The organism is Streptomyces sp. NPDC029674, from assembly GCF_044903205.1.
GTDB lineage: Bacteria > Actinomycetota > Actinomycetes > Streptomycetales > Streptomycetaceae > Streptomyces.
Genome location: NZ_JBJDPY010000026.1, coordinates 1 through 85951, shown reverse-complemented (window position 1 = coordinate 85951; position 85951 = coordinate 1). Strand labels below are relative to the sequence as shown.

The 85951-nt window shown below is 72.0% G+C and carries 82 protein-coding genes and 1 riboswitch; of the genes, 35 read left to right on the top strand and 47 right to left on the bottom strand.

What is annotated here, in order from left to right:
* Window positions 1–387: 387 nt before the first annotated feature.
* The gene (locus ACI2L3_RS37255) at window positions 388–1029 is read right to left on the bottom strand and encodes a DNA-3-methyladenine glycosylase (protein ID WP_404756883.1); all 642 of its coding nucleotides are present in this window, start codon (window positions 1027–1029) and stop codon (window positions 388–390) included.
* Window positions 1030–1193: 164 nt separating this feature from the next.
* On the opposite strand from ACI2L3_RS37255, the gene ACI2L3_RS37250 reads away from it, so the two are divergent.
* From ACI2L3_RS37250 to ACI2L3_RS37240, 3 genes are all read left to right on the top strand, one after another.
* Complete coding sequence (locus tag ACI2L3_RS37250; RefSeq protein ID WP_404756882.1) at window positions 1194–1976, top strand: sporulation protein; 783 nt, start codon at window positions 1194–1196, stop codon at window positions 1974–1976.
* Between the two features lie 37 nt (window positions 1977–2013).
* Complete coding sequence (locus tag ACI2L3_RS37245) at window positions 2014–2553, top strand: YbhB/YbcL family Raf kinase inhibitor-like protein (protein WP_362997089.1); 540 nt, start codon at window positions 2014–2016, stop codon at window positions 2551–2553.
* 166 nt (window positions 2554–2719) lie between these two features.
* Window positions 2720–3226, top strand: coding sequence for an HNH endonuclease (locus tag ACI2L3_RS37240; RefSeq protein ID WP_404756881.1), 507 nt, complete (start codon window positions 2720–2722; stop codon window positions 3224–3226).
* A gap of 28 nt (window positions 3227–3254) precedes the next feature.
* On the opposite strand, the gene ACI2L3_RS37235 is transcribed toward ACI2L3_RS37240, so the two are convergent.
* The 3 genes from ACI2L3_RS37235 to ACI2L3_RS37225 form a co-directional block, all read right to left on the bottom strand.
* The gene (locus tag ACI2L3_RS37235) at window positions 3255–4190 is read right to left on the bottom strand and encodes an SPFH domain-containing protein (protein WP_404756880.1); all 936 of its coding nucleotides are present in this window, start codon (window positions 4188–4190) and stop codon (window positions 3255–3257) included.
* Window positions 4191–4270: 80 nt separating this feature from the next.
* Window positions 4271–4699: an NfeD family protein gene (locus ACI2L3_RS37230; protein WP_404756879.1), complete on the bottom strand. Its 429-nt coding sequence runs from the start codon at window positions 4697–4699 to the stop codon at window positions 4271–4273.
* Window positions 4700–4745: 46 nt separating this feature from the next.
* Window positions 4746–5543, bottom strand: coding sequence for an ABC transporter ATP-binding protein (locus ACI2L3_RS37225; protein WP_404756878.1), 798 nt, complete (start codon window positions 5541–5543; stop codon window positions 4746–4748).
* Between the two features lie 121 nt (window positions 5544–5664).
* On the opposite strand from ACI2L3_RS37225, the gene ACI2L3_RS37220 reads away from it, so the two are divergent.
* Window positions 5665–6453, top strand: coding sequence for a hypothetical protein (locus ACI2L3_RS37220; protein WP_404756877.1), 789 nt, complete (start codon window positions 5665–5667; stop codon window positions 6451–6453).
* A 99-nt stretch (window positions 6454–6552) separates the two neighbouring features.
* On the opposite strand, the gene ACI2L3_RS37215 is transcribed toward ACI2L3_RS37220, so the two are convergent.
* From ACI2L3_RS37215 to ACI2L3_RS37200, 4 genes are all read right to left on the bottom strand, one after another.
* On the bottom strand, window positions 6553–6801 hold the full coding sequence (locus tag ACI2L3_RS37215; protein WP_404756876.1) for a chaplin: 249 nt from the start codon (window positions 6799–6801) through the stop codon (window positions 6553–6555).
* A 73-nt stretch (window positions 6802–6874) separates the two neighbouring features.
* Window positions 6875–7120 carry a chaplin gene (locus ACI2L3_RS37210; RefSeq protein WP_398307774.1) on the bottom strand — a complete coding sequence of 82 codons (246 nt, stop codon included), beginning with the start codon at window positions 7118–7120 and terminating at the stop codon, window positions 6875–6877.
* A 155-nt stretch (window positions 7121–7275) separates the two neighbouring features.
* Window positions 7276–7938 carry a response regulator gene (locus tag ACI2L3_RS37205; RefSeq protein WP_404756875.1) on the bottom strand — a complete coding sequence of 221 codons (663 nt, stop codon included), beginning with the start codon at window positions 7936–7938 and terminating at the stop codon, window positions 7276–7278.
* On the bottom strand, window positions 7931–9076 hold the full coding sequence (locus tag ACI2L3_RS37200; protein WP_404756874.1) for a GAF domain-containing sensor histidine kinase: 1146 nt from the start codon (window positions 9074–9076) through the stop codon (window positions 7931–7933). The genes ACI2L3_RS37205 and ACI2L3_RS37200 overlap by 8 nt, the downstream gene beginning before the upstream one ends.
* Before the next feature lie 229 nt (window positions 9077–9305).
* Here ACI2L3_RS37200 and ACI2L3_RS37195 point away from each other — a divergent pair, with 229 nt between their 5' ends.
* The 3 genes from ACI2L3_RS37195 (at window position 9306) to ACI2L3_RS37185 (ending at window position 12085) form a co-directional block, all read left to right on the top strand.
* The gene (locus ACI2L3_RS37195; RefSeq protein ID WP_404756873.1) at window positions 9306–10004 is read left to right on the top strand and encodes an SDR family NAD(P)-dependent oxidoreductase; all 699 of its coding nucleotides are present in this window, start codon (window positions 9306–9308) and stop codon (window positions 10002–10004) included.
* Window positions 10001–11092, top strand: a complete 1092-nt coding sequence (locus ACI2L3_RS37190) for an S-adenosylmethionine:tRNA ribosyltransferase-isomerase (RefSeq protein ID WP_404756872.1) — start codon at window positions 10001–10003, stop codon at window positions 11090–11092. Before ACI2L3_RS37195 ends, ACI2L3_RS37190 begins: the two co-directional genes overlap by 4 nt.
* Before the next feature lie 294 nt (window positions 11093–11386).
* Window positions 11387–12085: a transglycosylase SLT domain-containing protein gene (locus tag ACI2L3_RS37185; RefSeq protein ID WP_404756871.1), complete on the top strand. Its 699-nt coding sequence runs from the start codon at window positions 11387–11389 to the stop codon at window positions 12083–12085.
* A gap of 110 nt (window positions 12086–12195) precedes the next feature.
* Here the strand turns inward: ACI2L3_RS37185 and ACI2L3_RS37180 are convergent, their stop codons facing one another.
* Window positions 12196–14880, bottom strand: coding sequence for an FHA domain-containing protein (locus ACI2L3_RS37180; protein WP_404756870.1), 2685 nt, complete (start codon window positions 14878–14880; stop codon window positions 12196–12198).
* A 236-nt stretch (window positions 14881–15116) separates the two neighbouring features.
* Between ACI2L3_RS37180 and ACI2L3_RS37175 the strand changes: the two genes are divergently transcribed.
* Together ACI2L3_RS37175 and serB are read left to right on the top strand one after the other, a co-directional pair.
* On the top strand, window positions 15117–16883 hold the full coding sequence (locus tag ACI2L3_RS37175; RefSeq protein ID WP_404756869.1) for a streptophobe family protein: 1767 nt from the start codon (window positions 15117–15119) through the stop codon (window positions 16881–16883).
* Between the two features lie 1111 nt (window positions 16884–17994).
* On the top strand, window positions 17995–19209 hold the full coding sequence (gene serB, locus ACI2L3_RS37170) for a phosphoserine phosphatase SerB (protein WP_404756868.1): 1215 nt from the start codon (window positions 17995–17997) through the stop codon (window positions 19207–19209).
* Between the two features lie 72 nt (window positions 19210–19281).
* Here serB and ACI2L3_RS37165 read toward each other — a convergent pair whose 3' ends face one another.
* The 4 genes from ACI2L3_RS37165 to ACI2L3_RS37150 all read right to left on the bottom strand — a co-directional run bounded on the left by ACI2L3_RS37165 (window position 19282) and on the right by ACI2L3_RS37150 (window position 21789).
* Window positions 19282–19800, bottom strand: a complete 519-nt coding sequence (locus tag ACI2L3_RS37165; protein ID WP_404756867.1) for a SixA phosphatase family protein — start codon at window positions 19798–19800, stop codon at window positions 19282–19284.
* 88 nt (window positions 19801–19888) lie between these two features.
* Window positions 19889–20104, bottom strand: coding sequence for a hypothetical protein (locus tag ACI2L3_RS37160; RefSeq protein ID WP_404756866.1), 216 nt, complete (start codon window positions 20102–20104; stop codon window positions 19889–19891).
* 172 nt (window positions 20105–20276) lie between these two features.
* Window positions 20277–20393: an SGM_5486 family transporter-associated protein gene (locus ACI2L3_RS37155; RefSeq protein ID WP_107059069.1), complete on the bottom strand. Its 117-nt coding sequence runs from the start codon at window positions 20391–20393 to the stop codon at window positions 20277–20279.
* Window positions 20394–20460: 67 nt separating this feature from the next.
* Complete coding sequence (locus ACI2L3_RS37150) at window positions 20461–21789, bottom strand: CynX/NimT family MFS transporter (RefSeq protein WP_404756865.1); 1329 nt, start codon at window positions 21787–21789, stop codon at window positions 20461–20463.
* An 87-nt stretch (window positions 21790–21876) separates the two neighbouring features.
* Between ACI2L3_RS37150 and ACI2L3_RS37145 the strand changes: the two genes are divergently transcribed.
* Window positions 21877–22563, top strand: a complete 687-nt coding sequence (locus tag ACI2L3_RS37145; RefSeq protein WP_404756864.1) for a FadR/GntR family transcriptional regulator — start codon at window positions 21877–21879, stop codon at window positions 22561–22563.
* Between the two features lie 9 nt (window positions 22564–22572).
* On the opposite strand, the gene ACI2L3_RS37140 is transcribed toward ACI2L3_RS37145, so the two are convergent.
* The 3 genes from ACI2L3_RS37140 to fabG all read right to left on the bottom strand — a co-directional run bounded on the left by ACI2L3_RS37140 (window position 22573) and on the right by fabG (window position 24548).
* Window positions 22573–22920, bottom strand: coding sequence for a hypothetical protein (locus tag ACI2L3_RS37140; RefSeq protein ID WP_404756886.1), 348 nt, complete (start codon window positions 22918–22920; stop codon window positions 22573–22575).
* A gap of 133 nt (window positions 22921–23053) precedes the next feature.
* Window positions 23054–23824, bottom strand: coding sequence for an enoyl-ACP reductase FabI (gene fabI, locus ACI2L3_RS37135; protein ID WP_362997048.1), 771 nt, complete (start codon window positions 23822–23824; stop codon window positions 23054–23056).
* A gap of 4 nt (window positions 23825–23828) precedes the next feature.
* Window positions 23829–24548 carry a 3-oxoacyl-[acyl-carrier-protein] reductase gene (fabG, locus tag ACI2L3_RS37130; protein ID WP_404756863.1) on the bottom strand — a complete coding sequence of 240 codons (720 nt, stop codon included), beginning with the start codon at window positions 24546–24548 and terminating at the stop codon, window positions 23829–23831.
* Between the two features lie 186 nt (window positions 24549–24734).
* Here fabG and ACI2L3_RS37125 point away from each other — a divergent pair, with 186 nt between their 5' ends.
* The 3 genes from ACI2L3_RS37125 to tyrS are packed head-to-tail and all read left to right on the top strand — an operon-like array spanning window position 24735 to window position 28976.
* A complete protein-coding gene (locus tag ACI2L3_RS37125) occupies window positions 24735–26258 on the top strand; it encodes a TldD/PmbA family protein (protein WP_404756862.1) in 1524 nt (507 codons plus the stop codon).
* Window positions 26255–27649 (top strand): metallopeptidase TldD-related protein, encoded by a 1395-nt coding sequence (locus ACI2L3_RS37120; RefSeq protein ID WP_404756861.1) that lies wholly within the window; start codon window positions 26255–26257, stop codon window positions 27647–27649. The genes ACI2L3_RS37125 and ACI2L3_RS37120 overlap by 4 nt, the downstream gene beginning before the upstream one ends.
* Before the next feature lie 58 nt (window positions 27650–27707).
* On the top strand, window positions 27708–28976 hold the full coding sequence (gene tyrS / locus ACI2L3_RS37115) for a tyrosine--tRNA ligase (RefSeq protein ID WP_404756860.1): 1269 nt from the start codon (window positions 27708–27710) through the stop codon (window positions 28974–28976).
* Between the two features lie 66 nt (window positions 28977–29042).
* On the opposite strand, the gene ACI2L3_RS37110 is transcribed toward tyrS, so the two are convergent.
* Window positions 29043–29318 carry a GlsB/YeaQ/YmgE family stress response membrane protein gene (locus tag ACI2L3_RS37110; RefSeq protein ID WP_404756859.1) on the bottom strand — a complete coding sequence of 92 codons (276 nt, stop codon included), beginning with the start codon at window positions 29316–29318 and terminating at the stop codon, window positions 29043–29045.
* Window positions 29319–29540: 222 nt separating this feature from the next.
* Here ACI2L3_RS37110 and ACI2L3_RS37105 point away from each other — a divergent pair, with 222 nt between their 5' ends.
* Together ACI2L3_RS37105 and ACI2L3_RS37100 are read left to right on the top strand one after the other, a co-directional pair.
* A complete protein-coding gene (locus tag ACI2L3_RS37105) occupies window positions 29541–29927 on the top strand; it encodes a DUF3099 domain-containing protein (protein ID WP_404756858.1) in 387 nt (128 codons plus the stop codon).
* Between the two features lie 186 nt (window positions 29928–30113).
* Complete coding sequence (locus ACI2L3_RS37100; RefSeq protein ID WP_404756857.1) at window positions 30114–30353, top strand: hypothetical protein; 240 nt, start codon at window positions 30114–30116, stop codon at window positions 30351–30353.
* Here ACI2L3_RS37100 and moaA read toward each other — a convergent pair.
* The 3 genes from moaA to ACI2L3_RS37085 all read right to left on the bottom strand — a co-directional run bounded on the left by moaA (window position 30350) and on the right by ACI2L3_RS37085 (window position 33553).
* Window positions 30350–31360, bottom strand: coding sequence for a GTP 3',8-cyclase MoaA (gene moaA, locus ACI2L3_RS37095; RefSeq protein ID WP_404756856.1), 1011 nt, complete (start codon window positions 31358–31360; stop codon window positions 30350–30352). The two genes, ACI2L3_RS37100 and moaA, sit on opposite strands and share 4 nt — an antisense overlap.
* A gap of 160 nt (window positions 31361–31520) precedes the next feature.
* Entirely contained in the window at window positions 31521–33158 is a 1638-nt protein-coding gene (locus ACI2L3_RS37090) for a cation acetate symporter (RefSeq protein WP_404756855.1), read from the bottom strand.
* The gene (locus ACI2L3_RS37085) at window positions 33155–33553 is read right to left on the bottom strand and encodes a DUF485 domain-containing protein (protein ID WP_404756854.1); all 399 of its coding nucleotides are present in this window, start codon (window positions 33551–33553) and stop codon (window positions 33155–33157) included. The genes ACI2L3_RS37090 and ACI2L3_RS37085 overlap by 4 nt, the downstream gene beginning before the upstream one ends.
* A gap of 328 nt (window positions 33554–33881) precedes the next feature.
* Between ACI2L3_RS37085 and ACI2L3_RS37080 the strand changes: the two genes are divergently transcribed.
* From ACI2L3_RS37080 to ACI2L3_RS37070, 3 genes are all read left to right on the top strand, one after another.
* Window positions 33882–35426 carry a S8 family peptidase gene (locus ACI2L3_RS37080; protein WP_404756853.1) on the top strand — a complete coding sequence of 515 codons (1545 nt, stop codon included), beginning with the start codon at window positions 33882–33884 and terminating at the stop codon, window positions 35424–35426.
* A gap of 89 nt (window positions 35427–35515) precedes the next feature.
* Entirely contained in the window at window positions 35516–37006 is a 1491-nt protein-coding gene (locus tag ACI2L3_RS37075; RefSeq protein WP_404756885.1) for a S8 family peptidase, read from the top strand.
* Window positions 37007–37116: 110 nt separating this feature from the next.
* Entirely contained in the window at window positions 37117–38091 is a 975-nt protein-coding gene (locus ACI2L3_RS37070; RefSeq protein WP_404756852.1) for a CopD family protein, read from the top strand.
* On the opposite strand, the gene ACI2L3_RS37065 is transcribed toward ACI2L3_RS37070, so the two are convergent.
* The 10 genes from ACI2L3_RS37065 to ACI2L3_RS37020 all read right to left on the bottom strand — a co-directional run bounded on the left by ACI2L3_RS37065 (window position 38060) and on the right by ACI2L3_RS37020 (window position 51107).
* Window positions 38060–38773: a lysoplasmalogenase gene (locus tag ACI2L3_RS37065; RefSeq protein ID WP_404756851.1), complete on the bottom strand. Its 714-nt coding sequence runs from the start codon at window positions 38771–38773 to the stop codon at window positions 38060–38062. The genes ACI2L3_RS37070 and ACI2L3_RS37065 overlap by 32 nt on opposite strands.
* Window positions 38770–39687, bottom strand: coding sequence for a sterol desaturase family protein (locus tag ACI2L3_RS37060; protein ID WP_404756850.1), 918 nt, complete (start codon window positions 39685–39687; stop codon window positions 38770–38772). Before ACI2L3_RS37060 ends, ACI2L3_RS37065 begins: the two co-directional genes overlap by 4 nt.
* 106 nt (window positions 39688–39793) lie before the next feature.
* Entirely contained in the window at window positions 39794–40507 is a 714-nt protein-coding gene (locus ACI2L3_RS37055; RefSeq protein WP_404756849.1) for a VIT family protein, read from the bottom strand.
* Between the two features lie 62 nt (window positions 40508–40569).
* On the bottom strand, window positions 40570–41217 hold the full coding sequence (locus ACI2L3_RS37050) for a hypothetical protein (protein ID WP_404756848.1): 648 nt from the start codon (window positions 41215–41217) through the stop codon (window positions 40570–40572).
* Window positions 41214–41555 carry a hypothetical protein gene (locus ACI2L3_RS37045; protein WP_404756847.1) on the bottom strand — a complete coding sequence of 114 codons (342 nt, stop codon included), beginning with the start codon at window positions 41553–41555 and terminating at the stop codon, window positions 41214–41216. Before ACI2L3_RS37045 ends, ACI2L3_RS37050 begins: the two co-directional genes overlap by 4 nt.
* A 32-nt stretch (window positions 41556–41587) precedes the next feature.
* Window positions 41588–46774 (bottom strand): caspase family protein, encoded by a 5187-nt coding sequence (locus ACI2L3_RS37040; protein WP_404756846.1) that lies wholly within the window; start codon window positions 46772–46774, stop codon window positions 41588–41590.
* 101 nt (window positions 46775–46875) lie between these two features.
* Complete coding sequence (locus ACI2L3_RS37035) at window positions 46876–48129, bottom strand: amidohydrolase family protein (RefSeq protein ID WP_404756845.1); 1254 nt, start codon at window positions 48127–48129, stop codon at window positions 46876–46878.
* Entirely contained in the window at window positions 48126–49409 is a 1284-nt protein-coding gene (locus tag ACI2L3_RS37030) for an amidohydrolase family protein (protein ID WP_404756844.1), read from the bottom strand. The genes ACI2L3_RS37035 and ACI2L3_RS37030 overlap by 4 nt, the downstream gene beginning before the upstream one ends.
* Window positions 49410–49423: 14 nt before the next feature.
* Window positions 49424–50308 carry an SDR family NAD(P)-dependent oxidoreductase gene (locus ACI2L3_RS37025; protein ID WP_404756843.1) on the bottom strand — a complete coding sequence of 295 codons (885 nt, stop codon included), beginning with the start codon at window positions 50306–50308 and terminating at the stop codon, window positions 49424–49426.
* Window position 50309: 1 nt separating this feature from the next.
* Window positions 50310–51107: an acetoacetate decarboxylase family protein gene (locus tag ACI2L3_RS37020; RefSeq protein ID WP_404756842.1), complete on the bottom strand. Its 798-nt coding sequence runs from the start codon at window positions 51105–51107 to the stop codon at window positions 50310–50312.
* An 82-nt stretch (window positions 51108–51189) separates the two neighbouring features.
* Here ACI2L3_RS37020 and ACI2L3_RS37015 point away from each other — a divergent pair, with 82 nt between their 5' ends.
* From ACI2L3_RS37015 to ACI2L3_RS36990, 6 genes are all read left to right on the top strand, one after another.
* Window positions 51190–51840, top strand: coding sequence for a TetR/AcrR family transcriptional regulator (locus ACI2L3_RS37015; RefSeq protein ID WP_404756841.1), 651 nt, complete (start codon window positions 51190–51192; stop codon window positions 51838–51840).
* A gap of 31 nt (window positions 51841–51871) precedes the next feature.
* Window positions 51872–52867 (top strand): DEDDh family exonuclease, encoded by a 996-nt coding sequence (locus ACI2L3_RS37010; RefSeq protein WP_404756840.1) that lies wholly within the window; start codon window positions 51872–51874, stop codon window positions 52865–52867.
* Between the two features lie 86 nt (window positions 52868–52953).
* Window positions 52954–53187: a hypothetical protein gene (locus ACI2L3_RS37005; RefSeq protein WP_079043687.1), complete on the top strand. Its 234-nt coding sequence runs from the start codon at window positions 52954–52956 to the stop codon at window positions 53185–53187.
* Between the two features lie 75 nt (window positions 53188–53262).
* Complete coding sequence (locus ACI2L3_RS37000) at window positions 53263–54054, top strand: SURF1 family protein (RefSeq protein ID WP_404756839.1); 792 nt, start codon at window positions 53263–53265, stop codon at window positions 54052–54054.
* A 72-nt stretch (window positions 54055–54126) separates the two neighbouring features.
* Entirely contained in the window at window positions 54127–55920 is a 1794-nt protein-coding gene (locus tag ACI2L3_RS36995; RefSeq protein ID WP_404756838.1) for a glycoside hydrolase family 15 protein, read from the top strand.
* A 5-nt stretch (window positions 55921–55925) separates the two neighbouring features.
* The gene (locus ACI2L3_RS36990; RefSeq protein ID WP_404756837.1) at window positions 55926–56681 is read left to right on the top strand and encodes an SDR family oxidoreductase; all 756 of its coding nucleotides are present in this window, start codon (window positions 55926–55928) and stop codon (window positions 56679–56681) included.
* A 27-nt stretch (window positions 56682–56708) separates the two neighbouring features.
* On the opposite strand, the gene amaP is transcribed toward ACI2L3_RS36990, so the two are convergent.
* The 5 genes from amaP to ACI2L3_RS36965 are packed head-to-tail and all read right to left on the bottom strand — an operon-like array spanning window position 56709 to window position 59017.
* Window positions 56709–57296 (bottom strand): alkaline shock response membrane anchor protein AmaP, encoded by a 588-nt coding sequence (gene amaP / locus ACI2L3_RS36985; RefSeq protein ID WP_404756836.1) that lies wholly within the window; start codon window positions 57294–57296, stop codon window positions 56709–56711.
* On the bottom strand, window positions 57293–57958 hold the full coding sequence (locus ACI2L3_RS36980) for a DUF6286 domain-containing protein (protein ID WP_404756835.1): 666 nt from the start codon (window positions 57956–57958) through the stop codon (window positions 57293–57295). Before ACI2L3_RS36980 ends, amaP begins: the two co-directional genes overlap by 4 nt.
* The gene (locus tag ACI2L3_RS36975) at window positions 57955–58299 is read right to left on the bottom strand and encodes an Asp23/Gls24 family envelope stress response protein (RefSeq protein WP_404756834.1); all 345 of its coding nucleotides are present in this window, start codon (window positions 58297–58299) and stop codon (window positions 57955–57957) included. Before ACI2L3_RS36975 ends, ACI2L3_RS36980 begins: the two co-directional genes overlap by 4 nt.
* A gap of 3 nt (window positions 58300–58302) precedes the next feature.
* Entirely contained in the window at window positions 58303–58488 is a 186-nt protein-coding gene (locus ACI2L3_RS36970; RefSeq protein WP_404756833.1) for a hypothetical protein, read from the bottom strand.
* Window positions 58489–58531: 43 nt separating this feature from the next.
* The gene (locus ACI2L3_RS36965; protein ID WP_404756832.1) at window positions 58532–59017 is read right to left on the bottom strand and encodes an Asp23/Gls24 family envelope stress response protein; all 486 of its coding nucleotides are present in this window, start codon (window positions 59015–59017) and stop codon (window positions 58532–58534) included.
* A 109-nt stretch (window positions 59018–59126) separates the two neighbouring features.
* Here ACI2L3_RS36965 and ACI2L3_RS36960 point away from each other — a divergent pair, with 109 nt between their 5' ends.
* Window positions 59127–59861 carry a nucleopolyhedrovirus P10 family protein gene (locus ACI2L3_RS36960; RefSeq protein WP_404756831.1) on the top strand — a complete coding sequence of 245 codons (735 nt, stop codon included), beginning with the start codon at window positions 59127–59129 and terminating at the stop codon, window positions 59859–59861.
* A 14-nt stretch (window positions 59862–59875) separates the two neighbouring features.
* Here ACI2L3_RS36960 and ACI2L3_RS36955 read toward each other — a convergent pair whose 3' ends face one another.
* The 4 genes from ACI2L3_RS36955 to ACI2L3_RS36940 form a co-directional block, all read right to left on the bottom strand.
* Entirely contained in the window at window positions 59876–60679 is an 804-nt protein-coding gene (locus ACI2L3_RS36955) for an enoyl-CoA hydratase/isomerase family protein (protein ID WP_404756830.1), read from the bottom strand.
* 134 nt (window positions 60680–60813) lie between these two features.
* The gene (locus tag ACI2L3_RS36950) at window positions 60814–61035 is read right to left on the bottom strand and encodes a helix-turn-helix domain-containing protein (RefSeq protein WP_055550175.1); all 222 of its coding nucleotides are present in this window, start codon (window positions 61033–61035) and stop codon (window positions 60814–60816) included.
* 335 nt (window positions 61036–61370) lie between these two features.
* Window positions 61371–62969 carry a ribosomal protection-like ABC-F family protein gene (gene abc-f / locus ACI2L3_RS36945; protein WP_404756829.1) on the bottom strand — a complete coding sequence of 533 codons (1599 nt, stop codon included), beginning with the start codon at window positions 62967–62969 and terminating at the stop codon, window positions 61371–61373.
* 137 nt (window positions 62970–63106) lie between these two features.
* Complete coding sequence (locus ACI2L3_RS36940) at window positions 63107–63859, bottom strand: hypothetical protein (RefSeq protein ID WP_404756828.1); 753 nt, start codon at window positions 63857–63859, stop codon at window positions 63107–63109.
* A 228-nt stretch (window positions 63860–64087) separates the two neighbouring features.
* Here ACI2L3_RS36940 and ACI2L3_RS36935 point away from each other — a divergent pair, with 228 nt between their 5' ends.
* Window positions 64088–64978 carry a neutral zinc metallopeptidase gene (locus ACI2L3_RS36935; protein WP_404756827.1) on the top strand — a complete coding sequence of 297 codons (891 nt, stop codon included), beginning with the start codon at window positions 64088–64090 and terminating at the stop codon, window positions 64976–64978.
* A gap of 16 nt (window positions 64979–64994) precedes the next feature.
* Here the strand turns inward: ACI2L3_RS36935 and ACI2L3_RS36930 are convergent, their stop codons facing one another.
* From ACI2L3_RS36930 to ACI2L3_RS36920, 3 genes are all read right to left on the bottom strand, one after another.
* A complete protein-coding gene (locus ACI2L3_RS36930; protein ID WP_404756826.1) occupies window positions 64995–66455 on the bottom strand; it encodes a hypothetical protein in 1461 nt (486 codons plus the stop codon).
* A 67-nt stretch (window positions 66456–66522) separates the two neighbouring features.
* The gene (locus ACI2L3_RS36925; protein WP_404756825.1) at window positions 66523–67659 is read right to left on the bottom strand and encodes an alpha/beta hydrolase family protein; all 1137 of its coding nucleotides are present in this window, start codon (window positions 67657–67659) and stop codon (window positions 66523–66525) included.
* Window positions 67660–67725: 66 nt separating this feature from the next.
* Window positions 67726–68412, bottom strand: coding sequence for a class II aldolase/adducin family protein (locus ACI2L3_RS36920; RefSeq protein ID WP_404756824.1), 687 nt, complete (start codon window positions 68410–68412; stop codon window positions 67726–67728).
* A gap of 318 nt (window positions 68413–68730) precedes the next feature.
* Here ACI2L3_RS36920 and ACI2L3_RS36915 point away from each other — a divergent pair, with 318 nt between their 5' ends.
* The 7 genes from ACI2L3_RS36915 (at window position 68731) to ACI2L3_RS36885 (ending at window position 77212) form a co-directional block, all read left to right on the top strand.
* Window positions 68731–70026, top strand: coding sequence for an anion permease (locus tag ACI2L3_RS36915; RefSeq protein WP_404756823.1), 1296 nt, complete (start codon window positions 68731–68733; stop codon window positions 70024–70026).
* Window positions 70027–70038: 12 nt separating this feature from the next.
* The gene (locus ACI2L3_RS36910; protein ID WP_404756822.1) at window positions 70039–70263 is read left to right on the top strand and encodes a hypothetical protein; all 225 of its coding nucleotides are present in this window, start codon (window positions 70039–70041) and stop codon (window positions 70261–70263) included.
* Between the two features lie 107 nt (window positions 70264–70370).
* A riboswitch (cobalamin riboswitch) is annotated at window positions 70371–70515 on the top strand.
* Window positions 70516–70623: 108 nt separating this feature from the next.
* A complete protein-coding gene (locus tag ACI2L3_RS36905) occupies window positions 70624–71592 on the top strand; it encodes a cobalamin biosynthesis protein (RefSeq protein WP_404756821.1) in 969 nt (322 codons plus the stop codon).
* Complete coding sequence (locus ACI2L3_RS36900) at window positions 71589–73097, top strand: cobyric acid synthase (protein WP_404756820.1); 1509 nt, start codon at window positions 71589–71591, stop codon at window positions 73095–73097. Before ACI2L3_RS36905 ends, ACI2L3_RS36900 begins: the two co-directional genes overlap by 4 nt.
* A 58-nt stretch (window positions 73098–73155) precedes the next feature.
* Window positions 73156–75228 carry a putative cobaltochelatase gene (locus ACI2L3_RS36895; RefSeq protein ID WP_404756819.1) on the top strand — a complete coding sequence of 691 codons (2073 nt, stop codon included), beginning with the start codon at window positions 73156–73158 and terminating at the stop codon, window positions 75226–75228.
* Entirely contained in the window at window positions 75228–75836 is a 609-nt protein-coding gene (gene cobO / locus ACI2L3_RS36890; RefSeq protein WP_404756818.1) for a cob(I)yrinic acid a,c-diamide adenosyltransferase, read from the top strand. The genes ACI2L3_RS36895 and cobO overlap by 1 nt, the downstream gene beginning before the upstream one ends.
* Window positions 75830–77212: a cobyrinate a,c-diamide synthase gene (locus ACI2L3_RS36885; protein ID WP_404756817.1), complete on the top strand. Its 1383-nt coding sequence runs from the start codon at window positions 75830–75832 to the stop codon at window positions 77210–77212. Before cobO ends, ACI2L3_RS36885 begins: the two co-directional genes overlap by 7 nt.
* A gap of 14 nt (window positions 77213–77226) precedes the next feature.
* Here ACI2L3_RS36885 and ACI2L3_RS36880 read toward each other — a convergent pair whose 3' ends face one another.
* Window positions 77227–77958: a ZIP family metal transporter gene (locus ACI2L3_RS36880; protein ID WP_404756816.1), complete on the bottom strand. Its 732-nt coding sequence runs from the start codon at window positions 77956–77958 to the stop codon at window positions 77227–77229.
* Between the two features lie 75 nt (window positions 77959–78033).
* Here ACI2L3_RS36880 and cobC point away from each other — a divergent pair, with 75 nt between their 5' ends.
* The gene (gene cobC, locus ACI2L3_RS36875; protein WP_404756815.1) at window positions 78034–79524 is read left to right on the top strand and encodes an Rv2231c family pyridoxal phosphate-dependent protein CobC; all 1491 of its coding nucleotides are present in this window, start codon (window positions 78034–78036) and stop codon (window positions 79522–79524) included.
* 1 nt (window position 79525) lies between these two features.
* Here the strand turns inward: cobC and ACI2L3_RS36870 are convergent, their stop codons facing one another.
* The 4 genes from ACI2L3_RS36870 to ACI2L3_RS36855 form a co-directional block, all read right to left on the bottom strand.
* Complete coding sequence (locus ACI2L3_RS36870) at window positions 79526–81052, bottom strand: AMP-binding protein (RefSeq protein WP_404756814.1); 1527 nt, start codon at window positions 81050–81052, stop codon at window positions 79526–79528.
* Window positions 81053–81069: 17 nt separating this feature from the next.
* Window positions 81070–81831 (bottom strand): HD domain-containing protein, encoded by a 762-nt coding sequence (locus tag ACI2L3_RS36865; protein WP_404756813.1) that lies wholly within the window; start codon window positions 81829–81831, stop codon window positions 81070–81072.
* 307 nt (window positions 81832–82138) lie between these two features.
* Window positions 82139–83074 (bottom strand): SCO1860 family LAETG-anchored protein, encoded by a 936-nt coding sequence (locus tag ACI2L3_RS36860; RefSeq protein ID WP_404756812.1) that lies wholly within the window; start codon window positions 83072–83074, stop codon window positions 82139–82141.
* Window positions 83075–83396: 322 nt separating this feature from the next.
* A complete protein-coding gene (locus tag ACI2L3_RS36855) occupies window positions 83397–84494 on the bottom strand; it encodes an amidohydrolase family protein (RefSeq protein ID WP_404756811.1) in 1098 nt (365 codons plus the stop codon).
* A gap of 112 nt (window positions 84495–84606) precedes the next feature.
* Between ACI2L3_RS36855 and ACI2L3_RS36850 the strand changes: the two genes are divergently transcribed.
* The gene (locus ACI2L3_RS36850) at window positions 84607–85707 is read left to right on the top strand and encodes a pyridoxal-phosphate-dependent aminotransferase family protein (protein WP_404756884.1); all 1101 of its coding nucleotides are present in this window, start codon (window positions 84607–84609) and stop codon (window positions 85705–85707) included.
* Window positions 85708–85951 lie beyond the last annotated feature (244 nt).

Here is an 85951-nt window from a genome sequence, read left to right as displayed (position 1 = left end):
GGCGTTGACTTTTGGCACGCTGTTGAGTTCTCAAGGAACGGACGCTTCCTTTGTACTCACCCTCTCGGGCTTTCCTCCGGGCGCTTCCCTTCGGTATTTCGTGTTTCCAACCTTACCAGATCCGTTTTCCGTTCCGTTCCCGGTTCGGATTTCATTTCCGGTGGCCGTTGGAGGGCCTTTGCCTTTCGGCGTGTTCACTACGTTAGCGGATTCCCTCCGCAACTCATAATCGAGTCTCGCGAGTTCGAATTCCGGCATGCGGACATGCGGAATAAGACCCCGCCGAGGGGAAGTCGTTAAGTAGTGGTTGGTCGCTTCCGGCTGCTGGCAGAACGCCGTACCCGGTTCAAGCGACTCGGACTACCTTACGGAGCCACCGCCCCTGCGTCAAGTTCGGCGGCGACGGGGCACATGGGCCCGATAGGGGCTCACCGTAGGGTCGTTGGTCGTCCAGAAGCGCCACGGGTGGACGCCGCCTTCGCCCGCCACTCCTGTGCGAGGACCGCTGCTGACCTGGTCGGAAGGGACCGGGGTGCCGGCCAGTACGGAGAAGGGGGACGACGGGTCGCCGCAGACATCGGTGCCGTCGAGCTGGCGGTCCACGTCGAGCGCGGTGGCCAGGCGGGCCGGGCCTTTGGCCAGTTCCTTGTCGTTACGGGCCGAGAGTCGTCGTTTGCGGGCCAGCTCCACGCCCTCGGTGATCTCTCCCGCGCGCAGCAGGACAGCGCTCGCCATGCCTTCGGGGCCGCACACCAGGTTCATGCAGTGCCACATGCCGTAGGTGAAGTAGACGTACATGTGCCCGGGCTGCCCGAACATCACGTCGTTCCTGGCGGTGCGGCCTCGGTAGGCGTGTGAGCCGGGGTCGACCTCTCCCGCGTAGGCCTCCACCTCTGTCAGGCGGACCTCGATCGGGCCGGCCGCCGAGTCGCGCACGAGGATGCGGCCGAGCAGGTCCGGGGCGACCTCCAGGACCGGGCGGTCGAAGAAGTCTCGGGTGAGGGGCGTACGGTCAGGGGTCGCGATCATGCCGTACGAGCGTACTGCACATGGTTCTGGTTCACGGGTGGTCCTCGGCCCGCCCGGTTGCCAGGGTGATGGGGTGCGGAACCGCGCGCGGTCCCCTCGCGTTTCTATCGATCAAGTATTCAAGTCCGGACGAGCCACAGGCGGCTGCCTGGGGATGGAGTGTCATGGGGTTCAAGAAGCTGCTCGCGAGTCTCGGGGCCGGTGGCGCCTCGGTGGAGACCGTGCTGACCGAGGTCAACGTGGTCCCGGGCGGCGTGGTCCAGGGTGAGGTGCGGATCCAGGGCGGATCCGTGGACCAGGAGATCGAGGGGCTCTCCGTGGGTCTGCAGGCCCGGGTCGAGGTCGAGGGCAACGACCAGGAGACCAAGCAGGACATCGAGTTCACCAAGCAGCGGCTCGGTGGCGCCTTCACGCTGCAGGCCAACCAGGTGCACGCCGTGCAGTTCAGCCTGGAGATCCCCTGGGAGACCCCGGTCACGAGCATCGACGGGCAGCAGCTGCGCGGCATGGACATCGGTGTGACCACCGAGCTGGAGATCGCGCGCGCCGTGGACTCGAGCGACCTGGACCCGATCATCGTGCACCCGCTGCCGGCGCAGCAGGCCATCCTGGACGCCTTCATCCAGCTGGGCTTCCGCTTCAAGAGCGCGGACATGGAGCGCGGTCACATCCGCGGCACGCGGCAGAAGCTGCCGTTCTACCAGGAGATCGAGTTCTACCCGCCGCAGCAGTACCGCGGGCTCAACCAGGTCGAACTGAGCTTCGTCGCCGACGACCGCGAGATGGACGTCGTACTGGAGATGGACAAGAAGCCGGGGCTGTTCAGCGAGAGCAGCGACTCGTTCCGTTCGTTCAAGATCGGGCTGAACGACTTCCACGGCACGGACTGGGCGGCTTACCTGAACGAGTGGCTGTCCCAGGTCGGCAGCAAGCGCAACTGGTCCTAGGCTCGGAAGGGGCAGCAATCGACCAGGAGGTGCCTACGTGAGCGAGCTCAAGAGGCCGCCGCTTCCCCATGACTTCCATCCGTCCGTGCCGTCGTTCACGGTCGTGAGCGAGGACTTCGAACCGGGGGCGGTCCTCAAGGACGCTCAGGTCCAGGCGGCCGGGAACACCTCGCCGCAGCTGCGGTGGGAAGGCTTCCCGCCGGAGACCAAGAGCTTCGCCGTGACGTGCTTCGACCCGGACGCCCCCACGGGGAGCGGGTTCTGGCACTGGACCGTCTTCGACATCCCGGTCTCGGTGACCGAGCTGCCGGGTGGTGCGGGCAGCGGGAAGTTCGAGGGACTGCCCGAGGGCGCCGTGCAGGTGCGCAACGACTACGGGGCGAAGGAGTTCGTGGGTGCCGCGCCGCCGCCCGGCGATCCGGCGCACCGCTATGTGTTCACCGTGTACGCGGTGGACCAGGAGAAGCTGGGCCCCGACTCGGACGCCACGCCCGCGGTCGTGGGCTTCAACCTCCGGTTCCACACGCTGGCGCGTGCTCAGGTGATCGCGGAGTACGCGGCTCCCGCGGAGAGCTGAGTGACCCTCAGATACTGAGCGTTCACCGATTGTTTGCCCGCCTCTGGTCATGGAAGTGATCAGAGGCGGGCATTTTTTATTGCGTTGTCCATCTCGGCGTGCCCGGCCAGAGTTGATCCAAGCCCGCCAGGGGGTGGGCCGGTGCATACGGGAGGTGGGCAGGTTGATGCGGGACACGCTGGTGCTGAACGCGAGCTTCGAGCCGCTCTCGACGGTGTCGCTCAACCGGGCCGTCGTTCTGGTGCTCCAGGACAAGGCCGTGGTCGAGCACGCCCACCCCGGACTGCGCGTGCGCGCGGCGGCGATCGACATTCCCGTGCCCCGGGTCATCAGGCTGTGCAGGTACGTGCGGGTGCCGTTCCGAAGACAGGCTCCCTGGTCGAGGCGGGGTGTGCTGGTCCGTGACCAGCACCGGTGCGCGTACTGCGGCCGGCGCGCCACGACAGTGGACCACGTGGTGCCGCGGTCGCAGGGCGGTGCGGACTCCTGGCTGAACACGGTGGCGTCGTGCGCGATGGACAATCACCGCAAGGCGAACCGGACGCCTGAGGAGGCGGGGATGCCGTTGCTGCGGCAGCCGTTCGAGCCGACGCCCGCCGACGCGATGCTCTTGTCACTGGGCAAGGACGAGCTGGCCTCGCTGCCCGAGTGGCTGGCACAGCCCGCCGCCTAGCACCGCGCCGGCGGCCCTCCGCGGCGAATCAGTCGATCGGCGGCTGTTCGCGGCGCTCCTTGGCCTGTGCGGGGACCGAACCGCCGCCCATCGGGCCGAAGTTGCCGAGTGCGCCGCCGAGGCCCTTGAGGGCGTCGCCGATCTCGCTGGGCACGATCCAGAGCTTGTTGGCGTCGCCCTCGGCGATCTTCGGGAGCATCTGGAGGTACTGGTACGAGAGGAGCTTCTGGTCCGGGTCGCCCGCGTGGATGGACTCGAAGACCGTGCGGATCGCCTGGGCCTCGCCCTCGGCGCGCAGGGCCGCCGCCTTGGCCTCACCCTCTGCGCGCAGGATCGCGGACTGCTTCTCGCCCTCGGCGCGGAGGATCTCCGACTGCCGTACACCTTCGGCCTGGAGGATCGCGGCGCGCTTGTCGCGGTCGGCGCGCATCTGCTTCTCCATCGAGTCCTGGATGGAGGTCGGCGGCTCGATCGCCTTGAGCTCGACGCGGTTGACGCGGATGCCCCACTTGCCGGTGGCCTCGTCGAGGACGCCGCGCAGGGCCGCGTTGATCTCCTCGCGGGAGGTGAGGGTCCGCTCCAGGTCCATGCCGCCGATGATGTTGCGCAGCGTGGTGACGGTGAGCTGTTCGATCGCCTGGATGTAGCTGGCGACTTCGTACGTCGCGGCCCGTGCGTCGGTCACCTGGTAGTAGATGACGGTGTCGATGTTGACCACCAGGTTGTCCTGGGTGATCACCGGCTGGGGCGGGAACGGGACGACCTGTTCACGGAGGTCGATGCGGTTGCGGATCGAGTCGATGAACGGGACGACGATGTTCAGGCCCGCGTTCAGCGTGCGGGTGTAGCGGCCGAATCGCTCGACGATGGCGGCGCTCGCCTGCGGGATGACCTGGATGGTCTTGATCAGGGCGATGAAGACCAGCACCACCAGAATGACCAGGACGATGATGATTGAATTCATCGTTTTCCCCGTACCCCTCTTGCCTCGGCGAAGATCTTGCTGGTCGAGTCTGTCAGACCGCCATCCGGCCCGTGGGGCATTCACATGACGACGGCCGTCGCTCCGTCGATCTCGACGACGTCCACCGCTTGGCCGGCTTCGAAGGCGCGGTCCGTGTCGAGCGCGCGGGCCGACCAGATCTCGCCCGCGAGCTTGATGCGGCCGCCGGAGCCGTCGACCCGTTCGAGGACGACGGCCGTTCTGCCCTTCAACGCCTCGACCCCGGTGGTCAGTTCGGGTCGCTGGGCGCGGTGCCGGGCCGCGACGGGGCGTACGACGGCGATGAGCGCGACCGAGACCGCGGCGAAGACCACGACCTGCAGCACCATGCCGCCGCCGACACCCGCGGTCACGGCGGCGGCGACGGCGCCCACGGCGAGCATGCCGAGCTCCGGCATCGCGGTCAGTACGAGCGGGATTCCGAGTGCGGCGGCGCCGATCAGCCACCACACCCATGCGTCGATGTCCACCCGGTCATGGTAGGACCGCGGGTCCCTTCCGGGACAGGGCGCCCGATCAGCCGAGCGGAAGCCCCGTGGCGGTCCAGCGGTCGTTGCGCTGCTCGACGACCAGCGGGAGGCCGAAGCTGAGGGAGAGGTTGCGGGAGGTGAGCTCCAGCTCCAGCGGGCCCGCGGCGAGGACCTTGCCCTGGCGGATCATCAGGACGTGCGTGAAGCCGGGGGCGATCTCCTCAACGTGATGCGTGACCATGATCATCGAGGGGGCGATCGGGTCGCGGGCGAGGCGGCCGAGGCGGCGGACGAGGTCTTCGCGGCCGCCGAGGTCGAGTCCTGCGGCGGGCTCGTCGAGGAGCAGCAGCTCGGGGTCGGTCATCAGGGCGCGGGCGATCAGGGTGCGCTTGCGCTCGCCCTCGGAGAGGGTGCCGAACTTGCGGTCCAGGTAGTCGCTCATGCCGAGACGGTCGAGGAAGGCGCGGGCGCGCTGCTCGTCGACGTCCTCGTAGTTCTCGTGCCAGCCGGCGGTCATGCCGTACGCCGCGGTGAGGACCGTCTGGAGGACGGTCTGGCGCTTGGGGAGCTTCTCGGCCATCGCGATGCCGGCGATGCCGATGCGCGGGCGCAGCTCGAAGACGTCCGTGCCGGGCTTGCCGAGGGTCTCGCCGAGGACGGTGGCGGTGCCGGTGCTCGGGAAGAGGTAGCTGGACGCGACATTGAGGAGGGTGGTCTTGCCGGCGCCGTTCGGGCCGAGGATGACCCAGCGCTCCCCTTCCTTGACCGACCAGGAGACCTGGTCCACCAGAGCCCGGCCCTCGCGGACCACAGATACGTCCTCAAGCTCCAGTACATCGCTCATGAGCGCGCTGTCTCCCATTGCAGTCTCGGTCGTCGCTCGCGCCGGTGGACGCGGCCCCCGGATAAAACCTACGCCACCGGCCGAGCGTTCCTGTCGCGAGGCCGGTCCTTAGGCTGTGTGCATGCTCTCGGAACCACGCTCAGGACGCCTGGCCGCATGGGGAAATGCCCTTTTGGCCGGACTTGTTTCCCCGGATGACGCGGTGCTCGCGATGGTCGGCGAGGACGCGGTGCACCGGGTCGAAGGACTTCCCGGCGAGTCGGGCCCGGTCGGGCTCACGCTCGCCATGGGGCGGCTGCGCTCGCTGGGGGTGACCGGACTGCGGGTGGCGCTGCCCGCGCCGGGGCATCCGCTCGGGCTGAGCGGGCCGCCCGGGTTCAACGCGCGCGCACTGGAGGCGGAGGAGGCCGTCGTCTGCTTCGGAGCGCCGTACGGTCTCGTCCCCGAGGTGTACGAGGCGGGGCCCGACGGCGATGTCCATGTGGAGGTCGTCTGGCACTGTCTGCCCGTGCGGGAGGCGCCGCCCGCCGATGTGCCCTCGCTGGGCGAGGCGGAGCGTGAGCTCGCGGAGGCGCTGCGGGAGGCGACGCAGGTGCTGTCCCGGCTCGATGTGGCGGGGTCGGGGCCGGTCGCGGAGGCGGCGCTCGACGCGTACCGGGCGCGGGCCGAGCGGGGGCGCGAGCTGCTCGCGCCCGGCTATCCGCCGCGTGCGGTCCGGGTGCTGGAGCTGGCGCAGCGGGTCGGTCTGCTGATCTCGCTGGCGTACGAGAACGGGCACGGCGGGGCCGTGAGCGCTTCGGAGATGGCCGCCCGGGTGCAGGCGCTGCGGCCCGTGGAGCGGACGGCGCGGCGGGCGCAGGTGGCCGCGTTCAACTCGTACGTCGAGGAGCGGGAGCGGGGCGGGCGCTGAGGCCGCGCCCTCGGGGGCGTGAGGCTGGCGTCGGGTGGCGCGACGCCGCGGGCCCCGCGGACCTGACCGGTCCGCGGGGCCCGTGCCGAGGGCAGTGCCTCAGTGGTTCACCGTCGCGTTGGCGAACGCCGGGTTGAGGGCGCCGATCACGTTCGCGCTGTTGCCGGTGGCGTTGACCGGGACGTGGACCGGCACCTGGACGAGGTTGCCGGAGCCGACGCCCGGGGAGTTCTTGGCGACGCCGTGGGCCTGGGCGTCCGGGGTGGCGGACGCGGCTCCGGCGGACGCGCCCGCGGCGAGACCGGCGGCGACGACGGCCAGGGCGGCCTTCTTGGCGATGCTGTTCATGGGACGTGCTCCTCCTGCTGTCATGAGCGACCCCGGTGGCGGGGTCGGGGGATGTGCGGCTCGCAGGATGCGATCAGAGGTTCTTGCAGACGTTGCCGAACACCGGGTTGAGGCCGCCGATGACGGTGACGGTGTTGCCGCAGACGTTCACAGGGACGTGGACCGGGGCCTGGACCAGGTTGCCCGAGAGGACGCCGGGGGAGTTCTTCGCGACACCGTCGGCCTGCGCGCCGCCGTGGGCGGAGGCCATGCCCGCGCCGGCCGCAACCAGGCCACCGGCCACCATCGTGACAGCAGCAGCCTTCTTCAGGTTCTTCACTTCTACATCCTCCTGAGCAGAAGCTGCGGCCGGCCGCCGCAGCACGCACTGGAGAACGTCCGACCGTCACACCGGATACGCCAATCGGGGGACATCTACACGACGGTATGAATCTCAGTCCGGAAGTCGACGGCCACTCCGGGCATATCGGCTGCTCAGCCGGTCACGCCGTGCCGTACGGCCCAGAGCGCGGCCTGGGTCCGGTCGGCCAGGTCCAGCTTCATCAGGATGTTCGAGACGTGCGTCTTGACGGTCTTCTCGGAGAGGACGAGGGCGCGGGCGATCTCGCGGTTCGAGCGGCCGTCGGCGATGAGGCCGAGGACCTCGCGCTCGCGCTCGGTGAGGGAGGGGCCCCTGCCCTGCCCGTTTCCCGTCTCCTCCTGGGAGAGCAGCGCGCCCGCCACCTCGGGCTGGAGCAGGACGTGCCCGGCGTGCACGGAGCGGATGGCGCCGGCGAGGGCGTCTGGGTCGATGTCCTTGTAGACATAGCCCGCGGCGCCGGCGCGCAGGGCCGGGACGACCGTGCGCTGCTCGGTGAAGCTGGTGACGATGAGCACGCGCGCGGGGTTGGCCAGTTCGCGGAGCTTGCGCAGCGCCTCGACGCCGTCCATGCCGGGCATCTTGACGTCCATCAGGACGACGTCCGGCTTCAACTCCTCGGCCCGCGCGACTCCTTCGGCGCCGTCCGACGCCTCGCCGACGACGTCGATGTCGTCCTGGATCTCCAGGAACGTACGCAGACCGCGGCGGACCACCTGGTGGTCGTCGACCAGCAGAACCCGGATCCCTGTCTTCGTGTGGTGCACGGCGTCAGCCACCGGGGACCTCCATCTCGATCGTTGTGCCCTTGCCGGGCTCCGATTCCACGGTCAGCCGTCCGCCGACCCCGCTCGCCCGGTCCCGCATGGAGACCAGGCCCAGGTGCCGTCCCGCGCGTCGTACCGACTTCGGTTCGAAGCCCGAGCCGTCGTCGGCGACGCGCAGGACGGCTCCGGCGCCGCGCTTGTCCAGCGCCACGGTGACGTGCTCCGCGCCGGAGTGGCGCAGCGCGTTGTGCAGGGCCTCCTGGGCGACCCGCAGCATGGCTTCCTCCTGCGAGGCGGGCAGCGCCCGCACGCCGTTGCTCTCGAAGGTGACGTGTGCGGAGTGCGCGCGGTGCAGCACGTGCGTGTGGGTGCGCAACGTGGCCACCAGGCCGTCCTCGTCGAGGGCGGCGGGGCGCAACTCCACGACGGCCGCGCGCAGTTCGTCCGCGGCCTCGGCCGCGAGCACCGCCACCTGCTGCAGTTCGCCCTTGGCCCGGGACGGGTCGCGGTCCACCAGGGCGGCGGCCGCCTGAGCCGTCAGGCGCAGCGAGAAGAGCTTCTGGCTGACGGCGTCGTGCAGTTCGTGGGCGAGGCGCGAGCGCTCCTCGGCGATGGTCAGCTCGCGACTGCGCTCGTACAGGCGGGCGTTGGTGAGGGCGATGGCGGCGTGCTGGGCGAGGATGGCGAGGAGATCCGCGTCGTCCTCGGTGAAGCCGCAACCCCCTTGGGGCTTGGGGCACTTCTTGTTAGCGAGGAAGAGCGCGCCGAGCGTCTCGTCCTCGGAGCGGATGGGCACGCCGAGGAAGTCGGACATGTCCGGGTGGGCGGAGGGCCAGCCTCCGAAGCGGGGGTCCTCGCGCACGTCACCGAGGCGGACGGTCTCGCCCTTCTGGAGCATGGAGGCGAGGATGCCGTGCTGCCGGGGCAGCGGGCCGATGGCCTTCCACTGGTCGTCGCTGACGCCGTCGACCACGAACTGGGCGAACCCGCCGTGGTCGTCCGGGACTCCGAGCGCGGCGTACTCGGCGTCGAGCAGGTCACGGGCCGAGGCGACGATCGTCTTGAGGACGTCGCGCACCTCCAGGTGCCTGCTCATGGCGAGGAGCGCGGAACTCACCGCGGTCAGGCCGGATCGGGGTCCTTGACTCATGGTCACAACCGTACCGGCGGGGTGTGACAGTGCGTATCCGACCTGTGGAGGCCCCCGCCTACGTCCCGGGGCCTAGGTCCGTCGGTCCATGGTCCGGGACTAGGGCGAAGGGCCCCGGGGAGTTGCGGCTCTCGCACGAGGTGCCCGGGGCGGGGCCGTTCCTACGGTGGTGGCCTGACGGACCGAGGGAACGGAACGGACCGAGGAACGGGACGAGGGGACGGATGTCATGCCGGTAGCGATCATCACGGGGGCTTCGAAGGGGCTGGGGCGCGCGCTGGGCGCGGCTCTCGCGGAGTCCGGCTGGGATCTCGTGCTCGACGCCAGGACCGCCGCGGTCCTCGATGAGTCGGCGCGCGAGCTGAGCGGGTACGGCACGCGCGTGGAGGCGCTCGCCGGGGACGTCACCGATGCGGGACACCGGGCGGACCTGGTGGCCGCGGCGCGGCGGCTCGGCGGGCTCGATCTGCTGGTGAACAACGCGAGCGCGCTGGGCGCCGAGCCTCTCGTACGGCTGGACGGGCTCGCGCTCGGCGGTTTGCGGGCGGCGCTGGAGACGAATGTGGTGGCGGCCCTGGGGCTGGTGCAGGAGGCCTTGCCGCTGCTGCGGGAGTCGGCGGGCGCGGTGTTCAACCTCAGCTCCGACGCGGCGGTGGAGGCGTACGAGACGTGGGGCGGGTACGGCGCTTCCAAGGCCGCCCTCGACCACCTCTCCGCGGTCCTCGCCGAGGAGGAGCCCGGGGTGCGGGTGTGGGCGGTGGATCCCGGGGACATGCGGACGGATCTGTATCAGGCGGCGGTGCCCGTCGACGATCAGTCCGGGCGGCCGCTGCCGGAGACGGTGGCGCCCGCGTTCCTTCGGATGCTCGCCGAGCGGCCCGCCAGTGGCCGCTACTCGGCGCCCGCGCTGCCGGCGGGTGCGCGATGAGCGTGCTCGGGGCGCCGCTGTGCGTGCCGGCCTCGCTCTCGGCCCGGGTGCCGGCCGAGCAGCGGGGTCCGGGACTCGGCAGGGACTCGGTGCGGCTGCTGGTGTCGCACGGCACGGAGGTCACGCACCACGCGTTCACGGAGTTGCCCGCGCTGCTGCGGGCCGGGGACCTGCTGGTGGTCAACACGTCCCGGACCCTGCCCGCGGCGGTGGACGGGAGATGCGGGCACGCGCGCGTGGTGGTGCATTTCTCCACCCGGGGCGCGGACGGGCGGTGGGCCGTGGAGCTGCGGGATCCGGACGGGAAGGGCACTACACGCGCGCGTGCCGGTGGTCCGGCGGGTTCGGTGGTGCGGCTCCCCGGGGACGTACGCCTCGTATATGAGGAGCAGGTGGCGGTGGAGAGCCGGCGGCTGTGGTGGGTGCGGGTGTCGGGGGACGTGCCCGGACTGCTGCGGCGGCACGGGCGCCCCATTCGTTACTCCTATACGGAGCGGGACCAGCCGCTCTCCGCGTACCAGACCGTGTTCGCGCTGCCGTCGGCGGACGGGGCGGGGAGTGCGGAGATGCCGAGTGCGGGGCGGCCGTTCACCGCGTCGATGGTGGCGGAGCTGGTGAGCAGGGGGGTGCAGTTCGCGCCGGTGGTGCTGCACACCGGTGTCGCCTCGCAGGAGGCGCACGAGCCGCCGTATCCGGAGCTCTTCGAGGTGTCGGATACGTCGGCGCGGCTGATCAACGCGGCGCGGGCGGCCGGCGGGCGGGTCGTGGCGGTCGGTACGACGGCCGTGCGCGCCGTGGAGTCCGCCGCGGGGCCCGACGGGGTGGTGCGGGCGGCGGCGGGCCGGACCGATCTTGTGGTGACTCCGGAGCGCGGGGTGCGGGTGGTGGACGGCCTGCTGACCGGGCTCCACGAGCCGGAGGCGTCGCATCTGCTGATGCTGGAGGCCGTCGCGGGACGGGCGGCGATCGAGCGGGGTTATACGGAGGCGGTACGCCGTCTCTACCTGTGGCACGAGTTCGGCGACGTGCACCTCCTCCTCCCGAATGAGGCCCCTCACCGAGAGCGTTGCGACGGCAACTCTTGGTGAGACCGTTACGTCGCTGATGTGAGCCCGCGCATAGGGCGCACGTCACGTACGAAGACCCCTAGTTGAGAGGAATCCCTTAAAGCGGACGGGGTAGGTGCCCGATTTGGGAGTCTGTGTGCACCCTGATCCACTACCCGGCATCGTACGTCACACCTTTGCCACACAATTTTGCGGCCGCTAAGAATTGCTCAGTCGCTCGGCGCCGCGGTCTTCCCGACCGCGGCGTTTTGCCGGACAGCACCATGTCCCCGCCGGCCGTGAGCGACCTCCGCTATTCGAAGAGGTCCAACTCGCATGTCCCAGCACAACACCCGCGGCCATAGTCGCGCCGCCGTGACCAAGGCCCAGAAGTTCTCGATCGCCGGTGTCGCCACGCTCGGCGCCGCTGCCCTCGCGTTCTCCCTCGTGCCGAGCAGCGCCGATGCGGGAACCAAGACCCAGAGCCTCGACGCCGCCCCGGTGGCCTTCAAGCAGAACGTCGAGGCCGAGCAGGCCGTGCGCGCCGGTGTCATCAAGCAGCACAGCAGCGCCGACAAGAAGGCCAAGGACGCCGCCGCGAAGGCCGCCGAGGAGAAGAAGGCCGCCGACGAGGCCGCCGCGAAGAAGAAGGCCGAGGACGAGCGCAAGGCCAAGGAGGCCGCCAGCCGCGCCGCCGCCCGCAAGCCCGTCTACGCCAACAACCTCGACGGCTGGATCCGCCAGTCCCTGGACATCATGAAGGCCAAGGGCATCCCCGGCTCCTACGAGGGCCTGCACCGCAACATCATCCGTGAGTCCTCGGGCAACCCGCAGGCCATCAACGGCTGGGACATCAACGCCATCAACGGCACCCCGTCGATCGGCCTGCTCCAGGTCATCAAGCCGACGTTCGACGCGTACCACGTCGAGGGCACCTCCACGAACATCTACGACCCGGTCGCCAACATCACGGCCGCGGCCAACTACGCCGCCGACCGGTACGGCTCGATGGACAACGTGAACGGCGCCTACTGACCTTGATCGCCTGATCACTGGACCTCTTCAGCCGAAGATGAGGTTCGCAGACGCCGAAGGGCGGCACCCCGCACGGGGTGCCGCCCTTCTCGTGTGCCCGAGGGCACCGGTCACTTGCGCATGACCTCCGGCTCGTGCCGGCGCAGCAGGCGCGCGACCGCGACGCCGCAGATGACGCCGAGCGCGAGCAGGATCGTGATGTTGATGCCCCACTGGCTCGCCGAGTGCTCCCACAGCGGGTCCAGGTCGTTCGGGTTCTTCGGGTCCCACGGCGGCATCAGGTGCGCCAGGTCGAGCGTGGCGCCCGCGCCCGCGATGGCCCAGCGGGACGGCATCAGCCAGGCGAACTGCTCCAGGCCCGGCGAGCCGTAGACCTGGAAGAGGACGCCGGTGAACACGACCTGGACGATGGCGAACATGACCAGGAGCGGCATGGTCTTCTCGGCGGTCTTCACCAGCGAGGAGATGACCAGGCCGAACATCATCGAGGTGAAGCCGAGCGCGATGATCGTCAGGCAGATCTCCGCCGCCGGCGGCATGATCAGGCCTTCCTCCGGCAGCTCGCGCGGGATGAAGCCGATGGCGCAGATGATCACGCCCTGGATGGCCGTGATGACGCCGAGGACGATGACCTTGGACATCAGGTACGCCGAGCGGGAGAGGCCGGTGGCCCGCTCCCGTTCGTAGATGACCCGTTCCTTGATCAGCTCACGTACGGAGTTGGCCGCGCCCGAGAAGCACATGCCGACCGCGAGGATGAGCATGATCGTGCCCGCGTCGCCGTTGAACTTGACCGGCGGTTTCGGCGGTGCGAGGCCGAAGTCGGCCGGGATCACGACGCTGACGATGCCGAGGACCGCGGGCAGGATCACCATCAGGCCCATGAAGCCCTTGTCGGAGGCGATCACCGAGGTGTAGCGGCGGATCAGGGTCCACAGCTGCGATCCCCAGCCCTGCGGCTTCGGCGGCTTCATCGCCTGTGGCGGCGGCATCGCTACGGACTGCGCGGCGACCGCGTCGATGTCCGCGGCGTACATCTGGTAGTGCTGCGAGCCCTTCCAGCGGCCCGCCCAGTCGTAGTCGCGGTAGTTCTCGAAGGCGGAGAAGACGTCGGCCCAGGTGCTGTAGCCGAAGAAGTTCAGGGCTTCCTCCGGCGGACCGAAGTACGCCACCGAACCGCCCGGCGCCATCACCAGGAGCTTGTCGCAGATCGCCAGCTCGGCGACCGAGTGCGTGACGACGAGGACCGTGCGGCCGTCGTCCGCGAGGCCGCGGAGCAGCTGCATGACGTCGCGGTCCATGCCCGGGTCGAGGCCGGAGGTCGGCTCGTCCAGGAAGATCAGCGAGGGCTTGGTCAGCAGCTCCAGGGCCACGGACACGCGCTTGCGCTGGCCACCGGAGAGGGAGGTGACCTTCTTCTCCTTGTGGATGTCCAGCTTGAGCTCGCGCAGGACCTCGTCGATGCGGGACTCGCGCTCGGCCTCCGTGGTGTCGGCCGGGAAGCGCAGCTTGGCCGCGTACTTGAGGGCCTTCTTGACGGTCAGCTCCTTGTGCAGGATGTCGTCCTGCGGGACCAGACCGATGCGCTGCCGGAGCTCGGCGAACTGCTTGTACAGGTTCCGGTTGTCGTAGAGGACGTCGCCCTGGTTGGCGGGCCGGTAGCCGGTGAGCGCCTTGAGCAGGGTCGACTTGCCGGAACCCGAGGGTCCGATGACCGCGATGAGCGACTTCTCCGGGACGCCGAAGGAGACGTCCTTGAGGATCTGCTTGCCGCCGTCGACCGTGACCGTGAGGTGGCGGGCCGAGAAGGAGACGTCACCGGTGTCGACGAACTCCTCGAGCTGTCCGCCGACGAGGCGGAAGGTCGAGTGGCCGACGCCGACGATGTCGTTCGGGCCGATGAGGACCGTCGAGGACTTCGCGATCGGCTGGCCGTTGACGTACGTGCCGTTGTGCGAGCCGAGGTCGTGTATCTCGAAGCGGCCGTCGGGCGTCGCCGTGAACTCGGCGTGGTGGCGCGAGACCTGCAGGTCGGAGACGACGAGCTCGTTCTCCAGGGCGCGGCCGATGCGCATCTTGCGGCCGAGTGCCAGCTGGTGGAACGTCGTCGGGCTGCGGTCTCCGTAGACCGGCGGGGCCCCCGCGACACCGCCGGACCCCGGGGTCTTCTGTGCGTACTGCTCGGACGGACCGCCGTGCTGCTGGGCCTGCTGCGGCACGTGCGGCTGCTGCCGCTGCGGCTGTTGTTGCTGTTGCGGCTGCTGTTGCCAGCCCTGCTGCTGCGCCTGGTACGGGGCCTGCTGCTGGGGTGCCTGTTGCTGCGGGGACTGCGCGGCCCAGCCGGGAGCCTCCTGCTGGGACGGCTGGTGCTGCTGGGGCGTGTGCTGCGGTGCGGCCTGCTGCTGGGCGTGCTGCTGCGGTGCCGAGACGGCGGCCGCCGCGGCCGCCGCGCCCGCACCCGAGGCACCGCCGGACACGTTCACCCGCGGGCCGTCGGTCGCGTTGCCGAGGTACACCGCCGAACCCGGGCCGATTTCCATCTGGTGGATCCGCTGGCCCTGCACGAAGGTGCCATTGGTACTGCCGTGATCCTCGATGACCCAGCTGCGCCCGCTCCAGCTGATCGTCGCGTGCCGCCAGGAGACCCTGGCGTCGTCGAGCGAGATATCCCCCTGCGGATCACGTCCGAGGGTGTACGGCCTGGACGCGTCCAGCGTCCAGGTCCTGCCATTCAATTCCAGTACGAGTTCCGGCACTCCATGCCCCACTGAGTTGTCCCCCGAGCTAGCCCCCATCGATGGGGAGTCTAGGGATGTCGAACATCGGGAGGAACTATTTCAGGAGGAGGGCTCTGACCGAAAGTCGGGCCTTGTGAAGACTGCGTACGGGCGTGACGGGTTGCCCCGTTGACGGGGAAGAAACCGCCCCGGAGAGTAGTAAGCGCCCATCAGTGCATACGGATCATGCTCATTCCGAGCATTGAGCGCATTACGTGCATTCAGGGCAACGCACCGCGGTCCGGGGGGTCCTGATGCAGGCCGACGATCACAAGGGTGACCACACGGGCGAGAGCCGGGGCGTGCGGTGGGGTGACGTGCTGCTCTCCGCGATCGCCGCGGTCAGTTGGGCGCTGATCGGCATGGCCGGGACGGCCGCGCTCGGTCTGCACCTGCTCGGCGCGGACGCGGTCGGCGCGCTCGGACCGATGACGGCGGCGACCGTCGCGCTGGGCGCGGGCGGTTCGGTCACGCCGTCCGGCGACGTATCGGCATTCGGCCTGGAGGGTGCCGAGGCGGCCACGACCGTCGATATTGCGCCACTCGGTGTCGGTTTGGTCGGTGCGCTGCTCCTCGCCCACTTCTTCCTGCGGTCCCTGCGCGGGGCGGGGGTTGTCATCGCCCCTTCCGAACTCGCCGCCCGGGTCGCCGCGGTGGTCGCCCTCTTCCTCGCGATGCTCGCGGGGCTCGCCTGGGCGGGGCACGACGTCATCACGATCGACGGCAAGCAGCTCGGCATCGACAAGGGGCTCGAGGAAGGCCTCGACCAGCTGCCGGACGGCATCGGCGACAAGCTGCCCGGCGGGATCGGGGACGACCTCGGCGGGCTCCTCCCCGACCGGCTCGGGGACCTCGTCGAGGCGGAGGCGTCGGTCGGCTTCACCGTGGACACCGGGCCGACGCTGCTCGGTGGGGCGGCCTGGGTGGTCGGCGTCCTGCTCATCGCGCTGCTCGCCTCACGGCGCACGCCGCTGCCGCGCGCCCTCGGCGGACTGCACCGGGTGGCGCGGCCCGCCGCCTCCGCGCTGGTCACGGTGGTGCTGGTGGCGGTCGCGGCGGGGCTTGCCGCGGCGGCGTACGCGATGGTCGGCGACGACCATCCCAAGCGGATCGCCGGCGCCGCGCTGCTCGGGGCGCCGAACGGCGTGTGGCTCGGTCTGCCCGTCGGGCTCTTCGTGCCGTGGGACGGCAGGGCGACGGGCGAACTCTCGCGGTTCCTGCCCGATCCGGTGGACGACCTCCTGACAGGGTCCTCCGACAAGGCGCTCACGCTCGGGCGGCTCGCCGAACTCGACGGCAGGGTCTGGCTGTTGGGCGTCGCGGCGGCGGTGGCGATGCTGTTCGCGGGCGTGCTGACGGCTGTCCGGACCCCTTATGTACGCGGTGAGACCTCCGCTCCGGGATTCGTGGGCCTGTGCGGGGTGCGGCTCGCAGCGGTGACCGCGCTCGGCCTCCCCCTCCTGGCACGACTGACCGACGTCTCCGCCGACGCCTCACTCTCCGTATTCGGCTTCGACGCGTTCGGCGCGGGACTCGAACTGCACGGCCGACTCGGGATGGCGGCGGTGCTGGGGGCGGCGTGGGGGTTCGGGGCGGGGGCGACGGGGTCACTGCTCGCGGTGGCCGCGGGGGCGGCGGGGGGTGGGGCGTCGCGGTTCGCGTTGGGTGGGGTGGCGGGGGTGGGGGCGTCGGTGGTGCGGGGGGCTTCTTCGGGCTCCGGGGCGTCTCGAGCCGGGGCCTCCGGGGCCGGAGCGTCCGGAGCTGGGGCCTCCGGAGGCGGGGCGTCCGAGGCCGGGCCGTACCGCCCGGGCACCCCGCACCGCCCGCCGAACCCTGACACGAATCCCTATTTACGACCCCCTCCCGCCCCCGGCGACGCCTCCGGCGCTCCGACGGTCATGGGCCCGGTGGTCCCACCCCCTCCACGGCCCCGCCGCCGCTCCCACTCCTCCGACTGGCCCCCACCACCACCGCCTCCCCCACCTCCCCCTCCCCCGAAAAACCCCCGCAGACCCACCTGACCGACCCCCGGCACCGGGGGTTGCGCCCACCCGTGCCGCCCACGGCCCGCCTGCCCACAACGGATGGCTCGCCCCCCCCCGGCCGAGCCCGCTCCCGAGCGGCATGCCGGCCCGCCGGGGGCGAGAGCGGAATGGCCCGCCCGCAAAGGGGCGCGGAGACGGCTGGTCCCTACGGGGACGGGGTACGGCCAGCGCCGAGCCGCGCATCGGGCCGCCGCAGGAGCGGCAGCGGAGAGGCCCCGCCCGCAACGGGGGCGCAGAGACACTTGGTCCTTACGGGAAGGGGCACGCCCGAGCCCCGAGCGGCGCCGGACCACCGCAGAAGCGGAAACAGAACGCCTGCCCGCCACGCGGCGCAGAGACGCCTCGTCCCTACAGGAAGGGGTACACCCGAGCCCCGAGCGCCACACGCCCGCTGCCAACGAGGAACGGAGACACCTGGCCCCTAGGAGGACGGGGTACGGCCAGCCCCGAGCCGCACACCGGGCCGCCGCAGGAGCGGCAGCGGAGGTGCCCGCCTGCACCGCGGCGCAGAGAGACCTGGTCCTCTTGGGAAACGGGGAGGGGTAGCACCGAGCCCCGAGCGGCACGCCGGACACCGCCGCAGGAGCGGGAGCGAAGGCATGTCGTCCCGTTCCCTACGGGACGGTGGTGTCGCGGGGTGCACGGGTGGGTGGGAGGGAGGGATCCGCCGCGAAGCGGCGGGACAGGGTCAGCCGCAACGGGGCCGGAGGCGAGGCCACGAGGACGGGCCCTGGCGAGCCGGCGACCGGATGGCAACGAAGCCGACGGCGATCAGGCGCATCCGGGGCAGCCCGGCACGGCAGCGGCCGGACAGGGCGGGGCACCGAACCGCAGAGTGAGCGAGGCGGACGCCGCAGGGCGAGGCACGGCACCGCACCGCAGAGTGAGGCACGACGCGGCAGGACAAGGCACCGCACCGGCCAGCGAGGCGCAACGCGGCAGCGTGAGGGACCGCCCCCCAGGTGAGCTCCGACCGGGGCAAGGTAGGGCGATGTACCGCACGATGGGCGGGCCCCCCGGAAGGGCTGTCCGGGTGGCGGACCGGGAGGGCGGGGGCGGGAAGAGGGCGGATACCGTAGGGATCACCATGAGTGCTTCGCAGCCCCCTCAGCCCGCCGACATCCCGACGCTCCTCGTCAAGATCTTCGGCAAGGACCGCCCCGGCATCACCGCCGGCCTCTTCGACACCCTCGCCGCCTACTCCGTCGACGTCGTCGACATCGAGCAGGTCGTCACCCGTGGCCGGATCGTGCTGTGCGCGCTCGTGACCGAGCCGCCCGCCGGTCTGGAGGGCGACCTGCGCGCCACCGTCCACAGCTGGGCGGAGTCCATGAGGATGCAGGCCGAGATCATCTCGGGTATCGGCGACAACCGGCCGCGCGGCCACGGACGTTCCCTCGTGACTGTGCTCGGCCACCCGCTGACGTCGGAGTCGACGGCCGCGATCGCCGCCCGGATAACGGCCACCGGCGGCAACATCGACCGTATCTTCCGGCTCGCCAAGTACCCGGTCACCGCCGTCGAGTTCGCGGTGTCCGGCACCGAGACGGAGACGCTGCGCACGGCCCTCGCCATAGAGGCCGCGAAGCTCGGCGTGGATGTCGCGGTCGTCTCGGCGGGTCTGCACCGCCGCGCCCAGCGGCTCGTCGTGATGGACGTCGACTCGACGCTCATCCAGGACGAGGTCATCGAGCTCTTCGCCGCCCACGCCGGCTGCGAGGACGAGGTCGCCGAGGTGACGGCGGCCGCGATGCGCGGCGAGCTGGACTTCGAGCAGTCGCTGCACGCCCGCGTGGCGCTGCTCGAAGGGCTCGACGCGTCGGTCGTCGACAAGGTCCGCTCCGAGGTACGGCTCACGCCGGGTGCCCGCACCCTCATCCGCACGCTCAAGCGTCTCGGCTACCAAGTGGGCGTCGTCTCGGGCGGGTTCACCCAGGTCACCGACGACCTGAAGGAACGTCTCGGCCTCGACTTCGCCCAGGCCAACACCCTGGAGATCGTCGACGGCAAGCTGACCGGCAAGGTGACCGGCGAGATCGTCGACCGCGCGGGCAAGGCCCGGCTGCTGCGCCGCTTCGCCACGGAGGCCGGGGTGCCGCTGGAGCAGACCGTCGCGATCGGCGACGGCGCGAACGACCTCGACATGCTGAACGCCGCGGGGCTCGGGGTGGCCTTCAACGCCAAGCCCGTGGTCCGCGAGGCCGCGCACACCGCGGTGAACGTCCCCTTCCTGGACACCGTCCTCTACCTCCTCGGGATCACCCGTGAAGAGGTCGAGGCGGCCGACATGCACCTGGACTGATCCGCTCCCGCGCAGAGCCACAGAGGGCCCGGCACCCATGGTGCCGGGCCCTCACGGTGGACGGGGGGAGGTCTACTCGGACGGCGCCCAGTAGTCGACGAGGGTGGCCACGCCCGGTTCGAGCGCCTTCCACGAACCGGAGTACGTCAGGACGGCGAAGGCCGCGGTCGGGAAGCCCCTGCGGTTCAGCCGCACTCTGGCGTCACCCTCGGCGTCCCCTGCGAGGACGTCGGCCAGGCCCTGCACGCCGGGGTTGTGGCCGATCAGGACGAGGTTCTGCACGTCGTCCGGGGTCTCGTTGAGCACGGCGATCAGCTCACCGGGAGAGGCTTCGTACAGCCGCTCCTCGTAGACGGTCTTCGGCCGCTGCGGCAGCTCCTGGACGGCGAGCTTCCAGGTCTCGCGGGTCCGGGTGGCGGTCGAGCAGAGGGCCTGATCGAAGGCGATGCCGCTGTCGGCCAGCTTGCGCCCGGCGACGGGGGCGTCCCGGCGGCCTCGCTCCGCGAGCGGCCGCTCGTGGTCGGAAACCTGCGGCCAGTCGGCCTTCGCATGCCGGAAGAGGACAATCCTGCGGGGTTCTGCGACGCTCATGCATCCCAGCTTCGCATGAAACGCGCCATGGGGCGCAGGGAGTTGGCGCGGTGCCCCGACGCGGGTGACGGGTCCGGTGGCAGGGGGGTCAGGAGGCCGTGCGCAGCACCAGTGTCCGTATGCGCTCCAGGAGGTGCGTGACGGCCGGCTCGCTGGTCGCCGCGTGCGCGTCCACGGGGTTCAGGATGAGCAGGAGGAGGGCCGCGAAGGCGATGGCGGGGAGGGCGATGGCCCACCAGGGGAGCTGGATCTCGACGCTGCCCGACTGGGCCGGGTCGCGCCGGGTGTGCGATCGGGCCGACATGCCGCCTCCGTGGTCTTCGAGTGGTGCGTGCGTGCCGCGTCGTCGCGGGCACAACTCGAAGTTAGGCGATCGGCGACCCTCAACCCATCCGGAGATCCACCCACTTGACCCTGACACTGGCCCCCTAGGGGATGGGGGTGCTAGCCCCACCAGCACCCCTCCGGGGGCCGGTTCACGGCGAGGCGATGGAGGCGATGATGCCGATGATCACGGTGATGGCCAGCATCGCGCCGAGCACGATGAGCAGCTTCTTCTGGCCGTTCTGGGGGTTCGGGTCGAGGACGGGCATACGGCCAGTCTCGCACCCTTTGCCCGCCCGCTCCCCGTCGGGGTCGGACCGTCCGCCCTCCTCAGGGTCAGGCCGCCCGGCCCCTGGCGGCGACCTCGTCCTCGACCGTGCGGTTGCGGCCCGCGAGCGTACCGATGACGATCTGCGGCACCATCAGCGCCGCCATGAGCGCGATCGGCAGTCCCCAGCCGCCGCTGTGCTGGTAGAGCACACCCACGAGGAGCGGTCCGGGGATCGAGATCAGGTAGCCCGTGCTCTGCGCGAAGGCGGACAGCTTGGCCACGCCGACGCTGCTCTTGGCCCGCATCCCGACCATCGTGAGGGCGAGCGGGAAGGCGCAGTTGGAGATGCCGAGCAGCAGGGCCCAGGCCCAGGCGCCGCCGGCGGGGGCGAGGTAGAGGCCCGCGTAGCCGGCGAGCCCGCAGGCGCCGAGGACGATCACGACCGGGCCCTGGTTGGTCAGGCGCGTGGCGACCCGGGGGATGACGAACGCCAGGGGCACGCCCATGGCCATCGTGACGGCGAGCAGCACGCCCGCCTCGCCCGCGGGGACGCCGGCGTCGCGGAAGATCTGCGGCATCCAGCCCATGGTGATGTACGCGGCCGTGGCCTGCAGGCCGAAGAAGACGGCGAGCGCCCACGCGGTGCGGCTGTGGGTGATGCGCAGGCCCGCGTCCTCCTGGCGTACGGCGGGCGAGACGTGCTCCGGGGCTGCGGTGGCGGGGGTGCCCCGGTCGCGGACGAGCGGGATCCACGGCAGGACGGCGACGACGGCGAGCACCGCCCACACGGCGAGACCGGTCTGCCAGCGGCCGCCGAGACCGTCGGTGAGCGGCACGGTGGCGGCCGCCGCGACGGAGGTGCCGAACGCGAGGGCCATCGAGTACAGGCCGGTCATGGAACCGACCCGGTCGGGGAACCAGCGCTTGACGATGACCGGCATGAGGACGTTGCTGACGGCGATGCCCGCGAGGGCGAGGGCGGTGCCCGCGAGGAAGCCCGCGGTGCCGCCGATGAAGGGCCTGATCACGAGACCCGACGCGATGGCGGCCATGCCGACGCACACCACCGCGCTGGGCCCGAAGCGCCGGGCCAGGCGGGGCGCCATCACGCCGAAGAAGGCGAAGCAGAGCGGCGGTACGGAGGTGAGGAGTCCCGCGAGGGTGCCGCTCATGCCGAGGCCGTCGCGCACCTCTTCGAGGAGGGCGCCGAGGCTGGTGATGGCAGGGCGGAGGTTCATGGCGGCGAGGACGATGCCGACGATGACGAGTCGCGTCGCCCACGCGCGCGTGGGGGCCTGTTTCTCCCCGGCCCTCTGCGCCGCGTGCTCCGGTGCTTCCGTACGTGTCGGGGGTGTCGCTGCCGACGTCATCGTCCCGGTTTCCTCACTAGCCATGGGGCCATCATAGAATCATGGGATGATTGGCTGTCCAATCCGTTTACGTCACACTGCTCGCACACAGGCCTCGCACGAAGGAACGTCATGCCGCTGACCACCCCTCGCCGTTCGGCACTCTCCGAGCAGGTCATCTCCGAGCTGCGCAACCAGATCTCGTCGGGCGAGTGGCCGGTCGGCTCCCGCATCCCCACCGAGCCCGAGCTGGTCGAGCAGCTGGGCGTGGCCAGGAACACGGTCAGGGAGGCGGTGCGCGCCCTTGCCCACAACGGCCTGCTCGACATCCGGCAGGGCTCGGGCACGTACGTGGTCGCGACGAGCGAGCTCGCGGGCGTGATGCAGCGCCGGTTCGCCGACGCGGACCCGCGGCACATCGCCGAGCTGCGCAGCACGCTGGAGTCCAGCGCCGCGAAGCTCGCCGCCGAGCGCCGCACCGAGCGCGACCTCAAGCAGCTCGACGCGCTGCTGGCACGCCGTGAGGAGGTCTGGGCCTCCGGGGACGCGGAGGCGTTCGTGACGGCCGACGCGACGTTCCACATGGCCGTCGTCGCCGCGTCGCACAACGACGTCATGATGGCGATGTACGCGGACCTCGGCGAGGTGCTGCGGGACTGGCTGCGCGAGGACATCGGCGAGGAGCTGACCCCGGAGGCCCACATGGACCACGCCCGTCTGGTCGACGCGATCCGTGCGGGCGACGCGGAGGCCGCCGCTACGGAGGCGGCGGGTTACCCCTTCATGTGCCGCCCGGAGCGGCTCGCCGCCGGCGGCTGACGCGGCGGCTCACTTCTCGTGGCTGACCCAGACCGAGCGGACCTCTTTCCAGCACCGTCCGGTGAGGCGCACCGTCATCGCGGGCCCCGCCTCGACGGGGCGCGAGTCGGTGTCGATGTCCCACCACCGGTAGCACTCCACGTGGAGGCGGACCCGGTCGATCTCGGGGTAGGGGTTGTGGCAGTGCGCGACGACGTGGGAGCCGAGGACGCCGGTGCGGCACTCCGAGCCGAAGGGGCGCGGCCGCGGCTTCTCCGCCCGCACGTCCGCCTGTCCGTCCGCCCCCGCGCGCGCGTGGGGCGGTTCTGGCGGCGCGGCGCTCGGCGCGACGACCGCCAGAGCGAGAGCCACGGGCACCGCACCGGAGAGACGCACACTCCAGGGTGCGCGGCACTCGCCCCGGGGCGCCCGGCCGGGGGGCCGAACGGGTGAGGCCCCGCCGCCCGCGCGCTGCGGGGGACGGGGCCTCGAAAACGTACGTACGCCCGGGTCAGGCGCCCATCATGTGCACGCCGCCGTCGACGTGGATGATCTCGCCGGTGGTCTTCGGGAAGAAGTCCGAGAGCAGGGCGACGATGCCGCGGCCCGCGGGCTCCGGGTCGGCCATGTCCCAGTTCAGCGGGGAGCGGGTGTCCCAGACCTTCGCGAGGTCCGAGAAGCCCGGGATGGACTTGGCGGCCATGGAGCCGAGCGGACCCGCGGAGATGAGGTTGCAGCGGATGTCCCGGGAGCCGAGGTCGCGCGCCAGGTAGCGGCTGGTGGCCTCCAGGGCGGCCTTGGCCGGGCCCATCCAGTCGTACTGCGGCCAGGCGAACTGCGCGTCGAAGGTCAGGCCGACGACCGAGCCGCCCTCCTCCGGCATCAGCGGCAGGCAGGCCATCGTCAGCGACTTCAGGGAGTACGCCGAGACGTGCATGGCGGTGGCCACCGACTCGAACGGCGTGTTCAGGAAGTTGCCGCCGAGGGCGTCCTGGGGGGCGAAGCCGATGGAGTGGACGACGCCGTCCAGGCCGCCGAGCTCCTCGCGCACCAGACCCTCGAGGCGGTCCAGGTGCTCCTGGTTGGTCACGTCGAGCTCGATGACCTTGGCGGGCTTGGGGAGCTTCTTGGCGATGCGCTCGGTGAGGGTGGGCCGCGGGAAGGCGGTCAGGATGACCTCCGCGCCCTGCTCCTGAGCGACCTTCGCCGCGTGGAAGGCGATGGAGGACTCCATCAGCACACCCGTGATCAGGATGCGCTTGCCGTCGAGAATTCCGCTCATGTGATCAGTGACCCATGCCCAATCCGCCGTCAACGGGGATGACGGCTCCAGTGATGTACGAGGCGTCGTCGGACGCGAGGAACTTCACCGCGGCGGCGATCTCCTCGGGCTGCGCGTAACGGCCGAGCGGCACCTGGGCGACGATGCCCTCGCGCTGCTCGTCCGTCAGCACCTTGGTCATGTCGGTGTCGACAAAACCGGGGGCGACGACGTTGAAGGTGAGGTTGCGCGAACCGAGCTCGCGGGCGAGCGAGCGGGCGAAGCCGACCAGACCCGCCTTGGAGGCGGCGTAGTTCGCCTGCCCCGCGCCGCCCAGCAGGCCGACGACGGAGGAGATGAGGACGACGCGGCCCTTCTTGGCGCGCAGCATGCCGCGGTTGGCGCGCTTGACGACGCGGAAGGTGCCGGTGAGGTTGGTGTCGAGGACGGACGTGAAGTCCTCCTCGGACATGCGCATCAGGAGCTGGTCCTTGGTGATGCCGGCGTTGGCGACCAGGACCTCGACGTTCCCGTGCTTCTCCTCGATCTCCTTGTAGGCCTGCTCCACCTGCTCGGCGTCGGTGATGTCGCACTTGACGGCGAGGACACCGGCGTCGGTGAGGACCTTCGGTGGCTCGCCCGAGCGGTAGGTGATCGCGACCTTGTCGCCGGCGTCGGCGAAAGCGCTGGCGATGGCGAGGCCGATGCCCCGGTTTCCTCCGGTGACGAGAACCGAGCGGCTCAACGGATCACCCTTTCGATAGCGGTCTGGTACCTCGAAAACCTATCGGTACCTCCCGCGATACGGAGAATCGACGACCGACAGTGGCTCGGAGGAGTCGCTGTCGGGTCCCTACAGAAAAGCCTGGCCCCCGGGCCGTCCGGCGCGACATGATCGGGGCTGACCGGTGCCGACAGCAGGGAGACATCCGTGCCTCATTCCATCGATGAAGCCTTCACGGCGCTGCCGCTGCGGGCTCTCGCCGACGCCGCGCTGGCCCGCGCGCGGGCGCTCGGCGCCGACCACGCGGACTTCCGCCTGGAGCGGGTGCGCAGCGCGTCCTGGCAGCTGCGCGACGCCCGGCCGTCCGGCAGCTCCGACTCGACGGACCTCGGGTACGCGGTCCGTGTGGTGCACGGCGGCACCTGGGGCTTCGCCTCGGGTGTGGACATGACGATGGACGCGGCGGCGCGGGTCGCGTCGCAGGCCGTGGCGATGGCGAAGCTGTCCGCGCAGGTCATCAAAGCCGCGGGGTCGAAGGAACGGGTGGAGCTGGCGAACGAGCCGGTGCACGCGGACAAGACGTGGGTCTCCTCGTACGAGATCGATCCGTTCTCCGTGCCCGACGAGGAGAAGGCGGGGCTGCTCGCCGACTGGAGCGCGCGGCTGCTCGCCGCCGAGGGGGTCGCGCACGTCGACGCCTCGCTGCTCACCGTGCACGAGAACAAGTTCTACGCGGACACGGCGGGGACGGTGACGACGCAGCAGCGCGTGCGGCTGCACCCGCAGCTGACCGCGGTGGCCGTGGACGCGTCGACCGGTGAGTTCGACTCGATGCGGACGATCGCGCCGCCGGCCGGCCGCGGCTGGGAGTACCTCACGGGGACCGGCTGGGACTGGGAGGGCGAACTCGCGCGGATTCCCGAGCAATTGGCGGAGAAGATGCGGGCGCCGAGCGTTCGGGCGGGTTCGTACGACCTCGTCGTCGATCCGTCCAACCTCTGGCTGACGATCCACGAGTCCATCGGCCACGCCACCGAGCTGGACCGCGCGCTCGGCTACGAGGCGGCGTACGCCGGGACGTCGTTCGCCACCTTCGACCAGCTCGGCAAGCTCGCGTACGGCTCGTCGCTGATGAACGTGACGGGTGACAGGACGGCCGAGCACGGGCTCGCCACCATCGGGTACGACGACGAGGGTGTGGCCGCGCAGTCCTGGGACCTGGTCAAGGACGGCACGCTGGTCGGCTACCAGCTGGACCGGCGCATCGCGAAGCTCACCGGCTTCGAGCGGTCCAACGGCTGCGCGTACGCCGACTCCCCCGGCCACGTGCCGGTGCAGCGCATGGCGAACGTGTCGCTGCAGCCGGACCCGGGCGGGCTCTCCACGGAGGACCTGATCGCGGGCGTCGACCGCGGCATCTACGTGGTCGGTGACCGGTCGTGGTCCATTGACATGCAAAGGTACAACTTTCAATTTACCGGGCAGCGCTTCTACAAGATCGAGAACGGGCGGCTCGCCGGGCAGCTGCGGGACGTCGCCTACCAGGCGACGACCACCGACTTCTGGGGCTCGATGGCCGCGGTCGGCGGCCCGCAGACGTACGTCCTCGGCGGCGCCTTCAACTGCGGCAAGGCCCAGCCGGGCCAGACCGCCGCGGTCTCGCACGGCTGCCCGTCCGCCCTCTTCCGGGGCGTGAACATTCTGAACACCACGCAGGAGGCCGGTCGATGAGCCGCAGCGCCACCAAGCCGCACGAGATCGTCGAGCGCGCCCTCGAACTGTCCACCGCCGACGGCTGCGTCGTGATCGCCGACGAGGAGTCGACGGCGAACCTGCGCTGGGCGGGCAACGCGCTCACCACCAACGGCGTCACCCGCGGCCGCACCCTCACCGTCATCGCGACCGTCGACGGCAAGGAGGGCACCGCCTCCGGCGTCGTGACCCGCTCGGCCGTCACCGCCGACGACCTGGAACCGCTGGTGCGGGCCGCCGAGGAGGCGGCGCGCGGGGCGGCCCCCGCCGAGGACGCGCAGCCGCTGGTGACCGGCACCGCCGCCTCCGCCGATTTCACGGAGGCACCCGTCGAGACCTCGTCCGCGGTCTTCGCGGACTTCGCTCCCGCGCTCGGCGAGGCCTTCGCCAGGGCCCGTGCGGGCGGTCGCGAGCTGTACGGCTTCGCGAACCACGAGCTCGTGTCGAGCTACCTCGGTACGTCGACGGGGCTGCGGCTGCGCCACGACCAGCCCACCGGCACGCTCGAACTCAACGCCAAGTCGCCGGACCGCACCAAGTCGGCGTGGGCGGGGCGGGCCACCCGGGACTTCAAGGACGTCGACCCGGCGGCGCTCGACGAGGAGCTCGCGCAGCGCCTCGGCTGGGCGCGGCGGCGTATCGACCTGCCCGCCGGGCGGTACGAGACGCTGCTGCCGCCGACCGCCGTCGCCGACCTGCTGATCTACCAGTACTGGTCGTCGTCGGCCCGCGACGCCGCCGAGGGCCGCACGGTGTTCGCCAAGCCGGGCGGCGCCACGCGCCTCGGGGAACGCGTCACCGAGCTGCCGCTGACGCTGCGCAGCGACCCGCACGAGCCGGGCCTGGAGTCCGCGCCGTTCGTGCTCGCGCACTCCTCGGGCGGGGACGCCTCCGTCTTCGACAACGGTCTGCCGCTGGCCGCCACCGAGTGGATCCGCGCCGGTGAGCTCGCTCACCTCGCGACCAGCCGGCACAGCGCGGGCCTGACCGGGCTGCCGGTGACGCCGGCCGTCGACAACCTCGTCCTGGACGGGGGCGGCGACCGCTCGCTGGACGAGATGGTCGCGGCCACCGGGCGCGGGCTGCTGCTGACCTGCCTCTGGTACATCCGCGAGGTCGACCCGGCGACGCTGCTGCTCACCGGCCTTACCAGGGACGGCGTCTACCTCGTCGAGAACGGTGAGGTGGTGGGCGAGGTGAACAACTTCCGGTTCAACGAGTCGCCCGTGGACCTCCTGGGCCGGGCGACCGAGGCGGGCCGCACGGAGAAGACGCTGCCGCGCGAGTGGGGCGACTACTTCACCCGGGCCGCGATGCCCGCGCTGCGCGTCCCCGATTTCAATATGAGCTCGGTCAGCCAGGGCGTATAACCTCGGACCCTGCACTCACCTGTGCACCCTTCCGTACATCCAAGGAGACGCGAGACCCGTGACGGACATCGTCGACGAGCTGAAGTGGCGGGGGCTTTTCGCCCTGTCCACCGATGAAGACGCACTGCGCAAGGCGCTCGCGGACGGTCCCGTCACGTTCTATTGCGGCTTCGACCCGACCGCGGCGAGCCTGCACGTGGGCCACCTCGTGCAGGTCCTCACCGTCCGGCGGCTCCAGCAGGCGGGACACCGCCCGCTGGCGCTGGTGGGCGGGGCGACCGGCCAGATCGGCGACCCGCGGCCGACCGCCGAGCGCACCCTGAACGACCCGGAGACGGTCGCGAACTGGGTGGCCCGGCTGCGCTCGCAGATCGAGCCGTTCCTGTCCTTCGAGGGCGAGAACGGCGCGACGATGGTCAACAACCTCGACTGGACCGCGGGCCTGTCCGCGATCGAGTTCCTGCGCGACATCGGCAAGCACTTCCGCGTCAACAAGATGCTGACCAAGGACTCCGTGGCCCGCCGCCTGGAGTCCCAGGAAGGCATCTCGTACACGGAGTTCAGCTACCAGCTCCTCCAGGGCATGGACTTCCTGGAGCTCTACCGGCGGTACGGCTGCACGCTGCAGACCGGCGGCAGCGACCAGTGGGGCAACCTCACGGCGGGCATCGACCTGATCCACCGCCTGGAGCCGGACGCCGCGGTGCACGCCATGGGCACGCCGCTGATGCTCAAGTCGGACGGCACCAAGTTCGGCAAGTCCGAGGGCGGCGCGGTCTGGCTCGACCCGGCGATGACCACGCCGTACGCGTTCTACCAGTTCTGGCTGAACACGGACGACCGGGACATCTCGACGTACATGCGGATCCTGTCCTTCAAGTCCCGCGAGGAGATCGAGGAGATCGAGAAGCAGACCGAGGAGCGTCCGCAGGCGCGCGCCGCGCAGCGTGCGCTCGCCGAGGAGCTGACCACGCTGGTGCACGGCGCGGACCAGTGCGCCGCGGTCATCGCCGCGTCCAAGGCGCTCTTCGGCCAGGGTGAGCTCGCCGATCTCGACGAGGCGACGCTGGCCGCGGCCCTCTCCGAGCTGCCGCGCGTCGAGGTCGCCGAGCTCGGTCCGGTCGTGGACCTGCTCGCCGAGGTCGGCCTGGTGGCGAGCAAGTCCGCCGCCCGGCGCACGGTCAAGGAGGGCGGTGCCTACGTGAACAACGTGAAGGTCGCCGCCGAGGACGCCGTACCGGCCCGCGAGGATCTGCTGCACGGGCGCTGGCTGGTGCTGCGTCGCGGCAAGAAGAACCTGGCCGCGGTCGAGGTCACCTCGGCCTGACGCACCGCGCCGCACCACGCGGACGGAGAGGGGCCGGTCCGAGCGGACCGGCCCCTCTTCGCGCGGTTACGCCGTGCGCTTCTTGCCCCGGACCGCCATGTACGCAGCGTCACCAAGGCCTACGACGACGAGAGCCGCGACCAGCTGGAGCGCGTGCCGGCCCCAGTCGATGCCCTTGGTCTCGTTGATGCCGAACTGAGTCGCGAGCCAGTTGCCCACAACGGCTCCGATGATGCCGAACACCGTGGTCAGCCAGAGAGGACTGTGCTGCTTCCCGGGGAGGATCGCCTTGGCAATCAGCCCCAGTACGAAACCCACGATGATGGCCCACAACCAGCCCATAGCTGCCTCCTAGTCGGCTCAGATGAGCATTACGGCCAGTCTCGACCCGTCCGCCATACGGCGCATGTCGGGCTCGTCCATACGTGGCGGGACGCAGGAGGGGCACCGAGAAGAGGCCTGCCCCGGTCTCGTAGGCTGCGCAGCCGCGGCGTAACGTTGAGGGGCCGGACCGGGGCAGGTACCGCGGAGAGTCCGGCACAGCGGACAGGGCGGTGGAATGTGATGCGGAAGCAGAGCAGCGGCCAGGTCTTCCGGATCACCGGGGCCCGACAGGGTCTGGCGGAGGACGTGCGCGGCAGGCAGCGACGGTATGTGATCTCGATGTCGGTCCGTACCGTGTCGGTGGTGGCCGCCGCGGTGCTGTGGAACGTCGAGCGGCACGTCGCGCTCGTCGCTCTGGTGCTCGGTATTCTCCTGCCGTACATCTCCGTCGTGATCGCCAACGCCGGCCGGGAGTCGCCTCCTTCGCTGCCGTCGACGTTCGTACCCGCCCCTTCTCGGCCAATGCTCGCGCCGCCCGCCGCGGCCGCCGCCGCGGAATCCGTCCCGGAAGATCCCCTGGGCCCCGCACACGACCAGCGGCGCGACGCCGCGCACGAGCCGAACTGACCGTCGACGTTGCGCCAAGCTCAAGAAAACCTCAGATCAATCATGTAGTTCCGGTGCCAGTCGACGGGTCCCCCATGACATACTTCGTACGCGCTCCGCATCCCCCGTCGGAGCGACAGACCGACGCCGGGCAGCTCCCCCCGTGGCTGCTCGGCGTCGCCTTGTTTGCGGCACTTGGATGCGACTGTGAGTGACGAAAACCCGATCTGTTCCGCCAAGGGCTGCCGTGTACCGGCGGTCTGGGTGCTCGCCTGGAACAACCCCAAGATCCATACCCCGGAGCGCCGCAAGACGTGGCTCGCGTGCGGAGATCACCGCGAGCATCTCTCCCAGTTCCTCGGCGTGCGCGGCATGCTGAAGGACGTCGTGCCGCTCGACGAGTGGCAGGCGCGCGAGGCCGCCGACGGCGGCCGGGGTGCTTCCTAGCCGCCGATCGCCGACATCGGGCGGTCCGGCTGCAGGAACGACGACGGGTCGTCCAGGCCGGAGCCCGCCTTCTTGCCCCACATGGCGAGCTTCCATAGGCGGGCGATCGCCTCGTCCGAGCCGTCCGTCGTGTCTTCCGGTGCCGCGCGCAGCGCGCCGCGCAGGTCGGTCTCCTCGGTGGCGAAGAGGCAGGTGCGGACCTGGCCGTCGGCCGTCAGGCGGGTGCGGTCGCAGGCCGAGCAGAACGGGCGGGTGACGGAGGCGATGACGCCGACGCGGTGCGGGCCGCCGTCGACGATCCAGCGCTCGGCGGGCGCGGAGCCGCGCTCGCCGGAGCCCTCTTCGGTGAGCTCGAAGCGGGTGCGCAGGGACTGCAGGATGTCGCCCGCGGTGATCATGCCGTCGCGCTTCCAGCCGTGCTGGGCGTCCAGGGGCATCTGCTCGATGAAGCGGAGCTCGTACTCGTTCTCCACGGCCCAGGCGAGCAGGTCGGGGGCCTCGTCGTCGTTCAGCCCCGGCATCAGGACGGTGTTGACCTTGACCGGGGTGAGGCCGGCGTCGCGGGCCGCTTCGAGGCCTTCGAGGACGTCCTTGTGGCGGTCGCGGCGGGTGAGCGTCTTGAAGACGTCGGGGCGCAGGGTGTCCAGGGAGACGTTGACCCGGTCGAGGCCCGCGGCCTTGAGGGCCTTGGCGGTGCGCCTGAGGCCGATGCCGTTCGTCGTCAGGGACATCTTGGGGCGGGGCTCCAGCTGGGCGCAGCGCTCGACGATGCCGACGAGGCCGGGGCGCAGCAGGGGCTCGCCGCCGGTGAAGCGGATCTCGGTGATGCCGAGCTGTGTGACGGCGATGCGGACCAGGCGGACGATCTCGTCGTCGGTGAGCAGGTCCGGCTTGGCCAGCCACTGCAGGCCTTCCTCCGGCATGCAGTAGGTGCACCGCAGATTGCAGCGGTCTGTCAGTGATACGCGCAGGTCAGTGGCTACGCGGCCAAACGTGTCGATGAGCACTGCGGCCCCCTCCCCGGCGGACGGATGCTGATGGGTCCCACTGCCTTCGACCTTACGCGACACCTCTGACAACGCCATGGGCCATTTGCCACGAGGAACGGTGCGGCCGCGTCGTAGGACTCTACGACGCGGCCGCTACAAACGTGTGAACAGAACCTGGTCAGTGGGCTCCGACGCCGGTGAGGGACTTGACCTCCAGCTCCGCGTACTTGCCCTTGTCCGGTTCCTCCTTGGAGAGGAGCGAGCCGAGCCAGCCGAGCAGGAAGCCCAGCGGGATGGAGATCAGGCCCGGGTTCTCCAGCGGGAAGAAGTCGAAATTCGCGTCGGGGAACATCGAGCTGGGCTTGCCGGAGACGACCGGCGAGAAGAGCACCAGGCCGACGGCAGCGATGAGGCCTCCGTAGATCGACCAGAGTGCGCCCTGCGTCGTGAACCTCTTCCAGAACAGGCTGTAGAGGATCGTCGGCAGGTTGGCGGAGGCGGCGACCGCGAAGGCGAGGGCGACGAGCCCTGCCACGTTCAGATCTCGGGCCAGGGCGCCGAGGGCGATGGAGACGATGCCGATGAAGACGGTCGACCAGCGGGCCGCCTTCATCTCCTCCTTCTCGGTGGCCTTGCCCTTGCGGATGACGTTCGCGTAGATGTCGTGGGCGAACGAGGACGACGAGGCCAGGGTGAGGCCCGCGACGACCGCGAGGATCGTGGCGAAGGCGACCGCGGAGATCACCGCGAGCAGGATCGCGCCGCCGGTCGAGTCGCCACCGCCGCCGATCTCCATGGCGGCGAGCGGGGCGGCCGTGTTGCCCGCCTTGTTGGAGGCGATGATCTCGCCGGGCTTGAGCAGGGCGGCGGCGCCGAAGCCGAGGACGATCGTCATCAGGTAGAAGGCGCCGATGATGCCGATGGCCCAGTTCACGGACTTACGGGCGGCCTTGGACGTCGGGACGGTGTAGAAGCGGATCAGGATGTGCGGCAGGCCGGCGGTGCCGAGGACCAGGGCGATGCCGAGCGAGATGAAGTCCAGCTTCGAGGTGCCGGAGACGCCGTACTTGAGGCCGGGCTCCAGGAAGGCCGAGCCCTTGCCGCTGTTGGAGGCGGCCGTGCCGAGCAGGTCGGAGACGTTGAAGTTGAACTTCAGCAGGATCAGGAAGGTGATGAGGATGGTGCCGGTGATGAGCAGGACGGCCTTGACCATCTGCACCCACGTGGTGCCCTTCATGCCGCCGATGGTGACGTAGACGATCATCAGGACGCCGACGAGGGCGACGATGAGGACCTTGCCCGCGTCGCTGGTGATGCCGAGCAGCAGCGAGACGAGGACGCCCGCGCCCGCCATCTGCGCGAGCAGGTAGAAGATCGAGACGACGATCGTGGAGGTGCCCGCGGCGGTACGGACCGGGCGCTGGCGCATGCGGTACGCGAGGACGTCGCCCATCGTGTAGCGCCCGGAGTTGCGCAGCGGCTCGGCGACCAGGAGGAGCGCCACCAGCCAGGCGACCAGGAAGCCGATGGAGTAGAGGAACCCGTCGTATCCGAAGAGGGCGATGGCGCCCGCGATGCCGAGGAAGGAGGCGGCGGACATGTAGTCGCCGGAGATCGCCAGGCCGTTCTGGAAGCCGGTGAACTGGCGGCCGCCCGCGTAGAAGTCGGCGGCGCTCTTGGTCTGCCGTCCTGCCCACACGGTGATGAAGAGGGTGGCGACGACGAAGGCGGCGAAGAGGCTGATGATCAGCGGCCGGTGCTCGGAGGCGTCGGACGCCGCCGCCAGGTCGATCACGGCGGTGTGCGCGGGGCTCATGCGTCGCCCTCCAGGCGGGTCGGCGGACGGTTCTCCATGCGGGATTTGATGGCCTCGGCCTTGGGGTCGAGCTGCGCCGCCGCGTGGCGCGAGTAGAACCAGGCGATGAGGAAGGTGGTCAGGAACTGCCCGAGGCCGAGGATCAGGGCCACGTTGATGTTGCCGAAGAGCTTGGTGCCCATGAACTCGCCCGCGTAGTTGGAGAGCAGGACGTAGACGAGGTACCAGGCGATGAAGGCGATGGTGAGCGGGAAGGCGAACGAGCGGTGCGAGCGGCGCAGTTCACCGAACTCCGCGCTCTCCTGCACCTCGATGAACTCCTCCGTGGAGGGCGCGTGGGGAGCGGGGTCTTTTCCTGCGCCACCCTTCGAAGGGGGCGGTGCGTCGGTGGCCACGGAGTCTCCTCGTGGTGCGGGTGGGGTGGGGACGGACAGTTGTTCCATGGGCTCTCTGGTCTCACATCCGGCGTGACGCGGATCACGTGAGCCACGGATGGCGATGCTAAGGCCATGGGACGTGATCCGACAGGGGTTGATGTTGCTTCCGTTGTCTGCTCAACGTCCTTGTGACGCGCACGACGCGCCCCGACCAACCGGTTTCTTCCGGAAGGCATTGCTGGCCTGGGAGTTCGGGGGATAGCTTCACCCTGCACAACCCGTCATGTACCTGCCCGAGCACCAGCTGTGTTCGGGCAGTTCCGTATCCGGATGATGTGGAGATCCCATGGCTCATCTGCCTTCCAGACGTCGTACGGCGCTCACCGTGCCGCTCGGCCTCGCGCTCGCCGCCTCGGTCGGCTTCGTGCCCGGTGCCGCGACCGCGGCCCCGAACGAGCCCCCCGCCCCGGTGTCGGCGCAGACCGCGAAGGACGCCCCCGTCTTCGCGTACGTCGTCAACACCCGCACGGACCGCAAGACGCTCGCGTACGTCAAGAAGGCGATAGCCAGGGCCGGCGGCTCCGTCGTCGCCACGCACGAGAAGATAGGCGTCGTCGTCGTCCACTCGACGAACCCGGACTTCGGCAAGCTGATGCGTGACGTGCGCGGCGTCCAGTCCGCTGGCGCGACCCACACCGCACCGCTGAAGCCGGCCGGCACCACGGACGACGGCAAGGCGAAGCTGCTCTCCAAGGCCGAGGCCAAGGCCCTGAAGAAGAGCGCCGCTCCGGGCGCCGAGCCGCTGGAAGCCGACCAGTGGGACCTGCGGGCGATCGACGCCGACAAGGCCGCGAAGATCAACCCGGGCAGCAAGAAGGTCACCGTCGCCGTGATCGACACCGGCGTCGACGACACCCACCCGGACCTCGCCCCCAACTTCTCGGCGTCGCAGTCCGCGAGCTGTGTCGGCGGCAAGCTGGACACCTCGGCGGGGGCCTGGCGTCCGTCGCCGAAGGACAGCTACCACGGCACGCACGTGGCCGGTGAGATCGCCGCCGCGCGCAACGGCGTCGGTGTCGCGGGCGTCGCGCCCGGCGTGAAGATCTCGGCCATCAGGGTGGCCGACCCGGTCGACGAGCTGTTCTACCCGGAGAACGTGGTCTGCGCCTTCGTGTTCGCCGCCGAGCACAGCGTCGAGATCACCAACAACAGCTACTACGTGGATCCGTGGCTGTACAACTGCAAGGACGACCCGGACCAGAAGGCGATCCTCGACGCGGTCAACCGCGCGCAGCTGTACGCGCAGAAGAAGGGCACGCTCAACGTGGCCTCCGCGGGCAACTCCAACCACGACCTGGACTCCGACGCGATCGTCGACGACTCAAGCCCGGACGACTCCACTCCGGTGACCCGCACCATCGACCCGCACGAGTGCCTCGACGTGCCGACCCAGCTGCCGGGCGTCGTCACCACCAGCGCGACGGGCGTGAAGGACCTGAAGTCGATCTACTCCAGCTACGGCAAGGGCGTCGTCGACATCGCCGCGCCGGGCGGCGACAAGTTCCAGATCCCGGCGGACACCCCGTCGAAGAACGGCCGCATCCTCTCCACCATGCCGGGCGGCGAGTACGGCTGGCTGCAGGGCACCTCGATGGCCGCGCCGCACGCCTCGGGCGTCGCCGCGCTGATCAAGTCGACGCACCCCGAGGCGGGCCCGGCCGAGGTGCAGCGGCTCCTCAAGAAGCAGGCCGACCGGCTGGAGTGCCCGTCGGATCCGTACGACCCCGACGGTGACGGTGACGTCGACGCGGTCTGCGAGAGCGGCAAGCGCGACAACAGCTTCTACGGCAGCGGGCTCGTCGACGCGCTCGACGCCGTGAAGAAGAAGTGACGGGGAGAGAGAACGTGCACAAGTCCCACATATCGGCCACTGCTTTCCTGCGCTCCCGCCGTGCGCTGGCCCTGCCGCTCGGCGTCGCGATGGTCTCGGCCGTCGCGTTCCTGCCGGGGACGGCGTCCGCGCGGCCCGCCGCGATGCCGGACGCGCCGGCCTCGGTCTCGGCGTCGGCCTCGGATGCCTCGTCGATGAGTTACGTCGTGAACGTCCGCCCCGGAAAGGGGAGTTCGGAGCGCGCGAAGAAGGCCATCGCCAAGGCCGGCGGCGACGTCGTCATCGCGTACGACAAGATCGGCGTCATCGTCGTCCACTCGGCGAACCCCGACTTCGCGAAGACGATGCGCAAGGTGAAGGGCGTCGACTCGGCGGGCGCGACGCGGACCGCTCCGCTGTCGGCCCAGACGGACAACGCCCTGGAGTCCGAGCGGCCGCTGACCGCCGCGGAGGCGAAGGCGGCGGCGGGCAAGGCCTCGGCGGGCCAGGACGAGCTGGAGCCGCTCCAGTGGGACCTGCCCGCCATGAAGGCGGACAAGGCGCACGAGGTCTCCCTCGGCAGCAGCAAGGTCACGGTCGGCGTGCTCGACTCCGGAGTCGACGACACCCACCCCGACATCGCGCCGAACTTCGACCGCCGGGCGTCCGCGAGCTGCCTGGGCGGCGTGCCCGTGCAGAAGAACGACGCATGGCGCCCGGTGGCCGGCGAGAGCGACCACGGCATGCACGTGGCGGGCACGATCGCCGCCGCGAAGAACGGCACCGGTGTCACCGGTGTCGCGCCGGGCGTGAAGGTCGCGAGCCTGAAGGTGGCGGAGCCCGCGACCGGCATGTACTACACGGAGGCTGTCGTCTGCGGCTTCGTGTGGGCGGCCGACCACGGCGTCGACGTCACCAACAACAGCTATTACACCGACCCGTGGCTGTTCAACTGCAAGACCGACGCCGACCAGAAGGCGCTGGTCGACGCGGTCGGGCGGGCCGCGAAGTACGCGGAGCGCAAGGGCGCGGTGAACGTCGCTGCCGCCGGCAACGCGAAGACGGACCTCGCCCAGGACGAGATCCTCGACGAGTCGAGCCCCGACGACACCACTCCGGTGCCGCGGACCGTCAAGACCGCGGACTGCCTCGACCTCCCGTCGCAGCTGCCGGGGGTCGTGACGGTCTCCGCCACCGGTGCGAAGAACATCAAGGCGTCGTACTCGAACTACGGCGACGGCGTCATCGACATCACGGCGCCGGGCGGCGACTCCACGAAGTACCAGGCGCCGAACCCGCCGGCCGTCGACGGCCGGATCCTGTCGACGCTGCCGGGCGGCAAGTTCGGCTACAAGGGCGGTACGTCGATGGCGTCGCCGCACGCCGCGGGCGTGGCCGCACTGCTGAAGTCGACGCATCCGCACGCCTCGGCGGCGCGCGTCAAGGCGCTGCTCTACCGCCAGGCGGACGCGATGGCCTGCACGAAGCCGTACGACTACGACGGTGACGGCAAGGTCGACGCGGTCTGCGAGGGCGGCCGGAACAAGAACGGCTTCTACGGAGTGGGCATGGCCGACGCGTTGGACGCCGTGCGCAAGTAGCGGGTATGTAGCACCACATCACCGTGGAGCGGTGGGGAGGGCCGGGCGGCTCGGGGGCCGCCCGGCCCTTCGACTTGCCCGTCGGCGGGCCCCCTCGCGAAGATCTGGCGGTGAGTTCCATACGCCCGTCCGTGGGGCGCGCCGCCGCCGTGCTCGTCCTGGTGGCCGTCGCCGCGCTGATCCCCCTGCTCGGCCCGTCGGTGGCGCTGGACGGCACCGGCGAGGCGCGGGCGCCCGGCACGGGCTGGATCACGTTCCTGCGGGGTGTGCTGTTCGCCGCTCTGTGCGTGCAGTCGGGCGAGGTGTTCGCCGCCCGGCTGGCCCGGCGGGTGCCGGGGGCGCCGCTGGACCGGCTGCCGCGCGGCTGGTCGTCGTACGCGGCGTGGGCGGGGTGCGCGGCGGCGCTCGGGCTCGCCGCGATCGTGGCCAACGGCAACCTGGTGCCGCGTGAGTTCGCGGACCTGGACATCGGGCGGCTGTACGACACCAGGGACGGCAGGCTGGCCCTCGTCGAGGTCAACGCGTTCCTCGTGGCCGCGCTGTGCGCACGCTCCCGGCGGCCGGCCGTCGCCGCGCTCCCGCTGGCCGCGGTGATCGTCGCGGAGGCGCTGCGGGCCCACCCTCCGGTGGAGGATGCCCCGCTCGTCGGCAGCGGCCTCACGCTGGTGCACCTGACGTGCGGCGCACTGTGGGCGGGCGGACTCCTGTACGTGCTGCGCGTGCTGCGGCGGTGGCGGAGCGCCTCTCCGGAGGAGGGCGTCGCGGTACTGGGTCTCTACGCGCGCGTGGCCACCGCCCTGTTCGCCGCGATCACGGCGACCGGAGTGTGCAGCACGCTGCGCAGGATGCCGCCGAGCACGGTCGTCGACCAGCTCACGGAGACGGCGTACGGCCGCGTCCTGCTCTCCAAGGTGCTGCTCGTCGCCGTCGTCGGCGTGCTCGCGCTGCTGGCGCGCCGCCGGCTGCGCCGCACGGCGGACCGCGTCTCGGCGTACGTCCCCGCGCGCGGGGAGGTGATCGCGCTGGGCCTCGTCGTGGCGCTCTCGGCGCTGCTCACCGCGGTACCGGTACCGATCCGCTGGTGACCGCGCGCGCCGGGTCCGGCCCGGCTTCGAAGGCGCCAAGCACTCCCCTGGCCAACAGGGCCTGGGCCGCGAGGTAGGTGAGCATGATCGCGAAGTCGGGGCGGGGCAGCTGCGGCCAGTCGGCGACGCCGGTCGCGATGAGGGTGTCCGACAGCAGGAACAGCGCCCCGCCCGCGGCGGCCGTGACGCCGAGCGTGGTCGCGCCGAACGCCATGGCGGTGAGCAGCAGGCTGTAGCCCGCGACGGGACCCCGCATGTCGGCCGGCAGGTCCGGCCAGAGCAGCGCCACGGTGACGGCGAGCGCGAGGGCGTACGCGGCCACGAGCCCGGCCCCGCGCGCGCGGGCCGACCCACCGCCGCGCGCGTACCTCCGGGTGTCGCCGTACCGCTTGAAGAGCACGAGGTAGCAGACGTGTCCGGCGGCGAAGGACCCCATCCCGGCGAGGAACGCGGGCTCGGCGTCGAAGAGCAGGAGGGTGTCGCCGCCCCAGCCGAAGAGGAGGGCGGCGATCAGCAGCCGGGGGCCCCGCTGTGTGGTGACGTACGCCGCGAGGAGGGGCATCAGCAGCGGCTTGAGGACGGCGTGGCCGGGGCCGGAGTCGGCGAGCAGTGCGACGAGGTCGCCGAGCGCGGCCACGCCGAAGGCGCCGAGGAGCAGCCCCGGCGGCGGCCGCCCCGTCACGCCGCCCGCTCCGGGACCGCCGCGTCGGAGGCGGCGGGCAGCGGCGCGGGGGACGCCTCGGGAGCCCCGGAGGCCTCCGGGGCCTTGGGCTGCCAGCCGGGCCCGCGGAAGAGGCGCCCGGCCCGCTCCCGCCAACCGGCGGCCGCCCTGAGGTCCTTGGCGATGGCCGCGTACTCGTGGGTGGCCACGCGCAGCGGGTTGTACGTGTCGATGTTCTTCGTCAGGCCGTACACGGGACGGTCGGTCTCGGCGACCCAGGAGCCGAACATCCGGTCCCAGACGATCAGGATGCCGCCGAAGTTGCGGTCCAGGTAGCCGCCCTGGGACGCGTGGTGCACGCGGTGGTGTGAGGGCGTGTTGAAGACGTACTCGAAGGGGCGGGGCAGCTTTCCGATGCGCTCGGTGTGGATCCAGAACTGGTAGACCAGGTTGGCCGAGGAGCAGAACGCGAGCGCCGCCGGGTGGACGCCGCAGACGATGAGCGGCAGGTAGAACGGCCACACCGTGAGGCTCGTCCAGGGCTGCCGCAGTGCCGTCGTGAGGTTGAACTTGCGGCTGGAGTGGTGCACGACGTGGCAGGCCCACAGGATGCGGATGACGTGGTGGCCCCGGTGCGACCAGTAGTAGAAGAAGTCCTGGGCGAGGAGCATCAGCGGGATCGTCCACCACAGGACGGGCACGCGCAGCGGAGTCAGTTCGTAGACCACCGTGTAGATCGCGACGATCGGGATCTTCCACAGCAGGTCGAAGACGAGGCTGCCGAGCCCCATGCTGATGCTGGTGGCGGCGTCCTTCGTCTCGTACCCCGCGGCGTCCTCGTCGGGATGGATCCGGTGGCTCACGATCTCGACGACGGTCAGCAGCACGAAAGCCGGGATGGACCACAGCACGACATCGGGCAGGTTCGGGGACATGCGTGCACGGTAGAACGGCTATTCGTCCACGACTAGGGGTTGTTACCGACAAGTATTACCGGCGGTACGGGAGCGGTTGTTGGTGATCCTCACCAAAGGTGCGGCCTCAAACCCCTGCCGCCCCGAGAAGCGCCCCCGCCCCATAGGTCACCGCCATCGCGAGCGCCCCTCCCAGCACGTTGCGCAGCACGGCCGGGCGCGAGGCCGCGGCACCCAGGCGGGCGCTGCTCCAGCCCGTGAGGGCGAGCGCCGCGAGGACGGAGCCGACGGTCACGGCGAGCCGCCATCCTGCGGGCGGCAGCACGATCGCGAGGAGCGGCAGCAGCGCGCCCGCGGTGAACGCGACGAAGCTCGCCCAGGCGGCGTGCCACGGATTGGTCAGGTCGTCCGGGTCGATGCCGAGCTCCACGCGCGCGTGGGCGCGCAGCGCGTCCCGCTCGGTGAGCTGCTCGGCGGCCTCGCGGGCCACGTCGTGGCTGAGGCCACGCTCCGCCAAGAGCGCGGTCAGCTCGGCAAGTTCGACCTCGGGCTGCTCGCGCAGCTCCCGCTTCTCCACGGCCAGCGCGGCCTTCTCCGAGTCGCGCTGGGTCGATACGGAGACGTACTCCCCCGCGGCCATGGACATCGACCCGGCGAGCAGCCCGGCGAGCCCCGCCGTCAGCAGCGTGCCGCGGTCGTCCGTGGCACCCGCGACACCGACGACGAGGCCCGCGGTGGAGACGATGCCGTCATTGGCACCGAGGACGGCGGCCCGCAGCCAGTTGAGCCGTGTCCCGAGGGCTCCGCCGTGCGGTTCGTCGTGCGCTGTCCCATCACTCATCGAGGGAGGGTCTCACCGCGGGCGTCCCCGCACGCCGTCGGCACGCCGTCCGGCGGCCGGGCTCAGCAGCGCCGCACGGGGACCACCGACCGGACCTCGTCGGCGGGGACCGTGCGCCGCACCGGCTTCCCTTTCCGGCCTCCGCCGTCAGCCGCGCGCATGGTCACACCCCGGGCGTCGCTCACCACCAGCTCTCCGCAGACGGTGCCCTTCGCCGTCGTGACCAGCACACGGGGCGTCCCGGCCGACCGTCCCTCGCTCTTCTTGCCCTCGTCGGCGTCGACCGGCACCACCCAGCTGACCGCCAGAGCGGCGACGATCGCGCACAGCCCCACGACGGAGCGCCGCCGCGCCGAGGCCAAGGCGTCCTGGGTCTCCTCGACCTCGTCGAGGATGGCCGCGAAGAGCCGGTCACCGCTCAGCCAGGCCTGCTGCCCCAGCTGTCCGTGCGCGGCCCGCACCGCCTTCAGCGCGCCGGAGAGGAGCAGGACGAAGGCGGCGACGAGCAGGCCCGCCGTGGTCCACCGCCAGAGGTCCGGCATGCCCGCGACGCTTTCCCTGCCCTTGAGCACGAAGACGGCGCCGACCAGTCCGGTCAGCCCGGCGAGGCCGTTGCGCCACCCCTCGGCCTGCCGCCGGACGGCGGCGAGCTGGTCGATCTGGAGCTGCTGTCCGAGCTGCGCGAACCGCTTCTTGGCGAGGTCGGTCACGGGGTGGCACCGCCCTGCGCCGGGGGCGGGACCGGCACGTCCCAGAAGGCTCCGCAGCCGGAGTCGGGTGACTCGGGCGGGCGGTCCGGGTGCGGGTAGCCGCACTGGCAGTAGACGGGGATCGAGCCGGTGAGCGGCTCGGGCCGGGAGCGGCGGCGCCCCCGCCCCTTGGCCGGCCCGAGCACCCCGAACGCGACCCGGAACACCGTGCGGCCCCGGCAGGTCGGGCAAGGGCCGGTCACGGTGTACCAGCGGCCGTCGGCGGACCGCTCCACGGTGAAGGTGCCGACGGGCTGGACTTCCGATTCCTGGAACGGGGTCGGGGCGTGAGCGGACATTCGGCGTCGGTCTCCGTCGGTCGGTCAGTCGGTCAGTCGGCTTCGGGACGGTACGGCACGGCCTTCGGGATGGGAGCGGGCTCGGCGGGGCAGTCCTCGGGCAGCGTCAGGGCGAACAGCTCGGCGTACAGGGCGATCCGGTCGCACACCCAGTGCGTGGTCTCCTCGACCTCTCGGGCGGCCACGGCGATGTGGCGGGGCGGGACCTGCCCGGTGAGGGCGGGAGCGCGGCCGGTGTACCGGGAGGTGAGGAGGATCAGGTCCTGCCAGCGGGGGATGACCGTCATCTCCGGGCGTTCCATGGTGAGTTCCAGGCCGAAGGGACGGTAGAGCGCGAGCCTGTCCCAGGCCTGGTTTAGGGGCCAGCCGAAGCGGGCGGCCACGCGGACGAGGGTGAGGGGGGTGACAGGGCCGCCGTCGCCGACCAGGTCGTCCTCGAAGAGGGCGCTGTCGTGCGGGTTCGGCCGGTGGTCGCGCCACGCCTGGTCGTCGCCCTCGACCGCACGCCAGGGGGCACCCAGCGCGGCGTACTGGACGAGCGTGTCCAAGCTGTCCCCCAGCGTGTGGTTCAGCTCGCGCGCATGCTTGATCAGAAGGCGCACGCCCGTTTCCGTACGCCAGACCGCGCCCCGGTCACCGCGCAGGCAGCAGACGAAGGCATCCTCCCTGGAAGGCCGCACTTCGGCGAGTCGCTCCGGGGACGGCAGGCGCAGTGGCGCGGGATGGCCGGTCAGCGGGCCGAGGACGGCCAGCCGGTCGAAGGCCGGTCCGAGTGGCAGCCCGGCCGTGGCCGCTGCCATGAGCCCGTAGGGGTTGTCGAACTCCTCCTGTGCCTCGGTGTAGCCGATGGCGTTCACCCGGTCCAGAAGACCGGACGTACCCCGTTCGTGCGGCAGGAGAGCGAGGTCACTGCGCGACAGTTCCCGCCAGCTGTCGACGAATCCTGGGGCAGACGGCTGTACGATCCCGCCGTCCGCGAGCCGTGTGAGGGCCCGCCTCACCTGCTCGGGGTCCGCCTGCACGCTCTGCACCGCGAGCGCTGTGCCGAGCAGCGGGGCGGGGGTGTTTTCCTCCCCCGTCTCGAACAGTCGGAGGCGGTGCTGAGGCGCCTGCAACAGCTCGCAATCGAGCCTGCTGGGCGTGTATCCGGCGAGGTCCCCGAGGTCTGGCACTCGCATTCCCAGCACCTCGAAGGTAGCGGCGAAGCGCTCGACGACCTCGGCGAACGTGAGTGACAGCGCACCCGCCGCGACAGCCACACTGACGAGCGACACCTCCGCGTCGGACACATACACGTTGAAGTGCTGGGAGTATGCGTACCTCTCCTCGTCGGTGAGCTCCCTGCGCCGGCGTTCCCCGGCCATCCCGGCCGACTCTTCGACGGCGGGCAGTTCGGGCATCCCCAGCCAGGCGTAGCGGCGAAGCACCTCGTCGTAGAACCAGGGGGGCGGGCCACCGCCCCGGACGGCTCCGCCGTCGGGTTTCGCGAACCACGGGTGCCAGGAGAGGGCGTCGAGCTCCTCATGGGTGGCCCGGTGATCGCCGGGCGGCTCCGCCGCGGTGTCCGGGACGTGGAAGGCGAAACCGGCGGCGGCGAAACGTCGTGCGCGCTCCAACGCTTCACGCACGGGGAGCCCCGGATCCGCGGAGAACCACCGCAGAAGCCAGATCACGTCCCCGACACCGCCTTCTTCGGTGTCGGTCAGCCAATAGCTCCGCAACCCGCCACGAGGTCTTCCCCCGAGCAGCAGACGCCGGTCGACGACGTCCAGGGCCATGGAGTGAGCGGCGTCGAGGTCAGGCACGTCGGGCACGTCGATGCCTGTGATGGCGTGCCGCCTGGATCGCATGAGCAACTGGCCGAAGGTGCACGCCTCGGACTCCGGTGGCACGGCGGCACGGAACAGGAAGTCCATTCCATACAGGGCGCGCCCATGGGCACCGGCCTCCCAGGCGCGGGGGCGCGGATAGCCCTCGACCGAGTCCGGAACCGGCAGGTTCAGTGTCCGTTCCTCCCGCCTGATGCCGGCGTCCCGCAGGATGCCGGTCCGCCAGGCCAGATAGCGGTCGTCCGCCGGCGAGTAGATGGATACCGCCGCCTCGCGCTTGGCGGCGATCACCGGATCGCCGGCGAAGAAGCCCACCTGGCGGAAGGGGATGAGGGTCGTCCGGTCCCAGGTGAGCATGGACGTCACGTGGGCGTCCGCGGCCATGAGCCGCTCCGTCAGACGTGCGGCGCCCTCCGGCACCCACCAGGCGAAGTCCCAGAGCCATTCCAGGTAGAACCACTCCGGAGCCTCGAACCGCGCGCAGGCCCGCAGGATCTCGCCGGTCGCCCACGCCTGGTCGTATGAGAAGACGCGGGTTCTGCTGGTACTGAGCTCCGGTGCGTGGGTCTCCCTGAAGTCCATCACACAGCCGAACGGGAAACTGTCGCGGCGGGAATCGTGGGGCTCCCTGTCATCGTCCCTGCCCCACCGAGGCAGATGGAACTCCAACTGCCCCGGTCTCTCGCCCGACTCGCCCACCAGCACGCCGTCCGCCAGCAGTCGGCCCGGCCCCGGCACCCACCACAGGTCCCGTGTCGCCCGCACCGCCCGTGAGGCGTCGCCTCCGTAGTAAAGCGTGTCCGGCTGCCAGCTCCTCACCGTCGTCCCGTGCCGCTCCACCCGCAGGGCGAAATCGGTGCGCCACACCAGCGCGCCGAGTTCCTTCGCCACATCAACGGTGTCGTCCTGGAGGTAGAGGCGCACCGTGGTGCCGCCGCCGGGCTGGGACTCGTCCGCGTCCTTGATGCGGAACAGGCTGCCACTGGAGGCGATGTCCACGCGCAGCCCCCGGCCCGACTCGGGGCGGCCGTAGTCGTCCGTCGCACGTGTGCGGATGCTGATCTCGTCGGCCAGCATGAAGTAGCTGAACACCCCCACGCCGAAACGGCTGTTGGGGTAAATGCGCAACGTCTCGTCGGCGCGACGCCAGCGCGCCTGTTCCCTGCGGTACTCACGGGACTGCTCGAAGCGGCGCCCCGCGCGCGAGAAGGTGCCCCGCAGAGCGTCGCGTCCCATGCCGACGCCGTTGTCCGCGCATTCCACGTAGGGGCGGCCCGCGTCGTCGACGCCCTGCCGGAAGACGATCTCTCCCTCCCAGGAGTACGGGATGCCCTTGAGGGCCTTGCCGTACCGCAGCCGTGCCTGGCGGTAGCGGCAGGCGTCCAGCGCATTCTGGTAGAGCTCCCGCAAGGCGAGATGAGGGTCTCCGTAGAGCTGCGTGCCCATCAGCAGCTCCCGCATCTCGTCCTCGGCGAGGCCGAAGCGCATCAACGGCACGCCATAGACGGTGTTCTTGGTCGCGGTGTCCCACGCGGGTCCGAGCCGACGGCAGGTGACCCGCTCAGGGAGGTACGCCAAGAGGTCGTCCGGCGCCGGTCCCGCATGCTCCCGCACACGCTGCACGGCGTCGTCGGCCCAGCCGGTCAGCGCCTCCAAGGCCGCGTGGACGGCGGGGTGCGGGCACTGAAGGTCGAGGTCGACGGCGCGGGTGTAGCGGTCCCTGACCCACCGCAGCTCCCGCACGCTCGCGACGGCCTGCGCCGGTACGAGCCCGTCGGTGACGCCGATGTTGTCGACGAGCACGCCGGGCAGCTCCCGCAGATCGCCGCCGAAGAGCCCGGCGACGGCGATCAGCCAGGCCAGCTCCCGGGGGCGCCAGCGCTCGGTCACCTCGCTCGTGCCCGGCGGCCCTGCGCAGACCAGCTCGGTGAGGCGGTAGGGCGGTTCCCGGTCGTCGCCGCCGGGCTGGGGAGGCACGATCCCGGTCTGCCGGCAGACGCGCACCAGTTCGTCGGCGAGTTCCTCGGCGCGTCCGGTCGGCGCGCTCTCGCCGAGCAGTGCCCTGGCCAGCGGACGCAGGAGCTGGGTGACGTACTGGTCGTCCCACAGCTCTTCCTTGCCCCGCACGTGCCGGTGCATGAGCCAGGCGGCGACGGCCCGCGCGTCCTCATCGCGCCCTCGGCCCGCAAGCTCGCGACCTTTGCGCCAGATCAACGCATGCGCGGCGAAGGTGTGTTCGAGGTCGACGCGTTCCGTCTCCGTCTCACTGTCGCCGACGGCGGGATCGAGGTGAAAGGCGTCGGCCGCGACGGCCGTCTTGACACCGAGGGCGTACAACGCCTCCCGCACGAAGGGAGCCGCGGCGAGCACGGCGAACTCTCCCGCATCCAGGACCGGCCCCCCTTGAGTTTGTGAGGGCGCGAGGAGCGGCCGCAGGCCCTTGGTGAGGACGCGTACGGGATAGTCCTCGTCCGCCCATGGGTCGTGCACCCCAGCAGTCGCGGCCCTGCACCACCGGGCACACTCACGGGTGAGCTGTACCAGGGCCTGCTGGAGCGTGGCGCGGCGTTCGTCGTCGCAGCGCACGGCCGCCCACAGCTCGGGGTCGCAGACCGCCGTCGACCACGACTCCTGGAGAGTACGTCCGGAGCAGAGCGGGAAGCGGGCGATGGCGTCGGGGCCGCTCGGCGCGTAGTGCGGGGTGGGGGTCTGCTCGTGCCGGGCCGCGCGGGCCAGCTCCGTGGTCCTCGTCGTCGTGTACGCGATGACCTCGGCCACGGTGCGCGGCGAGGTGTCGGCGTCGAGCGCCTCGGCGAGCGCGCGCGTGAAGTGGCTGCCCTGCTCGTCGTCGGCGCCGCAGGTCTGGCCGGGGCCGCAGCCGAAGAGGACGGCGACGCGGTCGCGCCACGAAGGGAAGTTGGTCGCGGGCCCGCCGTGCGAACCGCCGTCCGTGCCCGCGGGGTCGCGGCAGGCGTCGACGGTGAGCAGCACCGTGCCGGCCCGGCAGCCCTGGAGCAGCGAGGTCAGGTCCAGATCGATGAGGCTGTCGAGCGCCACCTCGGGTGGCTCGGCGGCCCAGCTCAACTGGGCGTCGGACGGTACGAGATGGTCGGCGCCGCCGACCGAGAGGCCGTGTCCGGTGAAGTGGACGAGGACGGTGCCGTCCTCCGGCGCGGTGCAGCAGATGCGGCTGATCGCGCTGCGGACGCGGGAGCGCTGGGCGGGCTTGTCGGGTGCGAGCCCGAGGACCTCGACGCTGTATCCGGAGGAGTGCAGCGCTTCGCCGATGAGTTCGGCGTCACGGTGGACGGCCCGGGTCAAGTCGGGGAACTCTTCCTCGAGTTCATAGCGCGGAACGGCGATGATCAGCGCCCGCTTGCTCTCCCCCATGGTTCCGCGCCCCCCGTTGCTCCGAGCTCGACGCGGGCCAGGATCCCACAGGGGGCCCGGTGGCGGTGCCCGGCGCAGGACACCGCCTCCGGCCCGCGCGCTCACCAGACCCGCACCGCCCCTCCCCCCGCGAACACCGGGCTCGTCGCGTCGGCGGGTGGCTCCTTGAGGGGCTCGGCCAGCTCTTCGGCCGTGGGGCCCACGCGTGCCGCGATCTCTGCGAGCCGGTCCAGGTCGAAGCCGTAGACGCGGGCCGCGTTGCCGCCGACCATGGCCGCGATCTCGTCCCTGGGGAGGCCGGCGTAGGCGGTGCGGAGGCCTTCGCGGGAGTAGGGGTAGGTGCCCTCGTCGTGGGGGTAGTCGCTGCCCCACATGATCTTGTCGAGGCCGATCCGGTCGCGCAGGGCCGCCTCGTGCGGACGCATGAAACTGGCTCCTACGAAGCAGTTGTCGCGCCACACTTCGGAGGGACCCTTGCCCATCGCGTCGGCGAGGCCCGCGCCGAACTTGGACTCGGCCGTGTCCGGGCCGCCGGCCTTGCTCGCGGCCGCGACGAGGCGCCCGTGGTAGTAGTCCAGCATGTCGAGCACTCCGGGGACCCACCCCGAGCCCTGCTCGGTGAGGACCAGCCTGAGGTCCGGGTGGCGGCGGAAGGCACCGCCGAAGACGAGGTGCCAGAGCGCGCGGTGCGAGAACCACGTCGTCTCCACCATGAACACCGCGCGCGCGGCCGGTTCGTCGCCGAGCGGCGGCGAGGCCGAGCCCGCGTGGTGGTTGACGGGTACGCCCAGTTCGGCGCAGGCCGCCCAGATCGGGTCGTACGTCGACGAGTAGAGCTCGGGCAGGCCCGAACCGGGCGGTGTGCCGGGCAGCATGAGGCCGCCGGTGAGGCCCGCCGCCGCCGACCGGTGGATCTCCTCGACGGCCTTGTCGACATCGTTCAGGAGGATCTGGAAGACGCCCGCCCTGCGTCCCGGGGCCGCGGTGCAGAAGTCCGCGAGCCAGCGGTTGTGGGCGCGCAGACCCGCCCAGCGCTGCTCGAACTCCTCGCGGGTGGGGGCCGGGGCCATCAGGGACGCGCTCGGGAAGAACGGCGGGATCGTGTTCGGGAAGACCACCTCGGCGACGATGCCGTCCGCTTCGAGCTCGGCGACGCGGCGGTCCGAGTTCCAGTTGCGGTCGGCGGTGTCCGCGAGGAGGTCCTCGTACGGATTCACGTAGGTGGCCGCCCACGCGTCGAACGCGTCGTGGTGGCGCGACTCCAAGTAGGGCCTGTAGTCGAGGAGATCGGCGCCCGCGTGGCAGTCCGCGGAGATGACGGTGTAGCGGTCCTCGGTCGTACGCGGTGAGTTCATGTGTCCGCTCCCAGTACCGGGAAGTCGTGGTCGGTCAGCCAATGGCGGCCCACCTCGCGCGAGCGCGCCCAGGAGGCGGCCACGGCCTCCTGGTCGTCCGCCTGGCCGAGCTGTGCGGGTGTCGGGCCGATGCGGCGCGCCAGCGGCGCGAGCCGGTCCGTGTCGAAGCCGAAGACCTCGGCGGCGGCGAGGCCCAGCATGCGGCGGGTCTCCGCCACCGGGATGTCGTGGAAGGTTTTGCGCAGCCACGCGCGCGTGTCGGGCCAGGTGCCCTCGGGGTGCGGGAAGTCGCTGCCCCAGAGGATGTTGTCGACGCCGATCTCGTACCGCTGGGCGAGTTCGCGGCGCTTGGTGTTGGTGGCGCAGACGAAGAGCTGCCGGTCCAGGTATTCGTGCGGCGGGCGCTTCAGCTCCGCGAACGGGGAGAGTTTCTTGCCGCCGTGCGCGCCCAGGTAGAGGCGGTCCATGAACCACAGGAGGTTCGGCAGCCACCAGCAGCCCGACTCGGCGACCCCGAACCGCAGTCCCGGGTGGCGTTCGAAGACGCCGGACCAGAGCATGAACCACAGCGGCCGCGCGGGCCACCAGGTCACTTCGGAGACGTAGATCCCGAGGTGATCGCCGTACTCGTGGCGGGGCGCCGCTCCGGAGTGGGTGACCACGGGCATCGCGCACTCGGCGGCCGCGGCCCACACGGGGTCGTAACGCCGGTCGTGGTAGGGCGCCTTGTCGACCCACATGGAAGGGATCATCAGCGCGCCGAGCCCCGACTCCTTGGCGCGGTACACCTCGGCGACGACGCGGTCGACCTCTCCGGTGATGGGCAGCAGGGCGACACCGCAGTGCCTTTCGGGGTGCTCGGACACGAAGTCGGCCAGCCAGCGGTTGTGCGCCTGCGCGCCCGCCATGCCGAGCTCCGGGTCCTGGTCTCCGGAGAGGCCGAGGCCCACTCCGAAGGGGGCGGCCGTCCGGCTGTCGACGGCGTCCGCGTCGGGGAAGACGACCTCGGCGGCCACTCCGTCGCCGTCGAGCTCCTTGACGCGCTGCGCGCTGTCCCAGCCGCCGCGCAGGCCCTCTTCGTTGTCCTGGAACCACTTGGCGGCGAACGCGTCGTTGCGGATGCCGAGCCGGGTCGCCTCCTCGCGGCGGGCGCCGCGCTCGCCGAGGAAGGCGTCGAAGTCACGGTGGAAGCGGCTGTCGAGGTAGGGCCGGTACTCCTCGGTGGGGAGCCCGGCGTGGCAGTCGGAGGAGATGATGAGGTACGGGTCCTGAGCGCTCATGGGAGGCGCTCCCTTCAGTCCAGGATGAAGTTCTCCAAGTACGCCGGGTCGGACCGGTCGAGCATCGAGCGCGACCTCGCCCTGATCTGCCGGTCGCTGTGCTCGCTCGCCGGGAGCAGCCAGAAACGGCCGGCCGCGATGCCCTCGGCCACGAAGTCCGCGACCTGCTCGACGGGCGTGAACTCCACCTCCTGGCCCGCCTCCTTCATCGCGGCCTCCCACTGGTCGAGGCTGCGGTAAGGGGTCCTGCGGGGGCGGGACTTGGCGTACCGGTCGGGCCGGTTGCGGTGCGACTCCCACAGGCCGGTGCGGAGCATGTGGGGTCCTGGGAAGAGCACGGAGGCGCCCACGCGCGCGTGCTCGGCCTTCAGGTGGGCGTACAGCGACTCGGTCATCGTCACCACGGCGGCCTTGGTGACCGCGTACACGGAGGCGGTGGGCAGCGGCGCGATGCCGCCGTCCCCGGAGGAGGTGTTGACGACGTGCCCCGGCTCGCCGCCCGCGATCATGCGGGGCACGAAGGCCTGGATGCCGTGGAAGACACCCCAGACGTTGACTTCGAAGGCCCACTTCCAGTCGTTCGGCTCGTGCTCCCACATGCGGCCCTCGGCGCCCGAGCCGACCCCCGCGTTGTTGCACAGCACATGGACGGCGCCGAACCTGTCGTACGCCTCGTCGGCGAGGGCGAAGACCTGCTCGCGCACCCCGACGTCGACCACGCGCGCGTGCACCGTCGCGCCGTCCTCGCGCAACTCCGCGGCGGCCTTCTCCAGAGCGCCGGCCTCGACGTCCGCGAGGACCACCGTCAGGCCGTCCGCCGCGAACCGCCGCGCCATGGCGAGCCCGATGCCGCTCGCCGCGCCCGTGACGACGGCGACCTGCCCCGCACGCAGCTCCATCTCAGACGCTCCCCTCGGGCGGCCCGTCGAGGATCTGCGCCGGGTCGTCGTAGCGCTGGTGGATGTAGGGCAGCAGGGCCTGCGCGCTGACGCGGTCGACGACGCGGCCCTGCTGGTCGGTGGTCTTCTCGCCGATGGTGATCTCGACGAGCGCGCGCACCGGCAGATCGGCCACCGGGTCGTACATCGACTCGCGCAGCACGACGTCCCCGGTGACGGCCTCCAGCTTGCGGACCTTCTCGTTCCGTACGCAGTGCACGAGTACGGGGTCTGCGTCGAAGCCCGAACCGTCCACGGCGGGCAGGAACTTGAAGTAGAAGTCGGTCTTCCGCGTCGGTTCGGGCAGCGGCAGCGCGCCGCTGACCGCGCCGCGCACCTCCACGAACGCGATGCCGTGCCGGGCGAGCCGGGCCCGCACCACCAGGCCGTCGCGCTCGACCTCCACCTCGCCGAGCTTCTTCGGCTCCCCGAAGACCTCGCGCCCGCCGATCAGGGCCCGCTCGTGGGTCATCGGCATCACCAGCGGATACCAGCCCACCACCCCCGCGTGCTCGGCGGCCACGGCGACCGAGCCCGCGCCCAGCGGGTAGCCGGGCAGGTCCACCTTGCTGATGTTCGCCCGCACCAGGGGACGCCCGGTGGGTTTCAGCGGCGGCGGCAGGACCGCCGCGACCGCGTCCGGATCGCTCTCCCAGACGGCCACCACGCCCGTGGACCAGATGTCGGGGAGCTTGGAGCTCGCGGTGCGCGAGGCGGCGATCTCCGCCTCGTCGCGCGCTCCGTAGCGAATGCGTGCCATGTCGTACCACCCTTCGTCAGCGCGGACTCGGGCCCGCGGCCGGGACTTGCGGCGGTTCTGTAACACAGTTACAACAGGGCTCGTGAAGGGTAAAGAGAAGGGCAGGGAGAAGTCCCGTGCGCATCTGGACCGGGAGCAGGTCCTCGATACGGCCGCGCGCCTCGTCAAGCGGCACGGCCCGCGCGCCCTGACGATGCGCGCGCTCGCCGCGGAGCTCGGCACGGCCGTCACCTCGATCTACTGGCACGTCGGCAACCGCGAGTCGCTCCTGGACGCCCTCGTCGAGCGCACCCTCGCCGACCTCGGCGAGATCCGCGCCACCGGCCGCACCCCCGCGCGGCGCGTCGCCTCCGTGGCCCGCGCCCTGCGCCACCAGCTCCTCGACCACCCGCACCTCGTCGCGATGGTCCACGAACGTGGCCTGACGGAACGGATGTTCCTGCCCGCCCAGCGGGCCCTCGTGCACGAGCTCCACGAGGCCGGCCTGCGCGGTGCCCGCGCCGCCGACGCCGTGCGCGCCGTCCAGGTCCACGTCGTCGGCCACGTCCTGGTCGAGCGCAACCGCGAACGCGCCCCCGAGCAGCGCCCCGGCGAGGACGAGCTGTGGACGGCGCAGGCCGCCGAGCAGGACGGCGCGCTCGCCCGCGCGCTGGCCGGACCCGTCGACGCGGAGGCGCTCTTCACCACCTCCGTCAGGGCTCTGGTGGCCGGGCTTCTCGGACCGGCGCCCTGACTGTCAGTCGCGGCCCGTATCCTCATGGACCATGCTCGAAGACCACACGACCGCAGCGTCCGCAGTGCCCTGGCCGGCCGCGTATCCAACGGGATACGCGGTCGTCGACGTGGAGACCACCGGCCTGGCCCGCGACGACCGCATAGTGTCGGCCGCCGTCTACCGCGTGGACGCGCAGGGCGAGATCGAGGACCACTGGTACACGCTGGTCAACCCGCAGCGCGACCCGGGCCCGGTCTGGATCCACGGGCTCACCAGTTCGATGCTCGCCGACGCGCCGCTCTTCAAGGACATCGCCGAGGAGTTCGCGGGACGCCTGGACGGCCGCGTCCTGGTCGCGCACAACGCGGTCTTCGACTGGTCGATGATCGCCAGGGAGTACGCGCGCGCGGAGCGCCGGGCCCCCGTGCGTCAACGCCTGTGCACCATCGCCCTCTCCAAGGAGCTGGCGCTCCCGCTGCCCAACCACAAGCTGGAGTCCCTGGCCGCGCACTTCGGTGTCGAGCAGCGCCACGCGCACAACGCGCTGGACGACGCCCGCGTGCTCGCCGAGGCGTTCCGCCCGAGCCTGCACGCGGCGGCGGGCGGCAATGTCCGGCTGCCGCTCCTGGAGTGCCGCCCGCTGACCGAGTGGTCCGACGGCGCGCCGCGCATCGTCCGGCAGTCGACGGGACCCGCGCCTTCCTCGTCGTACCGGCCGGGGAGTTGGCGCCCCTCGCGCAAGCGCCAGCCGTGCCCGTATCCGAACCCGGGGCGTTACGAACCGGGCAAACCACTCAAGCAGGGCATGCGGGTGGCGTTCTCCGGAGACACCTCCGTGGAGCGTGAACTCCTGGAGGACCGGGCGGTCGAGGCCGGGCTGCACATCGCGACGAGTGTGTCCCGTCTCACCAGCCTGCTCGTCACGAACGACCCGGACTCCGGCACGTCCAAGACCGTCAAGGCGCGCTCGTTCGGCACACCGGTGATCGACGAGGCGGCCTTCGGGCAGCTCCTCCAGGACGTGGCGCCCGCCACGGAGTCGTAACCGAGCAGGCGTCAGACGGGTGATTGCGGGCGACTCGCCCGCCGACCGCTCGCCCCGCACCGCCGCGGCGTCCCACCCTGTGGCGCATGGCACGTTGCGAGGTCTGCGGAAACGACTACGGCATGTCCTTCGAAGTGCACGCGCAGGGCGCGGTGCACGTCTTCGACTGCTTCTCCTGCGCCATCCACCGCATGGCGCCCATCTGCGAGCACTGCCGGTGCCGCATCATCGGCCAGGGCGTCGAGGTGGAGGGGCACTGGTACTGCGGCGCCCACTGTTCGCGGGCGGAGGGGCGGGTGGGCATCATCGACAAGGTGTGACCGGCTCCGCCGCCGGGCGGGCACCGAACCCACCCCCGGGCAGGCACCCCACGGAGCTAGAGGTACCTTCGTGGGGTGTACCGCTTCCTCCTGACCCGGCAGTGGGTGATCCTCACCCTCATCGCCCTCGTCCTCATCCCCGTGATGGTCGAGCTGGGTTTCTGGCAGCTGCACCGCCACGAGAACCGTGTCGCGCAGAACCAGCGGGTCTCCGACGCGCTGGCCGCCGACCCGGTCCCGGCCGAGAAGCTCACCTCGCCCGGCCACGAGGTGCCCAAGAAGGACCTCTACCGCCGGGTGAGCGCCAAGGGGACATTCGACACGGAGCACGAGGTCGTCGTGCGCCGCCGCACCAACTCCGACGACGAGGTCGGCTTCCACGTCCTCACCCCCTTCGTCCTGGCGGACGGCAAGGTCCTGCTCGTCAACCGCGGCTGGATCCCGGCCGACGGCCCGCAGACCGCCTTCCCGAAGATCCCCGCCCCTCCGAAGGGCGAGATCACCATCACCGGCCGCATGAAGGCCGACGAGACCTCCGCGGCCAGCGGCATCAAGAACGTCCGTGGCCTGCCGGACCGTCAGATCATGCTGATCAGCAGCGGGCAGCAGGCCGACAGCCTCGGCAAGCAGGTCCTCGGCGGTTACGTCGAGCAGACCTCGCCCGAGCCGGGCAACGGCTCACCCGAACTGATCGGCGAGCCCGACCACAGCAGCATCGGCGCGCACATGGCGTACGCGGTCCAGTGGTGGCTCTTCGCCTCGGGCGTGCCCGTCGGCTGGGTGGTGCTGGTCCGCAGGGAGCGGCGCGACCGCGCGGCGGCGGCCGCGGAGGCTCCCGCGCCCGAGGCGGCAGCGGCGAACGTCTGAGCCGGGGTGCCGCGCGTATCCGCGCGGCGGCGGGCCGGATTGACGGGGCCTTATCCCGGGAAGCCGTTCTGCGTGCATCACCCCATCGAGGACTACGCGCTCATCGGCGACCTCCAGACCGCCGCCCTGGTCGGCAGGGACGGCTCCCTGGACTGGCTCTGCCTGCCCCGATTCGACTCGGCCGCCTGCTTCGCCGCGCTGCTCGGCGACGAGGAGAACGGCCACTGGCGCATCGCGCCGAAGGACGCGGGCCCCTGCACCCGGCGCGCGTACCGGCCGGGCACCCTCGTCCTCGACTCGGAGTGGGAGACCCCTGAGGGCACCGTCCGCGTCACCGACTTCATGCCGCAGCGCGACCGCGCCCCCGATGTCGTACGCATCGTCGAAGGGCTGGCGGGCCGGGTGACGGTCAGCAGTACGCTCCGCCTCCGTTTCGACTACGGCTCGGTCGTGCCGTGGATGCGCCGCATCGACGGGCTCCGCGTCGCCGTCGCGGGCCCCGACGCGGTGTGGCTGCGCAGCGAACCCGAGGTGCGCACCTGGGGCGAGGGGTTCAGCACGCACTCCGAGTTCACGGTGGAGGCGGGCGAAAAGGTGGCATTCGTCCTCACCTGGCATCCCTCGCACGAGCCGCGCCCCACCCTCGTCGAGCCCTATGAGGCGCTGCGCGACAGCCTCGCCGACTGGCAGGAGTGGACCGCGCGCTGCCGCTACGACGGGCCCCACCGCGAAGCGGTCGTGCGCTCCCTCATCACCCTCAAGGCGCTCACCTACGCCCCGACCGGCGGCATCGTCGCCGCCCCCACCACCTCCCTGCCCGAGGAGATCGGCGGCGTGCGCAACTGGGACTACCGCTACTCCTGGCTGCGCGACTCCACCCTCACCCTGGGCGCCCTGGTCGCGGCCGGCTATCTGGAGGAGGCCGAGGCGTGGCGCGACTGGCTGCTGCGCGCGGTCGCGGGCAACACCGCCGACCTCCAGATCATGTACGGGATATGCGGTGAGCGGCGGCTTCCGGAGTACGAGGTGCCGTGGCTGCCCGGGTACGAGGACTCGGCCCCGGTGCGCATCGGCAACGACGCCGTGAACCAGCTGCAGCTCGACGTGTACGGCGAGGTCATCGACTCCCTCACGATGGCCCGCGCGAAGGGCCTGGCCCCCCGCCCGCACGCCTGGAACCTCCAGCGGTGCATGCTGGAGTTCCTCGAGGAGAAGTGGCGCGAACCGGACGAGGGCCTGTGGGAGGTCCGCGGTCCGCGCCGGCACTTCGTGCACTCCAAGGTGATGGCCTGGGTGGCCGCCGACCGGACCGTGCACGCGCTTGAGGAGGATCCCGGCCTGGCCGAGAACCTCGGGGACGTCGACCGCTGGCGCAAGATGCGCGACGAGGTGCACCGGGAGGTGTGCGAACGCGGGTACGACGCCGAGCGCAACACGTTCACGCAGTTCTACGGCTCCGCCGAGCTGGACGCCTCACTTCTGCTCATCCCGCGCGTGGGGTTCCTGCCGCCGGACGACCCGCGCGTCATCGGCACGGTCGACGCGATCCACCGGGAGCTGGGCCGCGACGGCTTCGTACGGCGTTACAGCGCGGACGAGCGGCGCATCGACGGACTGCCGGGCGGCGAGGCCACCTTCCTCGCCTGCTCGTTCTGGCTCGCCGACGCGCTGCACATGACGGGCCGCACCAAGGAGGCGTGTGAGCTGTTCGATCAGCTGCTCGCGCTCCGCAACGACGTGGGGCTGCTCGCGGAGGAGTACGACCCGGCGACCGGCCGGCAGCTGGGCAACTTCCCGCAGGCATTCAGCCATATCGGGCTGGTCAATACCGCCCTCGCGCTCTACGGGCCGGACGCGGGAGGATAGGGGCCATGGATCTTGGACTGAAGGACCGTGTCTACGTAGTCACCGGCGCCACCCGTGGCCTCGGCAACGCCACCGCGCGCGAACTGGTCGCGGACGGCGCGAAGGTCGTCATCACCGGCCGCGACGAGAAGACGGCCGTCGAAGCGGCCGCCGAGCTCGGGCCGAACGCGGTGGGCGTGGCGGCCGACAACGCCGACCCCGCCGCCCCGGACGCGCTGATCGCCGCGGCGCGTGAGCACTTCGGCGGCTTCGACGGTGTGCTGATCAGCGTCGGCGGGCCCGCGCCCGGCTTCGTCGCGGACAACACCGACGAACAGTGGCGGGCGGCGTTCGAGTCGGTCTTCCTGGGCGCCGTGCGGCTCGCCCGCGCGGCGGCCGCGCAGCTCGGCGAGGGCGGCGTCATCGGCTTCGTGCTCTCCGGCTCGGTGTACGAGCCGATCCCGGCCCTGACCATCTCGAACGGTCTGCGGCCCGGGCTCGCCGGATTCGCCAAGTCCCTCGCGGACGAGCTCGGCCCGCGCGGCATCCGCGTCGTCGGCGTGCTCCCCGGCCGGATCGGCACCGACCGCATGCGCCAGCTCGACGGCCTCTCCCCCGACCCGGACGCCACCCGCGCCGCGAACGAGTCGACCATCCCGCTGCGCCGCTACGGCACCCCTCAGGAGTTCGGCCGCACCGCGGCCTTCCTGCTCTCCCCCGCGGCGTCCTACCTGACGGGGATCATGGTCCCGGTGGACGGCGGGGCCCGCGCGGGCTTCTGACGGCGGCCGGGGCGCGTGCCCGGCCGGTCAACTCACGCGTTCCGCACGGTGTTTGCGGGCCCGCAGGCGCACCGTCGTCGGCAGGCTCGGCAGGCCCGCCGAGTCGCGGGCGTGGGCGAGGGGCCCGGTGGAGAGCTGGTGCAGGGCGTCGGACGGGGTGGCGTGGGGCGCGAGGGCCAGGTCCACGCGCGCCTGCGGCGTGCTGCGCCGGCCGGTCAGGACGGCCTGGGCGCGGTCGACACCGTCCAGCGTCTCCGCCTCCGCGGCCAGTACGTTCTCCATGGCCCGGCCGCGCAGCAGCGCGCCCTCGCCGTCCCCGGTCTCCACCAGGACCTCAGCGAGGCGGCGCCTGCGCAGCTGCGCGGAGAGCCACCACAGGGAGAGCAGGACCAGCACGGCGAGAACGGCGATGACCACGGGCCAGAACCACCCGTGGTCCCGCCACCGCGCCCGGTCGGCGGCGCTGACCAGCACGTCGTGCCGGCCGTCGTGGATCCACCAGGAAGGCGGCGACGCGCCGAGCCCCACGGCGAGCACCGAGCCGCCGAGGACGAGCAGCACGAGCCCGGCGAGGGCGAGGAGTACGCGGTTGACCGTGCGCAGCATCGGACTCATCCCTTCCGGCCGGGCCGGGCCACATGGACGGAGAGGCCCGGGGTCCGCGCGAGGCCCAGCTCGCGGATGCCGTCGGCCATGGTGGTGTCCAGGTCGCCGCGTACGTCGTCGAGTTCCCGGAAGTGGGAGACCGCGCGCACGGCCACCTTGGAGCGCGTCATGCGGACCCGCGCGGACTGGACGCCGGGCACGTCCATGGCCCGGTCGCGCAGCACCATGGCGGCGGCGCTTCGGTACAGCCCGCCGCGCACGTCCGAGTGGGTGCGCCGCATCGGCAGGAGGCGGCGCTGTCCGGGGGTCGCGGCGAGCACGAGGAGCCAGAGGCCGACGAGGGCGGCCACGGCGGCCCCGGCGAGCACGGCGGTGTCGTCAAGGGGCCGCTCGCCGAGCCGGTGGGCCAGTTCGCGGCGCCAGCGCATCGCGGGGTGGTCGGCCCGGACGGCGACGACGTCGTAGAGGAGCAGCCCGGTGGCGCCGAGGGCCAGCAGGGCGAGGAGGGCCGCGGGCACCCGGCGGCGCGACCAGAACCGGGGAACCTTGTCGTCTTCGGAGAGCGTGGGATGCGGCTGGTAGACGGTGGCGGAGGACGACTGGTCGAGCTCGCTCTCCGACTGTTCGACGACCGGCAGCGGCTGGGTGCCGCCGCCTCGGGGTTCGCTCATCGTGTCCTCCCCTGTGCCGCGGCGCGGACTCGCGCCGAGTGCAGCCGCTCCACCTGGACGGCCACCTCGGGCACGTCCATCCCCGCCAACGCCCTTACCCGCTCGGCGACTTGGCGACGCACGGCGCCGCACTGGCGGCCGATGTCGCAGGGGTAGTCCAGTTCGACACTGACGCGGATGCGGGCGGACTCGTCGCGGACGGAGACCGTGGCGCGGGGCGGCGAGCCGTCGGCCGGAACCGCGTCCACCGCTTCGCGCGCCGCCCTCGCGGCGATCTTCGCGACGACCCGGTCGGCGATCCGGGTCGCGCCGCGCTCTCCGGGTGCGACCTGTGCCGCCACCGCTCACCGCCCCCGGTCGCCGCGGCCGCGGAAGAAGTCGCCGGGCTCCAGGTCCCCCTCGAGGAACCGCCCGGCCACGAAGCCGATGGCGCCCAGGGCGGCCACCAGCAGGAACGCCCCGAATCCGCCGAAGTATCCGGCGAAGCCAAGAGCCATTCCGGCCACCATGCCGATCACGGCCATGCTCATCGTGCGCTCCTTTGGATCGCTCTGGGTCCCTTGGCGGGATGTCCTACTGGAGGCGGCCCTGCGGTTCGTCGTCCTCCTCGTCCGGCAGCTTCACGTCGCTCACCGCGATGTTGACCTCGACGACCTCGAGCCCGGTCATGCGCTCGACGGCCGCGATCACGTTCTCGCGCACGTCCTGTGCGACGTCCGCGATCGATACGCCGTACTCGACGACGATCTCCAGGTCGAGCGCGGTCTGTACCTCGCCGACCTCGGCCTTCACGCCGCGCGCCACGGACTTCGAGCCGCCGGGGACCCGGTCGCGCACGGCGCCGAAGGTCCGCGCGAGGCCGCCGCCCATCGCGTGCACGCCCTCCACGTCACGCGCGGCGAGCCCGGCGATCTTCTCGACGACGCCGTCCGCGATGGTGGTGCGGCCCCGGCCGCCGGGGTCACCGCCGCCCCGGCCGGTCGCGGACTTCGCCGCGCTCTCCTTCGGGGAGTCCTTCTGCAGTGTCTGAGACGCGTTCCGCTGTCCGGTGTCGCTCATCGTCGTCCCGTTCCTTTCGAAAGGGGATCTGCTCCGTGGGGTGCTGCTTCTCCGCTCACATTAAGCGCGGCCCCGCGCCCGCGCGCCCGGGATGCGGCAGGGTGGAGTCATGACGGGTGAGGGCTTGACCCAGGCGGTGCGACGGCAGCTGCGACTCGGCCGCGTGCTGCCGCTGGGCGGTGCGGCGGACGGCGCGTGGATGACGGAATCCGCGGCGGACGGCGCGTTGCGCCAGATGGCTGACGGGATCACCGGCGTGCGGCTCGGCAGGGTCCGCTTCGCTCCGGCCGATCCCGGGACGACGTACGTCGCGGCCGTGCCGGCACCGCCGAGCGCGCTGCCGCCCGGGCCGCTGCGGATCACCGCGGAGTTCGCGGCCGCCGTCGGCGAGCCGCTGCCGGCGGCGGCGGACCGGTTGCGCGCCGCGCTGTCCGGGGCGGCGGCGGACCGGCTCGGTCTGGTGGTGCGGGAGGTGGATCTGAGGGTGACGGCCCTGCTCGACGAGGGCGCGGACCCCGAGGACGTACGTCCCCAAGGGGAACCGTCGGAGCAGTCCGCCGGGGCCGCCGGCAGGGAAGCCGCGAGCGACGGGGACGAGGGGCGCGCCGAGCGGGCCGCTCTGTCGGTGCCCGGGGTGTCCCGGCTGACCGGCGTGCTCGGCCGGGCCGTGCACATCGAGCAGCGCACGGCGACGGACACGCTGCCGCGCCGCCACGCGCGCGTGGAGCTCGCGACGGACCGCGGGCACCGTGCTCTGGACGTGGCGCTCGCGGTCCGCGCGGCGGTCGGTGACGCCCTGCCCGACCACCCTTCGGTGGCCGTGCTCGTCACCGAGGTGGGTTAGGGCGTACGGGTGCGTCAGTCGCCGAGGCCCGCGAGGTCGCGCAGTCGGCGGCCCTGGGCGGCGCGCTCGGCGACGCGCTGCTCTTCGTAGGAGCGGCCCGTCGCGCCCTGCAGCAGCGCCTTGGTCTCGATGACCGCGTCACGCGGCGCGGCGACGAGTGCGGCGGCCAGGTCCTTGGCGGCGGCGTCGAGTTGGTCGGCGGGCACGACGAGGTTGGCGAGGCCGACCCGCTCGGCCTCGTCCGCGTGGACGAAGCGGCCGGTGGCGCAGATCTCCAGCGCGCGGGCATAGCCGACGAGCCCCACCAGCGGATGGGTGCCGGTGAGGTCGGGGACCAGGCCCAGGCTGGTCTCGCGCATGGCGAACTGCACGTCGTCGGCGGCGATCCGCAGGTCGCAGGCGAGCGCGAGCTGGAAGCCGGCGCCGATGGCGTGGCCCTGGACGGCGGCGATGGACACGATGTCGCTCCGCCGCCACCAGGTGAAAGCTTCCTGGTACTCGGTGATCGTGGCGTCGAGGACGCCGTCCTCACCGCGTGCGAGATCGATGAAGGACGGCTCGCCGTCGAAGCCCTCGGGCGTGAACGCCTGCCGGTCGAGGCCCGCGGAGAAGGACTTGCCCTCACCGCGCAGCACCACGACGCGGACACTGCCCGGCAGCAGCTGACCGGCCTCCGTCAACGCCCTCCACAGCGCCGGAGATTGGGCGTTGCGCTTGGCCGGATTGGTCAGCGTCACCGTGGCGACGGCCTCGTCGATGGTGAGGCGTACGCCGTCCTTGTCGAGAACCGGTGCGAGCTCGCTGTCGGACGAAGCCATGGGTGCCTCCGAGTGGGTGCGGTCGGGCCGGACGCACTGGAGCGCCCGTAAGTGACTGCACAGTAACCACCCGGTCGATCAGCTGACCGACCGGGTGGCCACCATCGGACCACCGGTACTGCGGGCCGCCGCCGTCAGCCGGCGGCGGCCTTCTTGCCTCGCGTCGCCCCGCCGCGTCCCCGCAGCGTGACGCCCGATTCGCTGAGCATGCGGTGCACGAACCCGTACGAGCGGCCGGTCTCTTCGGCCAACGCCCGGATGCTCGCACCGCCGTCGTACTTCTTCTTCAGGTCTGCCGCGAGCTTGTCGCGCGCGGCGCCGGTTACCCGGCTGCCCTTCTTCAGAGTCTCGGCCACCCGTGCCTCCTCATGGGAAGTGCGCTCTGGACTTCTCATGATCACCCCTCCTGGGCTTCCTGGCCACCCATTCGACAAGGTCCGTACGGCGAGGTTTGCTGCTCGGGCGGCGTCCATCACGATCGGAATCGAAGATTCCGGACACCGGATTCCGCGCGATCGAACGGCGAACGCGGCGAACCGCCAGGTCAGCGCCGTGCCGGGCGATGAGGCGAGCCTCATCGCAGATCGGCGGCAAAATCCGTGTATGCCACACCTCGGTACGAGGAGAGCTCACACAGATGAGGGATCACGGATCGGCCGAATGATCCATACGCAGTGGATCACCGGTTCGATCAAGCGAGGGCGACGAGGTCCGCGTAGTCCTGGCCCCACAGGTCCTCGACGCCGTCGGGCAGCAGGATGATCCGCTCGGGCTGCAGCGCCTCGACGGCTCCCTCGTCGTGCGTGACGAGGACGACCGCGCCCTTGTAGGTGCGCAGCGCGCCGAGGATCTCCTCGCGGCTCGCCGGGTCGAGGTTGTTGGTGGGCTCGTCGAGGAGCAGGACGTTGGCCGAGGAGACGACCAGGGTCGCGAGGGCGAGCCGGGTCTTCTCACCGCCGGAGAGCACACCGGCGGGCTTGTCGACGTCGTCTCCGGAGAAGAGGAACGAGCCGAGCGTCTTGCGGACCTCGACCAGGTCGAGGTCGGGGGCGGCCGAGCGCATGTTCTCCAGGACCGTGCGGTCCGGGTCGAGCGTCTCGTGCTCCTGCGCGTAGTAGCCGAGCTTGAGGCCGTGGCCCTCGATGACCTGTCCGGTGTCGGGTTTCTCGGCGCCGCCGAGGAGCCGCAGCAGGGTCGTCTTGCCCGCGCCGTTGAGGCCGAGGATGACGACGCGCGAGCCCTTGTCGATGGCCAGGTCGACGTCGGTGAAGATCTCCAGCGAGCCGTACGACTTCGAGAGGCCCTCGGCCATCAGCGGAGTCTTGCCGCACGGCGCGGGCTCGGGGAAGCGCAGCTTGGCGACCTTGTCGCTCTGGCGCACCGCCTCCAGGCCCGCGAGCAGCTTGTCGGCGCGCTTGGCCATGTTCTGCGCGGCGACGGTCTTGGTGGCCTTGGCGCGCATCTTGTCGGCCTGCGAGTGCAGCGTCGCGGCCTTCTTCTCGGCGTTCTGGCGCTCGCGCTTGCGGCGCTTCTCGTCGGACTCGCGCTGCTGCTGGTAGAGCTTCCAGCCCATGTTGTAGACGTCGATCTGGGCGCGGTTGGCGTCCAGGTAGAAGACCTTGTTCACGACCGTCTCGACGAGGTCGACGTCGTGGGAGATCACGATGAAGCCGCCGCGGTACGTCTTCAGGTAGTCCCGCAGCCAGACGATCGAGTCGGCGTCAAGGTGGTTGGTGGGCTCGTCGAGGAGGAGCGTGTCGGCGTCCGAGAAGAGGATGCGGGCCAGCTCGATACGGCGGCGCTGACCACCGGAGAGCGTGTGCAGGGGCTGGCCGAGCACGCGGTCCGGGAGGTTGAGCGCGGCGGCGATGGTGGCGGCCTCGGCCTCGGCGGCGTACCCGCCCTTGGTGAGGAACTCCGTCTCCTGGCGCTCGTACTGCTTGAGGGCCTTCTCGCGGGTGGCGCCCGAGCCGCTGGCGATGCGCTGCTCGTTCTCGCGCATCTTGCGGATCAGTACGTCGAGTCCGCGTGCGGAGAGGATGCGGTTGCGGGCGAGCACGTCGAGGTCGCCGGTGCGGGGGTCCTGCGGGAGGTAGCCGACCTCTCCGGAGCGGGAGATCGTGCCGCCGGCGGGGATGCCCTCACCCGCCAGACACTTGGTGAGGGTGGTCTTGCCCGCGCCGTTGCGGCCGACGAGGCCGATGCGGTCGCCCTTCGCGATACGGAAGGAGGCGTTCTCGATGAGGATGCGGGCGCCGGCGCGCAGCTCGATGCCGGAAGCGGTGATCACGGGGGTACTCCTGAACAGAGTGGACGGCGAGTGGGACGACTGAGGTGCTCGGGACCGGTGTCTATGCCGTCCAACTGAGAAGAGGAGCTGCCATGGCAGCCAGTCTAACGGGCCGTCGCAACTGTTTTTCCGGGCTCCTACCGGCGCTGGGGCCGCTCAAGATCCCCGTTGCCCAGCGGAGTGCGGCCGGGAACGATCCTTCCGTAGTCGTCCACCGCCACGACCTGGGAGGTCCATGAGGCGGCCGGTCCCGTACAGGGCTGCGCGATCAGGAGGGCCGCGCCGCGGCGCACGGACCGTGCGGGTTCGAAGGCGCAGCCGGGGCGGGCCGGCAGCACCCAGCGCAGGTCGCCGTCCGCGGTGCGGTAGGCGGCGATGCGGTGCGGGGTGACGACGGCCAGCATGCGGGCGCCGGGCGTGAGCGGCCGCAGGACGCCTGCGCCGCCGCGGGCGGCCGGGGTGCGCAGCCAGCCCGCGGCGGCGGGGATGGCGCGGTGCCAGCGCACGGAGCCGCCGTCGGCGCGTGCGGTGTCGGTGACCAGACCGTCGTTCCAGAGCGTGAAGGCGTGCCCCGACGCGGGCAGGACGGTGACGGGTCGGCGTCCCGCGCGTGTGTACGTCCAGCGGGGGCTGCCGCTCTTCGTGTCGTACGCCTGGACGGCCGGGCCCTTCGTGCGCAGTGCGGGGTCCGTGGCGGTGGCCTCCACGCGCGCGTGGACGGTGAGGTGGTCTCCGTAGGGGACGGGCCGCGAGTGGTGGGCGGCGGTGATGAGCGGCAGGGCGAGCAGGGCGAGGGCCATGGGCAGGGCGATGCGTGTGCCGCGGCGGTCCGGGGCGGGTCCGGGTGCCTCGTGCGGCAGGCCGGTCGAGTCGAGCGGCAGAGCGGACATGACGCCCCCCTTCGGTACCACTGCCCACGGATCAGGCGCAGAGCGTAGCCGCGGGGTGTCCGGGCGGCCGCCGGGCGGCGGGGCGACACGGCGCGGGTGCGGGTCCCCGTCCCCCGTTCGGACCTCCGTCCGGCGCCCGGCGGGGGCGGGCGTATCAGGATGAAGTGGCCGGTGGTCCGGCGCGGGGCGGCGTATGTCGTTCCGGATGCGCGGCAGAGGGGTGCGCCCATGCAGTTCGACGACGACGCCGGCCTGGACACCTCGGAGGTGCGGGATGTGCGCGGCAGCCGGATCCCCGGCGGCCGGGCGACCGTGGGCGGCGGTGTCGCCGGGCTCATCGCGCTGCTCCTGGGGCTCTTCTTCGGAGTGGGCCCCGACCAGCTCGGGCTCTCCTCGGGCGACGAGGAACCCGAGGCCTCGTCCTCGTCCCTGGCGCAGGTGCAGCAGAGCTGCCGCACGGGGCGGGACGCCAACACCAAGGAGGACTGCCGCATCGTGGCGGTGGTCAACAGCCTCCAGGACTACTGGCGTCCCGAGTTCCAGCGCCGCCGGGCCTCGTACTCCCCCGCCCAGACCGTCCTGTTCACCAGCCGTGTGGGCACCGCCTGCGGCACCGCGTCGTCGGCGGTCGGCCCGTTCTACTGTCCCGGCGACCGGAAGGTCTATCTGGACCTGGGCTTCTTCGACGAGCTGCGGACCAAGTTCGGCTCGACCGGCGGGCCCTTCGCGCAGGCGTACGTCGTGGCCCACGAGTACGGGCACCACGTGCAGAACCTGACGGGGATCCTCCAGCGCTCCCAGGACGGGCGCACGGGCCGCGACAGCAACGCCGTGAAGGTGGAGCTGCAGGCCGACTGCTACGCCGGGGTGTGGGCGCGGCACGCGACCCGCAGCCCCGACGACCGCACGGGCAGACCGCTGATCAGCAGCCTCGACGACAACGACATCCGCGACGGCCTGGACGCGGCGGCCGCGGTGGGCGACGACCGTATCCAGGAGAAATTCCAGGGCCGGGTCACCCCGGAGTCCTGGACGCACGGCTCGGCCGAACAGCGCCAGCGGTGGTTCTACCAGGGCTATCGCACCGGCGACATGGGGCAGTGCGACACCTTCCGCTGACGCGTCCGTCCGGCGGCTACTCCCCGCCCGTGTGCACCTGGAAGGCCGCGCGGCGCACGGCCTTGGCGAGGGCCGGGTCGGGGTGGGCCGCGGCGAGGGCGACCAGGACCTGGACGGTGCGGGGGTGGCCGACGCGGCGCACCTCGTCGAGGAGGGCGGGCACGGTGGGCTGGACCGCCGACTCCAGGTGGCGGACGAGGAGTTCCGCCTCGCCGTGGTCCGCGACGGCCGCCGCGGTGTCGACCCACAGCCAGGTGGTCTCCTCGCGGGTCAGCACGAGGTGGACGTCCTCGGGGTCGGCGCCCTCCTGCTCGGCGAGCCAGAGCAGGGCGTAGGGCCGCAGCGACGGCTCGTCGACGACGGCCCTGACCTCGGCCTCGGCGGCGGCGCCGACCACGCGCAGGGCCTCGAAGGCGAGGCCGCGCAGCAGGGCGTCCTCGCCGCGGGCGGCGGTGAGGAGGTCGGTGACGGCGCTGCCGACGGTGCGGGCGGCCAGCCAGGCGCGGTACTCGGCGCGGGCCGCGTTGGGACGCAGGCGGGCGCAGCCGCGCAGCATGTCCTCGGCGGACTGTTCGATGTGCCCCGCGGGGCTCTGCGCGGCGACGCAGATCTGCTCCAGCTTGACCCAGACCGCCCAGCTGCCGAGCGGGGTGAGCGTGGCCTGTCCGTCGGCGTAGGTGAGCGCGCCGACGGCGGCGAGGCCGTGCAGCGCCCAGTCGAGGAGGGCGGGCAGCGGGGCCTCGTCCCGGGGGCGGTCGGCCGGGGCTGCGGCTTCCGGCTGGGGCCCGTACGGGATCTCGCAGCGTTCGGTGCGCAGTTCCGTGACCCGCTGGTCCAGGAGGTCGAGCAGTTGCGGCACGGGGACGGGACCCGCGGACAGCTGGAGGAAGGACAGGACCTGCGGCATGGCCTCGACGGTCTCGGCGACGGCCGCGGGGGCGAGGGCGTCCGGCGCGGGGTGGGCCAGCGACCAGGCGTCGAAGAGGGCGACCCAGCCGCGCAGGACGGCGGTGTCGTCGCGGTCCCAGGCGCGCAGCCGCCAGCCGGGGCGTGCGCTGTCGCCGTGCACCTCGATGAGGCCCGCGAGGCGGGCGGTGTCCCAGTCGGCGCGGACCTGAGCGGGGGTCAGGCCCAGTTCGTCGGCGGCCCGTTCGGCGGTGGCGTCGGAGAGCGTGCCCTTGCCGTCGGGGGCCGCGCCGGTGCGGCCGGGGCCCGGGCGGAGGGCGGCGTCGGCCCAGCGGGCGACCCGTACGGCGGCGGCGAGGCAGGCGCGCGCGCTGCGGGCCAGCTCGGCGGGGGCGGGCGTGCCCTCGGGGGGCCGGGGCGCGGGACGGCGCGTTCGGCGTTTGCTCATCGCGCCGGGCGCGGCGGAGAGGGGTCGTGTCGCGTCGCGCCGGGTCTCTCCTCGCTCTTCGGCCCTCGGGTGGGGCGCGCGGACAAGTCGGAGCCTGGAGTCGCGCGGGGTACGGGACGTCACGGGGGCAGTCTTCCTGTTGACGGTCCGAAAACCCAAACGGAATGGCGGCGCAGCGTTACGGCAGGCGTTACAGGAGGGGGGTGAGGAAGCGGCGCAGCGCCTCTTCGTAGCCCGCCGGGTCGGCGTTCCACATGGCGCCGTGCGGCGCGTCCTGCACCGTGTGCAACGAGACCAGTTCCGGGCGCTGTTCGGCCAGCCTGCGGGAGAGCGCCCAGGGGGCGACGGCGTCGTCGGGTCCGTGCAGGAGCAGGGTCGGCACCCGCAGCGCCCCGGGGTCCGCGGCGGCCGGCAGCCGGTCGCCGCGCAGCCCGGTGCGTCCTTGGGCCGCGCGGACCGCAAGCGGAAGGAGCGGTCCGGGGGTGCGGCGGGCGCCGGCGAGGGCGCGCAGGGTGGTCTCCCAGTGCAGTACCGGTGAGTCGAGGACGAGGCCGCCGATGCGGTCGCGCAGCGCCGAGTGCGCGGCGGTGTGCAGGCACATGGCGGCGCCGGTGGACCAGCCGTGCAGGACGACGCGCCGTGCGCCGTGGCGCACGGCGTGGCGGAGGGCGGCGTCCAGGTCGCGCCACTCCGTCTCGCCGAGGTGGCCGAGGCCGTCCGGGGAGCGGGGCGCGCCGGGGTCGCCGCGGTAGGCGAGGTCGAGGACCGGGACCCGCAGGCGGTGCAGGAAGTCCATGACGACCATGGGGTGTTCGCGGGTGGTGCCGAGGCCGTGCACGGTGATGACCCAGGTGTCCCGGGCGCCGGGCACGAACCAGGCGGGCAGGGAGCCGAGCTCGCCGGCGATGTCGACGTCCGCGTGGTCGAGGCCGAGCGCGGAGCTCGGGTTCCCGATGTGGACCTGCGGGGTGAGCCAGACGCGGTCGCCGGGTTCCAGGGAGCCGTGGGTGACGGCTTCGAGGCGGCGTACGACCGTGTCGGCCTCGTGCGGGGCTGACTCGAGGACGGGGCCGACGACCGCGTGGGTGCCGGGGGCGCTGAGGCCGTAGGTGCCGGGGCGGCGGCTGGCGAGGGCGCGGGTCAGGCTGACCTGGCCCGCGGCCGTGGCGTGCACGGTGAGGCGTGGCTCGGTCGGCAGGGGGCGGCCTGCGGGTGCCTTGAGGGCGGCGTCGCTGGCGAAGCGGCCCGCCGCGACGGCGGCCGCGGCCGTCCCCAGGGCGGCTGCTACTGCGGTGACGGCCGCTGCCGTCGCTTTGGCTGGGCGCACCGTCCCAGTGTCCGGGGCCGGGGGCTCCGGGGCCAGTGGGCGGTGCCCGCGGGGTGACGCGCCGGGTCAGCCGGGCTGTTGGCCGTAGCCCCGCAGCTTGTCCTCCGCTTCCCGGAGCTGCCCCGGGGAGAGGAGCGTCGGGGCGTGGCCGGGGACCGCGGTGGCCGTGAGCCAGAGGCGGGCCATCCATTCCAGTTGGGCGGTGCGGTCGTATGCCTGGGAGAGGTTGTCTCCGTAGGTGACCGTTCCGTGGTTCTGGAGGAGGCATCCGGTGCGGTCGCGGAGGGCGTGGAGCATGTGCGCGGCCAGCTCCTCGGTGCCGTACAGCGCGTAGGGCGCGACGCGGACGGGGCCGCCGAGGATGCCGGTCATGTAGTGGACCGCCGGAAGCTCGGGGACGAGCATGGAGACGGCTGTGGCGTGCACGGCGTGGGTGTGGACGACGGCGCCGGCGTCCGTGTTCCGGTAGATCGCGAGGTGCATGGGGAGCTCGCTGGTCGGCGCGAGGTCACCGAGGAACTGCTCTCCTTCGAGGTCGACGCCGACCGCGTCCTCGGGCCGCAGCTGGTCGTACGGCACACCGCTCGGGGTGACCAGGACGGTGTCGCCGACGCGTACGGAGACATTGCCGGAGGTGCCGACGACGAGGCCGTCCTTGACCGTCCTGCGGGCCGTCCTGACCAACTCGGCCCAGGCTTTCCGCACGGCGTCGCGCGCCGCTTCCCGCTCCTCGTGGTGCCGCTGCTCAGTCATGCGGCGATCCTGCCAGCCCGGCGATTCCGGTTACCGGGCCGCCGGTCCAGGGCCGGAGGTGACCAGGATCTCTTCGGTGGGTCGCCGGGCCCGCAGGAGCGGTGCGCGCGGGGCGGCCGCCGAATGGCGGAGGCCGACACTCCGCCCAGTTTGCGGGCCTCCCACCACCCCTCCGTACGATCGTGGTCGGACACCTGGTCCATACGGAGGGAGCGCACTCCGCTTCGGGTCACCGCACCGCCCGGCCCAGTTCACTTTCCGTTCACTCAGGTTGCCTACGTTCCACGTGCCACTGACGTCCAACAGAAGCCTGGGTAAATGGAACACATCACGCTTCTCCTCGGGATCGTGATCGTCACCGCTCTCGTGTTCGATTTCACGAACGGTTTCCACGACACTGCCAACGCGATGGCGACGACCATCTCGACCGGCGCTCTCAAGCCCAAGACGGCGGTGGCCATGTCCGCCGTGCTCAACCTCGTCGGAGCCTTCCTCTCCGTCGAAGTCGCCAAGACGATCTCGGGCGGCATCGTCAACGAGGACGGCCTCAAGACAGAGGTCATATTCGCCGCGCTCGTCGGCGCGATTCTCTGGAACCTGCTCACCTGGCTGGTGGGCCTGCCCTCCAGCTCCTCGCACGCCCTCTTCGGCGGCCTCATCGGCGCCGCGGTCATGTCGATGGGCTGGTCGTCGATCAACGGCGGCACCGTCGTCACCAAGATCCTGATCCCTGCCCTCGCCGCGCCGCTCGTGGCGGGTCTCGCCGCGGCGCTGGCCACGCGCCTGACGTACCGGATCGGCCGCAACACCGACACCAAGGCCACCGCCAAGGGCTACCGCGCGGGCCAGATCGCCTCCGCGGGCCTCGTCTCGCTGGCCCACGGCACGAACGACGCACAGAAGACCATGGGCATCATCACGCTCGCCCTGGTCACCGGCGGCGTCCTGAACCCCGGCGCGAACCCCCCGATGTGGGTCATCGTCTCGGCCGGTGTGGCCATCGCCCTCGGCACCTACCTCGGTGGCTGGCGCATCATCCGCACCATGGGCAAGGGCCTCACCGACCTCCAGCCGCAGCAGGGCTTCGCCGCCCAGACCAGCGCCGCGACGGTCATCCTGGCCTCCTCGCACCTGGGCTTCTCGCTCTCCACCACCCAGTCCTGCTCCGGCGCCGTGATGGGCGCGGGCCTCGGCCGCAAGGGCGGCGTGGTCCGCTGGTCGACCGCGACCCGGATGTTCGTCGCCTGGGGTCTGACCCTGCCGGCCGCCGGCCTGGTCGGCGCGGGCGCCGAGTTCCTCACCAAGCAGGGCCCCTGGGGCGTCGCGGTCACCGCCGCGCTCCTGGTCGCGGGCTCGGCCGTCATCTGGGTGCTCTCGCGGCGCAACGCCGTCGACCACACCAACGTCACCGACGACGAGATCCGCTCCGACGACGCCACGGGCGCCGAGCCCGCGGGCGTCGTGACCACCGCGATCGCCGCCGTCACCCCGCCCCCGACGGGCGCGATGGCCGCCTCGACCGGCCCGGACGAGCCCCTCAAGGCCACCGTCGGAGCCCCGACCACCACCACGACCGGCGCCATGGCGGACCCCGCCCGGCCCGCGACGGTATAAGGACAGATCACCATGAGCATCGACTGGGCAGCTCTCGGCTCCGTCTTCGGAGTCAGCCTCGCGGTGACGGTGGCCCTGGTGGGCCTGTTCACCCTCGGCATCGTCGGCCTCTCGAAGCAGGAGACGGCGGCCACCTCGGGCGGCGGCTCCGCGACCGCGGCGCGCACCGGCGCGTACGCCTGCTTCGCGCTGTGCGCGGCGGCCGTGGCGTACGGGATCTATCTGATCGTCGCCTGACGAAGCGTTTTCGGGTGGGGTGCGGGACGCGCTGGCGCGTCCCGCGCCCCACCGTCGTGTGTGGGGCTCCGCACACTCTCCCGCCGCAGGTCAACGGCGAGTTGACGGGCATTCGCGGGGCGTGGTGGACTGCCGGGGCCAACTACGGCGGCAGAAGAGGAAGCCGGTGCGAATCCGGCGCGGTCCCGCCACTGTCACCGGGGAGAGACACTCCCCGCGAGCCAGGAACTCTCGCCACCGATCACGTCGAACCAGGGCGCGGACACCCTGAGTGAGGACATATCGCCATGCGCGGCCGCCCGTTGCCGGTTCCCTCCCTGAGTACGAGCTCCCTCCTCAGTGAAGCGACGGGCTGAGCCCATGAGTGCCGATCGCGACTTCGCGTACGGCGCCGCCGCCGGACTCCTCGGTGACCTGCTGCTCGGCGATCCCCGCCGCGGCCATCCGGTCGCCGCGTTCGGACGTGCCGCGGGCGCCGTCGAGCGGGTGCTGTGGCGCGACCACCGCGGGTGGGGCGCGCTGCACGCCGTGGTGTGCGCCGGGGGCGCGGCGGGCGCCGCCGCCCTCGCCTCCTCCCTCGTACGCCGGTCACGCGCCGGTTCGGTGGCGCTGACCGCCGCCGCGACCTGGGCCGTGGTCGGCGGGACCTCGCTCGGCCGGGAGGCGCGGGCCGTCGGCGGGGCGCTGGAGGCCGGCGACGTCGAGGTCGCGCGGGAGCGGCTGCCGCATCTGTGCGGGCGGGACCCGCAGGCGCTGGACGCCGACGGGATCGCGCGGGCCGTCGTGGAGTCCGTCGCCGAGAACACGTCCGACGCGGTGGTGGGGGCGCTCGTGTGGGGCGCCCTCGGCGGGGTGCCGGGGCTCGTCGCCTTCCGCGCCGTGAACACGCTGGACGCCATGGTCGGGCACAAGTCGTCCCGGTACCGGCGCTACGGGTGGGCCTCCGCCCGGCTCGACGACGTCTTCGGGTGGCCGGGGGCGCGGCTCACCGCCGTGCTCGCGGCGGTCGCCGGGGACTCGGGGCGGGGCGCGCTGAGCGCCTGGCGTACGGACGCGGCGAAGCACCCCAGTCCGAACGCCGGGCCCGTCGAGGCCGCCTTCGCCGGGGCGTTGGGGGTCCGGCTCGGGGGGACGCTCTCGTACGGCGGACGGATCGAGCACCGGCCCGTGCTGAACGGGGGCGGGCGTGACGTGCGCGTAGAAGACATCGAGCGGGCCGTGAAGCTGTCCCGGCGGGTGAGCTGGCTTGCTCTCGGCGTCGCGGTCGCCGCCCGCCGGACACTGCGGTCGGCAAGGTCGCGGTCGGCCAAGTCAGGGAGAGACGTATGAGCGGTGGACTGCTGGTCGCCGGAACCACCTCCGACGCCGGGAAGAGCGTCGTCACCGCCGGCATCTGCCGGTGGCTGACCCGCAAGGGCGTGTCCGTCGCGCCGTTCAAGGCGCAGAACATGTCCCTCAACTCCTTCGTCACCCGCGAGGGCGCCGAGATCGGCCGTGCGCAGGCCATGCAGGCGCAGGCCGCCCGCGTCGAGCCGAGCGCGCTGATGAACCCCGTGCTGCTCAAGCCCGGCGGTGACCGCTCCAGCCAGGTCGTGCTCATGGGCAAGCCGGTGGGCGAGATGAGCGCGCGCGGCTACCACGGGGGGCGCCAGGCCGCACTGCTGGAGACCGTCGTGGGATGCCTGGAGGAGCTCCGGGGCAGCTATGACGCCGTGATCTGTGAGGGCGCGGGGAGTCCCGCCGAGATCAACCTGCGGCGCACCGACATCGTCAACATGGGCATCGCGCGCGCCGCCCGCTTCCCCGTCCTGGTGGTCGGGGACATCGACCGGGGCGGGGTGTTCGCGTCGTTCTTCGGGACGACGGCGCTGCTGAGCGCGGCCGACCAGGAGCTCGTCGCGGGCTACCTGGTGAACAAGTTCCGCGGGGACGTCTCCCTCCTCGAACCCGGGCTCGACATGCTGCTCGGGCTCACCGGGCGGCGCACGTACGGCGTGCTGCCGTTCCAGCACGGGCTGGGCATCGACGAGGAGGACGGCCTGCGGGTCTCCCTGCGGGGCGCGGTCCGGGAGTCCGTGGTGGCGCCGCCGGTCGGTGAGGACGTGCTGCGGGTCGCCGTGTGCGCCGTACCGCTGATGTCGAACTTCACGGACGTGGACGCGCTGGCCGCCGAGCCCGGTGTCGTCGTGCGGTTCGTGGACCGGGCGGAGGAGCTCGTCGACGCGGACCTCGTGGTCGTACCGGGCACGCGCGGGACCGTGAAGGCGTTGCGGTGGCTGCGTGAGCGCGGGCTCGCGGACGCCCTCGCGCGCCGGGCCGCCGAGGGGCGGCCCGTGCTCGGGATCTGCGGCGGCTTCCAGGTCCTCGGCGAGCACATCGAGGACGACGTGGAGTCGAAGGCCGGATCCGTCGACGGGCTGGGGCTGCTGCCGGTGCGGGTGCGGTTCGCCCGGGAGAAGACCCTCGCCCGGCCGGTGGGCGAGGCCCTCGGGGAGCCGGTCGAGGGGTACGAGATCCATCACGGCGTCGCCGAGGTGGCGGGCGGCGAACCCTTCCTGGACGGCTGCCGGGTCGGCGAGGTGTGGGGCACGCACTGGCACGGGTCGCTGGAGAGCGACGCGTTCCGGCGCCGGTTCCTCACCGAGGTCGCCCGCGCGGCGGGCCGCCGCTTCGTGCCCGCCCCCGACACCAGCTTCGGCGCGCTGCGCGAGGAGCAGCTCGACCTGCTCGGCGACCTGATCGAACACCACGCGGACACGGACGCGCTGCTGGGCCTGATCGAGAACGGCGTGCCGGGGGGCCTGCCGTTCATCGCGCCGGGCGCGCCGTCATGAGCGCCCCTGTGAAGGCCCACGTGAGCACCGCCACGCACCACCGCATCAAGGAGGCTCTGTGAGTACCCCGTATCCGTTCACCGCCCTCGTCGGGCAGGACGACCTGCGGCTCGCGCTCTTGCTGAACGCCGTATCGCCCGCCGTCGGCGGCGTGCTCGTGCGGGGAGAGAAGGGCACCGCCAAGTCCACCGCCGTGCGTGCGCTCTCCGCGCTCCTTCCGGAGGTCCCGGTCGTCGCCGGGTGCCGCTTCTCGTGCGACCCGGCCGCGCCCGACCCGAACTGCCCCGACGGCCCGCACGAGGCGGGCGGCGCCACCGCGCGCCCCGCGCGCATGGTCGAGCTGCCCGTCGGCGCGTCCGAGGACCGGCTCGTCGGCGCCCTCGACATCGAGCGGGCGCTCGCGGAGGGCGTGAAGGCCTTCGAGCCCGGACTGCTCGCCGACGCGCACCGCGGCATCCTGTACGTGGACGAGGTCAACCTGCTCCACGACCACCTGGTCGACCTGCTCCTGGACGCCGCCGCGATGGGCGCCTCGTACGTCGAGCGCGAGGGCGTCTCCGTGCGGCACGCCGCGCGGTTCCTGCTCGTCGGCACGATGAACCCCGAAGAGGGCGAGCTGCGGCCGCAGTTGCTCGACCGGTTCGGTCTGACCGTCGAGGTGGCCGCGTCCCGCGAGACCGACCAGCGCGTCGAGGTCGTACGGCGGCGGCTCGCGTACGACGACGACCCCGAGGGTTTCGCCGCCCGCTTCGCCGCGGACGAGGCCGCGCTGCGCGACCGCGTCGTGGCGGCCCGCGCGCTGCTCCCCCAGGTGGTCCTGGGGGACGCGGCGCTGCGGCAGATCGCGGCGACCTGCGCGGCGTTCGAGGTCGACGGGATGCGCGCGGACATCGTGATGGCGCGCACGGCGACGGCGCTGGCCGCCTGGGCGGGCCGCACCGACGTGCAGAGCGAGGACGTGCGGCAGGCCGCGCTGCTCGCGCTGCCGCACCGCAGGCGCCGCAACCCCTTCGACGCGCCGGGACTCGACGAGGACAAGCTCGACGAGACGCTGGAGGAGGCGCGCGACGACGAGGCTTCCGAGGAGCCCGAGCCGCCGGAGGGCGACGACGATCCGGACGGCGGCGGGCCCGACGGGGGCGGCCCCGGCGGCGGTCAGCCTCCCGCGGACGGCCCGGACGGCCCGGACTCCCCCGAGCTGCCGTCCCAGAGCCAGGGCCCGGACACCGAGGAGGCCCCGGCCCCGCAGGAGCCCGCCCCGGCCCCGGGCGGCGCCTCCGCCGAGCAGCAGCCCGTACGCGCCGCCGAGCCGTTCCGCACGAAGATGCTGAGCGTGCCCGGCATCGGCGAGGGCGCGGCGGGCCGGCGCTCGCGGGCCCGCACCGAACACGGCCGCACGACGGGTTCGCGGCGCCCCCAAGGGGCCCTGACCAAGCTGCACTTGGCGGCGACCGTGCAGGCGGCTGCCCCGCACCAGAAGGCGCGCGGACGCTCCGGCACCGGGCTCGTCGTACGCCGTGACGATCTGCGGCAGGCCACCCGCGAGGGCCGCGAGGGCAACCTCGTGCTGTTCGTCGTGGACGCCTCCGGGTCGATGGCGGCGCGGCAGCGGATGAGCGCCGTCAAGGGCGCCGTGCTCTCGCTCCTCCTGGACGCCTACCAGCGGCGCGACAAGGTGGGGCTCGTGACGTTCCGCGGCAAGGACGCCGAGGTGGCGCTGCCGCCGACCTCGTCGGTGGACGCGGCGGCGGCCCGCCTCGAATCGCTGCCGACCGGCGGCCGCACCCCGCTGGCCGCGGGCCTGCTCAAGGCGCACGACGTGCTGCGGATCGAGCGGCTGCGGGACGCCGCGCGGCGGCCGCTGGTGGTCGTGGTGACGGACGGGCGGGCGACGGGCGGTGTGGAGCCGGTGGCCCGTGCGGGCCGCGCGGCCCGGCTGTTCGCGGCGGACGGGGTCGCCTCGGTCGTCGTGGACTGCGAGTCGGGTTACGTACGCCTGGGTCTCGCGGGCCAGTTGGCCGGGGAGCTCGGCGGGACCGCCGTGACCCTCGACGAGCTGCGGGCCGACTCGATCGCCGGCCTCGTCAAGGACGTACAGGGAATGAACTCGCCTTCGAGGAGGGCCGCTTAATGCCGCAGGGACAGCCGAGTGTCGTACCGGACGACGGGCTCACGACGCGCCAGCGCCGCAACCGTCCGCTGGTCTTCGTCCACACGGGCATCGGGAAGGGCAAGTCGACCGCCGGGTTCGGGCTCGCGCTGCGCGCCTGGAATCAGGGGTGGCCGATCGGCGTCTTCCAGTTCGTGAAGTCGGCGAAGTGGAAGGTCGGCGAGGAGAACGCGCTGAAGGTCCTCGGCGCCTCCGGCGAGGGCGGCACGGTCGCCTGGCACAAGATGGGCGAGGGCTGGTCGTGGATCCAGCGCGCCCCCGCCGAGGGCGAGCCGACCAACGAGGACAAGGCCCGTGAGGGCTGGGAGCAGGTCAAGCGGGACCTCGCCGAGGAGACGTACAAGCTGTACGTCCTCGACGAGTTCGCCTACCCGATGCACTGGGGCTGGATCGACACCGACGAGGTCGTGGAGGTGCTGCGGAACCGCCCCGGCACGCAGCACGTGGTCATCACCGGCCGCAACGCCCCGCAGCAGCTGATCGACTTCGCGGACCTCGTCACCGACATGTCAAAGATCAAGCATCCGATGGACGCCGGCCAGAAGGGCCAGAGGGGCATCGAGTGGTAGCTCGTCTCGTCATCGCGGCGCCGTCGTCGGGCAGCGGCAAGACGACCGTCGCGACGGGCCTGATGGCCGCCTTCGCGGCGGCCGGGCTCGCCGTCTCGCCGCACAAGGTCGGGCCCGACTACATCGACCCCGGCTACCACGCGCTCGCGACCGGCCGCCCCGGCCGCAACCTCGACGCGTACCTGTGCGGGCCCGGCCTGATCGCCCCGCTCTTCGCGCACGGGTCGGCGGGCTGCGATCTCGCCGTCGTCGAGGGCGTGATGGGGATGTACGACGGGGCCGCGGGCCAGGGCGAGCTGGCCTCCACGGCCCACGTAGCGAAGCTGCTGCGGGCGCCGGTCGTCCTCGTCGTCGACGCGTCGTCGCAGTCGCGGTCGGTGGCCGCGCTGGTGCACGGCTTCGCGTCCTGGGACCCCGAGGTGCGGGTCGCGGGCGTGATCCTCAACAAGGTCGGCTCGGACCGGCACGAGGTGCTGCTGCGGGAGGCGCTGGACGAGTCCGGGGTGCCGGTGCTCGGCGCTCTGCGCCGCGCTTCCCAAGTCCGGGCGCCTTCCCGGCACTTGGGGCTCGTGCCGGTGGCGGAGCGGCAGGCCGATGCGGTCGAGTCCGTCGCCGCGCTCGCCGCCCAGGTGCGGGAGGGGTGCGACCTGGATGCCCTGCTCGCGCTGGCGCGCAGTGCGCCGTCCCTGCGGGGTGAGGCGTGGGACCCCCACACGGGGCTCGGTGCATCACCGGCTTCGCCGAGTTCATCCTCAAACGCCGGACGGGCTGAATATCACCCCCGCATCGCCGTCGCCGGTGGGGCCGCCTTCACCTTCTCCTACGCCGAGCACGCGGAGCTGCTCACCGCCGCCGGCGCGGAGGTCGTACCGTTCGACCCCCTCCATGACGAGCGACTGCCCGACGGGACGGCCGGGTTGGTCATCGGGGGCGGTTTCCCCGAGGTGTACGCGCCCGAGCTGTCCGCCAACGAACCGCTCAGGAAGGCCGTGGCCGAGCTCGCGCTCTCCGGGGCGCCCGTGGCCGCCGAGTGCGCGGGCCTGCTCTACCTCTCCCGCGAGCTGGACGGGAAGCCGATGTGCGGGGTCCTCGACGCCGCGGCGCGGATGTCGGAGCGGCTGACGCTCGGCTACCGGGACGCGGTGGCCGTGTCGGACAGCGTGCTCGCGCCGGCGGGGACGCGGATGCGGGGCCACGAGTTCCACCGCACGGTGGTCGAGCCGGGTGCGGGGGCGGCCCCCGCGTGGGGCCTGCACCGGCCCGAGCGGCGCGTCGAGGGCTTCGTACAGGGGAACGTGCACGCCAGCTATCTGCACACGCACTGGGCGGCGGAGCCGGGGGTCGCGCGGCGCTTCGTGGAGAGCTGCGCGCCGTGACCGTACGCGGCGGCTCAGTCCGCGATGCCCACCACGAGCCAGATGAACGCCGCGCCCGCCACCGTGCACAGCAGCGTCGAGCGTGCCGGGTGGTCGTGGTGCGCCTCGGGCAGGATCTCGGCCGCCGCGAGGTACAGCAGCGCGCCGCCGAAGAAGCCCAGATAGCCGCCGAGCAGCGGCTCCGGAATGGTGAGGAGCAGCGTCGACGCGGCGCCCACCACCGGGGCCGCCGCGTCCGCGAAGAGCATGGCGACGGCCTTGCGGCGGGCGTTCCCGTACAGGCTGGTGATCGTGTACGTGTTGAAGCCGTCCGCGAAGTCGTGGGCGACGACGGCCAGCGCCACCGCCGCGCCCATGCCGCCGCCCACCTGGAAGGCGGCGCCGATCGCGACGCCGTCCATCACGCTGTGCCCGACCATCGCGGCGGCGGCCGTGAGGCCCACCTGGGGGACCCTCGCGCTCTCCCGGTCGCCGGCGCCGTGCGCGGCCTGACGGCCCGCGAGGAGACGTTCCACCAGATGGGCGACGAGGAATCCTGCTACGAACAGGAGCAGGGCCGCCGGTACGCCGAAGACGGGCCCGCCCGCGGCCTCCAGCGCCTCCGGCAGCAGGTCGAGGCCGACGACGCCGAGCATCAGCCCGCCCGCGAGGCCCAGCACGAGATGGCGCCGGTCGGTGACCCGCTGGGCCGTCCAGCCGCCCACCAGGGTCATGAGGAAGGCGCCGAGCGCCACGAACACCGCCATGGCCCCTTGCTAGCCGATTGATCCCCCGTCCCGCACATCCACCACCCCCTCCCCACCCGAAAGGACCTACTCGCCATGGCCGGTGCCGGAAAGGTGACGCCCCCCTCCTCCGCCGGGGACGTCGTGCTCGTCGTCGGCGTCGGCGCCTGTGAGGACGCCCCGGTGGAGGAGGTGCTCGGTCTCGTCCGGGACGCGGTCCGCGAGGCGGGCTTCCCCGAGACGGCGGTCGCCGAGCTGGCGACGGTGGACGTGAAGGGCGAGGAGCCGGGGATCACCGGGGCGGCCGCCCGGCTCGGCGTGCCGCTCGTGACGTACGCGGCGCGGGACCTGGCGGACGTCACCGTGCCGAACCCGACCGCGAGGTCCCGGGCCGCGGTGGGCACGCCGTCCGTGGCGGAGGCGGCGGCGCTGCGGGGCGGCGGCGAACTCCTCGTACCCAAGCGGAAGTCGGCGCCCGTGGGGCGGCCGCCGATGGCGACGTGCGCGGTCGCGGCCCGGCCGCGCACCCCCGCCGCCCCGGTCGACCTGCGCCACCACGGGGACGCGGAGGTGCGGGACGACGGCGCGGACCTCACCGACCTCGCCGTGAACGTACGCTCCGACACTCCCCCGGCCTGGCTCAAGGAGGTCATCGCCGCGTCCCTCGACGGCCTGGCGGCCTATCCGGACGGCCGGGCGGCGCGGGATGCGGTGGCGGCGCGGCACGGTCTGACATCCGACCGCGTGCTGCTCACCTCCGGCGCGGCGGAGGCCTTCGTCCTCCTCGCCCGCTCCCTGAAGGTCCGTCACCCCTACGTGGTGCACCCGCAGTTCACCGAACCCGAGGCTGCGCTGCGGGACGCGGGGCACGAGGTGGGGCGGGTGCTGCTGCGGGAGGAGGACGGCTTCCGGCTCGACGTCTCGGCGGTACCGGAGGAGGCCGACCTGGTGGTCGTCGGCAACCCCACCAATCCGACGTCCGTCCTCCACCCGGCGGCGGCCATCGCCGCACTGGCGCGCCCCGGGCGGATCCTGGTGGTCGACGAGGCGTTCATGGACGCGGTGCCGGGTGAGCGGGAGGCGCTGGCGGGCCGTACGGACGTACCCGGCCTGGTCGTCCTGCGCAGCCTCACCAAGACGTGGGGCCTCGCGGGTCTGCGGATCGGTTACGTCCTCTCCTCACCGGAGGTGATATCCGCCCTCGCACAGGCGCAGCCGCTGTGGCCGGTGTCCTCGCCCGCGCTGGAGGCGGCGCGGGCGTGTGTGGCCCCACGGGCGCTGGCGGAGGCGGGCCACGCGGCGCACCGCGTCGCCGCGGACCGGGCCCATCTCCTCGCCGGCCTCGCGTCGCTCGCGCCCCACGGGGTCCGCGCGGTGGGGCCCGCGGAGGGGCCCTTCCTCCTGGTGCGGGTGCCCGGGGCGGGCGGGGTGCGGGAGCGGCTTCGGGGGCGGGGGTTCGCTGTGCGGCGCGGCGATACGTTTCCCGGCCTGGGGCCCGACTGGATCCGGCTGGCCGTCAGGGACCGAGCGACCTCGGACCGTTTCGTGGCGGTGCTCTCCGCGGTGCTGCGGCACGAGTCGTGTTGACTCACGACACCGACGCCTGTCGCCGCAGCGCGTCGGTGTCGGGCTTGCCCACGGCGGTGCGGGGGATGGTGGGGACGAGGTGCACGCGGGCGGGTACGTACATGGCGCCGTAGGTGTCGCGGACGAGGGTGCGCAGTTCTGCCTCACTGACACCACCGGGTGCGGGGACCACGAAGGCATGAACGTGTTCGGTCCGGTCGGTGCCGGGCACGCCGACCACAGTGCTGTGCAGGACCCGCGGGTGCGAGTCGAGCAGATGCTCCAGTTCGGCGGGGTACACGTGACCGCCGACGACCACGATCATGTCCTTGAGCCGTCCGGTGATCGTCAGGTAGCCGCTGTCGTCGACGAAGCCGAGGTCGCCGGTGTGCAGCCAACCGTCGCGCAGTACCTGGGCGGTCAGCTCGGGCCGCTTCCAGTAGCCCTCCATGAGGCTGGGGGTGCGCACGCACACTTCACCGCGCCGGCCGGTGGGAACCTCGCGGTCGTCGCCGTCGCGGATCGACAGCTGGACGCCGGGCAGCGGCGTGCCCACCGTGCCCAGCCGTTCGGGCCGGGCCGGGTCGTGGTCGGCGGAGGTGAGCACGGTGAGAGCGCCCGCTTCGTTCTGCCCGTAGTTCTGGACGAGAACCGGTCCGAAGCGGCGGACGGCGTCGGCGATGCGGGTGGGTGCGGCCGTGCAGCCGCTGTACATCAGGACGCGCAGGCTGGAGGTGTCGGTCCGGGCCGCGTCGGGGTGGTCGGTCAGCTGATGGAGCTGAGGAGGCAGCAGGAAGAGCAGAGTGATGCGGTGGTCGGCGACGGCCCGCAGAACGGCGGCCGGGTCGAAGCCGTCGTGGAGGACGACCTGGCCCCCGTGGGCGAGCACGGTGTTGGCCGCCATTCCGGCCAGGTGCGCCAGGGGGGTGCTCACCAGCAGGCGGTGGGGCTCGACGGGCCGGGGCAGCGGGAACGAACGTGGGCGCCCGAAGGACAGGCACACGCCTTTGGGGTGCCCGGTGGTGCCGCCGGTGTGCTGGATGGCGCGGATGTCCTCCGGCCGGGCCCGTCCGGGCAGCGGGGCGGCGCTGTGGTCGGCGGCCAGTGCCAGCAGGTCCTTCTCCGCCCGGTCCGGTCCGAGAACGTACACCTCCTCCGCGTGCGGCAGGACGTGCCGCCGGACGGCCGGGGCGATCAGGTGGGGCGCCACGACCAGAGCGCGGGTCTCGACGTCGCGCACCACCGTTCCCTGGGCCCGGGCGGCCATGTCCTCGTAGAGGGCGGCGACCCGGCAACCCAGGAGGTCCGCCGCGTATGTCACCGCCAAGCCCTCCGGTGCGTTGCCGGTCAGGAGGGTGACCGTGTCGCCCCGGTGAACACCTCGGGACGCGAGGACCCGTGCGGCACGAAACGTCAGCCCGCGAAGTTCCCGGGCCGTCACGCGCCGCTCCCCGTACACCAGCACCACGCGATCCGGGTGACGGCCCAGAGCGTCGAGGAGCGTCTCGGCGGGCGACCGGAACCCGTCCTCCGGGGACGGCTGAACCACTGGTGTTCCGGGCGGCATCAGAGGAAGTTGTTCGGCCAGATCATGGTGCGCCACATGTGTGCCGCGGGCGAACCGTCGAAACCGAGTCCTTGGACGGGCTGGCGGAAGTGGCGGCCGATGACGTCCTCGAACTCACCGATGTCCACCTCCTCCTCCTGATCGAAGGTGTAGAGGTCATTGAGAGTGACCAACCGCGCGGTCATGTACCACCGGTGCGAGCGGATGCTCCGCCAGGCGTCCTGGACATGTGCGGGCGGGGTGTAGTCGGGGCCGAACATCTGCCGGTAGCTCTCCGGGTAGTCGTAACCGACGGAGGCATCGGGGAAGAACCGCAGGATTTCATGCTGGCGGATGGCCCAGGCGACCTCCTCGCTGACATAGGGAGCCACCATTTGTGCACCCCAGTGGCCGTGGTGACTGCGCAGGAGGCCGGCCACGCTGATGTCGTGCAGCAGGCAGGCCAGTACGACCGGCTCGGCCAGGCCGAGCTCGCGGGCCCTGCGGGCGCTGTGGAGCATGTGGCGGGCGGTGAAGGGCTCCAGCCGCAGGCGGAAGAAGTCCGCGAGAGCCGGCCGCGGCGGCATCGTCGGCAGGGCGGGGTTGTCCCCCATCATGAACACCCTGCGGGGCCCGAGCTCGGCCAGCAGCTGATCGCCGGTACGTGCGTGCGCGGTGCCCATCGTCGCCGCTTCCGGCAGCACGCAGAGCCTGTCCAGCCCCTCCTGGCCGTGGCTCCCGGCGCCCCGGGCGGTCAAGGCGCGGGCAGGCTCCTCGTGCATCCCGAATTCCTCCGCTCGGCAGCGCGACCGCCCCGACGTCCCGGTCGCAGCCTCATCATGCCGCCGCCACACCTGCGGGCCCCGCGCCTCGCCGGGCACGGCCCCCCGTTCGGGCCCACACCGGTACACCCCCCACTGACCCGCGGGCGCAAGCGCGCCCGCGGGGCGTGGGGGATGTGCGACCGGTGCCCCGACGACCGCGGGAGAGCTCGGGTGCCGGACCCGCGTCTCCCGGCATGACCGCCGGGCAGGTCCTAGGGCGTGTCTTTCGGATCAGCCCGGGCCCGACCGATCCAAAAGACACGCCCTAGCCCCGACGGCGGCGGCCGAGTGCCACCGCTCCTCCGCCCGCCGCCAGCAGCGCCACGGCGCCGCCCGCGATGTACGGCGTCATGGAGTTGCCGCCGGTCTCGGCGAGGTTGGCCTCCGTTTCCGGCTTCGGCTTCGTCGGTTCCACCCGCTCCCCCGGCTCGCCCTGCGGCTTCTCCCCGGAGTCCTTCGGCGGCACGGACGACGGCGCCTCGCACCCGGCCCCGGCCAGCCGCACCGTGCCCGTCACCTCCGCCACGTTCAGCTTCAGCGGGTTCACGGACACCGTGAGTTCCAGCGCGGAAGCCGCGGCGGTCCGTGACGTCGTGCGGGTCTTGGACAGGTCGAGCCGTACCTCACCGACCCCCGGTACCTTCACCTCGGTCGTCCCCCGCGCCGTCAGCGTGACCTTCTTGCCGAGCACGGTCACGCCGCCCAGCAGATTCGATTCGGCAACCGGCCGCTTCCCCGCCGTGCAGACCGCCTTCGACGTGACCTTCTCGACCTCGACGAGGGAGAGCAACGGCAGCCCGGGGACGTGCATCTTGGCCCGCGCGATGTTGCTGTACCCCTCCGCCGTGCCGCCCCGCACGGTCGCCTTCGCCGTGGCGACGTCGGCGCGCAGCACGCTGAACGGGCGTCCGCCGTCGACGCCGTCCAACTGGGCGGTGAGCGTGGTCTTCTCGGCGCTGGCGGGTGCCCGCACCTCGTTCAGGGCGACCTTGAGCGGGACGTTCAGGGTCTTGTTGAGCAGGGAGACGTTCAGGCCGGTGCGGAGCACGACGGCGTCGGCGTGCCCGCCCCGGTGGCTGTCGCCGCCCGTGGCCTGTGCGGGGCCCGCGCCGGCGAGCGCCGCGGGGCCGGCGGCGAGCGCGGTGGTGACGGCGACGACGGAGAGGCGGCGGGCAGGCGTGCGGAAGGTGTTGCTGTTCAAGGTGGTGGAACCCCCACGAGAGAATCCGGGCCACCGGCGGCGCACGCCACATGGGGACATCACGTGCGCGCCGATGGCGTCGTCCCGCTGGGACGGGGGACGACGCGGGAATCTTTACGCACTTAGAGTGAATGAACAGCAACCCGACGTGAGTTCACTCCAAAGGGCGCAATCCGCCCCTGCTTTCGAATCTCCCGGCACGTGCGTTCCCCCGAACCACCCGAGCATCACCCGCCCACTACGCCCCCCGCGCACGGGAGTTGACGCGACCGCCCCGCCGAGGCAACTCCAACGAGCCACCCGAGCACGCGTAACGCCCAGGTCAACCCACCACCCTCCCGTTCAGCACCACCCTCCGCGGCGCCCCCAGCACCCGTACGTCCGCCCGGGGATCCGCCTCGTACACGACGAGGTCCGCCGGCGCGCCCTCCGCGAGACCGGGGCGCCCCAGCCACTCCCGCGCACCCCACGTCGTCGCGGAGAGCGCGTCGACCGCCGGGATGCCCGCGCGGGTCAGCTCGACGACCTCCGCGGCCACCAGACCGTGGGCGAGGGAGCCCCCCGCGTCCGTGCCCGCGTAGACCGGGACGCCCGCGTCGTACGCCGCGCGCACCGTGTCGTAACGGCGCTCGTACAGCCGCCGCATGTGCCGCGACCAGTTCGGGAACTTCGCCTCGCCGCCCGCGGCCAGGTCCGGGAACGTGGCGATGTTGACCAGCGTCGGCACGATCGCGACGCCGCGTTCCGCGAAGAGCGGGATGGTGTCCTCGGTCAGGCCCGTGGCGTGCTCGATGCAGTCGATGCCCGCCTCGACCAGGTCGCGCAGCGAGTCCTCGGCGAAGCAGTGGGCCGTGACGCGGGCGCCCAGCCGGTGCGCCTCGGCGATCGCCGCCTCCACCGCCTCGCGGGGCCAGCACGCGGTCAGGTCGCCGGCCCCGCGGTCGATCCAGTCGCCGACGAGCTTGACCCAGCCGTCGCCGCGCCGGGCCTCCCGGGCGACGTACTCGACGAGGTCCTCGGGCTCGATCTCGTGGGCGTAGTTGCGGATGTAGCGGCGGGTGCGGGCGATGTGGCGGCCCGCGCGGATGATCTTGGGGAGGTCCTCGCGGTCGTCGATCCAGCGGGTGTCGGAGGGCGAGCCCGCGTCGCGGAGGAGGAGGGCGCCGATCTCGCGGTCGGTGAGCGCCTGCTTCTCCGCGGTGTCCGCGTCGACGGGCCCGTGCGCGTCCAGGCCGACGTGGCAGTGCGCGTCGACCAGGCCGGGCAGCGCCCAGCCCTCGACCGTACGGACGTCGTCCGCGGCCGTCCCGGCCGGCCGGTCGTACGTCACCCTCCCCCCGACCACCCACAGCTCGTCGCGTACGTCATCGGGTCCGACGAGCACCCGCCCCTTCACGTGCAGCACCGCGTGATCGCTCATGGGCAGCAGCTTAGGAGGCACTGGAAAGGCCCGGTACGGGGCCGGTCGGTACGCTCGGTACCGCAGCCCGAACGAACTCGTGAGCGAAGTGAGCAGTGACGTGAGCAGTACTGTGACGCACCCCTTTCTGGACCTGGCGCCGCTGAGCGCCCAGCACTTCGCCGCCATCGAGGCGCGGGTGGCCCGGCTGCTCGACACCGAGCAGGACGTCGTGATCATGCAGGGCGAGGCGCTGCTGCCCCTGGAGGGGTGCATCCGGGGCGCCGCGCGGCCCGGCACGACCGCGCTGAACGTCATCACGGGGCCGTACGGGCAGACCTTCGGGAACTGGCTGCGGGACTGCGGCGCGACCGTCGTCGATCTCGCCGTGCCGTTCCACACCGCCGTCACCGCCGACCAGGTGCGCCGCGCCTTCGCCGAGCACCCGGAGATCGACTTCGTCTCGCTGGTGCACGCGGAGGCCGCGACCGGCAACACCAACCCGGTCGCGGAGATCGGCGAGGTCGTGCGGGAGCACGGTGCGCTGTTCATGCTGGACGCGGTCGCCTCGGTGGCCGCGGAGCCGCTCCTTCCGGACGCGTGGGGCGTGGACCTGTGCGTGATCGGCGCGCAGAAGGCGATGGGCGGCCCCGCGGGCGTCTCCGCGGTGTCCGTGAGCGAGCGGGCCTGGGAGCGCATCGCCGCCAACCCGCAGGCGCCGCGCCGCTCCTACCTCTCCCTCCTGGACTGGAAGGAGCGGTGGATCGACGGCGGCAGGAAGGCGCTTCTGCACGCGCCGGCCCAGTTGGAGATGCTCGCGCTCGAAGCGTGCGTGGAGCGCATCGAGACGGAGGGCCTGGACGCCCTGATGGCGCGGCACGCCACCGCTGCCGCCGCCACCCGCGCGGGCGCGCAGGCGCTCGGCGGGGGCCTGACGCCGTACGTGCACGAGGCGGCGGACGCGGCGCCGGTCGCCACCACGCTGCGCGCGCCCTCGGGCGTCGACGCCTCGGAGCTGGTGGCACGGGCACTCGCCGCGGACCCGGTGCTTCCGCTGGTCGCCGGGGGCGGGGCGCTGGCCAAGGAGATGATCCGGGTCAACCACTACGGCCCGGACGCAACCCGCGGCGTGGTGCATGCCTGCATCGCCGCACTGGGCGCCGCGATGGGCGAGGCAGGCCTCGCGGTAGACCTGGAGACGGCCCGCCGCGCGGTGACGGCCGCCTGGAACTAGCGCCGCCCGGGCGCTCGGGCATCTCCGGCGGCTCGGGCACCGCTGACGCCGCGGGTGTCTCCGGCGCCTCGGGCATCTCGGGCGCCGTGGAGGCCTCCGGCGCCGGGAGCACCGCGCGCGCCGCGGACACCGGGGGCACCGCCCGCACCTAGGGCCTGTCCGGCGGATCAGGTCGCGGTGGGGCGACGGCCACCCGTCGGTGCAGGTGAGCGGGGTCTGGTGCGTCGAGATGCAAGGCGGAGGA

Excerpts from the sequence above, each read along its gene's own strand:
- ACI2L3_RS37255 (WP_404756883.1), bottom strand. The coding sequence starts at position 1,029 with ATGATCGCGACCCCTGACCGTACGCCCCTCACCCGAGACTTCTTCGAC.
- ACI2L3_RS37250 (WP_404756882.1), top strand. The coding sequence starts at position 1,194 with ATGGGGTTCAAGAAGCTGCTCGCGAGTCTCGGGGCCGGTGGCGCCTCG.
- ACI2L3_RS37240 (WP_404756881.1), top strand. The coding sequence starts at position 2,720 with ATGCGGGACACGCTGGTGCTGAACGCGAGCTTCGAGCCGCTCTCGACG.
- ACI2L3_RS37235 (WP_404756880.1), bottom strand. The coding sequence starts at position 4,190 with ATGAATTCAATCATCATCGTCCTGGTCATTCTGGTGGTGCTGGTCTTC.
- ACI2L3_RS37225 (WP_404756878.1), bottom strand. The coding sequence starts at position 5,543 with ATGAGCGATGTACTGGAGCTTGAGGACGTATCTGTGGTCCGCGAGGGC.
- ACI2L3_RS37220 (WP_404756877.1), top strand. The coding sequence starts at position 5,665 with ATGCTCTCGGAACCACGCTCAGGACGCCTGGCCGCATGGGGAAATGCC.
- ACI2L3_RS37215 (WP_404756876.1), bottom strand. The coding sequence starts at position 6,801 with ATGAACAGCATCGCCAAGAAGGCCGCCCTGGCCGTCGTCGCCGCCGGT.
- ACI2L3_RS37200 (WP_404756874.1), bottom strand. The coding sequence starts at position 9,076 with ATGAGTCAAGGACCCCGATCCGGCCTGACCGCGGTGAGTTCCGCGCTC.
- ACI2L3_RS37195 (WP_404756873.1), top strand. The coding sequence starts at position 9,306 with ATGCCGGTAGCGATCATCACGGGGGCTTCGAAGGGGCTGGGGCGCGCG.
- ACI2L3_RS37190 (WP_404756872.1), top strand. The coding sequence starts at position 10,001 with ATGAGCGTGCTCGGGGCGCCGCTGTGCGTGCCGGCCTCGCTCTCGGCC.
- ACI2L3_RS37185 (WP_404756871.1), top strand. The coding sequence starts at position 11,387 with ATGTCCCAGCACAACACCCGCGGCCATAGTCGCGCCGCCGTGACCAAG.
- ACI2L3_RS37180 (WP_404756870.1), bottom strand. The coding sequence starts at position 14,880 with ATGGGGGCTAGCTCGGGGGACAACTCAGTGGGGCATGGAGTGCCGGAA.
- ACI2L3_RS37175 (WP_404756869.1), top strand. The coding sequence starts at position 15,117 with ATGCAGGCCGACGATCACAAGGGTGACCACACGGGCGAGAGCCGGGGC.
- serB (WP_404756868.1), top strand. The coding sequence starts at position 17,995 with ATGAGTGCTTCGCAGCCCCCTCAGCCCGCCGACATCCCGACGCTCCTC.
- ACI2L3_RS37165 (WP_404756867.1), bottom strand. The coding sequence starts at position 19,800 with ATGAGCGTCGCAGAACCCCGCAGGATTGTCCTCTTCCGGCATGCGAAG.
- ACI2L3_RS37160 (WP_404756866.1), bottom strand. The coding sequence starts at position 20,104 with ATGTCGGCCCGATCGCACACCCGGCGCGACCCGGCCCAGTCGGGCAGC.
- ACI2L3_RS37155 (WP_107059069.1), bottom strand. The coding sequence starts at position 20,393 with ATGCCCGTCCTCGACCCGAACCCCCAGAACGGCCAGAAGAAGCTGCTC.
- ACI2L3_RS37150 (WP_404756865.1), bottom strand. The coding sequence starts at position 21,789 with ATGGCTAGTGAGGAAACCGGGACGATGACGTCGGCAGCGACACCCCCG.
- ACI2L3_RS37145 (WP_404756864.1), top strand. The coding sequence starts at position 21,877 with ATGCCGCTGACCACCCCTCGCCGTTCGGCACTCTCCGAGCAGGTCATC.
- fabI (WP_362997048.1), bottom strand. The coding sequence starts at position 23,824 with ATGAGCGGAATTCTCGACGGCAAGCGCATCCTGATCACGGGTGTGCTG.
- ACI2L3_RS37120 (WP_404756861.1), top strand. The coding sequence starts at position 26,255 with ATGAGCCGCAGCGCCACCAAGCCGCACGAGATCGTCGAGCGCGCCCTC.
- ACI2L3_RS37110 (WP_404756859.1), bottom strand. The coding sequence starts at position 29,318 with ATGGGCTGGTTGTGGGCCATCATCGTGGGTTTCGTACTGGGGCTGATT.
- ACI2L3_RS37105 (WP_404756858.1), top strand. The coding sequence starts at position 29,541 with ATGCGGAAGCAGAGCAGCGGCCAGGTCTTCCGGATCACCGGGGCCCGA.
- ACI2L3_RS37090 (WP_404756855.1), bottom strand. The coding sequence starts at position 33,158 with ATGAGCCCCGCGCACACCGCCGTGATCGACCTGGCGGCGGCGTCCGAC.
- ACI2L3_RS37080 (WP_404756853.1), top strand. The coding sequence starts at position 33,882 with ATGGCTCATCTGCCTTCCAGACGTCGTACGGCGCTCACCGTGCCGCTC.
- ACI2L3_RS37075 (WP_404756885.1), top strand. The coding sequence starts at position 35,516 with ATGGTCTCGGCCGTCGCGTTCCTGCCGGGGACGGCGTCCGCGCGGCCC.
- ACI2L3_RS37060 (WP_404756850.1), bottom strand. The coding sequence starts at position 39,687 with ATGTCCCCGAACCTGCCCGATGTCGTGCTGTGGTCCATCCCGGCTTTC.
- ACI2L3_RS37055 (WP_404756849.1), bottom strand. The coding sequence starts at position 40,507 with ATGAGTGATGGGACAGCGCACGACGAACCGCACGGCGGAGCCCTCGGG.
- ACI2L3_RS37045 (WP_404756847.1), bottom strand. The coding sequence starts at position 41,555 with ATGTCCGCTCACGCCCCGACCCCGTTCCAGGAATCGGAAGTCCAGCCC.
- ACI2L3_RS37040 (WP_404756846.1), bottom strand. The coding sequence starts at position 46,774 with ATGGGGGAGAGCAAGCGGGCGCTGATCATCGCCGTTCCGCGCTATGAA.
- ACI2L3_RS37035 (WP_404756845.1), bottom strand. The coding sequence starts at position 48,129 with ATGAACTCACCGCGTACGACCGAGGACCGCTACACCGTCATCTCCGCG.
- ACI2L3_RS37030 (WP_404756844.1), bottom strand. The coding sequence starts at position 49,409 with ATGAGCGCTCAGGACCCGTACCTCATCATCTCCTCCGACTGCCACGCC.
- ACI2L3_RS37025 (WP_404756843.1), bottom strand. The coding sequence starts at position 50,308 with ATGGAGCTGCGTGCGGGGCAGGTCGCCGTCGTCACGGGCGCGGCGAGC.
- ACI2L3_RS37020 (WP_404756842.1), bottom strand. The coding sequence starts at position 51,107 with ATGGCACGCATTCGCTACGGAGCGCGCGACGAGGCGGAGATCGCCGCC.
- ACI2L3_RS37010 (WP_404756840.1), top strand. The coding sequence starts at position 51,872 with ATGCTCGAAGACCACACGACCGCAGCGTCCGCAGTGCCCTGGCCGGCC.
- ACI2L3_RS37005 (WP_079043687.1), top strand. The coding sequence starts at position 52,954 with ATGGCACGTTGCGAGGTCTGCGGAAACGACTACGGCATGTCCTTCGAA.
- ACI2L3_RS36990 (WP_404756837.1), top strand. The coding sequence starts at position 55,926 with ATGGATCTTGGACTGAAGGACCGTGTCTACGTAGTCACCGGCGCCACC.
- amaP (WP_404756836.1), bottom strand. The coding sequence starts at position 57,296 with ATGAGTCCGATGCTGCGCACGGTCAACCGCGTACTCCTCGCCCTCGCC.
- ACI2L3_RS36980 (WP_404756835.1), bottom strand. The coding sequence starts at position 57,958 with ATGAGCGAACCCCGAGGCGGCGGCACCCAGCCGCTGCCGGTCGTCGAA.
- ACI2L3_RS36970 (WP_404756833.1), bottom strand. The coding sequence starts at position 58,488 with ATGAGCATGGCCGTGATCGGCATGGTGGCCGGAATGGCTCTTGGCTTC.
- ACI2L3_RS36965 (WP_404756832.1), bottom strand. The coding sequence starts at position 59,017 with ATGAGCGACACCGGACAGCGGAACGCGTCTCAGACACTGCAGAAGGAC.
- ACI2L3_RS36960 (WP_404756831.1), top strand. The coding sequence starts at position 59,127 with ATGACGGGTGAGGGCTTGACCCAGGCGGTGCGACGGCAGCTGCGACTC.
- ACI2L3_RS36955 (WP_404756830.1), bottom strand. The coding sequence starts at position 60,679 with ATGGCTTCGTCCGACAGCGAGCTCGCACCGGTTCTCGACAAGGACGGC.
- ACI2L3_RS36940 (WP_404756828.1), bottom strand. The coding sequence starts at position 63,859 with ATGTCCGCTCTGCCGCTCGACTCGACCGGCCTGCCGCACGAGGCACCC.
- ACI2L3_RS36935 (WP_404756827.1), top strand. The coding sequence starts at position 64,088 with ATGCAGTTCGACGACGACGCCGGCCTGGACACCTCGGAGGTGCGGGAT.
- ACI2L3_RS36920 (WP_404756824.1), bottom strand. The coding sequence starts at position 68,412 with ATGACTGAGCAGCGGCACCACGAGGAGCGGGAAGCGGCGCGCGACGCC.
- ACI2L3_RS36915 (WP_404756823.1), top strand. The coding sequence starts at position 68,731 with ATGGAACACATCACGCTTCTCCTCGGGATCGTGATCGTCACCGCTCTC.
- ACI2L3_RS36910 (WP_404756822.1), top strand. The coding sequence starts at position 70,039 with ATGAGCATCGACTGGGCAGCTCTCGGCTCCGTCTTCGGAGTCAGCCTC.
- ACI2L3_RS36905 (WP_404756821.1), top strand. The coding sequence starts at position 70,624 with ATGAGTGCCGATCGCGACTTCGCGTACGGCGCCGCCGCCGGACTCCTC.
- ACI2L3_RS36900 (WP_404756820.1), top strand. The coding sequence starts at position 71,589 with ATGAGCGGTGGACTGCTGGTCGCCGGAACCACCTCCGACGCCGGGAAG.
- cobO (WP_404756818.1), top strand. The coding sequence starts at position 75,228 with ATGCCGCAGGGACAGCCGAGTGTCGTACCGGACGACGGGCTCACGACG.
- ACI2L3_RS36880 (WP_404756816.1), bottom strand. The coding sequence starts at position 77,958 with ATGGCGGTGTTCGTGGCGCTCGGCGCCTTCCTCATGACCCTGGTGGGC.
- cobC (WP_404756815.1), top strand. The coding sequence starts at position 78,034 with ATGGCCGGTGCCGGAAAGGTGACGCCCCCCTCCTCCGCCGGGGACGTC.
- ACI2L3_RS36865 (WP_404756813.1), bottom strand. The coding sequence starts at position 81,831 with ATGCACGAGGAGCCTGCCCGCGCCTTGACCGCCCGGGGCGCCGGGAGC.
- ACI2L3_RS36855 (WP_404756811.1), bottom strand. The coding sequence starts at position 84,494 with ATGAGCGATCACGCGGTGCTGCACGTGAAGGGGCGGGTGCTCGTCGGA.